Annotated in this window: 59 protein-coding genes and 3 tRNA genes; 27 read left to right on the forward strand and 35 right to left on the reverse strand. The window is 47.5% G+C overall.

Annotation, left to right across the window (positions count from 1 at the left end; translation table 11 throughout):
* Positions 1–154: 154 nt before the first annotated feature.
* Entirely contained in the window at positions 155–493 is a 339-nt protein-coding gene (locus tag CVT49_06205; protein PKK83840.1) for a hypothetical protein, read from the forward strand.
* A 279-nt stretch (positions 494–772) separates the two neighbouring features.
* Here the strand turns inward: CVT49_06205 and CVT49_06210 are convergent, their stop codons facing one another.
* The gene (locus CVT49_06210) at positions 773–1,900 is read right to left on the reverse strand and encodes an aminopeptidase (GenBank protein ID PKK83841.1); all 1,128 of its coding nucleotides are present in this window, start codon (positions 1,898–1,900) and stop codon (positions 773–775) included.
* A gap of 124 nt (positions 1,901–2,024) precedes the next feature.
* Here CVT49_06210 and CVT49_06215 point away from each other — a divergent pair, with 124 nt between their 5' ends.
* The 4 genes from CVT49_06215 to CVT49_06230 all read left to right on the forward strand — a co-directional run bounded on the left by CVT49_06215 (position 2,025) and on the right by CVT49_06230 (position 5,976).
* Positions 2,025–2,795 carry a hypothetical protein gene (locus CVT49_06215; GenBank protein PKK83842.1) on the forward strand — a complete coding sequence of 257 codons (771 nt, stop codon included), beginning with the start codon at positions 2,025–2,027 and terminating at the stop codon, positions 2,793–2,795.
* 180 nt (positions 2,796–2,975) lie between these two features.
* Positions 2,976–3,404, forward strand: a complete 429-nt coding sequence (locus CVT49_06220; protein ID PKK83843.1) for a hypothetical protein — start codon at positions 2,976–2,978, stop codon at positions 3,402–3,404.
* A gap of 146 nt (positions 3,405–3,550) precedes the next feature.
* On the forward strand, positions 3,551–4,744 hold the full coding sequence (locus CVT49_06225) for a hypothetical protein (GenBank protein ID PKK83844.1): 1,194 nt from the start codon (positions 3,551–3,553) through the stop codon (positions 4,742–4,744).
* A gap of 5 nt (positions 4,745–4,749) precedes the next feature.
* The gene (locus tag CVT49_06230; protein ID PKK83845.1) at positions 4,750–5,976 is read left to right on the forward strand and encodes a hypothetical protein; all 1,227 of its coding nucleotides are present in this window, start codon (positions 4,750–4,752) and stop codon (positions 5,974–5,976) included.
* On the opposite strand, the gene CVT49_06235 is transcribed toward CVT49_06230, so the two are convergent.
* From CVT49_06235 to CVT49_06260, 6 genes are all read right to left on the reverse strand, one after another.
* Positions 5,963–8,554, reverse strand: a complete 2,592-nt coding sequence (locus CVT49_06235) for a hypothetical protein (GenBank protein ID PKK83846.1) — start codon at positions 8,552–8,554, stop codon at positions 5,963–5,965. The genes CVT49_06230 and CVT49_06235 overlap by 14 nt on opposite strands.
* Positions 8,555–8,575: 21 nt before the next feature.
* Complete coding sequence (locus CVT49_06240; protein PKK83847.1) at positions 8,576–11,296, reverse strand: hypothetical protein; 2,721 nt, start codon at positions 11,294–11,296, stop codon at positions 8,576–8,578.
* Positions 11,297–11,546: 250 nt separating this feature from the next.
* Positions 11,547–14,228, reverse strand: coding sequence for a hypothetical protein (locus tag CVT49_06245; protein ID PKK83848.1), 2,682 nt, complete (start codon positions 14,226–14,228; stop codon positions 11,547–11,549).
* Positions 14,229–14,528: 300 nt separating this feature from the next.
* Positions 14,529–16,661, reverse strand: coding sequence for a hypothetical protein (locus CVT49_06250; GenBank protein ID PKK83849.1), 2,133 nt, complete (start codon positions 16,659–16,661; stop codon positions 14,529–14,531).
* A gap of 13 nt (positions 16,662–16,674) precedes the next feature.
* Complete coding sequence (locus CVT49_06255; protein PKK83850.1) at positions 16,675–18,192, reverse strand: peptidase M16; 1,518 nt, start codon at positions 18,190–18,192, stop codon at positions 16,675–16,677.
* A gap of 251 nt (positions 18,193–18,443) precedes the next feature.
* Positions 18,444–21,002, reverse strand: coding sequence for an alpha-glucan phosphorylase (locus CVT49_06260; GenBank protein PKK83851.1), 2,559 nt, complete (start codon positions 21,000–21,002; stop codon positions 18,444–18,446).
* 186 nt (positions 21,003–21,188) lie between these two features.
* Between CVT49_06260 and pckA the strand changes: the two genes are divergently transcribed.
* The 12 genes from pckA (at position 21,189) to CVT49_06320 (ending at position 34,315) form a co-directional block, all read left to right on the forward strand.
* Positions 21,189–22,766: a phosphoenolpyruvate carboxykinase (ATP) gene (pckA, locus tag CVT49_06265; GenBank protein PKK83852.1), complete on the forward strand. Its 1,578-nt coding sequence runs from the start codon at positions 21,189–21,191 to the stop codon at positions 22,764–22,766.
* Between the two features lie 13 nt (positions 22,767–22,779).
* Entirely contained in the window at positions 22,780–23,913 is a 1,134-nt protein-coding gene (locus CVT49_06270; protein ID PKK83853.1) for a 6-phosphofructokinase, read from the forward strand.
* Positions 23,914–24,041: 128 nt separating this feature from the next.
* A complete protein-coding gene (locus tag CVT49_06275; GenBank protein PKK83854.1) occupies positions 24,042–25,103 on the forward strand; it encodes an L-threonine 3-dehydrogenase in 1,062 nt (353 codons plus the stop codon).
* Between the two features lie 70 nt (positions 25,104–25,173).
* Positions 25,174–26,880, forward strand: coding sequence for an acetate--CoA ligase (locus tag CVT49_06280; protein ID PKK83855.1), 1,707 nt, complete (start codon positions 25,174–25,176; stop codon positions 26,878–26,880).
* Between the two features lie 31 nt (positions 26,881–26,911).
* Positions 26,912–27,163 carry a hypothetical protein gene (locus CVT49_06285; protein ID PKK83856.1) on the forward strand — a complete coding sequence of 84 codons (252 nt, stop codon included), beginning with the start codon at positions 26,912–26,914 and terminating at the stop codon, positions 27,161–27,163.
* A gap of 7 nt (positions 27,164–27,170) precedes the next feature.
* The gene (gene kbl, locus CVT49_06290) at positions 27,171–28,418 is read left to right on the forward strand and encodes a glycine C-acetyltransferase (GenBank protein PKK83857.1); all 1,248 of its coding nucleotides are present in this window, start codon (positions 27,171–27,173) and stop codon (positions 28,416–28,418) included.
* 131 nt (positions 28,419–28,549) lie between these two features.
* Positions 28,550–29,815, forward strand: a complete 1,266-nt coding sequence (gene kbl / locus CVT49_06295) for a glycine C-acetyltransferase (GenBank protein ID PKK83858.1) — start codon at positions 28,550–28,552, stop codon at positions 29,813–29,815.
* An 85-nt stretch (positions 29,816–29,900) separates the two neighbouring features.
* Positions 29,901–31,037, forward strand: coding sequence for a hypothetical protein (locus CVT49_06300; GenBank protein ID PKK83859.1), 1,137 nt, complete (start codon positions 29,901–29,903; stop codon positions 31,035–31,037).
* Positions 31,038–31,046: 9 nt separating this feature from the next.
* Positions 31,047–31,520, forward strand: a complete 474-nt coding sequence (locus CVT49_06305; protein ID PKK83860.1) for a DUF4411 domain-containing protein — start codon at positions 31,047–31,049, stop codon at positions 31,518–31,520.
* A 127-nt stretch (positions 31,521–31,647) separates the two neighbouring features.
* The gene (locus tag CVT49_06310; protein PKK83861.1) at positions 31,648–32,292 is read left to right on the forward strand and encodes a hypothetical protein; all 645 of its coding nucleotides are present in this window, start codon (positions 31,648–31,650) and stop codon (positions 32,290–32,292) included.
* A complete protein-coding gene (locus CVT49_06315; GenBank protein PKK83862.1) occupies positions 32,280–33,155 on the forward strand; it encodes a RimK family alpha-L-glutamate ligase in 876 nt (291 codons plus the stop codon). The genes CVT49_06310 and CVT49_06315 overlap by 13 nt, the downstream gene beginning before the upstream one ends.
* Before the next feature lie 8 nt (positions 33,156–33,163).
* Positions 33,164–34,315 (forward strand): ribosomal-protein-alanine acetyltransferase, encoded by a 1,152-nt coding sequence (locus tag CVT49_06320; protein PKK83863.1) that lies wholly within the window; start codon positions 33,164–33,166, stop codon positions 34,313–34,315.
* A 58-nt stretch (positions 34,316–34,373) separates the two neighbouring features.
* Here the strand turns inward: CVT49_06320 and CVT49_06325 are convergent, their stop codons facing one another.
* Entirely contained in the window at positions 34,374–34,880 is a 507-nt protein-coding gene (locus CVT49_06325; GenBank protein PKK83864.1) for a hypothetical protein, read from the reverse strand.
* A 27-nt stretch (positions 34,881–34,907) separates the two neighbouring features.
* Positions 34,908–35,708 (reverse strand): nitroreductase, encoded by an 801-nt coding sequence (locus tag CVT49_06330; GenBank protein ID PKK83865.1) that lies wholly within the window; start codon positions 35,706–35,708, stop codon positions 34,908–34,910.
* Between the two features lie 93 nt (positions 35,709–35,801).
* Here CVT49_06330 and CVT49_06335 point away from each other — a divergent pair, with 93 nt between their 5' ends.
* Positions 35,802–36,971 carry a hypothetical protein gene (locus tag CVT49_06335; GenBank protein PKK83866.1) on the forward strand — a complete coding sequence of 390 codons (1,170 nt, stop codon included), beginning with the start codon at positions 35,802–35,804 and terminating at the stop codon, positions 36,969–36,971.
* A 27-nt stretch (positions 36,972–36,998) separates the two neighbouring features.
* Positions 36,999–39,071, forward strand: a complete 2,073-nt coding sequence (locus CVT49_06340; protein PKK83867.1) for a hypothetical protein — start codon at positions 36,999–37,001, stop codon at positions 39,069–39,071.
* Between the two features lie 23 nt (positions 39,072–39,094).
* Here the strand turns inward: CVT49_06340 and CVT49_06345 are convergent, their stop codons facing one another.
* The 6 genes from CVT49_06345 to CVT49_06370 all read right to left on the reverse strand — a co-directional run bounded on the left by CVT49_06345 (position 39,095) and on the right by CVT49_06370 (position 45,301).
* Entirely contained in the window at positions 39,095–40,687 is a 1,593-nt protein-coding gene (locus CVT49_06345) for a transglutaminase (GenBank protein PKK83868.1), read from the reverse strand.
* 56 nt (positions 40,688–40,743) lie between these two features.
* A complete protein-coding gene (locus tag CVT49_06350) occupies positions 40,744–41,031 on the reverse strand; it encodes a hypothetical protein (protein ID PKK83869.1) in 288 nt (95 codons plus the stop codon).
* Positions 41,032–41,135: 104 nt separating this feature from the next.
* A complete protein-coding gene (locus tag CVT49_06355) occupies positions 41,136–42,059 on the reverse strand; it encodes a hypothetical protein (protein ID PKK83870.1) in 924 nt (307 codons plus the stop codon).
* Entirely contained in the window at positions 42,056–43,651 is a 1,596-nt protein-coding gene (locus CVT49_06360; protein PKK83871.1) for a hypothetical protein, read from the reverse strand. Before CVT49_06360 ends, CVT49_06355 begins: the two co-directional genes overlap by 4 nt.
* Positions 43,651–44,361, reverse strand: a complete 711-nt coding sequence (locus tag CVT49_06365; protein ID PKK83897.1) for an ABC transporter — start codon at positions 44,359–44,361, stop codon at positions 43,651–43,653. Before CVT49_06365 ends, CVT49_06360 begins: the two co-directional genes overlap by 1 nt.
* A gap of 1 nt (position 44,362) precedes the next feature.
* Positions 44,363–45,301, reverse strand: a complete 939-nt coding sequence (locus CVT49_06370; protein ID PKK83872.1) for an ABC transporter — start codon at positions 45,299–45,301, stop codon at positions 44,363–44,365.
* 604 nt (positions 45,302–45,905) lie between these two features.
* Here CVT49_06370 and CVT49_06375 point away from each other — a divergent pair.
* Complete coding sequence (locus CVT49_06375; GenBank protein ID PKK83873.1) at positions 45,906–48,488, forward strand: hypothetical protein; 2,583 nt, start codon at positions 45,906–45,908, stop codon at positions 48,486–48,488.
* A gap of 68 nt (positions 48,489–48,556) precedes the next feature.
* Here CVT49_06375 and CVT49_06380 read toward each other — a convergent pair whose 3' ends face one another.
* Together CVT49_06380 and CVT49_06385 are read right to left on the reverse strand one after the other, a co-directional pair.
* The gene (locus CVT49_06380; GenBank protein ID PKK83874.1) at positions 48,557–50,998 is read right to left on the reverse strand and encodes a hypothetical protein; all 2,442 of its coding nucleotides are present in this window, start codon (positions 50,996–50,998) and stop codon (positions 48,557–48,559) included.
* 23 nt (positions 50,999–51,021) lie between these two features.
* A complete protein-coding gene (locus CVT49_06385) occupies positions 51,022–51,939 on the reverse strand; it encodes a hypothetical protein (GenBank protein PKK83875.1) in 918 nt (305 codons plus the stop codon).
* Between the two features lie 210 nt (positions 51,940–52,149).
* Between CVT49_06385 and CVT49_06390 the strand changes: the two genes are divergently transcribed.
* Together CVT49_06390 and CVT49_06395 are read left to right on the forward strand one after the other, a co-directional pair.
* Complete coding sequence (locus CVT49_06390; protein ID PKK83876.1) at positions 52,150–53,928, forward strand: hypothetical protein; 1,779 nt, start codon at positions 52,150–52,152, stop codon at positions 53,926–53,928.
* Positions 53,919–54,809 carry a hypothetical protein gene (locus CVT49_06395; GenBank protein ID PKK83877.1) on the forward strand — a complete coding sequence of 297 codons (891 nt, stop codon included), beginning with the start codon at positions 53,919–53,921 and terminating at the stop codon, positions 54,807–54,809. Before CVT49_06390 ends, CVT49_06395 begins: the two co-directional genes overlap by 10 nt.
* Before the next feature lie 41 nt (positions 54,810–54,850).
* Here the strand turns inward: CVT49_06395 and CVT49_06400 are convergent.
* Positions 54,851–54,923 (reverse strand) — tRNA-Thr (locus CVT49_06400).
* A gap of 201 nt (positions 54,924–55,124) precedes the next feature.
* Between CVT49_06400 and CVT49_06405 the strand changes: the two genes are divergently transcribed.
* Positions 55,125–55,892 (forward strand): hypothetical protein, encoded by a 768-nt coding sequence (locus CVT49_06405; GenBank protein ID PKK83878.1) that lies wholly within the window; start codon positions 55,125–55,127, stop codon positions 55,890–55,892.
* A gap of 41 nt (positions 55,893–55,933) precedes the next feature.
* Here the strand turns inward: CVT49_06405 and CVT49_06410 are convergent.
* The 8 genes from CVT49_06410 to CVT49_06445 all read right to left on the reverse strand — a co-directional run bounded on the left by CVT49_06410 (position 55,934) and on the right by CVT49_06445 (position 64,463).
* A tRNA-Phe gene (locus CVT49_06410) sits at positions 55,934–56,006 on the reverse strand.
* A 60-nt stretch (positions 56,007–56,066) separates the two neighbouring features.
* Complete coding sequence (locus CVT49_06415; GenBank protein ID PKK83879.1) at positions 56,067–56,438, reverse strand: hypothetical protein; 372 nt, start codon at positions 56,436–56,438, stop codon at positions 56,067–56,069.
* Between the two features lie 4 nt (positions 56,439–56,442).
* Complete coding sequence (locus tag CVT49_06420; protein ID PKK83880.1) at positions 56,443–57,468, reverse strand: hypothetical protein; 1,026 nt, start codon at positions 57,466–57,468, stop codon at positions 56,443–56,445.
* A 23-nt stretch (positions 57,469–57,491) separates the two neighbouring features.
* Positions 57,492–58,682 carry an aspartate aminotransferase gene (locus CVT49_06425; GenBank protein ID PKK83898.1) on the reverse strand — a complete coding sequence of 397 codons (1,191 nt, stop codon included), beginning with the start codon at positions 58,680–58,682 and terminating at the stop codon, positions 57,492–57,494.
* Between the two features lie 161 nt (positions 58,683–58,843).
* Complete coding sequence (locus tag CVT49_06430) at positions 58,844–60,313, reverse strand: hypothetical protein (protein PKK83881.1); 1,470 nt, start codon at positions 60,311–60,313, stop codon at positions 58,844–58,846.
* 5 nt (positions 60,314–60,318) lie between these two features.
* Positions 60,319–61,758: a histidine--tRNA ligase gene (gene hisS / locus CVT49_06435; GenBank protein PKK83882.1), complete on the reverse strand. Its 1,440-nt coding sequence runs from the start codon at positions 61,756–61,758 to the stop codon at positions 60,319–60,321.
* A 207-nt stretch (positions 61,759–61,965) separates the two neighbouring features.
* Positions 61,966–63,327 (reverse strand): DNA-binding response regulator, encoded by a 1,362-nt coding sequence (locus CVT49_06440; GenBank protein PKK83883.1) that lies wholly within the window; start codon positions 63,325–63,327, stop codon positions 61,966–61,968.
* On the reverse strand, positions 63,324–64,463 hold the full coding sequence (locus CVT49_06445) for a hypothetical protein (protein PKK83884.1): 1,140 nt from the start codon (positions 64,461–64,463) through the stop codon (positions 63,324–63,326). The genes CVT49_06440 and CVT49_06445 overlap by 4 nt, the downstream gene beginning before the upstream one ends.
* Before the next feature lie 254 nt (positions 64,464–64,717).
* Here CVT49_06445 and CVT49_06450 point away from each other — a divergent pair, with 254 nt between their 5' ends.
* Genes CVT49_06450 through CVT49_06465 form a run of 4 tightly spaced genes read left to right on the forward strand, consistent with a single transcriptional unit; the run spans position 64,718 to position 72,281 of the window.
* Complete coding sequence (locus CVT49_06450) at positions 64,718–66,073, forward strand: hypothetical protein (GenBank protein ID PKK83885.1); 1,356 nt, start codon at positions 64,718–64,720, stop codon at positions 66,071–66,073.
* Between the two features lie 17 nt (positions 66,074–66,090).
* Complete coding sequence (locus tag CVT49_06455; GenBank protein ID PKK83886.1) at positions 66,091–66,594, forward strand: hypothetical protein; 504 nt, start codon at positions 66,091–66,093, stop codon at positions 66,592–66,594.
* Positions 66,595–68,508, forward strand: a complete 1,914-nt coding sequence (locus CVT49_06460; GenBank protein ID PKK83887.1) for a hypothetical protein — start codon at positions 66,595–66,597, stop codon at positions 68,506–68,508.
* On the forward strand, positions 68,508–72,281 hold the full coding sequence (locus CVT49_06465) for an acriflavine resistance protein B (GenBank protein PKK83888.1): 3,774 nt from the start codon (positions 68,508–68,510) through the stop codon (positions 72,279–72,281). The genes CVT49_06460 and CVT49_06465 overlap by 1 nt, the downstream gene beginning before the upstream one ends.
* Positions 72,282–72,311: 30 nt before the next feature.
* Here the strand turns inward: CVT49_06465 and CVT49_06470 are convergent, their stop codons facing one another.
* The 9 genes from CVT49_06470 to CVT49_06510 all read right to left on the reverse strand — a co-directional run bounded on the left by CVT49_06470 (position 72,312) and on the right by CVT49_06510 (position 85,825).
* Positions 72,312–75,011, reverse strand: a complete 2,700-nt coding sequence (locus CVT49_06470) for a GNAT family N-acetyltransferase (GenBank protein ID PKK83889.1) — start codon at positions 75,009–75,011, stop codon at positions 72,312–72,314.
* 231 nt (positions 75,012–75,242) lie between these two features.
* Positions 75,243–77,564, reverse strand: a complete 2,322-nt coding sequence (locus CVT49_06475) for a hypothetical protein (protein PKK83890.1) — start codon at positions 77,562–77,564, stop codon at positions 75,243–75,245.
* Positions 77,565–77,576: 12 nt separating this feature from the next.
* Positions 77,577–78,674, reverse strand: a complete 1,098-nt coding sequence (locus CVT49_06480; protein ID PKK83891.1) for a hypothetical protein — start codon at positions 78,672–78,674, stop codon at positions 77,577–77,579.
* Positions 78,675–78,688: 14 nt separating this feature from the next.
* The gene (locus tag CVT49_06485) at positions 78,689–80,332 is read right to left on the reverse strand and encodes a hypothetical protein (GenBank protein PKK83892.1); all 1,644 of its coding nucleotides are present in this window, start codon (positions 80,330–80,332) and stop codon (positions 78,689–78,691) included.
* Positions 80,326–80,931, reverse strand: a complete 606-nt coding sequence (locus CVT49_06490) for a hypothetical protein (GenBank protein ID PKK83893.1) — start codon at positions 80,929–80,931, stop codon at positions 80,326–80,328. The genes CVT49_06485 and CVT49_06490 overlap by 7 nt, the downstream gene beginning before the upstream one ends.
* Positions 80,932–80,961: 30 nt before the next feature.
* Positions 80,962–81,453 carry a hypothetical protein gene (locus CVT49_06495; GenBank protein ID PKK83894.1) on the reverse strand — a complete coding sequence of 164 codons (492 nt, stop codon included), beginning with the start codon at positions 81,451–81,453 and terminating at the stop codon, positions 80,962–80,964.
* Between the two features lie 377 nt (positions 81,454–81,830).
* The gene (locus CVT49_06500) at positions 81,831–84,836 is read right to left on the reverse strand and encodes a hypothetical protein (GenBank protein ID PKK83895.1); all 3,006 of its coding nucleotides are present in this window, start codon (positions 84,834–84,836) and stop codon (positions 81,831–81,833) included.
* A gap of 344 nt (positions 84,837–85,180) precedes the next feature.
* Positions 85,181–85,254 (reverse strand) — tRNA-His (locus CVT49_06505).
* Between the two features lie 79 nt (positions 85,255–85,333).
* Entirely contained in the window at positions 85,334–85,825 is a 492-nt protein-coding gene (locus tag CVT49_06510; GenBank protein ID PKK83896.1) for a hypothetical protein, read from the reverse strand.
* Between the last annotated feature and the right edge of the window lie 186 nt (positions 85,826–86,011).

Raw genomic sequence — 86,011 nt, forward strand, 5'->3', positions numbered from 1 at the left:
AACGCCGTCATTCGAGCCTGGGTTTTAAAAATCCAGTTGACTTCGAACGGGCAGCTACCCTATCTTAACTATGTGTCCATTTTTTTAGGGGAAGACCACAGACTGGTTTGGCAGTGGAATCAAGGAAGTCGACAATGGGTTTTGCCATCAATGGTTGGCCGGCTATGCCTGGAATGAATACAACATGATTGTTCTTGATTGGAATAGCGCAATTCCCGAAAGACATGTTTCCCAGCACTTTTACGGGATTGCCTGGTATCGATATTATGGCCCTGTGGGACATTCATTTTTTACATCATCAGCACTGGGCCTTTCTTCCATAAATGCCTATCATTACGATGGCTATGGGCCGGGGCTATTGGTCGGAGGTGGATATGAATTCGGACGCCATTTTCAGGTTGAGGGTTGTATAACCGGTGGCAGAATTTTAACGAGTAATTTTGATTCCAATGTTATACATTTAGGCGTTGTCCTCACTGCTATTTTATATTAAGCCTAATCGACCCATTAGACCCGACACCACATTAGGCACTCTTTCCTAAAATACCCAATGTGCTGTCAGATCTCTGTCGAAGATCCTGACGAAGGAAGGACACTTGACAGCACACATTCTTTAGTCCCCTCTCGAGAGGGGATTTAGGGGTGTGTAAATCAGGTCGCAAATACAAATAACACACCCCGCCCTCCGAAGACTCCGGGCACCCCTCTCAAGAGGGGATAAAGAACTAAAAAGGGCGGGTTGGAAACCCGCCCCCACAATGATTATTGGTATTTATGCCCGAAGGTTATCCTCGGAAAAAGCCTGTTCCAGTTTGGGATCGGTGAAAATACCGTCCTTCCGGATAAGCTTGTTGTCGAAATAAATTTCACCGCCGCCGTAATCCTTGCGCTGGATAAGCACCAGGTCCCAGTGAATGGCCGAGACATTGCCGTTGGGCGCTTCATCATAGCAGCAACCGGGGGTCAGATGAATCGAGCCGCGAATCTTTTCATCGAACAATGTATCCTTCATCGGGTGCATTACGAAAGGGTTGACGCCGATGGCGAACTCGCCGACATAGCGGGCGTTTTCATCGGTATCGAGAACCTTGTTCATTTTGTCCTGGAACGAAGATGAGGTGGCCTTGATGATCTTGCCGTCCTTGAAAGTGAAGCTGATATCGTTGAAAACGTAACCATCATGCAAAGAAGGCGTGTTGTAGGTAATCGTGCCGTTGATCGAATTCCTTACCGGCGCGGTGTAAACTTCGCCGTCGGGGATATTGCGCTGCCCATCGCACTTGACCACCGGAATACCCTTGATGGAAAAAGTCAGGTCGGTGCCGGGTCCGACAATATGCACCTTGTCGGTTTTATTGACCAGTTTGACCAGCGGGTCCATCGCTTTGGACATTTTGGCATAGTTGAGATTGCAGACATCATAGTAGAAATCTTCGAATTTCTCCTGAGATGTTTCGGCCAGCTGTGCCATGGCATTGTTGGGAAAACGCATCACACACCAGCGGGTCCGTTTGACGCGTTCCTCGAGATGCACCGGTTTATAGAATATTTTCTGGAATTTAGACATCTGTTTGGCCGGGATATCGGCCAGGTCGAACGGATTTTCCGATCCGCGGAGACCAAGATAGGCCGCCGATTTTTTCATCATATCAAGATGAAAGTTGGCCATCATCTGCATCTGCTCATCGGTGGCCGATTTGAGAAACTGACGGGAAATCGATTCATCATTGTAATACCAGAAGGTCATGGCGCCTTTTTGGGTGGCATATTTGACGATCTCTTTGCCCAGTTCAAGCGTCTGAAGACCCTTTATTTCGAGATATAGAATCTCGCCCTTCTTGAGTTTGACCGAATAATCAAGCAGGTTCTTGGCCAGTATTTCGTTTCGTTTGTCTTTCATAGCATAGTTCCTTTCAACATTTGCGTAAACATAATGCAAAACGGGGCTCTTGGCAAGAGAAGTAAAACCAATAAAATTTTGCGGAAAGTGAACTTCTGACTCGTAATGTTGTTTTTGTGAGTATATGACCACTATGCGCAAAAACGGAATATATATCGGGACTTCAGGTTACAGTTATAAGGACTGGCTGGGCAATTTCTATCCCCAATTCTGCCCGTCGGCTGACTTTTTGCGGTTTTATGCGACGGTCTTCAACACCGTGGAAATCGATTCGACCTATTATCGGATCCCCCGCAAGGACAGTGTTGCGAAGTGGTACAAGACGACCCCGGATAATTTTGTATTCTCGGCCAAGTTTCCGTCCAGTGTCACCCATGAAGGCGCCATTGAGAGCCGTGTCGAAAACGCCCAAATATTTATGGATGTTATGCGCCGTTTGGAGGACAAGCTTGGCCCGCTGCTGCTTCAATTTCCGTATGGCTTTAAACCGGATGAACATTTTGCCATCATGGAAAAATTGATTTCGATCATGCCGGATGATTTGAAAATTGCGGTCGAGGTGCGCAATAAAAAATGGCTCAAAAAAGATTTTTATGATTTATTGAGCAGCCGCAAAATCACGCTGGCTTTTGTTGATCATCCGTGGATGCCGCGCCTGACCGAGCATACCGGCCGGTTTGCATACATCAGACTGTTGGGCGACCGGGAAAAAATTGATTCCGATTTCAGTTATGTCAGGGTTGACAGGGAAGAGGACCTGAAATGGTGGTCGCATGTATCCGAGGAATACTCGCGGGAACAGGGAGAAGTGTACGCTTATCTCAACAATCATTACAGCGGTCATTCGCCGACCAACGCCCGCCGCTTGATGGAACTGGTCAGTCAGCCCGCCTGATAAAATAAAGCCCATCGTTGTTTCCAACTGTCACAACCGTCGTCTGACCTGCGTATAGTATATGAGGGGCAGGCAAAGCGGATGCTTACGGTTCCGTTGTTTTTAATTGGCATAACCTGAATCTATTTAATATATTAAGATGTATAACAAGAAATCTCAAAGTATGGAAAGCGGGCAAATATGAAACAGTTTTTATGTTTTAAAATACGCGGATACTGGCTCGGGATCAATGTCGAGAATGTTGTCGAGATTGTGAAGCCGACATCCCTTGACGGAACCGATTCGCCGGTGGTCGTCGGCGAAGACAATATCAACTATCACGGCGCTGTTTTGCCGACCGTTCATCTGGCTGATTTACTGCTCGGAGAACAGGTAAAATATGACACTTCCAAGCGCATCCTGGTGTCCCAGCTGAATGATCTCCGGGCGGGTATTATTGTCGATTCGGCAGAGGAAATATTAAATGTCGAAAATGAACAGATCGGGACACCGCCTCCCGGATCAGTACCATTCAACAGTGAATATCTCGACGGGTATATTGGCTTCGAGGATCGGAATATATATCTTATTTCGACTGAAAAATTAGGGGAATTGGTATCGATTTCCTGACCGGCCGGAACGTCTTCAATAGCCTTTTCGTTTCTCTGCCCGGCGCCATCGCCGGCGAACATAATATCTGACGTCATAAATTATTAGTTCCACTCCGGCAAATAAAATATATTATATAACGAGTCAATTATTCCGGGTTTTTGGATATGTCCGAAAAAGCGGTATTAAATATAATATATACGAATATCGGCCGGGGACATCCGTTCTATCTCGACGGCATAGTCCGCTGCCTGAAAAAATCATACAAAAATGAGATCAGCTTAAACATCAAGGATGTTTTTGAATTATCCTCGGGCGTATCATTGCAATTATGGAAAACTGTCCGGGCGCTTTATCATTGCGGCAGCCAGGGTGGGCCTGTCGGCCACATTTATAATATAGTGAGGAAAAGAAATTCTCCGCAGACTTCATCATCGGTTGTAAGACTCATGGCCGGAGATATCCGGAAGTACATAAAAAGCAACCGCCATCCGACCCTGGTGGCACACCCGATACTGGTGCCGATGATTGCCGATCTGGCGCCGGTCTATTATCAGCATGGTGAAAATGCGGTTCCGGCCGAGGCAATAATCAGGGGCGCCAAAAGAATATTTGTTCCGACATCTCAAGCCGCCGCCTTTTTTAGTGAAAGCGGTATCAACAAGGAATCCATTTACACCAGCGGGTTGTGTGTCGAAAACGAATTGACGGAAAAGGCGGAGCAAGATTTTAATGATCGCCTGCGGCGCCTGGAAAGAAAGGATGTTTTGACCGGCGCCTTTTTCTCATCAGGTGCTGAACCGCGGCAACATGTCAGGAAAATTGTTTTAATGATGGCGTCACTGGCAAAGAACGGCCAAAGGGCAATTGTCTTATGCCGCAAAGGCGGCCGGCTGGAAAAAGCGCTGGCCAAAGAAATCGGATTAAACAGCGCTGATTTAGACATAGCCGACGACAATATAAAACAAGTTTTGGAGCGCGAAAATGCTGCGGCCTTTTCTTATAGCAGTCGCTCCGAGGAAATTGAGCTGACCAACCGGCTGTTTTCGTATTTTGATTATTTTGTCGCGCCGTCGCACGAAAGAACCAACTGGGCCCTGGGGCTGGGTTTACCGATGTTTATAGTTCATCCAATTGTCGGAACATTTTCCCCCTTGAATCGTCAGATTTTGCTTGATAACAGGGTGGCGGCAGATATTGACAGCGATAAAAAAGGGGCGGATTTCAGTTCGGTATTGATGGACCTGAATAAAGAAGGTATATTGGCGGGCATGGCTCGAAACGGTTTTGGCAAGTATAATGTTGATGGCTTTCAAAAGATCGCTAAACATCTGGCCGGCGAACTGCTGACACACTGCTGACAAATATGCTGGCCTATTTTAAGAAATATGATCATCGTTTATGGATACTGTGCGGCGGCTGGGTAGCCTCGTCGGTCGGGTTCTCGCTTTCCATACCATTTGTATCGCTTTATTTTCACTCTGAACTGGGCATGTCGCTGACCAGTATTGGTCTGTTCCTGGGAGTCGCGGCTATCATTCGAGCCGCGGCGCAGGGATTGGGCGGAGAGCTATCGGACAGGTTCGGCCGTTATCCGCTGATGGTTCATTCACAAATCGTTCGTTCCATAATATTTTGGATGATGTCATATTCGATTTACGCCAGCTGGGGCTTCTGGGCCATCGGCGGGCTTTTAATTCTGAATTCTATTTTTGGGGCCCTGTTTCAGCCGGCAGCCAATGCCACAGTTGCGGATTTGGTGGATGTCGATGATCGGATCGAAGGATATTCAATAGTTCGGGTGGCGGGCAATTTCGGCTGGGCGGTGGGTCCGGCTATGGGCGGTTTTTTGGCGAGCCATTCATATTCGCTGCTTTTCGTTATTTCAGGTTTTATGACATTGATATCTACCATTATCATTGCGATGTTTCTGCGCGGTATCAAGATGGAGAAGCCCAGTGAGGAGAAGTCACGATTCAGAGATATTTTCAGACTGCGCGGCAACGAATTGATTATCAGGCATGCCCTTTTATTATTTGTGCTGTACCTTGTGGTGGCGCAGTTGATCACACGGTTCTCGCTTTATTCGGTCGATTTTATAGGCATCAGCAAGGTGCAGCTTGGCTATCTTTTCACCCTTAACGGCCTGATAGTAACAGTATTCCAGATACCCACGACACGTCTGCTCAAAGGGACACGACTGACGATTCAGCTTGCCATGGGGGCCATCATTTATGCGGTCGGATATACCATGGTAGGCGCCCTGGCGACATTTCTCGCCTTTGCGATAGCTCTGACCATTGTTACGATGGGCGAAATTTTTATCTCACCGCCGGCGTTGGCTATCGCGGCCAACCTGGCGCCGAAGGGCCGGACCGGACGCTATATGGGAATTTACGGCTTTGCCGTCACCGCGGGGTGGTCGATGGGGCCGCTGCTTGGCAGTGTCCTGCTGGATCTGTTCAAGCCGAATTTTATTTACTCATGGGGCATTATCGGCTGCCTGGCCCTGGCGACATCAATCGGCTTTTTCAGAATGACCCGGTTTATACCGGCCCACCTGAATCTGAAGAGTAACACTAATAAATTATGACAAATTTTCCGATCTGGCTGCCATACTCGGATTCGACCGAGAAGTAATATATCCCTGACGTAACCGCCATGGTATTGCGTGAAACCATATCCCAGGTTTCATGCATACTCCCCGGACTGTCTTCCGGAAAATCATGTTCGATGGTATCGATCAGGTCGCCGTCAATGCTGAAGATGCGGATAGTGCACTTCGCCGGCAGGTTGGTGAAATGGAGCGCCCGGGTTCTTTCGAGAGTTTCCTTCGGCTGCTCCCATCCCTCATAGTACTGGCGGTAATTGCCGTCGATTCGATACGGGTTCGGATAAACGATTACATCAAGTCCGTTTTCCCTCACCAGGCTGTTGTTGTTCTGGGCGAATTCGCGGACATAGACGGTGCTGTCACCGGGATTGGTTTCCAGGGGCGGGAGATTTTTTCCGGGCAAGCCATGATCGAAGGCCGTAATCGATATATAATATGGTACCGATGGAATCAGGTTCTTGAGAACATAGCGGTACTCGAAGTATTTAAGCCGGCCATTCTCGGTGACCTCGTTGGGATAAAACATCCTGGCGGTATCAAGATCAAGTGTCGAAGGGTACGGCTGATCGGGATAAATTTTATGAATTTGAAGAGTGTCGCGATAGTCCGACTGGTTCCAGTCATGGCGGGTGAAGAAATAGAATTCATAATTGCCGCTGCTCTGATTAAGAAAGGCGAATAAATGTTCCTTGTCGTAGTACATCAGCGGATCGAAGTTATCTCCATAATACCACCGCAGGCTTCGCATATCATAGGGTGGCTGCCTGACTATCCATCCCTTCAAAGTAGCGTCGTATTCAAAACGGTCATAATTATCGATATCATAAGAAGTAATCAGCGTAAAATCAGCTACCTGTCCGGAACGCGAGATATAGATGCGATAACCCTCGAAGTCAACTTTTTGAGTGAACTGATCGGGCGTCGTTTCCGACAGAAAACCGTTCCAGCGTATTTCAATTTCACCCTGATTGAACTTGTTGATGCTTGGGAAAGTCCTTACTTCGGGCCTTGTTGGCGGCGCGGCTCCATTCATATCGGGCACACCGTCGCCTTCATAGTACAGGGTATCGCTCCAGGTGCAATTCATGACGGTGTCGAAGATGGTATCGGTCGGAGTGGTCAGGATGGTATCGATCCTGGAAATTTTCGGGTTCATGCAGAAGACCGTATATTTTCCTTTATATCCATCGCCGTCGGTATCGACTCCCGGGTTGTCATAAACCCATGTCGCCCATAAGGTGTTGATTTGAAGGTCGGTGAAGTCGCGCCACTTGATCGGTCTGGTACCCAGTTTATCATCGGCATAAAAATCCTGTCCCCCGACAAAAGCTACGGTAAGGGGAAGGATATCGCCCGGACCAAGATCAAACGGACCGAAAGAAAGAAGATACTTGATTTCCCCGCCGTAGGAAATCTGGCCGGCGTTCTGCGGGGGCGGCAGCCATCCCTCGGTGGTACGATCGATATATGTCTCGGTCTGATTATAATCGAACTCATCAACGGCCATCATATAGTACTTTTCTTCATCGGTCATGGGTGTCCCCATACGCCCGGCAAAAAAACGCCGGACCTTGCCGTCATGCGCTTTTCGCGGTCCCCAATCCTGATCAGGATCCCAGCTTGCAATCCACCAGTTGAAATTGAACTTGATTTCATCGGTGGGCGCGCGAAGAACTTTGGTGGCGACGGCTGAAGTCGGGGAAAACAGACCGGCGTAGGCACCGGTATAAGGATCGGGATCGCCGTCATTATCGGCGGCCCAGACAATATTAAGGGTATCATTATGTCCGGCGATATAACGAGAACGCAGAATATCCTTATAGCCGCAAATGTCGTCATATGGATAATAGCCGTTGGACGACCTCCCAATGTCATTATCAACATACAATCCTATATAAACGTCATGCAAATCACGCAGGGCAATATTGCCTATTTTATAATCGACGATGATAAAGTCTTCGGCATAATCATATCCCCAGGCATAACTGCTCTGGGTGACCTCGAGTCGCAACGGGATATGAAGGCGGTCGGTATAGGCGTCATAACCGGTGAGATCGACATCATCGAGGGTGTCGGTATAAACCGCAATAAAGTCCTGTTGCGACACGGAACTGTCGTATTCGGGAGCGTTGCGGGTGATATTGGAACGATGCTTTATATCACCTTCAGGATACGGAAGGGGCCAGAATTCGTGAATTCCCCAGCCGCCCGCTCCACCGGCGCTTGAAACCAGGGTATCATTTCCGACGATGGCACCGACCCAGAGAGCGGTTTCATACAGATAAATCAACTCAAAGCCATTCGGGTAACTCAGGGAGGGAGCCGATAAGCCGGTCACAGGATCATTCAGGCCGATCCAGTCGGAGTTACCAAGCAGTCCGATGTTGGAAACGGTCATGGAAATTTTGCCGATATTATGAACGGCAATGGTCGCGTAAGGGGGATCATCAATATTGTAGAGGCGTTCCTGAATATCGGATTCATAAAGGCTCCGGCCGGCCGCAATCGCGGTAAGGAGGCAGACGGCGGCTATAATCAATGTCGATATCTTCTTCATTATTCTTCCCTGATTCCTAAGCTACATAATAATGACTATTTTTCCGATCTGGCTGCCCCATTCGGATTCGACCGAATAGTAATAAATGCCCGAGACAACCATCTGTGTATTGCGAGTAATGAGATCCCATCTTTCGTGGGAACTCTGGGGGTATTCGGCGGGGACATTATGATTTATTTCTCGAACCAGGTCACCGTCGATACTGAATATTCTTATTGTGCATACAGGCGGCAAATTGATAAAATGTATGGATCTGGTTCGGTCATCCGGTAAACCGTTCTGCACGACAAGGCGGCCCGTATTATCAATATAATCGCGGCCCTCAAAACCATTTTCTTTATAGTTGCCGTCAATCCTGTATGGATTGGGATAAACGATAACATCCAAACTCTTCGAAACAACTTCGCCGGCCGGATGCTGGGGATATTCGGCGACATAGTTGCGCTGCGGGGGAACCTCGAGTGATTTGAGTCCGCTGGAAGGGGAGCCGTAGTCAAAAGCCGTCACGGCCACATAATAAAGCTGCGAAGGGAGCAGATTTTTCAGGATGTACTCATATTCGTAATATTTAAAAAAGAATCCATCTTCAGTGAGGTCTTCAGGATGGTATATTCTGGCGGAATCAATATTTAGAGTCTGCGGGGGGGCGGCGTCGGGGTACATTTTATGAATCAGGTTCGAATCGGCCAGGTCGGACTGATTGTAGTCCTGAGTCCCGAAATAGTAGGCGGTATCATTGAAAATGAAGGGGTTATCGATGTTGTAGCGCCCCGGGTCGAAATTGTCTCCAAAAAGGTTTTTCAGCGAGTCCAGAGTAAAAGGTATATCCTTGAGTTCCCAAATGGACCGGTCGCGGTTCCACACGAAGCGATTGTAATCCTCAATATCGTATGAAGTCAGCAATGTGAATTCATCAGCGTGGGGGGAATAGGCCATATAGACCCGATAACCTTCAAAGTCGAGTTCATTGCTGAAAACATCCTTATCGGTTTCGGAATAGAAGCCGTTCCAGCGAATAGCCAGCTCTCCCTGATTAAATTCATTTACATAGGGGTATATTTTGCTTTTCACGGTGTCGCCATTGTCATCAAGAACCCACAGCATCGGGGGAGAAGGCGGCGAGGCGCCGCGGAAATCGGGAACGCCGTCACCTTCGTACCAAAGGGTATCGGCGACCGTGTATTCATAACCGCAGGCGGTGTCAATTATTAGCGGGTTCAGTTGCAGGGTATCATAACGGCAGATCAAAAGCGAATCATATCCACAGATGCGGTATTTCCCCTTATATCCGTCACCATCGCTATCGACTCCCGGATTATCATATAACCATGAAGCCCAGATCGAGTTAAGGGCAAGGTCCGAAAAATCCAGTTTCTCATAAAAGACATCGGGACTATAGGGGCTGAAATATTTTTCGAAATCATCCGGTTTGACATGGACATCATCACCCAGAACCCAGGCAAATGACACCGGCAAAACCTCGCCGGGTGAAATATCGAACGGCCCAAACGAAAGAAGGTACCTGGCATCATAACCATCGGCCATATCGGCGGCCCCGGCCGGGGGAGGCAGCCAGCCGTCGGCGGTGTTGTCCCTGGCCACAAACAATTGATCGTAGTCAAATTCTTCATGTCTCATGACATAATATTTGTTGGCATCTCCAAGCGGGGTTCCCATTCGGCCGTTCAGGTTGCGAAAGGGATCGTCCGTGGTTCCGTAGCGACGAGGGCCGAAATCGGTGCTGGCGTCATAATCACCCGCCCACCAGTTGAAGGAATATTTCAGGGAATCGGAGGGCGTTCTGACAACCCGGACGCCGGCGGCGCCGCGGGGGGAATTAACCGTAAAGGCGCCCTGGTCGCTCGGATCGCCGTTATTGTCCGTAATATAGGCGATATTAATGGTATCGATAAAGCCGCATCCGGCTGGGGAAGGAAAGGTGCGCTGGAAGCCGCAAAGATCCTCTCCGTAGCCTTCCGGACCAAAATTGGATTTGTGATGGACATCGCCGTCGACATAGATGGCCATATAGGCCTTATGCAGTTTATCGCGGCCGATATTTTTTATGGAATAGTCAAAAAGAATAAAATCTTCGGCATATTCATAACTCCAGGCATAACTGCGCTGCGTGATTTCAATATTAAGCGGCCGGTGCGGCCGGCCGTCAATGCCGTCAATTTCGACATAGGACGGATTGGTCACGGTGTCGGTATAAACCGCGATAATGTCCTGCTCCGATTTGGCCTCTTCATCGAAATAGGGGTTGGTTCGCTGAATCGAGCGGCGGGCAATTCCGCCGCCGTAAGGATAAGTATCTTCGCCCTGATCCGGCCATAATTCCATAACATAACTGCCGACCCAATCATTGACGCCGATCGATACCAGGGTATCACGGCCGACGATGGCCCCGATCCAGAACCCGGCTACATAAAGATAATTTAACTGCGAGTTTCCCGGGAAAATACATGAAGGAGTTTCCAGGCCCGTTATGGGATCGACCGATACGCCCAGATAACCGCCGGTACCGTACTGACCCATATTACTCACCGTCATCCATACCTGGCCGATTTCATGAATGGCGACCTGCACAAACGGGGCATCTGAAATAGATATCCTGGGGGTCATGGCAAATTTTTTTTCTCCGGGATTTACTTTTTTAAAAGCTGCAGAAGGAGCTTGTGAGGATAGGAATATAACTGCCGCAGCGACACAACAGGATTTTATGACAGCATTTCGAACCATTCTATATATCCGCCCGCAAAACCAAAAAACCTCGATTTAAGAGCACAATTCCCTTTTATTATAACATCAGCAACCTTAACCATGTTTTCATACATCGCATGTAAGATGCCATAAGCAACAAATTTAACCCATTTCCCGCCTGATTGCAAGGGGCAAAATCGCGGGAGCCGAATTAATAAGGCCCGGGATAATAATCACTCTTATCCCGGGCCGCAGTTTGATTTAGTATTCAGTCAAGGACGACTGTAATTTACATAATAATAACAATTTTCCCGATCTGATTTCCGGCCTCGGATTCGACGGAGTAATAATAAATCCCTGAAACTATGGCCTGAGTATTACGGGTAATCAGATCCCACCGTTCATGAGAGGCCTGTGGCGCTCCCAGCGGCACATCGTGATCAATCTGACGCACCATGTCACCATCAAGCGTGAAAATACGGATGGTGCATTTATTCGGCAGATTAATAAAATGTATCGATCGTGTCCGATCCTCGGGAAATCCCTGTTGCTGTGCCAGACTGTCGGTAAAGGAAGGATAGGTGACATAATCACGTCCCTCAAAGCCATAATCAAGGTACTTTCCGTCAACCCGGTAAGGATTGGGATAAACGATAACATTAAGGCCCTTTGCTTCAACATCCTTCGCCGAATTCAGCGGATATTCGGCGACAAAGTTCTTATTCTTGGGTGTTTCGAGCGAAAGCAGGCCGCTGCTCGGGGAACCATAGTCAAAGGCGGTCACGCTCACATAATGAAGTTGCGAAGGCAGAAGATTTTTCAGAGTAAATTCATATTCATAATATTTGAAATACAGGCCGTCATCGGTCAGTTCCTCGGGATTATGTATTCTGGCCGTATCAATGTTGAGATTAGTCGGGCGTGTCGTTACCTCGGGATAGACCTTATGAATGCCGTTAAGATCGGACAGATCGGACTGGTTCCAATCCTGGCTCGTGAAATAGTAAGCGGTGTCATTCCAGAGAAACGGATTGTCGACATCATATTGTAAAGGATCAAAACCCTGGCCGTAATATTGCTTCAGGGTGTCAACAAGGAACGGTGTATCCTTTAATTCCCAGATTCCGCGATTGCGATTCCAGGTATAACGATTGAAGTCTTCGATATCATAAGAGGCAATCAGCGAATATGATGCGGCCGCCGGAGCAAATGAAAGATAAACACGATAGCCTTCAAAGTCGACCTCGTTGCTGAAAACATCTCTTTCGGTTTCCGACCGCATGCCATTCCAGCGAACCCGGAGAAGACCCTGATTAAATTCGTTGACTGATGGAAGAACCCGGCTGCGCAGGGTGTCGCCGTCATCATTAATGACCCAAAGCTGCGGCGCCGGCGGCGGCGAGGCTCCGCGGAAATCGGGAACCCGATCGCCCTCATAATAAACGGTATCGGCCTGGGTCGCCATATAGCAGGAGGAAGTATCAATCTGCAGAGGGTCATAGGAAATGGTATCATAGCATGTAGTCAGCGTCGAATCATATATGCATATTCTGTATTTGCCGCGATAGCCGTCGCCATCGGAGTCGACACCGGGGTTGTCATAGATCCAGGCGGCCCACATGGCATTTTTGCCAAGGTCGTCAAAATTCAGATAGTCGTAATAGATTTGCGGCTCGTAGGCATTAAATATATTTTTGAAGGCATCACAATTGGTATGGAAATTATCTCCGGCCACATATGCAAAGCTGATGGGCAGGACCTCGCCCGGATCAATATCGAAAGGACCAAAAGAAAGAAGGTAACGAGTATCATAACCGTCCGCGAAGTTCACGGCATTACTTCCGGAAGGTCTCGGCAGCCATCCTTCGGCAGTATGATCCAGCGCTGTAAACAGCTGGTCATAGTCGAATTCCTCATGCCGCATAATATAATACTTGTTCCGGTCTCCTTCCGGGGTTCCCAGAAAGCCGCCAAAATCACGGAAAGGATCATCAAGTGTGCCGGCTTTGCGCGGCCCAAAGTCCTGAGAGGCATCGCCGTTGGAAATCCACCAGTTGAAAGAGTAATTCAACGAGTCGGAAGGTGTCCTGACGACTCTTGTGGCAGTAACCGCAATCAACGAATTTGTCGAGTAAGGACAGACATCGGCGGCCAATTGTTTGCCATCGTTATCGGCGATCCAGGCAATATTGATGGTATCGATAAAATCGCAGCCAAATTCGGACGGTATCGACCGTTTAAATCCGCAGATATCGTCGTCAAAGCCCTCCTGGCTACCCTTCGTCTTGACGTCGGCATCGACATAAATTCCCATGTAGGTTTTTTTTAGGGTTTTGCGACCAATATTCTTGATACCATAATCGAATAAAACGAAATCTTCGGCGTAAGAATAACTCCAGGCAAAGCTGCGCTGAGTAACCTCGATACTAAGAGGCATATGCGGCCGCCCGTCAAAATTATCGATAGCCACATAACCCGGATCAGTGACAGTATCGGTATATAAAGAGATATAATCCTGTTCCGAAATAGCATTGACATCACCGACATTTGTAATCGACCGGCTTATAATAGCCCCGCGCGGGTATGGATCCGGCCACATTTCCCGGGTAAACATCCAGCCATCGGCACCGACCGAAACCAGAGTATCGCGGCCGACGACAGCACCTATCCAGAAACTGCCGGCGAAAAGATACTCCGCCTGGCTGGGGTATGGATATTGACACGAAGGGAGACCTCCATCAGATGCCAGAAAGCCGGTTCCAAAATGACCCTGGTTATTGATGGCCAGGCCGATTCTGCCCACGGTATGAGCATATGCTTCAACATAGGGCGTTTCGGCTGTCACCTTGCCGACAAATTGATTCGCCTCACTCATATCAAACAATGCCCGCCCTGTTGATACATTGAAGCCAAGCAGCAGTGCGATAGTCATTATCGAGAAAATGGAAACGGCTAATCTCGAATATTTCATTTTTCCCTCACGTTTTGTTTATTGACGATTTTTTAACTCCCAAAGTTAGCATAATTGGCTTAAAATTGCAAGTGCCAAAATAGTAAATTTATCAAAAAAAACGTTATATTTCTTCCTCTTATAGCGGAGCTACCCCTTAAAAGAAGACGCATAAGATTTAATAATATTCAAAAGGAAATCATGCTAAATTGAAAAAAATGCGTGCCCTAAGCGGCAGTAAAAGTAATTTGCCAAACACTTTGATCAAAAAATAAAAAACCCCGCCTATAAACAGACGGGGTTAATACAAATGTCCATTTTTCAGGGCCGCTTGAAGGTATCTTCTGGAATCGCCGGGTTTATTTTCAATTCGCTCAGAGTAATTTCCGCGGTTGCTTTGCCGTCGGATTCAATTATGATCGAGAAGGGGATCTTTAGGCCAGAGATATCCCGATAATCGGATATAATATGAGTCAGATTACCCGGACCCATAATTGTGTTGCCAAAAAACATCTTACCGACCGGCAGGTGTGTCTCGGAATCGAGGATCAGTTTAAATGACATGGCGTCGTCCAAAGATGAAATTTTGACAATATCGGCCGGCCGGCCGTTGAAATCTTCAGATTTGACAAAGACAGCTTTGAATTGAGGATTTTCAAGGTCCTGAAATATGCGCATGGTGTTGCGAAATTCATCTTCCTTGGATTCGGCAACCTGCTCGGATGTCATGTCCATGGTATTGCCCGCCTGCTGCATCCAGCCTGTTTCACCATCAGTCACCGTAACAATTTCACCCATGGGCGTATTTACTATTTCCTTGCTTTTATCCGGGAAAACGTTGTATGAAGTGGCGGAAATTGATATTTTTCCCTGGGGCAGAACCAGAGCAATGTCGCTCTTCGAGGATATCGAAGTTACTTTTTTAAAGGACTCAATCCCGCCGCAGGCCCCGGCCGCGGCCTTAAGCAATTCCAGACCCCGGGCCAGCGATTCCTCGTTGACCACGACCTCTTCAGCGACCTCTCCGGAGGGAATGCTAATATCTATCTGATCCACCCGGCCAAAAGTGGACAGCGGTTGATCGAACTGGTCCTGTATGCCGACCACTACGATGTGCATTTCATCCGGATGAAACCGGCGTTTGGCAACATCGATAACATCGGCGGCCGTCACTTTTTCAATATTTTCTTTGACGGTATACAGAAAATCCTGCGGGAAATCATAGTAATCATAGGTCATCATACGGTTGATTATTTCGCCCTTGGAATCGAAATTGAAGACAAAAGAATTCAGGTAGCTGGATTTGGCACGCTGTAATTCTTCCTCGGTGGGCGGATCGGTTTGCATCCGGCGAATTTCAGTCATCACCGCCTTAATCGCTTCCGCGGTGGATTCCAGCTTGGTTATTACATAGTTATAATATATTCCGGGAAAGGCAATGTTGGTTGTAAACATACCGCCGGTGGAATAAGCCAGCCCCTTTTTACTGCGAACCTCATTGAACATACGACTGCCGAAGCTTCCACCCAAAACATTATTGGCAACGGTCAGAGCAAAGAAATCGGGATCGCCGGTCAGGCCGCCGATATGACCAATTAATATATTTGACTGGGTGATATTCTCTTTTTCGATATAATGCACACCCGGTTTGAATTCATAATTAACTTCAGGCAGTTTGGGGACTTTTCCGGCCCCCTTGGGCCAATCGCCGAAATATTTTTTGATTTTGGCGGTCATTTCGGCTTTATCAAAATCGCCCCAGACGGCAATCATAACATTCTCGGGAGAGATATATTTATTGTGGAAGTCGATCAGGTCTTCGCGGGTAATGCTGTTGACGGTAGCGTACTCGGTCTGCCGGGCATAAGGTGAATCCGCGCCATAAATGATCTTCTTGAATTCACGGATACACACACTAAAGGGTTCGTCGTTCCGGCTCGAGATCTCGGTTCTCTTCCGATTTTTGGCCAAATCGATCTTATCCTGATTGAACTGCGGATTTCGGAGGATGTCGGCCAGAATTTCCAATCCGGTATCGGAATATTCCGAGAGGATATTCATACCCGCGGTACCACTGGTGGTTCCGATATTAACTTCTATTGATGCGCCGATAGCTTCCAGCGCCTCATCAATTTCATCACCGCTCATGCGCGCCGTCCCGCCGGTTCGCATGACGTCACCGGTGATTTCCCCGAGGCCGATCTTGTCGGCCGGATCGAGAAAACTTCCGGCCGCCAGGAAAACATTGGCACGGACCACGGGTAATTCATGGTCCTCGAGTATATACAGCGTAATCCCATTGGCCAGCGGGATTTTCTCTATATCCGGAATCTCAATGGTGTGAAGAGGGGGGAATTTAATATTATCAATCGTTCTGGCCGCATCGACTGCTGGGCCAGTCAACAAGGCGAAAACGATTGAACATAATCCGATTATTTTTATAGCCTTATGCATATATCACTCCTAATTAATTGCTTTTATCTTCGACCGGTTTTTCAAGATAGGCGACGACTCGCTTGTCAGGATCAAGGTATTTTTCGGCCGCTTTTTTCAAATCATCGGCGGTCAGGGCATTGACTCGATCGATCTCTTTGAATAATTCCCGCCAGTCGCCCTTGGTGAAATAATAGTCGGCCAATTGGGCGGCCATCCCGGAATTGGAAGCAAGAGCATTAATCAGGCCGGATTTGGCCTTGGCCTTGATCTTTTCCAATTCGGAATCCGGTATCGGTTCCGTGCGCACTTTTTCGATTTCGGAGAGAATCATGCTTTCATTTTCGGCATTAGTAAAATCATTGGAAGGAATGCAAAAGACGCCAAACAAGGTTTCAAATTTTTCCCCGGGAAATCCGGTAAAAGCAGAGGCTTCAACGGCGCTTTTTTTATCTTTTACAAGATTCTTGTACAACGCGGATGTTCGTCCCGAACCGAGGTAACTTGCCAGGGCGCTGAGGGCGGTATAATCGGGATCAACGGCGGGAGGAATCCGGTAACCCATAATAAACATGGGCTGTGAATTTTCATAAATCGTCGACGTCCGAACACCAAACGGAGCCTCTTCTGTAATCATGACGGGCCGCGGCTTAGGGTGATCCTCGAGACGGCCGAAATATTTTTTGGCGAGCCGGATGACTTCATCGGGGTTGACGTCCCCGACGATGGCGATCGCCATGTTGCGCGGAACATAATGGCTGGAGAGCTGCCGGCGCATTACCGGACGATTATAATTCTGAATTTCTTCCATCTCACCAACCATACATTTGCCGTAGGGGTGAGAATTAAAGGCCAGGCCCAGAAATTCATTCAGGAAAAGTTTCCCGGTGGGGGAGGAAGTTACCCGGAAGCGACGTTCTTCGGCAATAACCTGCTTTTCCTTATAGAGTTGTCGGAGAACCGGGTTGGCAAAGCGGTCGGATTCCATGGCCATCCATAATTCCAGCCGATTGGAAGGATAATTTATATAATAGACGGTATTATCATAACTGGTTCCGGCGTTCATGCCGATGCCGCCTTCGCTTTCGACGATTTGACCGAATTCATTGGTAATGACATATTGATCCGAAGAATCGGCTGCGGCCGCAAGCTGTTTATCGAGGGAAGCCAGCAAAGCGGAATCGGCCAATTCGCCTTTGGCCCGTTCGGCAAGAATAAGTTCAAAAATACGGTCTTCCTCGTCAATCCATTTTAATTCTTTCTTAATATCGGTGGTCCCGATTTCGCGAGTACCTTTGAAGGCCATATGTTCGAACATATGGGCCATCCCCATGCTTCCCATCGGGTCATCGACACATCCGGCATCGACATGGGTGACACATGACACCACCGGGGCATCATGCCGGGGAAGGATAATGATGGTCAGGCCGTTGTCCAGTTTGTACTCAACAATCTGCTTTTCGATTTCCGAAAATTCAAAAGAAAGGACCGGCCCGGCAGCCATCAGAACCATAATAATCAGAGCATACGGTAATGATCTGAAAGGCTTCATATTAAAACTCCTCCTTAAGTGGTAATATATTTAAAATATCAACATTCAAACCTATTGCCTGCAATACAAGTTATTTATCAAATATATGATTATTCAATTTCATGTTTTATGGAATATTGAAAGAAATATTCAGAATGTCAAGTCCGGGAATTATTTAGTATTGCAGGGAGGACCTTTTACTGGATTTTAAAGTAGAAAAAAGAGTGAAGATTAACTTCACTCTTAAATGACAATTGCATATTCAATAATTTCTACCACCATTTAATCATTCGGGGCAAATAATTGTGAATCAGATTGACATTATGCGGCATGATCCGGGCGGCAATACCGAAACGGCCGGACTCTTTGCAGGTAACTTCGGCTTCATATTTATGCTGCCCGTTTTCAAGATTATCACCATTAACCCGAGTCGCCGGGACCGGCTCATAATTATCCATCTGTTCCAGTGAATTCAAATTACCCGCGATAACTTCAACGGTGACATCGTCGGGGGAGATGGCACCCAGGTTGACTTTAAGATGCACCGGTATTTTGTCGCCGACTTTGGGCGATTCTTCCATTGAGGGCGTTTCGATATCATCGAGTGTAATTTTATCCCATTGATAGTGTAGATTCGAGCGCCATTTAGCCATACCCCGTGCGATTTCATAATTATTGGCGGTGAAAGCCTCGTGGGCCTTGATAGCCGGGGCGTAAAACATGTTGGAGTAATCCTTAACCATCCGGTGAGAACTAAAACGGGTGCAGGCCATGATCATCGAATTCTTGACGATTTTTACCCAGTCGTTAGGAAAATTGGCGGCATCCCTCTTATAAAAGAGGGGGATGACATCTCTCTCGAGAACATCATAAAGGAACTGGCTCTCGAGATTGTCCTGATATTCGGCATTGGCATACTCCTCGCCGTTACCGATTTTAAAACCGGTTTCGGGGCTGTAACCCTCGCACCACCAGCCGTCGAGAACAGAAACATTGACGGCACCGTTGATGGCGGCCTTCATGCCGCTGGTTCCCGAGGCTTCCTGCGGGCGGCGGGGGTTGTTGAGCCAGACATCAACGCCCTGCACGAGATAGCGCGCGACATTGATATCGTAGTCTTCAAGGAAGACAATATGGCGACGGAATTCATCGCGAGCGGAGACCTGAAGGATATTCTTAATAATCTCTTTCCCGGGATTATCGAGCGGATGGGCCTTGCCGGCCAGCAGAATTTGCACCGGCATATCTTTATTCCCGATTATTTTCAGAATACGATCGACATCTTTGAATAACAGGAAAGCCCTCTTATAAGATGAAAAGCGGCGCGCAAAACCAATGGTCAAAATACGCGGGTCGAGGACTTCATCGGCTTTCCTGACTTCATGGACCGGGGCACCGCGGCGCTCAAGCTGCTTTTGAAGACGTTTGCGGGCGAAAAATACCAGGCGCTCGCGACGTCTTTGATGAACCCGCCACAATTCGGCATCGGGAATTTTATTAATACTTTTCCAGTCTTCGAACAGCAAAGACTGTTTGGTAAATTTGGGGCCGAAATAAGTATCGAATAAATCGACCATGTCATGGCTCAGCCATGAGCGCAAATGCGCCCCGTTGGTTATGGAGGTTATAGGGACCTCTTCGGCGGGGAGATTGGGCCATATATTGTGCCACATTTTGCGGGAGACTTTGCCATGAAGCTGCGAGACCCCGTTGCAGAAAGCGGCCGACTTCAAAGCGGCGGCGGTCATATTATATGGTTCGCTATCACTGTTGAAAACGCGGCCGACCGCCAGAAATTTCTGCCAGGTCATACCGATGCCTTCGACATAAGGTTTCAGGTAAGTTTCCATCAGCTTGGGATCAAACTGCTCGTTGCCGGCCGGCACCGGAGTATGCGTTGTAAAGACTGTGGTCGACCAGATCACCTGAGCGGCTTCGGAGATACTAAGCTTCTCCTTTTCCACCAGCGATTTCATTCTTTCCAGCAGCAGGAACATCGAATGACCCTCGTTCATATGGTACACCGCGGGTTTGATTCCAAGGGTTTCCAGCGCCCGGATACCACCGATACCAAGAAGGATTTCCTGTTTCAGGCGGGTGTCCTTGTCGCCGCTGTACAGCACGGAAGTGATTTCCCTGAACTTGGAGGGATTATCCGGAATATTGGTATCCATAAGATACAGGGGAGTAATACCAACCATAACGCGCCATATTTGAACCTTTACGGGAGTCCCGCCGAAATCGATATTGAATTTAATCGGATTGCCTTCGCTGTCTTTTTCCAAGACAACCGGCATATGGTACCAGTCGTTTTCTTCATACCTTTCCTGCTGCCATCCATCGGAGGAAAGAAACTGACGAAAGTAGCCGTAACGATATAATAATCCGACCGCGACAAGAGGAATGCCCAGATCACTGGAAGCTTTCAAATGGTCACCGGAGAGAATCCCGAGGCCGCCCGAATAGATGGGCAAACCGGTATCGATACCATATTCGCAGGAAAAGTAGGCAATTTTGGCATTAGTATGTTCGGGATATTGCTTTTGAAACCACCGGCCGGCCTTCAAATAATCCTGGTAATCGGCATAAACCCGATCCAGATTGGCCAGAAAGGCCTCATCCTGGGCGACTTCTTCCAGTTTTTGCTGCGGCAGATAGGCCAGCATTTCAATCGGATTCTGATATGATTTTTCCCAGAGATCGGAGTCAATTCTGATAAACAGCTTGACAATATCCCAATTCCAGGAAAACCATAAATTCATTGCCAGCTCTCTGAGCCGATGTATTTTTTCGGGAAGATTGGGCAGAACCAAAAATTGTCTAATTTTCATGGCGAAGGTCTTTCACTCAAATAATCCTTATTTATTTGCAAAAATCCTTTTTACAATGTAAGCTTCGACATAATACGTATTCAAATTTAGACAATACAGAATTAATATACAAGATAAAATACCGATATTTAGGCTCAAGGGAGGCAATTACCGGCAATATCGGCCCAATAGAAACAGGAGTATAAAATGGAAAGCAAAATTCTTGAAAGATACGGCATCCGGAATAGCGGCGTTGTCTATCGCAATCTTCCGACACCGGCCCTTTATGCCGAATCAGTCAGAAACAGAGAGGGCTTCATTGCCCATCTTGGCCCTTATGTTGTAAGAACCGGTCATCATACGGGGAGGTCTCCCAAAGACAGATTTATCGTCAGGGAATCGACATCGGAAGGAAAGGTTTGGTGGGGCAAGGAAAATCGGCCCTTTGACGGAAAAAAATTCGACATTCTATATTACCGAATACTGGCTTATCTCCAGGGCAAACAGCTCTATGTTCAGGATTGTTATTCGGGCGCCGATCCCGATTATCGTATGGCAGTTAGAGTAATAAATGAAACAGCGTGGCATAACCTCTTTGTCCGCAACATGTTTATAAGAATGGCAAGTCGCGATGAATTGGATGGTTTCGAACCGGAGTTTACCGTTATTCATATCCCGAATTTCCACGCTAATCCTGAATTGGACGGCACCAATTCCGAATCTTTCGTTATTCTCAATTTCGAAAAGAGACTTGTTATCATCGGCGGGACGGCCTACGCCGGAGAAATAAAAAAGGCCATTTTCACGGTGCAAAATTATTATCTGCCGCAAAAGAATGTGCTTTCGATGCATTGTTCGGCCAATATGGGGGAAAAAGGGGATACCGCGATATTTTTCGGACTTTCGGGAACAGGCAAGACAACCCTTTCCACCGACCCCGATCGAAAGTTAATCGGCGATGATGAGCATGGATGGAGCGAAAAAGGGATTTTCAATCTTGAGGGGGGCTGTTATGCCAAGGTTATTCGGCTCTCTCAGGAAGGAGAACCGGATATTTACGAGTGCACCCGTAAATTCGGGACCGTGCTGGAGAATGTGGCCATCGATATCGATACCAGGCGCATCGATTTGAATGATTCCAGTCTCGCCGAAAATACTCGCGCCGCCTATCCCATAACTCACATTAAAAACAGCGCTCCGGACGGTCTGGGGGGAAACCCGAGTCACATAATCCTCCTGACGGCGGATGCGTTTGGTGTCCTGCCGCCGGTGACCAGATTGACCCCGGAAGTGACACAAAAGTATTTTCTGATAGGTTATACCGCCAAAGTGGCCGGCACCGAAATAGGCATAACCGAGCCCAAAGCGACCTTCAGTTCCTGTTTCGGGTCCCCGTTTATGGCACTGGAACCGACCGTTTATGCTCATCTGTTGCGGGACAAGATTAAGAAACACAAGGTTTCCTGCTGGTTGGTGAATACCGGCTGGGTCAATGGACCCTATGGAATCGGAAAAAGAATCAGCATTGCCCATACGCGGGCAATTATTAAGGCTATTCTGGAGGGGACCTTGGAAAAATCCGAATATTGGAAAGACGACATATTCGGCTTGGAAATTCCCAAAACATGTCCCGGAGTGCCGGCCGAGTTGCTGAACCCGGCTCTGGGCTGGGCCGATAAAGATAAATACAAAACCGAGGCACGAAAGCTTGCCGAAATGTTTGAGAATGTTTATCTTGAGTTCAAAAAGGATGAGGCCACCGAAAAAATTACGGAGATGAATTAAACAGGGCAAAAGTATGGCAGAAAAAATGAAAATCGGCGTTTTGACCGGAGGCGGAGACTGCCCCGGTTTGAATGCCGTCATTCGGGCGGTCGTGAAGACCGCTATCAGCGATTATGACATGGAAGTGGTCGGCTTTCTGGACGGCTATGAGGGATTGATCGAGAATCGCTATAAGACACTGAAATCATCGGATGTTTCGGGCATTCTGGCTCTTGGCGGGACCATTCTCGGCACCTCAAATCGCGCCGACCCGTTTCACTATCCGGTGCTTCAGGGGGATGAATATATCTATCTCGACCGCTCCTCACAGGCGGTTCAGAATTTCGAAAGGCTCGGACTTGACGCCCTGATTGCGATCGGCGGAGACGGCACCATGGCGGCTTCCAACGGTATGGCCCAGAAGGGACTCAAGATAATCGGTGTTCCCAAAACGATCGACAATGATCTCTGGGGAACTGATCAGACTTTTGGTTTTGACTCGGCGCTGGCCTCGGCCACCGATGCCATCGATAAGATCCATACCACTGCCCAGGCCCATCACCGGGTGATGATAGTCGAAGTTATGGGCCGTTATGCGGGATGGCTGGCGCTGGCTTCAGGAGTCGCAGGCGGCGGCGATATTATTTTGATTCCCGAAATCCCATACCATATCGATGTGATAGTCGATAAAATCAGATCCAGAAACCGCCGGGGCCGCAATTTCAGCATTATTGTCATCGGTGAGGGCGCCAAATCGGAAGGCGGCGATATGGTGGTCAAAAAAGTGGTTAAAAACAGCCCGGACCAGTTACGCCTTGGCGGAATTTCCAATCAACTGGCGGCCCAGATCGAGGGAATTGCCAATATCGAAACCAGGGTGACGATTTTGGGGCATCTTCTCCGCGGCGGCACGCCGACCGCATTCGATCGGCTGCTGGCCAGCCAGTTTGGCTGTGAGTCGGTTCGCCTGGCCTATGCCGGGAAATTCGGTCAAATGGTGGCGTTGCGGGGCGGCGGAATCGATTCGGTTCCGATTATCGATGTTGCCGGCCGAATTCGTAAAGTCAGCTATGATACACCATTGCTGAAAGCGGCCCTGTCGCTGGATACGTCGCTTGGCGTTGAAAGCATCGATGTTCTTAAAACCGAACAGACCGTGGCAAAATAACTATTTCTGTAAATGACATTTAAGAGGCCCTTCGGGGCCTTTTCTTTATTCCTGTAAAGAATTTGACTTTTCGAGTGCAAAACCGTATTTTTTCCCGAGTTGAACATAAGCGTGTAAGAGGAAGTTAAATGACCGGTACAATGCTGGCGGCTATGAAAGTACGACCGGCTGCCGGGGCGGAATTGAATAAGGCCAAAATTCCGCGCCCCAAATCAAATGAAGCCCTCATAAAAATCAAAGCGGCATCCATTTGCGGTACCGATAAACATATTTATAACTGGGATAAATGGGCTGAAAGAAGAATTAAGCCGCCTATGATTTTTGGTCACGAATGTTGCGGTGAAGTGGTTGAAATCGGCTCGGCTGTCGAGGCCATCAGGATCGGAGATTTTATTTCAGCGGAAACGCATATTCCATGCGGCCACTGCTTCATGTGCAAGACAGGAAACATGCATCTCTGTCAGAATCTGTCCATACTTGGAGTGGATGTTAACGGTATTTTCGCCGAATATGCGGTCATCCCGGAAATTTGCTGCTGGAAAAACCATCCTGACATGTCACCCGCCTTCGCATCGGTTCAGGAGCCATTGGGAAATGCCGTTTATACCGTGATGGAAAGTAACGTGTCGGCAAAAAAGATTGCCATTATCGGTGACGGCCCAATCGCGGCATTTGCCTGCGGTGTTGCCAGGGCGGTCGGCGCCGCATTAATATATAATCTGGGGATGATCGATTTTAACCTTGATATTTGCCGTCGCATGGGGGCGGATGTATCGATTAATGTCACGACTGATAATGATTATCGGCGAAGGATTATAGAAGAAACCTCCGGTGGGGTCGATGTGGTTCTGGACATGGCCGGCAACAAGAATGCGGTCAACGACGGATTTGCGATTCTTCGCAGAACCGGAACCTTCACCGCCTTCGGAATTGCTTCGGCGCCATTTGAATTCGATATGGCCGAGAATGTGGTTTTTAAAGGTGCAAAAATTATAGGTATTAACGGCCGCAAGATGTTTGAGACATGGTATCAATTAAAGAATCTTCTTGATTTCGGCAGGATAGATATCAGTCCGGTGATCAGTCACCAATTCCCTTTTACCGATTTTATGGAAGCAATTGACATCGCCGCATCGGGAAAGGTACCATCGTCGAAGATTGTTCTTTTGATGGAACCGCCGGGAAGATGAGACATCTGAAAAAGGTAAACACATTCACATTTCAAATAGCACATGCTAATATAAAAGAGGAAGATTTGTAATGACGAATCTTGGAGTTTACGAAGAGAAGGTCAAAGATTTCAGCTGGGAAATCTCAGAACAGGAGCTGGGTTATAAAAAAGGGGATATAATCAATATCGGTGAATATTGCACCGACCGGATCTGCCGTATGGGAAAGAAAGACAAACTGGCCCTTATCTGGGAAGGTTACAGCGGCACTGTCAGGAAATACACTTTTGACGATATGAGGCTGCTGACTAATTCCATTGCGCATTTTCTCATGAATCTGGGGCTTCAAAACGGCGATCGTATTTGCATTTTTATGGACAGGGTCCCGGAATTGTATTTCGGGTTCCTGGGCATTCTCAAGATGGGCGGGATCGCACAGCCTTTGTTTTCGGCTTTTGGATCGGAATCGCTCCTGACACGCCTTGAAAATGCCAAGACCAGGGCGATCATGACGCAGAAGAAGCATTTGCCCAAGGTCCGCAATATTGTAAGTACTCTGCCCGATCTTGAATTCATTATCGTTATCGATGATGACGGCAGCAAGCCGCTTCGGGAAAGGGAAATCGCTTTCTCGATGGACAAAGCGGAGAGAATAGAGAGTATTGATATTTTTCCAACCAAAGCCGAGACACCTTCGGTCCTGCACTATACATCAGGTACAACCGGCCAACCGAAAGGTGCACAGCACGTCCACTATTCGCTTATTTCTCAGTACATAACGACAAAGTACGTTCTCGATCTTAAGGATGAAGATATATACTGGTGCACCGCGGATCCGGGCTGGGTGACCGGCACTTCTTACGGAATTATCGGGCCATGGGCCTGCGGCATCACCCAATGTGTCCTTGATTCAGGTTTTAAGGCCGAGACCTGGTACAAATTTATTGAAAAACATAAAATCACGGTGTGGTACTCCGCACCGACCGCGATTCGTTCATTGATGAAAGAGGGGACCGAAGCCGTCAGGAAATATGATTTATCATCGCTCAGACATCTTTGTTCGGTCGGCGAACCACTCAATGCCGAGGCGGTTATCTGGTCCGAGGAGGCCTTCGGCCTGCCGTTCCATGATACTTACTGGCAGACCGAAACAGGCAGTATGGTGATTTCCAACTATCCCAATATGAAGATAAAGCCCGGCTCGATGGGCAAGCCGTTTCCGGGAATTACGGCAACGGTAGTGGATCTGAATACGCATGAGCCGATTCCGCGCACCGGCATAGTCGGATTGATAGCTCTGAGGCCGGGTTGGCCCTCGATGTTCAGGACCTATTGGAACAATGAATCCACCTACAAATCGAAATTCAAAAACGGCTGGTATATATGCGGCGATCGGGCCAGTATCGATGACGACGGCTATTTCTGGTTCGTGGGACGCGATGATGATGTCATCAACACCGGCGGCCACCTGGTCGGCCCGTTCGAGATCGAATCGGCCCTTCTGGAACACGAGGCGGTGGCCGAGTCGGCGGTCGTGGGCAAGCCGGACCCGGTCAACATGGAAGTGGTCAAAGCATTTATCGCCCTCAAGCCCGGTTTTGAAGCATCGAAGGATCTGAACCTGGCCATCATGAATTTTGTCCGTAAGAAACTATCGCCGCTGGCCATGCCCCAGGAGATCGAATTTGTTGCGTCGCTTCCGAAAACACGCAGCGGCAAAATTATGCGGCGATTACTGAGAGCAAAGGAGTGGGGCGAAGAAATCGGCGACACTTCAACTCTTGAAAATGATGAATAACCATAAATTTAAATAAATTAAGGAGATTTTTATGTCGGATACAAAAGAAAGAATTTTGGAATATGTCAAGAATGAGTACCTCGAAGAGGACGACGATCGTGAGGTCACGTACGACACGCCGCTGATTTCGGGCGGCATCGTCGATTCATTTTCCATGGTATCATTAAAGTTGTTTCTCGAAAACAAGTACAATATCAAGATTCCGGATGATGTAGCCACCCCGGAGGCTTTCGACTCGGTCAACAACATCGTCGAAGTCCTGAAGAAATTCAACGTCCAGTAGGTGCAATATGTCATTTAGCGATACTGTCAGAGAAATGTTTATAAACGACCTTGAGGCGATTCGTCAGGGCGGTATATTCAAGGAAGAGCGGATTATCTGTTCGCCGCAAAGCTCTGATATCGAGGTTGTTTTTCCCGCCGGCACCAGCAAGAAAAAGGTGATTAATATGTGTGCCAATAACTATCTGGGGTTGTCGTCGCACCCGGAGGTTGTCGAGGCGGCACGAAAGGGGCTGGAGCATCGCGGTTATGGGATGTCATCGGTACGGTTCATTTGCGGAACGCAGGATATTCATAAGGAACTCGAAGAAAAACTGACCGCCTTTCTGGGTACCGAGGACACGATTCTTTTCCCATCCTGTATGGATGCCAACGCCGGTGTCTTCGAGGCGGTTTTAACCGATGCCGACGTCATGATTGCCGACCGGCTGGTGCATGCCTCGATCGTCGATGGTATGCGCCTGTGCAAGGCGCAAACCGATAATTTCAAGCATTCCGATATGGCGCATTTGGAGCAGAAACTCCAGTTCCACCAGAAGGCCCGGTTGAGACTGATTATTACCGACGGCTCGTTCTCGATGGACGGCGATCTGGCCAAGCTCGATAAGATCGTGGAACTGGCCGAGAAGTACAACGCAATGGTGTTTGTCGATGATTCGCACGCCAGCGGCTTTATCGGCAAAACGGGGCGGGGCACCCATGAGCATTGCGGCGTGATCGGGAAAATAGATATCATCACCACGACCCTGGGCAAGGCGCTCGGCGGCGCTTCGGGCGGCTGTGTTTCCGGAAGAAAAGAGATCGTCGAAATGTGCCGTCAGAAGGCGCGTCCGTACCTGTTTTCGAACACAATTCCGCCGGTGGTGGTCTCGGGCGCGTTGAAAGTGCTTGAGCTGATCAACAAGACGACCGAACGGCGCGACAAGCTTGAGAAAAATACCGAATTCTGGAGAAAAGGACTGACCGAAGCCGGGTTTATTATCAAGGAAGGCGAGACGCCGATTGTCCCGGTCATGCTTTTTAATGCCAAGCTTTCCCAGGACATCGCGAGAATGCTGTATGATGACGGTATTTACGCGGTCGGATTCTTTTTCCCGGTGGTTCCGAAAGGGCAGGCCCGAATCCGGACCCAGCTTTCGGCGGCGCATGAAATTCATCACCTCGAAAAGGCGCTTGCCGCTTTTATCAAAGCGGGCAAGAAATTCGAAATTCTTCACAAGACCAAACAGGAAATTATTGACCGCTACGGGATGTAATTCTGCGGCAGGGGCGATTAATATTCGCCCCTGCCATCCATATCAAAACAGCTCTTCATAATTGACCCCAGTATCCGTATATTCACTGATTATTATAAATAAGTAGGAATTGAAATAAGGGGGGAGACCCGATGTATCAGCGAGTAAAATATGATCTTAAGCAGGAATTGATAAAAATAAAAGATTCCGGACTGTATAAGGACGAACGGATAATTTTGTCCGATCAGAAAGCCAATATTGAAGTCAGCTACCCGTCCGGATCGCAATCGCGCGAAGTGTTGAATTTCTGCGCCAATAATTATCTCGGCCTGGCTAATCACCCCTGTCTGATCAAAGCATCGCATGAGGCGCTCGACAAATACGGATACGGGCTGGCTTCGGTTCGCTTTATATGCGGAACACAGGATTTGCACAAAGTTCTGGAACAGAAAATTTCGGCATTTTATCAGACGGAAGACACGATTCTTTATTCTTCATGTTTCGATGCCAACGGCGGGCTGTTCGAAAGTATTCTGGGGGCCGAGGATGCCATAATTACGGATGCCTTGAATCATGCCAGCATTATCGACGGCATCCGTTTATGCAAGGCAAAGAGATTTCTCTATGAACATTCCGATATGCGTTCCCTGGAAAGCGCCCTGAAGAAGGCCCGTGAGGGAATGGATATCTGGGACGGGCCCGGTTTGGCCAAAGAGCCGGTACCGGCCAGAAATATTATTATTGTGACTGATGGCGTTTTCTCGATGGACGGCGACATTGCCAACCTGCCGAAGATAATCGAACTGGCCGGTATATATGACGCGATGGTTATGGTTGATGATTCCCACGCTACCGGGGTTCTGGGCAAAAGGGGGCGGGGCGCAATCGAGTATTGCGATGTTTTCGGCAAGGTCGATATAATCACCTCGACTCTCGGCAAAGCGATGGGGGGCGCCTCGGGCGGTTTCACAACCGGCCGGAAAGAGATTATCGAAATATTAAGGCAAAAATCGCGGCCATACCTGTTTTCGAACACTATTCCCCCGGTGATTGCCGCGGCCGGTATTGCCGCATTTGATTTACTGGACCAGAGTGATGATTTAAGACAGAAACTCATGGACAACACCAAATATTTCCGGGCCGAGATGAGCCGCTTGGGGTTTGACATAATCGAAGGGGTTCACCCGATTGTCCCGATTCTGTTCCGGAAATTCGAAAATGACGCGCAGCTTTCCCAGATAATGGCCAGGGACCTGTATGAAGAGGGGATTTACGTGGTGGGGTTCTTCTTCCCGGTGGTGCCGAAGGGGAAATCGCGCATCAGGGTTCAGATTTCGGCGGCTCATTCGAAGGAGCATATCGACAAAGCGATTGAGGCCTTTACCAGGGTGGGCCGGAAACATAAAGTGATTGGGTAAAAAAATAATTGCATCAACATTTAATTATTAGTTATAATGATATGTGTCTTGGCTTAAATATTAGAATATATAATGAGAACCAAAAATGAGTGAATCGATTCCAATAAATGCTGATATCCTGAAATGGGCAAGAACTTCAATTGGACTTTCAATAGAAGAAGTCGCACAAAAAATGCGCAGAAAAAAGGAAGAAATTAAAGATTGGGAATTGGGTCAGTCTGCACCAACTTATGCCCAACTTGAAAAACTGGCATATCACATCTACAAAAGACCACTGGCAGTTTTTTTCTTTCCCGATGTGCCAATAGAAGAAACGCCGAAAACTGAGTTTAGGACTTTGCCGAATACTTTGATAGAGCAATTGCCTGTTGAGATGATAAAGTTATATCGCAAAGCAAAAATATTTCAATTTAACCTGGAAGAGCTTTTTGAAAATGCCAAGCCGGCAGAGGTTATTTTGGTTGATAAATATAGACTAGATGAACATACTAATATCCCTCTACTTGCGGAAAAAGTACGTAAAGATCTTGGTTATTCAATTAACGACCAGTTTACATGGCAATCGTTGGACGAAGCCTTCAAGAAGTGGCGAAAGGCATTTGAAAGTCTGGGTGTTTTCGTTTTTAAGGATGCTTTTCACAATGATGACTTTTCTGGATTTTGTATTTATGATAATAAATACCCAATAATATTTATAAACAATAGTATGCCTGATTCGAGGCAAATATTTACTCTATTTCATGAGCTAGGGCATCTCTTTTATCATCTTGGCGGTATTGATTTTAGAGATAATAGAGTTTTGGAGGCAATCGAAAGAAAATATTTCAAATTTGAAATGGGATGCAATAAATTTGCCAGTGAAATCATTGTCCCACAAAAAGTATTTGATGTGCAAAATCTACAAGTCTCTGAACGGCAATTCCAGTTACTGGCAAATAAATTTTCAGTTAGCCGCGAAGTCATTTTGCGGAAATATTTAGATAATGGTCTAATTGATAATGAATATTACAGAAAAATGACTGAGAAGTGGGCAAATCAATATAAGAATCGAAAGAAGGGCGGACATTATTATTATACACAAATCGCATATTTAGGCAACACATATATTAATCTCGTATTTGGCAAATATTATCAGAATAAAATTTCTGCTGAAAACTTATCTAGTTATCTAAATATAAAAGAAACAAATATATCTACTTTTGAACATTATGCATTTGGATGATAACGATTAATGAAATACGTCTTTGATAATAATACACTGGCTTCGATTTTTAGACATTATTATTTTCAGAATTTTCCCTCCTTTTGGGAAAAATTTAATCCACTTGTAATTTCCAAAGAAGCAGTATCGGTCAAAGAGGTTCGGCGTGAGCTGGAGGAGATGAATCGATGGCAATATATAAAGGACTGGGCAAATAAACACCCATACTTCTTCTCAAATCCGACCAATGAAGAATTTTCATTTATCACCACAATTTACACTGTAAAACATTTCCAGCAAAATATAGAAAACAAGAAATTATTGGGTGGTTTACCAGTGGCTGATCCATTTATTGTCGCAAGAGCCAAGGTGAATAATGCGATAGTTGTTACGGAAGAAAAGTTAAAGAAAAACGCCTCCAAAATCCCAAATATTTGCATTCATTTTGGTATCAAATGCATTGATCTTCAAGGATTTTTAACCGAGGAAGATTGGAAATTTTAGATTAATCACAATTTAACAAAAAATCCTTGTAACTTAATCTTAATAACATCTATTTTGGGGTTTAGCGGGACAGCTTTATTTATATTTTTTTGAGTAAATATATTTTAATAAATGGTGAGAAGTTTTTATGAGTGCGATGAAACGATCTCTGTTGCGCCTGGCGGAGGAAAAAAACTACCTGGCTTATTACAAGCCGGATGATTGCATTGTCAATCTGGCCGGCAATTATGATTATCTGGAATTGCCGTACTATATTTCGCAGGACCTGGAAAATGAAGGCAAGAATATATATCCGACCAACAAGGAAATGCTGGATGCTTATGTTACGCCGCTTTTTCTGGAAAAGGCAAAACTGGCCAGTTTGCCGGTTCCGGAATATTACATCTCCAACGGTTATTTCGAGCCGCCGGTGATTCTTGATCCGATCAACCCGTTTATGGTTCGCAGTCGGACGGTTCTCAAACAGGGGCGCCATCCGACCATTGCGCGCTCAATAACCCGCAACTTCACTTATGCCATCTGCTGCCAGGAACTACCGCCCGACAGCCAGGTGAAATATTTCCGGGCGGTGCTGGGATGGTCGGTGTCGGCCATGTTTCGACCGGCGGCGGAAATGATATGGAAAATATTTCATATGCCCCTGGCCAAGGTCAGGGTAATTGTTCAGGCAAACGGCAATATTCTGTTAAGCGATATTTCGCAGCTGCCTTTCGATAAATTGAGCGCCCGCGAATATGAATATCTTCTGGAGAGGGTGACATGGCTAGAATAGGCGTTTATGTCGAGCGATATACTATCTCCAGTTCGGGGGAAATGGAAGCATTGATGCGCCTGAGCCAGGTGGCGCGAAAGATGGGGCATCGCACCGATTTTATTTTCCGTCCCGATATGTACAAGATTCCGCAATATGATGCCATTTTTATCAGGGCCCTGACCGACCCGTTGAATTCATCTTATGTGGCGGCCAGAACGGCCGAGCTTTATGATATCCGTGTTATTGACGATCCCGCTTCGATATATATCTGCTGCGATAAAGTCAATATGTACCGGCATCTGATTAAGGCCGGAGTGCCCATTCCCGATACGGTTTTTCTCACCGAAAAAGAACTTACTCGCGAAAAGGGGATTGAGCTTCTGGACAGACTCGGCAGCCCGATAGTTCTTAAGGCACCCAACAGCAGTTTTTCCATGTATGTCGAGAAGGTGGAAAAGCCATCGGAATACCTGAAGGTTGGGCATCGTTTTTTCCGCCGGTCGGACAGGATAGTCGCCCAGCGGTTTACCCGCTCCGAGTTCGACTGGCGGGTCGGGGTTCTGGGAGGCAAACCGCTCTATGTTTGTCAATACGGTATTCCCAAGAGGCGCTGGAAAATATTGACCTATACCACTGACGGCCGGCGAATTGAAGGCACGGTACGAGCGTTCGATCTGGATAAGATCGATCCGAAACTCCTGGAGACGGCGCTTAAAGCCGCCAATGCGATCGGAAACGGGATTTACGGAATCGATTTGAAGAAGGTCGGCGATGATTATGTGGTTATCGAGGTTAATGATAACCCGACGATTTTCGGCGGGGACGAAGACTCCAAAGCTCCCGATATCTATGAAAGTATAATCCGATACCTGGTCGGTTAAGGAAACATATGCCGGCAGAACCAAAAATCAGAAATGCAACAGCCAGGGACCTTGACAGACTGGTTGAACTCGAAGAAAAAACCTTCCAGAGCGACCGTTTTACGAGGCGGCAGTTCAGATATTTACTGACCAGGGCCAAAGCAAGAATACTTGTACTTGAGCTGGATGAGAAACTGGTCGGAGCGGCGATCATGCTCTGGCGCAAACGTATCGGTCTGGGAAGGTTGTATGATATCTTTATCGATCCGGCGATGCACGGCCGGGGACTGGGTAAAATTCTGCTGAAGGTTTGCGAGGATGAATCCGTCAAGAATCGGTGCCGGACGATTCATCTGGAGGTCCGACTCGATAACACCAATGCCATAGCCTTCTATAAGAAAATGGGGTATCATGAGATCGGGACCGAGGATGATTACTATACCGATGGCTCGCCGGCCCTGAAAATGGAAATAATCGTGAACCGGTTTAATCCCGAAAAAATGCATTTGAAGATTCCTTATTATGCCCAGACCGAAGAGTTTTCATGCGGGCCGGCCAGCCTGATGATGATCTTCAAGCATTTCAAACCGGATCTCAGTCTGACGCGGACACTCGAGATGGTTCTATGGAAAGAGGCCACTTTGATTTATATGACATCGGGCTTTGGCGGGACGGGACCGTTTGGACTGGCTTTGGCGGCCCAGCGCCGGGGATTCCCGACCAAGGTTATTCTGTCAAAGGATCAGCCGCCGTTCTTTTCCTCGGTCCGGGATGAAGATAAGCGTAAGGTCATTCGACTGGTTCATAAGGACATGAAGAGAAAGGCCCTTGATCGGGGTGTAGTGGCTGAGTATAAGAATTTCTCCTTTGAAGATATCGCCGGAGAGATGAAAGCGGGCAAAATTGCGATTGTCCTGATAAGTACATATCATCTGCACGGCGACCGGGCCCCGCATTGGGTGGTCGTGACCGGCTATGATAATGACAATGTATATTTTCATGATTCCTATGAAAAGTTTTACGAGGATGAAACGGACCTCGCCCGCGATGTCAAAATTCCCCTTGAGGAATTCCGGCAGATGCGGCGTTATGGGAAAGATTTGTACAAGAGCGTAATATTTATCGGGCCGCCGGATAAGAGTACCAAGCCGAAACTCGATATGGACGGAACAATACTATAATTACTGTAAATTTGAAGAAAAAGGTGTCCGGGCGCAATTGCCGGACACCTTTTTTTATCTAACCCAAGGGTTCCGGGCCCTCATGTAAATAATAATCGAGGTAATTGCGGCCCCTGTCGGTAAGTTCATAATAGGTGTGATTGCGGTGCTTGATCCATTTGTTTTTGACGATGCCCTTGCGGTACTGCATGATGAGCGGTTTGACGCGCTCCAGAAGTTTCATCTCGCGCAATTTGGCGTGGCTGTCAAAGACTTTCTGTTTGTCGATATGCAGCATCGCCGCGACTTTCAGCGAATAATCAACGCCAAAAGTCCGATGATGTTGCATGATCAGCCAATCGGTTTCATCGAGGTTATGATAATCATCATCGGGCCGAGACATTTCAGGCGCCAAAATGTCTTTCCATTCCAGCATGACCAGCCGTGCGGAATCGGTTTTATCGAGATTACTACAGTCGTCTTTATGCACTTTAATAATATTATTATGACTGTAGTATCCGACAATATTATCATTTTCCTGCGGCGCACAGCAATTGGCCAGAATATAATCTACTTTGAGTTTCATAGGACTATTTTAATATTGCTCTTCATATCATTTCTTCGGATGTCCGATTGGCATGATTAACAGGGCCGCTTCATCTTTTCCGTCGATTCCGAGCATTTGATTCAAGGCATCATCATTAAAGGCCCCGACCGCTGTCGTGCCGAGGCCAAGCGAAGTCACCTGCAGATAGACATTTTGACAGACGGCGCCAGCTTCGATGTAAGTATAGCGATAGCCGCGATCGGAGTATTTTTTGGTGGAGCGATCAAATCGGGCCGTCATTATGATACTGGCCCGTCCCTGATATACAACACCCTGCTCGAAGGCGGCTTTGTTTAACAGCTCCCTGAAGTTGCCTTCTTTGATAAGCTCCAGGCTGCTGTCGGAAACCTGGAAATGGTAAAGACCAGGTTTGAGGTTTTCCACTTCAAAGGCGGCGAGATAAATATCGACGGGGTAGAGAGCGCCGCCGGAGGGGGCCGAACGCATTTCGAAGCCGCCCTGGGAATGAGTAAGACCGTCGGCTGACAGCAGGATGCGGGCGATTTGTTCGAGGGTCAGCGGTCTGTCGGAGAAAGAGCGCACCGATTGCCGCTCGGAAATTGCTTTCTCGACCGACATATTGTTTTCCTCAGATACCGGCAACATAATTTGCGGCGCGTTTTCATATTTTTTGTAAAGCGGTATTTCGCGCCCAAAACCGACCTCTTTTCCTTTGAATCCGTTGTCACCGAAACTTGTTTGATAATGAAACTGTTCGCCGGTCGACATTTTTTCATCCTCCCCCGCCAGAATCATCAACGGCATAATCAGGATTAATGTAACGAATAATTTTTCGTATAAACGCATGTTATTATCCTCCCATCGTCTAATTCATATATATCGGCCTTGATTTTATGCCGGAAATATTCTAAATTCATCAAAACCCAGGAGGAAATATAAATGAATGACGCTTTGATAACAAGTCCTCTCGGAATTTTAATGGTTCTGGCAGGGGTAACTTCGTTTTTTTTCTTTCTGGAAAAGAAAACCGGCTGGAAACTGTTTAACTATTTTCCGCCGCTTATATTCATATATATGATCCCGCTGGTAATGTCAAACACCGGATTGATAACCAATCAATCTCCGGTTTACTCGTGGATGAGCGGGACAATTCTGCCGATGTTTCTGATAATTATGCTTCTTGATGTCGATGTTGTCCCGGCGATTCGAATTATGGGCCGCGGGATTTTTGTCATGTTCCTCGGTACGGCCGGGGTGATAATCGGCGCACCGATTGCCTATTTCATCGTCAAGGGCGGATTGGGGCCGGATGCATGGAAAGGATTCGGGGCGCTGGCCGGAAGCTGGATCGGGGGGACCGGCAACATGGCGGCGGTAAGTGAGGCCATCGGGACATCACCGACAGATTTTGGGCTGGCGGCCATTTCCGATAATCTGGTTTATATCATCTGGCTGCCAATCATGCTCGGTTCTAAAAATATTGCGGGCTGGTTTCATCGGTTCACAAAAGTCGATCAGATACGCATTGATATCCTCAAGAAAGCCTCCGGTGAGCTGATAAGTGACAAGGGCAGACTGGAGATGAGGCATATTTTGTATTTGCTCTTTCTCGGCCTCGTCTGTGCCTGGGCAGCCGGGCAGCTTTCGGTTCGATTGCCCGAATACCCGCCGGTACTTGCTGCCAGTGCCTGGAAAATATTGATTATTACAACGCTGGGGATAGCTCTGTCATTCACGCCGGCCAGGAAAATTCCGGGGTCGCATGCGCTGGCCATGGCGCTGGTATATCTTTTTGTGGCCAATATGGGCGCAAGGGCCAATGTCGGTGATTTGGCGGGACAGGCCCCTTGGTTTTTGCTGGGAGCTTACATCTGGATATTTATCCACGGCGCTTTCTGTGTTCTCGGCGCAAAAATATTCAAGGTTGATATTCATTCAACGGCAATAGCATCGGCGGCAAATATCGGAGGCGCGGCCAGCGCCCCTATCGTGGCGGCATATCACAGCGAAAGCCTGGTTCCGATAAGTATTCTGATGGCCCTCATTGGTTATGCCATCGGCAACTATGGCGCCCTGTTGACCGCCTGGCTCTGCTCGCTTGTGGCCTGAAATAATTCACTTGCGGTTTGAGGCAAGATGTCATCATCCGAATCAAAAGATAGCGGCCATTTCTCCAAAATCCTTGCGGCATTGGTGATTTTCGCGGCGATTGTGGTTCGCTTCTTATGGCTTGGGTCCGATCCGCCGTTGTTTTTCGCAAATACCGGGCAGGCCCTCCTGACCGACTCTTATAATGTCATATACCACGCCCGGAATAAAATCATTTTTGGAGAATGGGATATATTTGATTTCGGGCGGTGGAGTGTTTTCAAGTATTCGCTGTCGTCTTTTTTCTGCTACCTGGTTTTTTTGCTGGGCGGGGTGTCGCGAATAACGACCAATATATCCGCGGTACTTTTAAATCTGGGCGGCTTATTGTTTTATCTTGCCGCCTTCCGCAGTAAATCACGAGCGGCCTTAACGGTCGTTTCGCTTCTGCTGCTCACTAATATGACTCTGATAGTGTACGGGCGATATCCCTTTCTGGAAAACGGCCTGATATTCTTAAGCGGTTTGCTTTATTTCCTATTTCTCAGGTACTACAAACATGATTGGATGCTGGTGCCGGCCGGGCTTCTGACCGCTTTTTGCGTTCTTTCGGGAAAATTATTCGGTATTGTGCTCCTTATCCCACTGGCACTGGTGATTATCGCGGGGACACCGAGTTTCAAATGGAGAAGATTATCAATTCTATCAGGCAGTTTTATCATCTCGGCAGCGGGAATCCTTATCGCATTTTACGGAAGCGATGTCGGTTCAGCTTATAATTATGTTGTCGAGCAGACGGTCGGCATGTACGGAGTTCCCGATGCCGTTTTTTCGCCTCTTAAATTATTGCGGAAAATCGTATCTTTCGGCGGCGATTCGCGGCTTTTTTATTTTGCACCTTTCTTTATGATTCTTATGGTATTGGGCTTTATCAATCTAATTTTACGGAAGGATATAGTCGAGGTTCTAAAGAATAATAGGGCGCTTTTATTCAATCTCGGCTGGTTTCTGGCCGGCTATTTACTGCTCATGGTCGTCAATTACAGGCCGCTCAGGTATCAATTGTTTCTTTTACTGCCTGCAGCCGGGATAATATCACACCTGACATCAGAAACAATGTCAAATTTAATAACGGACAGGCTGAGGCCTGTCAGAAGTATATTATTGTTTTTCATTCTTTGGTATTTCGCCACGCAAGTCGGGTATATAGTTTCTTACCTGTACGATTATGGTTCGGCTTCGACAAAGATCGCCTGGTATACCGCCGCTCCGGCGGCTGTATTATGGCTATTGATTGTCAGGTTTCGTGTCTTTGTTTTTGGATTAATTAATAATAGAAAATATTTGCTGACTGTTCTGATCGCCGCTTCGATTGTGTTTCAGGCGGGCTGGATTATAAAATGGTCCGGCACCCGGACATATCTTCTTAGAGAAGCCGGTGAGGATCTGAATCAGATAGCCGCCCCAAATGCCGTTATCTGCGGGCCGTTCGCACAGGCCCTGACAATTGATAATAAGTTAAGGTCGTTCATATATATGTTCGGGCTCAGCCGAAAAGAACCGGACCTTTTCAACAGGTTTCCGATTACTCACCTTGCATCCGATATCAGCAATATCAAACTGGCGTCAAGGGATTATCCTGGGGCTATGGCCGGATCATATAAGCTGGCCGATTACTGGCTCAGAGATATAAAAATTGATGTCATCCAATTGCCCGAGAAATTGATCAAGGGTGATTACCGGCCGACCGATTTCGAAAAGGCCGCCCGTTTTCACAGCGCCGCAAAATATCCCGACAGTGTCTTCTATTATTTACGGGAATTCCTGACAGAACATCCCAGAAACAAGGCCGGTTTAAGATTGCTCTCCAATTATTATCAATCGGCAGGCGCTGTAGAGCAGGGATTCAGAGTGTTCGAGCAATTGATTTCATATTACCCGGATGATTTCTCGCTTTATTTCGAAAATGCCCGGGCCTATTATTTGTTCTATCTCAATTCGCGCAATCAGGAATATTTGAAGCAGTCCGAGAAATATTTCAGACTCGCGCGCGAGAAAAACAAGTATATTGAGGCCGACATCGAGGCGGCCAGGGAAAGTCTTCGATCAATGGTCAAGTAACTCCGTTGATTGTCATCAATCGACTATTCCGATTCGACAATCGGCGACCACTCGCCGATATGCTCTCCATATATTTTGCATGGTCCCAGAGACTGCCATTTTTCATTCGAGTTGTAGCTCCAATCAAGGTACTCCGAGCCGCCCCCGCCGATAGTCGTGATCAGGAAGCGGTTGGACAGATACCCTATGGCCGAAGCCTGCGATGCCGGGCGATCGTTATCGCCGCCGGACGGATCAATCGGAATCCAGCCATAATTGGGCAGGTAAACCTCGACCCAGCGGTGGAAAACATCATCGGTCGAGGCATCATCACCGCGAATAACCACCGACCCGGCATATCGGGCGGGAAGACCGACCGCACGACAGAGAGCGATATAAACGAAACTGTATTCGGAACAGGAACCGGTGCCGCGTTTGAGAACGGTCGGAGCCACATTCCAGCCACCGACCCGTTCATACTCCAATTTATCGATTATAAAATTAAACAGCTTCCGGGCAATCCAGTAGCAATTGGTCTCATCACCGACTACCTTTTTTGCCGTCTCACTTATATAAGAATCCTTAACCCAGTACTTGGTATCATCGGCGAGGTATTTATCTTTAATACTCTTCGGGATTTCAGACAGCAACCCGGTTTTTTCGGGAAAAATCATAAATCGGGTTTTGAACAATTCGGCTTTGGCAGTCATCGCGACTGTGACAAATTCTCCGGCCGGGATATTATCGAAATGATAGTGCGCCACCTTCTGATCCCATTTATCCGAGAGAATGTCCATCGGCGGAGGATTGAAAACCAGAGTGTCGAGCATTTTCTGGAAGGGAAGATCATGGGGGAGAGCCAGATAAATGTCAAGTGAAGTGATTTCACCTGGGCCGTAGTTGCGAATCTGATGGGTGTAATCCAGTTGCTGTTTTTTGCCGTCGGTACGAACATAGGTGACGGTATCATCCAGCTTGATTTTGTACAGGCTGTCTGTCTGATAATCGATATTCCAGAGAAAATCGCCGTCAAAGGCCAGTCCTCTGGGGTATTTCGAAGGTGAATCAAACGCCACGATGACATTGCCGTTTTCCGGATAAACCATATAAATCATATCATCAAACCGGTCTGAGACCCACAGATATTTTCCGTCAAATGTCAGGCCCTGGGGATTGCCGGATGGGGATGGAATATCGGTAATTGTCGTGCCATCCTCGGTCGAAATCTGAAAGATTCTGTCCAGACTGAAATCTGCCACCCAAAGATATTTTCCGTCCCAGGCCAGTCCCTGGGGGCTTTCGCAGGGAATGTCTATCGTCTTTTCACAAATACCGGTTTCGGGGTTCCAGCAGTATGCCACGTTGTCTTCGGCATCAAGAACCCAGAGACATTCCGCGGCAACGGTCAGCCCGGCCACATAATAGCAGGGCGCCTGATATTCTTCAATGACACGACCGTCGGCCGGATCGATTTTATACATCAAGTCACTTTTGCGGTCAGCCAGCCAAAGGTATTTGCCGTCATAGGTCAGGCCGGTCGGGCATGTCCCGGGTGTTGCAAATTGGGCAACAATATCACCGGCGGCGGCCATAAGGACAACCGGCGCAAGCAGGCATAGAAATAAAAATAGAAACATGACGTGGTAAAAGCGCCTCACACTTACCTCCTGTGAAAAAATAATTTGAGTCAAACCTACCTGGAAAAAAGCTGCGTAAATTCATCATAAGGGATAACCGGCCAGGTTTCGGTTTCAAGAATGCCCTTATTGTTAATTTCCGATGCCACCCTGAACGCGAGGGTTTGATCGACGGCATCAAAGATGGCAAGGTAATCGTACCGGCCGAGGGTCGCAAAGAGGCTGGTGACTTTGACATTATTACGACTGAAGACCTCAAGCGACTCATTAACTTGTGCCGAAAGATCATCATACATTTTCTTGGCGCTGGGGTTGATTTGAAGCGCCATGATAAAGGTAGCCATAATGCCTCCTCCCTGATAATTGAATAGTATAAAAGATAGTTAATATCTTCCAGATTGCCAAGATAAAATGTTCTATTAGATATACGCCGCCGGAAGCCCGCGTCTTAGAACCCGGTCAGGTCTTTTTTGAGATTATCGAACTTGCTTCTGTAAAGAACGAAGGTATCGCTGTATTCGGGAGTTCGGCAGAAAACCCGATTTGTCTCATCGTTAACGGCGGCGAAGGTCAATGACCTGGTGGTGCCGTCAACGAGCGAAACCTTGAGATTCAAGGAAGGACTGTCAAAATTAATCAAACCGCTGTCAGCGGCGTTGACAAAATCATTGGCGACCAAATTTACTATCGTCCCTATAAAAAGACTGGTTTTCACCGAATCGGCCAGCGCGCTGTCGAGGTAGGGCCGTTCCCCGATAAACCAGGCGGAATCACCGCGCCAGAGTCTATAGGTCTTTCTATCTAAATCGAATTCCACTGAATTGATACTACCGGGGGCGAAAGAAAATATGGTCTTGTCCAGCCACTGGGTTTTCTGGCGCCGGTATACGAAGGTAATCAGGCCGTCAGCCAGATAGACTTCGTCATCGCCCGGTTTTCGAATATAGGTGTGAGAGTAATCATTCGCCGGCTTGCCGATAATGATTTCACTCAGGAGCCGGTCATCCCGGTAGAATTGAACCAGATTGCCGCCGGTATCGTCAACCATAAAGTCTTTACGGCGTTCGGCATTCTGTGAAATGACATTACCCACTTTTAAATCGACGGCTGTCCTGATCATGTTTCTGACCGCCATCGTGTCGGCACGGCGATAAAGCGAATAGATCGTCACGAACCAATGACCGCCGTCCAGACGAAAGACAAGAGTATCGTCGGGCGCCGAAACATCTATTCTGCTGATATCTTCGCTGTTTATTTCCAGGAAATTATCAATTGTTTTCCCCCGAATTCGCTTATTTTCCAGCCGGCTTTGAATAAGCCAGGCCAGACCGATCGCGATGAGAACGATGGCAGGAATAATCAGCCGTTTCATGCGATCTCCTTTTTCCGAAGCGATTTTCTGAATTGCCACCGGGTGACGCCAAACAGGACAACGATCAAAGGCATGGCAAAGATATTGAGGTACTTAACGATTTTCTTGGTGCCGTCGGAAGTTACTTTCAGCATTCTTCCGGTGACCTGCTTGGAACGAATCGAAATCAAACCCTTATCCTGCGTCATCCAGTCAACCATATTCATAAGGATAACAAAACTGGTATTATTGCGGCGGTTATCATCAGATATAAAGGAACCGTTTCCGACCACAATGACTCTTCCGTCCTCCGCTCTGTCGATTTTCTCCGGAATCGGAGCGGTGTTCAGCGAATCATTTCCGGTATATTGAGGAATATTTTTATCGTTGAAATAGCTGTTAAATTGCCCGGACATAGCGGCCGCCAGGGGAAGACTCTTGGCCGAAAAATCCTCATTGAAATATTTCTTTTCAGGTGAAACATCAATCGGCACGGCCCTGGAACCGGACTGTTCGGAGGTGGAAAATAATATCTGACGTTCGGTGGCGGCGGGCAGGTTCGGATTGAGATCGAGGGAGCCGGCAAAAAGCATGTCAAATGATTTTAAGGTCTTGACAATGGGATTTTCCTCGTTGAAACTCTGAATGTTTATATAGAAGGGGTAGCGGATCAGGCTTTGCATTTGGTACGTTCCCATATTTCTCGTAACGGGAACCATATTGCACTGGGCATCGATGACCAGGTTTTTCTTGACGCTTGCACCATAGAAATACATGAGGCTGTCGAGGCCATTGTCGATCGGCGTCACCATCGACTGGGCGACATCAATATTGAAGCCGTCGATTAAAAACACCAGCCGCCCGCCACGCATAAAAAACTGATCGAGGAGATACACTTCCCAGTCGGACAATTTTCCCTTTGGTGAATCGACAATAATGACCTGCACTTCCGGCGGAACAGTCTTCATATCCTGCAGGTTCAGAAACTGGACCCGATATTCTTTCTGAAGCATTTGATTGGCCCAGTTCAGGCCGCTCGACATATCCGGCTCGCCGTTGCCGGTCGTAAAGGCGATGGTTGGAACACCTGACTGAATCAACTTGTTAATGGCGCGGGAGAGGTCATACTCGAGATTGGTGGTTTTTTCAACAAATGGAATAACTTCGCTCTTATCGCCATAGAGAACCGCCAACCCCTTGTAACCCTTGATAAACTCGGTTTTATCATTTTTGAAAACATTGAACTGAAGCGGCGGGATACGATAGCCCGTGGCCTCTTCTTCTTTATTATCCTTGACCGGATCGATAAACTCATAATGCAAATAACCATGGGAATAGGCCTTGTAATCATCAAGCAGGTCCTTGATATAGCGGGCGTCATTATTATGCGGCGCGGGGAGGTCATTGGAGACATAAGCCTTGATTGTCAAGCGGTCGTTCAGGCGCTCGACCAGGTCCCGCGAGGAATCAGTCAGGGAGTAGATATTGTTGTCGGTCAGGTCAACCCGGGAGAAGAGATTCAGCGAGATCAGGTTGACAATGACCAGTATGGCGACTAACATTATTATCAGCAGACTTGCCGTCGATTTTGTTTTGACATCCTTCTTGGTCATTATTTCCACTTCCTGCTTTCAAGTGATTGAACGGTCAAAAACAAAAATACGAATATCATCGAAGCATAATAAATCAGATTGCGGCTGTCGATGACGCCCCGCGATACATTATTAAAATGATAATCAATCGACAGATATTCAATGATATTGCCAATGAAACCGGGGAAGAAGATGACGACTTTATCGAAAATAAACAGGACAAAGATGATGGCGAATGAAGCGATAAAGGCCACAATTTGGTTCTGGGTCAGGCTGGAGGTAAATATTCCAATGGCCAGATAGACGCCGACGACCAGAATCAGGCCGAGATAACCGCCGACAGTGGCGCCAAAGTCCGGCTCGCCCATCATGGCGATGGTTACATAATGTATCAATGTCAACAGAATGGTAATTATAACAAGCAGATAGGCCGCAAGAAATTTGCCCAGGACCAACTGCCAGTCTTTGATGGGAAGGGTCATCAGCAGTTCGATTGTTCCCAGCCTTTTTTCTTCGGATATCAGCCGCATCGATAGGGCCGGAATGAAGAACAAAAGGATAAACCTTATAATTCCAAAAAGGGTTCGCAAATCGGCGGAATTTGAAAGAAACAGGGTGGTTGAAAACTGCCATCCGGAGATCAACAGAAAAAGGGTGATGACCACATAGGCGACCGGGGAATCGAAATATGACCGGAATTCTTTTTTAGCCAGTGTCAGTATCTGATGCATTTCATACATCCTTCCTGGTCAGTTTTCTGAAGATATCTTCGAGAGAAGTCTCCTCGCGTTTTATTTCCATCAGCACGGAATGATTCTCGACGCAAAGATTGAATATTTTCTCGCGGGGATCGAGACTCTTGTCAGTTTCCAGATCCAGCTCAACAAAATCGGTGCCCAGAGGCTTGCTGTTGACAATGCGCTCCACCCCTTCAAGCTGAAGAATCTTTTCATTAAAAGAAGCGATATTCCCCTTAACCTGCAGGGATATCTTCGTCTTACCTTCAAACGATGCCTGCAATTCCCCTGGGGTCCCATCCGCCACAATACTGCCCTCGTTAATAATCAAAACCCGGTTACAGGTGGCTTCCACTTCCGGAAGAATATGCGAGCAAAGAATAATTGTCTTTTCCCGGCCGAGTTCCCTTATTAGATTTCGAATTTCGATAATCTGGTTGGGATCCAAACCGACCGTAGGTTCGTCAAGAATCAGGATCTCCGGATCGTGAATAAGCGCCTGGGCCAGGCCCACCCGCTGGCGAAAACCTTTTGACAGCTCACCGATTTGTTTGCCGGTCACACTGCTGAGGCCGCAGATCCCGACCACTTCTTTGATCCGTTTTCCATTGGCCGAGGCGGTTTCGCGACGCATCTCGCGGACGAAACTGATATAATCGACCACATTCATTTCCGGGTAAAGAGGAGCGTTTTCCGGCAGATAGCCGATTCTCTTGCGCACCTCCAATGATTCGGTCATAATATCGTAATTATCAACGGTAACCGAACCGGTTGAAGGCGACAAATAACAGGTGATTATTCTGACAGTGGTACTTTTGCCGGCGCCATTGGGGCCAAGAAATCCAACGACAGTTCCTTTTTCAATATCGAATGAAACATTATTAACGGCCAGGGTAGGACCGTAGTATTTGGTCAAATTTTTTACCGATATCATATTTCACTCAAATGTTTAACAAGTATCATTTAGCTGTTCAAAATACAAAATTATTCCGGTTTGTCAAGCTCCGGCAATTTTTCTTATACTCGATTGGAACAAGCCGGTTCCCAAATATTTTATTTATATAATCCATTTACCGGCAACATATTATCTGGGATTTGCTTTTTATTGTGGGATTGCGTCAATCAAGCTTAAACTGGCGGCCGCGCATTTTCTTTCCGTCAGTCAGGGTTTGCTCCTGATAATAATCAATAGTATTAAATTGTCCGCTCCGGGTCAATTTTTGACCAAAATTATCATGATTAAATCTACTATACGCAGAAAATATCAATTAAAAAATATTAATCTAATTTTACCAATTTATATAACGTATGCTATTGTGAAAACCGGTAAAAGGCTTGACAGAAGCGGCTTTTGGTGATATATTAAAGTGCTTGAAGTAGATATTTTGATTTACCCATCTTTGTATTTACTTGTTGCTTGGTCTAATTAAGGTCTGACTGACGGACAAATAAAAAATTGACCTAAGTAACAAAGTCGAGGCAAGATTTCTTAATATTTTTCCCCTTTTTATAAAAGCGACAAAATACTGGAGAATAAAATGAGGCATACAGGATTTTTATCCCTGACATTTTTAATCTGGCTCATGTTTGGGACAGCGGGGGCTATGACTGTTGAACCATACATTAATCCCGCCTATTTGTGGGATGATGGTGGAACAATGGCTATTCGGGCCGGCCAGAATTTCGAAATTGAGATCCAAATGGACAATCCTGATGGTTTCAGCAGGTCCGGAATGAGTATTCCGTTAAGATTTTATATGACCGGTGATGTTACCAGTTGGACAAACTTGGGATATGAAGGCGTCAACGGCTTTGAACAGGGAAGCTCATGGTGGGCACTGATTAACTTGTTCACCCCATTTAGCTGGGATGGCAATATTGCCGACACCATTAACTGGACAGGAAGCGGCATCTCGGGCATGCCGGATGGAGCGCCTATACTGACTCGGCTCAAATACAAGTTCAATATTTCCGTCGAATTGTCGCAGGACGCCACCTTTTGTGTCGATTCCTGTTCCATACCAAATATGGTACCTCCCGGAAAGTTTGACTGGCTATTTGAGGATCCGTCACCCGGTTTTGGGGGTCCTTATTGCTGGCCGGTAAAGAGCAGCTGCCATGTACCGCAGTTTTCCAACTGCCCTACGAGCGACATCAGTCAAGATTTTGACACTCAATTCACTTATGATTTTAATACCCCATTAGCCTTCGAGCCTGTCTTCAGTCTGATATCGGGCCCGGGGAGTATTAATCCTGCGACAGGCGTCTGGACATTCAATCCGACCTGTGATGATGTAGGTTCGCATGATGTGGTTGTGGGTCTGGTTGACAATTCATGTCCCATTCCGCCAACGACCTGTGAGTTCACTATCACGGTAACCGACACTCCGCCGGTGATAAGCGGACCGTGCGGCGAAACCGCCCTGATTTACTCCGAAATGACAAATACCATAATTTTCGACGCCACTGATGCCGATATCGGGGACGTCATTACCTGGAATGTCACTGCTTATCCTCCACTTACCGGCGCTGTTTCAATAACTCAGGATGGGGTCTTATCCATTACGCCTGATATCACAGACGAGGGCACGGTAGCATTTGAAGTCTATGCGACCGATTGCTCCGGTCAAAGTACTATTTGTGAATTTACTGCAGAAATTATCGGTATGAGTTTCTTTGCGATAAAAATCGAGAAGGTTCATGGCCAGCTTCAAGGGCACCATGCTTATGTGGATGTCATCAATTCGGGAGGGGCGGAAATTCTCCATGGATTTGATTTTCTTATCGGTTACGATCCGTCGGCTCTGAATTTTGTGGCTGGAATGCCCGGTCCGTTATTTTCCAGACCGGGAACCTTTGAGTGGGAATATTTCACATACCGATATAATTATTTGGGTAATTGCGGCGCCGGCTGTCCCAGCGGAGTTCTCCGGGTCGTTGGTATGGCAGAATATAATGACGGTGCGCATCACCCCAATTTGATGGTGCTGCCGTCTGATATGGTTCTGTTTACCCTGGATTTTCTTGTTTCCAGCGACTACAATTTGGGCGGTATGTTCGTACCCATAAATTTCTTCTGGATGGACTGCGGCGATAATGCCATTGCGTTCCATTATAGAGGCGGCAATCCTCTGGATATTCAAACGGGGTTTTCCAATATGGTTTTTCAGTATGGCGGGGGTACGATTTATGATCCATACCATGAAATAACCAATACCAATACCGGTTTTCCTACTTTTACCGGCGCCCAGGCAGACTGTTTCACCAATAATGATCCGACCAAGCCGGCACCGGTTCCATTCGTTAACTTATATGGCGGGGGAATTGATATTATTTCCCCGAATGAGATCGATTTGCGGGCCGATGTCAACCTGAACGGTGTGGCTTATGAAATCGCCGATGCGGTCGTGTTTACCAATTATTTTATATATGGCCCGGCCGCTTTCACGGTCAACTTTGAAGGCCAAAAGGCGGCGACGGAAGTGAACGGTGATGGCATAGCGCTGACGGTTGCCGATCTGGTTTACCTGATTCGTGTCATTGTCGGGGATGCTCTTCCGCTTCCCAAAGTGGCGCCGGACATATTATTGAATGCCGTTGCGGACGGGCAGACGGTCACGCTTGATGCCGAAATAGGCGCCGCCTATTTTATCTTTGACGGCGTGGTCCCGGTGTCGCTGGGTGCAGATGCATCAGGGATGCAGTTGGCCGTCAACAGTGCCGACGGAAGAACGGTGGCGCTGCTGTACAGTTTTGAAAAGGATTTTACCGCTTCCGGTCAGGTCCTTAATACACCCGGAAATCTGGTCAGTGTGGAAGCGGCCGACTACAACGGCAATACCTTTAAAACGGCGATAGTTCCCGGCGGATTCAGCATCCGTAATTATCCTAATCCCTTCAATCCGGTCACAACTCTGGAAATGAGTCTGCCGGCTGCGAGCGACTGGAATATCAGTTTATTCAATATTAACGGGCAAAGGGTCGCGTCATTCGACGGCCGCAGCGAGGCCGGTGTCGTCAGTGTCGTTTGGGATGCTTCAAAATTTGCCTCGGGTATATATTTCTATCAGGCCCGGGCCGGAAATTTCTCGGCTACCGAGAAACTTATGTTAGTGAAATGAAGCGAATATAATCAGCTAACATGCTAAAGGACAGCCACTTCGGCTGTCCTTTTTTATATTTTTGGATTTTAATATTCGACCAGTTCGGTTGCGGCCCGGACGACATGTTTCGTCATAGGCAAACAGATTTCATCGCCGTCAAGGCCGTAGGCCACGCGGCAGTCCTGGGCATGGAGAACCCTGATGGGCGCGTCAAGATAATCGAACCAATGTTCCGAAATATAGGCTGAGATGGTTGGTCCGACACCGCCATAAAATCGGTCCTCGGAGACAATTAACACCCGGGAACAGTCTTTCACATTTTGACCAATCGTCTCCCAATCAACCGGCTTGACCGTGCGAAGATCAATAACCCGTGCCTTGATGCCGTTCTTGGCAAGCAATTCAGCGGCTTTGAGGGACATGGGAGCCTGAATACCGTAACTGATTATCAGCACATCTTCGTTTTCGCTATTATATACTTTGGCGCTGCCAAATGGGATCAACTCATCGATTGGAGGGAATTTGGCCAGAATATTGTAGCCTTCCCAGTCGCGGCGGTTATACAGCGCCACCGCTTCGCAATGCAACACCGGATCACCGGAGACAAAGGCGGTTCTCAGGAGGCCGACCGAATCGGCAGAATTAGAGGGGATCAGGACATGAAGCCCCGGAATATTTATGAATGCCCCAAGGTTGGCTTCGGAGTGCCACATGGCCCCGGCGCCCTGTTTGTAGCCGCCATAGGAGGTCCTGATAATCATCGGCATCCTGACTTTGGCATTGGATCTCTGGTAGGCGGTGGCGATACGATCCTTCAATTGCTGATAGCCTGGTGACATATAGTCAATGAACTGTATTTCCGGAAAAGGAAGGCGCCCCTGGTAGGCATGACCGATGGCGCGTCCAAGGATACCGGCCTCGTCGAGCGGGGTATTAAAGACACGCTTGGGGCCAAAGGCTCTTTGAAGACTCTGTGTGGTCAGGAAAACGCCGCCTTTACCTCTGAGATTGTCGAGAACTTTCGAACCTTTGGCAAAGGATTCGACCGGGAAATCGGCAACATCTTCGCCGAACAGGATCGTGTCATCAGACATTATAAACAGATCGAACAGGGTATAATTTATCGCTTTACGGAGCGTCATCGGAGGCTGATCTTCCGGCAAGGTCATAGTGTCAAAAATGCCGCGTTCATAAAACTCAAGATATTTGTCAATTCTATGCCGACGCTTATTTTCGACCAGTTTTTTCCATCGATCTTCGGCCTTATTCCGATCGTAGCTGTAAACTTTGCCGAGAACATCACGGGGCGTTTTATATTTTATATCGGCGGTTACCTCATTGGAGACGCGTCGTACCTCTTCATCAACTTCATCGAAGATGCCGACCAGTTCCTCGGGGGTAAAGAGACCATCTTCCACGAAAGTTTCCGCCGTTTTGCGTAATGGATCATTGGTAATATGATAGTCCTGCTGCTGCAATTCCATGTAATGTGACTGATCGTCGGAAGCGGAATGAGATTCCAGCCTGACAACGGTTATATTAAGCAACGCGGGTCCCTTACCGGAACGGACATATTCAGCCGCGGCTTTAACTTCTTTGATTGACTCTTTGATATCGGTCCCGTTAAAGCTCTTAATTAACAGCCCGAAGCGCTTGAATCCTTCGAAACAAGTGGTCGGATTGCCCTCCGGAAACTGCTCGTTGACACTGGTGGCAATGGCCCAGCCACAGTTATAAATGGCAAAAATGTTGGGTGTTGACCCGAAGGCGGAATAAAAAACGGCTCGTCCGAATTCGGGGGAAGAGGTCGAACCTTCACCGATGGCGCAATAGACGACCGAGTCGGACTTAAATCGACCGCCGGGGAATTCCGAATCGTCGCTGATCGGCAACTTATTTTTGATGGCGTCTCCGAGGCCGGCGGCCTCGAGAGCATGGGAACCGGTGGGTGAAGCCTGCGGGAGGATTGACAATTCGGGGTAATTGGAATGCGACGGCTGCAACATGCCGCCGGTGACCTGGTTGCGGACATCACCGACCGCTTCCATTATTTTTTCACTTATAGCAACGCCCCGATGCATATCAAAGGCCTTGTTCCGGTAATAGCCGACATGCGGATCTGTCGGTCGGAGAATTTCGGCTGCCACTACATCTATAAGCTCTTTACCGCCGCATCCGATGACAAATTTGCAGACGCCTTTCCTCAGAAGCAGCTTTTCCTCAAGCTCTATTCGTCTCGCCAGAACCATCGAGCGATACATCTTCTGCAGAATATTCCGGGTTAACCCGCCATACTCCTCGAAATCAATATTTTTTTTGCTTTTGGGCGGAGGCAATTGTCCGACCCAATCCCTGACCTCATAATATGCCAACTTTATCCTCCATAGCGACTTTCCGAACTTAAGAAAATTATACGGCAATGGGTAAATGTATATTGGCCGCAAAAGGTTGTAAAGGGGAAAAGTGATCTTGAGAAACAGCCCGGTTTTTTGATTTAAAGAGAAAAACGCCCTCATCGGCAGAAACAATCGACAATGAGGGCGTAAATATTCTAAAAATTATAGACAAAATCAATAATAGGAAAACCGATTGCAGGCATATCTTCGCCGAAAGTATTGAAGAATCCAAGATCGATGGACATTTGTTCGCCAAACAATCTGACGCCATATGAAATTAACGGATTATCGGTGCCAGGGAAGACCCAGTTCTCGCTGACAAAAGCGGCCCTTCGAGCGAAACGATATTCGCCGCCGACCATTACCGCCGGTTTGTCAGCCAACTCGTCATCGACAAAACCATAACCGAGACCAAAAGAAATGCTCTTATCGGGCGTGCCATATGTCCCCGTACCGAATATAATGCCGACGGCCATGGCATCATCATTATCCCAATCATATGCTTTGGGAATTCTGAAAATTAATCCGCTCACGGCCAGGCTGAAGTTCTCAACGGCAGCGACTCCTATTTTCGGTGTAAAATACATTATTTGCTTGTCAATATCGATTCCGGGGATAATTGTTATTCCTGCACCCATAGTAATATTATCAGTTATTCCATAAGCAACACTGGGAAAGAATATATAGATGTCATTAAAATATCCTTCGCCTTTTCTCAACATGCGTCCGGTGGGTGATAGAAACATCCTAGTCTGATTGGGGTTGGGAAACCAATAGGTGCCTTCCTTCAGGGAACTTGAGGCAATTTCACGGATTTCTTTGATATCGCTGATTTTGATATCCGTGGTTCCAAGTTCCGATTGGAATACAACCTCATCATCTTTTATTTCCAAAATGCGGCCCATCATCTGCGAACCGCCCCTGGAAATAATAATCTGAGTGACTCCTTCTTCGGGTAATCTCAATTCTCCCTTGTAATTGCCCTTTTCTCCGGCCGATATGATGGAACAAGCCAAAATTAGCAGCAAAAAGGCCAGCAAAGTTGTCTTTCTGACGAAGACGGATTTTTTCATGGCGGTATCTCCCAGAAATTAAATTTGTGTATTAAGAACTTAGCCGTTGATAATTATGAAATTACTATTGATCCTCCATCCTGTAATTCTTGACAAATCGTTGATTTTTATTAATTTGTACTAATAATATGCATTCGGGAGACTTCTGCCGCAAGCAAAAAAACCGGCTTATTTGAAAATATTTCGACTGCTAAAGAGAGGCTTTGGATAATGTTGACAAATAAAAAAATAACAACTGCGGCTGTTTTTTCAGCGATCGTATTCTTTTCATTTCTTATTGGCATTCCTGCTTATTCATCGGACAGTTTTGATATTAATGATTCTCAAGCACGGCTTGAGTACCAACGCTCGATTCCGATTACAAGCTGGCCGGCGCATATCGGCGGCCATCCAACCGGTTTTGCCGAATGGCGGGCCATAACAGGTGATCCCGGCCCATTCCTGGTCGATTTAGTCAAGAGAAGTTCATCGGCAGTTAAAGGTGATGCCGGAACCTTTTGCATTTTCGTCAATAATAGTCTCTATCCTTTAATCCAGGGTTCACTTGATACATATATTAGTGATCTCAATATTGACGGCTATGAAGTTAAGCTCTATCAGACATCAGGCGGCACAGTTCAAAATTTCAGACAATTTCTCATTGATGAGTACAACGACGGCATGGTCGGTTATAATTTAATAGGAGATTTTCCGGTGCCATGGTACGAAACAAATTGCTGGGAAAGCTATGATTCATTTCCGATTGATTTATATTATATGGATCTGGACGGTATCTGGCAGGACACCGATGCAAACGGGCTTTTCGATTCGCATACCGGCGACCTGGGGCCGGAGGTCTGGATGGGACGATTGACCGCGTCACCGATGACTCTCTATGGCGCCACTGAGGCAGGCCTCATTAACAATTATTTTGCCAAAAATCACAGCTATCGCACAGGGCAGCACTTTCTGAGTAATCGAGGGCTGGCTTACATAGATGACGACTGGGCCTATTGGGACCTGGAATGGGGCGGTGCCGTCGGTATGGTTTATGACAGCATGGTGATTATTTCCGACGGGGCGGCAACGATTGCGACCGATTATGAGCACCGCCTGACCGAAAATTATGAATCCATTTTGCTCTGTGCTCACTCCTGGCCGAACGGCCACTCCTTCAAAATAGGCGATCAGTGGACCGGCGGCGACACTTATGTCCATGAGGTAATTACAATCGATCCGGTCGCGCATTTTTATAATATGTTCGCCTGTTCCAACGGCCGTTATGTCGAATACGATTATATGACAGGGTGGTATATATTCTGCAACAGCCACGGGCTGGCCTCGATTGGCAGTTCCAAGACCGGTTCGATGCTTTATTTCGAATATTTTTACGGGCCCTTCAGTCAGGGGCGGACTGTCGGGGAGGCCTTTTATGACTGGTTCGGAACAATCGCCGGCTGGGGATTTCCGCAGGATGATATCTGCTGGTTTTACGGCATGACACTCTGCGGCGACCCGACCTTGAAACACCTCGAGCCCGCTGCGGTTGCCATTATTACCGAGTCGCTCGGCGAAGGTGAGTTGAATATGGCCTACTGCGACACGGTTGAAGCCAACGGCGGAACCCCGCCATATGTTTTTACGATGGCAAGCGGCGCTCTGCCGGGGGGCGTTTCTCTTGACAGCCTGACTGGAATCATTGAGGGCTCCTGCGATCAAGCGGGGACATTTGCGTGCGATATTCAGGTGCATGATTCCGGTATCCCGATTCAGACTGACTTGAAGCATTACAGCATCAAGATTGGTTATATCTGCGGCGACGTCAACGGCGATCATCTGGTTAATATTCTCGATGTGACTTATCTCGTCAGTTTCCTGTACAAGGGCGGATCGGAGCCGCAGAATACGATGGCGGCCGACGTCGATGGATCAGGGGCGGTTAATCTGCTCGATGTTACGCGGATGATTGCATATTTATATAAAAGCGGCTCACCTCTGGAGTGTTTATAGATTATTTTCCGCACGGCGCGGGATTGTTTTTCTTTTTGAGCGATACATCCATGCTTAAAATTGCGGAAATGACCGAGGCTGATATCCGGTTCGCCGTCAATATGACGGATATCGAGCAGTGGGGTTATCTGCCGGAAGACTTCCATAAGCTGATTCTCTTTGAACCGGGCGGATGCTTTGTGGCGTGGCTGGACAACCAGCCGGTCGGGATGATTACCTCGACATCTTATGATAAATATGCCTTTATAGGATCTTTGATTGTCAGGAATGAAAACCGGGGAGAGGGCATCGGTGAAGCTCTGATAAATCAGGCGATTGCCCATTTGACGGCAAAAGGAATCGAGACAATCGAACTTGACGGCGTCTTTGCGGCGGTTGCGCTCTACCGAAGACTCGGCTTCAGGGACAAATATTTATCGCTGCGCTTTGCGAGAAATGCCTCGGATGAATACGGCGAGTTGTTTCCCTGCCCTCTCGACAAAGCCGATGAGGTAATCGCTTTCGATAAGAAAATTACCGGTCTTGACCGATCACGAATGCTGGAACTTTATTTTACTGAGACGCACAATTCGATTTATGCCATAATCGAAGATAGTGTTGAAGCTTATGCACTGGTTCGCAAACGGGCGGGCGGCGTCTTTGCTGTCGGTCCGCTGGTGGCGGAAAATCAAATGTATGCCGAGTCGCTTCTTCAGGCCATTCTCAAAAAATACGGTACCAGGAATCTTGTCATAGGTGTCCCGGCGTTGAATTCAGGATTTGTCGATATTCTTCACGAAAACGGTTTCTATTATAAGCTTCCATCGCTCAGAATGTATCGCGGCAAAAAGATCGACTATGAGCGAAATATCTACGGCATCTTATCTGCTGAAAAGGGCTAGCCCTGCTTATAAATCAATATTTACTCGATCAAAATAAAAAGAGCCACCGAGCGGGATCGAACCGCTGACCTGCTGATTACGAATCAGCTGCTCTACCAGCTGAGCTACGGTGGCTTTAATAGCTTGGCGGACGGAAATATATACGAAATTTTGAATTTGTAAATATAAATTTTCGGCTAATAAATGGTTATTATTATCATGTGAAGGAAATATTATGCTCTTAAGTATGGCTGAATTGGGGAAAAATCCTTGACAAAAATGGGAATTTCGGGGATATTATAAGTGAGTCTAATGGTCTATTTTTGGAGGGAAAACATGAAAGCAAGAGCCAGAATAATCAGTATAATTTTGATCTTATCGCTGGGAGGAGTGTCTGTTCTTAACTCCTCCGAATGCGGTAATATTAATAGCGATGCCAGTATTAATATACTTGATGTCGTCTTCCTGATAAATTACCTTTATAAGGGGGGCGAGGCCCCGCAGGATATTTCGACCTGTGATGTCGATTTGAGCGGGTCCCTTAATCTGCTGGATGTGTCCTATTTGATAAAGTATCTTTATCAGGGGGGGCCGGTTTTATGTCCGGGAACTGCCGTTCCTGCTTATCAAAAATATATTTTTGAAACTGAATATCTGAACTGGGCGTGGGGTTATCGGCTTGAGGGTATGGTGATAGATAATCAAGGGCATATCTATAAGTACAGCTATAATCATCTTGACATCCCCTGGGATACGGCGAGTCCCGGAATCCTGACCGTAGCTGATCTGGACGCAAAGTTCGGCCATAATCAGGTTCTTACCGGTTTTGTCCCGATGGATACGCTTCTGAAATATTACAATATGATCGAGGTTGCGGCCACCGGTCCGGTCTCGCCGCCGGTAACGCGTTGTTTTGATTTTGGTTTAATGACAACATTAGCGTATCAACTGGATACAAATTCCGGCAATTATAATTCGGTCATACTGCATCGGTCGGGGGATGTGGCGCAGATGAATTTCTCTCCACAGGCCAACGCTTTGTATAGATGGCTCTGGGAAGATATTCTTGGCGAATCGATCGACAGCGTTATTTGCGATTATTAATAATCAGGTATCGCCACGCGTCATTTTCGGGCATAAAAAAATGGCGCCCCCCAGAATTGAACTGGGGACACACGGATTTTCAGTCCGTTGCTCTACCAACTGAGCTAGGGCGCCAAATTCTGTATTTCAAGCTTTTGCTAATTAATCTATTTTTCGACTGATGTCAACTTATTTTTAGGATTTAAAATAATGTTTCCTTACCGGCGGCAATGACATCCAAGTTAATATAATGACAAAAAGAATACCCAGAATAATTCCGAACAAATCTGTGTGCTTAAAAATAGCAAAAGCAATGAAAATTATCAAAACGGTCCAAAGGGCATAATAGCCCCACTTCTGCAAATTCCTGAATCCAACACTTGCCACAATGATCATTGTTCCATATAGAACAAAGATAATATTCTGATTCATTTCCATAAATGTCCGATCTAATATTGATAGGACGCCACTAACGACACCAGTAATCAGAAAGGTGCAGGCCAGGGCAATCCCAAACCAGCCGATAATCTTAATCGGCGTGGATATTATTTCTTTTTTTGCGGCCATTTTTTTATCCTCTCTTGGATCTATATTCTCCCAAAAGTCCGGCGCCGATAAAACCGGCATCATTGCCCAGCTCAGCCTTAAGAATACGCAGATTTTCGGTGGCAGTTATATAGGACCGGCGACGTATTTCAGCACCGACACTCTCAATAAATCCGGCCCCGCCTTCGACAATGCCTCCGCCCAGAATTAATGCCTCCGGATTAAGCAGGTTAATCACGCCCGACAATCCGGCTCCGAGAATGGTGGCGGTTTCTTCTATGACTTTCCGCGCGCTTTCATCGCCTTTCTTTGCGGCTACGAAAATCTTCTTTATGGTCAGGTTGTCCTCACTTCCGTTGAGAACGTCGCTGAAGATTTCCGACATCCCGCCTTTGAATATTTTTCTGGTCCGATCAATCATTGCCGCCGAAGAGCAGTAGATTTCCAGACATCCCCAATTTCCGCAAAGACACTGCGGGCCGTTATAATCAATGACAATATGTCCGATTTCGCCTCCGGAGAAAGTGCTGCCGCGCCATAATTGTCTATCTATTATAATCCCGCCGCCGATCCCGGTTCCAACGGTGACGCAAATGGCGGAATTAAATCGCCGTCCGGCCCCGAAACGGAGTTCTCCGAGAGCCATGGCATTGGCATCATTATCAACATAGACATCGAGATTGAGGTGCTCTTTGAGATAAGCGCCCAACTCCATTCCTTCCCAGTCAGGAATATTGGGGCAGCGGTCTTTTATGACACCGGTCAGATTATCGACCACTCCGGGCGAACCGACACCCAGCCAGCCGATCTGCATATCTTCTTCAGCCGCCCGCAACAGGAGATTTTCGGCAATATTAGTGATTAGATGAAGCAATGGCTTGGAGCCTTTTTCAACCTGGGCGGGTTTCTGTTCGCGGAAAACAACCGTGCCGCTGCCATCGACCAGCCCATATTTTATGTTGGTCGCCCCGATATCAATTCCGGCGTAACTTTGATGATCGCTCATATTTTTCGTATCATTGGTTGTTGTCGGGACCGGGTCCCGATTCATTAAGTGGTTAGTGCGGTTTACAATTATCTGCTGATGTTGAAAGCCTCCACGCCCCGTTTAAGGATATCCATAGCGTCCTCCAAATCGGAGGTTTTCAAAACATAGGCAATACGGCATTCGCTTTGACCCATGCCGGGCGTTGCATAAAAGCCCGGACCGGGGGCCACCATGACCGTCTTGCCGTTATACTCAAAATCGTTTAAAAGAAAGGCGGCAAATTTTTCGGCGTCATTGACCGGTAATTTTGCCATTACATAAAAGGCTCCTCCGGGATTGATACAGACAGTGCCTTCAATTTTCATCAAGCCTTCATAAACGACATCACGGCGCCGGCGGTATTCACCGATCATTTTGCCGAAGTATTCATCTCCGAGATCATATGCGGCCGCGGCCCCGACCTGTTCCAGCGTCGGCGAGCATAGCCTCGCCTGTCCCATATGCAGGGCGGCCCGGTAAATATCGCGATTTTTCGTTACCAGATTCCCGACCCTGGCGCCGCACGCCGAAAACCGCTTACTGATGGAATCGAGCATGATGGCGCGGTCATTGAGGCCGTCAAGAGACATGACACTGATGTACTTACCTTCATATATAAATTCGCGGTACACTTCGTCGGCCAGAAGAAACAGGTTATGCTTGAGAACCAGGTTCTTCAACCGGTGTATCTCGTCGGAAGTATAGATGGTTCCGGTCGGATTATTCGGATTGCAGTACATGATGCCTTTTGTCCTGGGCGATATGGCTTTCTCGATGACATCCTCAGGGGGGAGATGGAAACCATTTTCGGCATAGGTTGTGATCGGGACCACTTTAATGCCGGCCTGGATGGCAAACCCGCTGTAATTGGTATAAAAAGGTTCGAAAACAATAATCTCTTCACCGGGATCGCAGATGGCCGTCATGGCGAAGATTATAGCTTCCGATCCGCCTGTCGTGACAATAATCTCGTCTTCCTTTATATCCAGGCCGCATCTCTTGTAATAGGCGGCCAGTTTTGCGAGGTATCCGGCCATTCCCTGAGAGTTTCCGTAGGCCAAAACTTTATTGGAATAATTTTTTACGGCTTCCCAGAACAGGGGTGGAGTTTCGATATCAGGCTGCCCTATATTCAAATGATAGACATGCGTGCCCCGCTTTTTGGCCTGCTCGGCAAAGGGAATCAGTTTTCTTATAGGCGATGCCGGAAGGGCCAAACCGCGCTGTGATAACTTTATATCAGCCACTTTTACCTCATCATATCCCGTTTTATAATGACTCAAATTTATGTTCCAAGCCGGATCAATGTTTTATTGCTTTGCGGTTTACACCGGCCATTATAGCTTGTGAAGAAAATAACATAAGGGTCGTGGGTTGTCAAACCGAAATTATACATTGTCTATCGCCTTGCCCATTTGATCATCACAAATACCGCCAGAAGCAACAGCAAGTCGATAAATGCTACCAGCAACTCAAAAACGCCGACATCGAATATCCCTTTTTGCAAAAAAACAAACATATAGTTGGTGATAGTATGAATGAGAACCAGAACTCCCCAAATCCCGAGTAGATGACCGATGCCACGATTTATCCCGTAACCCAAGGCGGCCCCGGAAGTCATGTGAAAGATAAGGGCGAAGAGTTGATGAAAAACCGGCCAGGACAGCACGGCCAGTCTACCGGTTTGATATGAAGCTCCGGTCATGGCGCACGCCTCATATAATCCAAAACCAAGACCGCAAAAGACACCCAAAGCGACCGAAAAAGATTGCGCCGGTTTTCGCAGGATATAGAGAATGACAATAGGAATCAGTTTCAGAGTCGTTTGAATCAAAGCCGGGATGAGTGCGATGACGGCGGCGTATAAAAACAGGGAACGGCCCGCCTGCATGCCGGGAAGCATATATTGCATGCCATACCATTTTTGAAGAGGAAACTGCGTCAGATGCAGAAGAAGATATATGATTCCGCCCAAAACAAAGATAACATAAATTTCATATTTCTTATGGTATTTCCAGATAAACGATGAAGCGAAGATTATACCAAAGATAATGAAGACCAGATAAATCGGCAGCCGTTTTATGAAATCGATAAAGGCGAAGGGCTTCGCCGGCGTGGTCCCTCTATCAAGAGGATTTTCCAGCAATATTATGCTCAGATTCTGAGACGGCTGCTCAATTCTAATAAGGCGCTTATCTTTCGTGAAATAGGCGGTCTGTTCGGATGGCTGAAAGAAATGACAGACATAGGCCGAATCAAAAAGATTGCCATACCTGACCATTTGATAGTCCTCGACCACAAGCTCGATCGCCGAGGTCGCCAGCACCTGGGGAACAAAGATGGTTCCGCCGATGGTATCGCCGACTGCAATATCCTGAAAGGCAAGAAAACACTCCAGCTGGTCAATCATATAGTTATCGCCGGAGAAAAGCGGCTCCGGCATCGGGCGGGAGACATCCTGTCTTCGATCGTTGGCGATAAAGTATCCCGACAGGCTGTCGTCGGTTCTTTTCAGATACAGCGTCTGAATTTGATCGCCGAAAACAAGCTTCATATCATCGCCGATATAGTATCCACCCTTATCGACGAAATGCATGTTTTCGACATGAAGGCGATAATCCTGCCCCATGGGAGTAAAGTCGATATCCAGTTTTTCGGAAAATCCGAAGGCCCCGATATCATCAAAGGTTGTCTTGCCGTTGAACCGCGATTCCAGCGTACCGATTTTCTGGTCCTTGATAAAAAACTGGTAGGTCCGCTTCGAGCCTTTGGATCGATATTGTTCCAAAGAAGCGCTTTTCTCGACTGCCATTGCGGAAAGAGTGATTGTCGAGATTATTAGTGCAAAACACAGATATTTAATTCGCATATTAATTATTCTCCGGCAAGAAGCTTTTTCAAGTATGGCAGGAGTTCACTTCTTTTGATAGTAGCCTGAATTTGGTCGGCCTTGAGCCATTCTTCACGATCGGATACCTGATTGGAGACCTCCCGGCCGGCCCGCAAATCTTTCACCGTGATCGTTCCGGAATTGAATTCATCGGAACCGCCGATTACAGCGATTGGTATTTCGATCTTATCCGCATATTTCAATTGCTTGTTTATATTCCGGGTTTCTCCACTGTATAATTCAGCCTTAATGCCGGCTTCGCGGATTTCTCTGACAATGGCCAGGTAATCCTTGATACGGGTCTTATCCATGGTGGTGACGATGACATCGGAGGTCGATTTGCGGGTCTTAATCGCATTCAGCGCGGTCAGGGCCGCCAGCATGCGATCAACACCGAAGGAAGAGCCGGTGGCAGGGACCTTCTGGCCCGAGAATCGATTTACCAGATTGTCATAACGTCCACCCGAAAAGACGGAACCATAATCAGGCAGATCAATCAAAGTAGTTTCATAAACCGGTCCGGTATAATAACCAAGCCCGCGGACGATGGTTATATCGACTTTGGCTTTATCGGAAGGAACATTCATATCTGACAAGTAGGTCTTAATCTCCCGAAGTTCGTCGATGCCTTCGCGCGATATTTCGATATCGCCGAGAAGGTTTTCGACCTCGGCCAGAATATCATTCGTGTTGCCGAGGGCCAGATCAAGAAAATCGGAAATCTGACTGATTTGTTTATCAGTCAGGTTAAGTCCGGGGATTTTATCACCCGATTTGTCGGTTCGCCCGGGGCCAAGCTCAAGAATAACCGCATCCTTGCCCTGCTTTTCCAGCTTATCGACCACACGGAACACGTCGGTCGCTTTGGCTTCGGGAATTCCGGCAAAGTGGGTCAGCCCGTTAATCAGTTTTCGGTTTGAAAACCTGACCATAAAATTCTTGATACCAAGGTGGTCGAGCACCTCGACCATGACGGCAATGATTTCGGCATCGGCCAGCATTGAGGCCGTCCCGACGATATCAAAGTCACACTGCATAAATTCCCGAAAACGCCCGGGGCCCGGTTTATCGACACGCCAGACATTGCCGAATTGATAGCGCCGGAAGGGGAGGGGCAGTTGCGGATTACCGGCGACATATCGCGCCAGCGATACGGTGAATTCGTAGCGAAGCGCCATATTGACTTCTTCCGGGCCGGTAAACCCGAACAATTCTTTTAAATTGTCATCCGTATAATGAGGCCCCAGCAAGGTTTCGGCAAATTCCAGCGAGGCGGTCTGTAATGGCAGGAACCCGTGAAGCTCGTAGATTTCTCTGGTTTTTTCAAGCAGGATCTGGCGGGCGATTTCTTCCTCGGGAGGATAATCTCGAAATCCCTTAAGGACTCTGGGAGTCACTTTATTTACTTTCTCTTTATTAGCCATAATCTTTCCAATTTATGATTTTTTGGCATTAATGAAAGATATTTTTTTCAATTACTTGGTTGACCTCGTTTTAATCCGGCGTACCGCACACCTTATGAAAATCTATACCACAAGCGGATTGAAATGGATTAACAGAAATGAACTAAATAAGAATTATACGAATGAGCTATAATGTAATAATACGCTAATATGAAGTAATACTTCATGTCAATCTTGCGGCTGCTGATGAAACAAGGCGTACTTCTTCATGCGATAGATCAGGACATGACGGGGAATCTCGAGATGCTTGGCGGCCCGGGATTTGTTCCAGGCATATTTCTCAAGAGCATCCAGAATCAATTTCTTTTCAGCCTCACGGTAGGTCAAATCCGAGTTTGAGACATTTGCGCCAATGGGCAGTTTTCCGGAGAATCCGAAGTCTTGAGGCAAATCAGCAGCAGTCAGTCTGTCGGATTTCCGCAAAATGGCCATTCGCTCCATCAGGTTTTCCAATTCACGGATATTACCCGGCCAATTATATGAGAATAATGCCTTCATCAAATCATCGGATAAATCGATTTCGGCTCCGGGGGCAAAGCGTTTCAGAAACTCAGTGGTAAGGATGGGGATATCCTCGGGTCGTTCGCGAAGAGCCGGGACATGAACCGGAATGACATTAAGACGGTAAAATAAATCTTCCCGGAACCGCCCCTTTCCGACAGCGTCCCGCAGGTCGGTGTTGCTGGCGGCAATAATGCGGACATCAATTTCAAGTTTTTTTTCGGAGCCGACCGGCTCCAGGGTACGCTCCTGAATGACCCGAAGCAATTTGGCCTGCAGCTCGATATTCAGTTCACTGATCTCGTCAAGAAGAATGGTTCCACTGTCAGCCAGCTCGAATTTGCCTTTTTTATCTTTGACAGCGCCGGTAAAGGCGCCTTTGGTGTGCCCGAACAGTTCCGACTCGATCAGGTCACGAGGGATGGCGGCGCAATTGACTGCAATAAACTCCTTGTCATGCCGATGGCTCTTATAATGAATTGCCCTGGCAATGATCTCTTTACCGGTCCCGGACTCACCGGAAATAAGAACGGTGGCATCGGTCGGAGCGATTTTATCCACAAGGCCCAGGAGCTCCTTGAAGGGCTTTGAAACGCCGACAATATTTTTAATAAAATCATGGCCTTTAAGCTGCTCCCGCAGAAGCTTGTTTTCATTTTCAAGGTTTTTGAATTTTAATGCCTTCTCGACGGCAACAAGAAGCTGGTCATCATCAAATGGTTTGGTTATATAATCAAAAGCACCAAGTTTGACAGCTTCAACCGCCTGAGAAATTTCGGCAAAAGCGGTGATCAGTATGACCTGCAGTTCCGGCGAGACAATTTTGGCGGCCGCAAGCAAGTCAATACCGCTCATGCCGGGCATTTTCATATCGGTCAGGAGCAGATCAAAATGCCCGCCTGGAATTCTATTCAGGGCCTGCTCTCCGTTTTCAACCGCCGTGACATCATAGCCCTTTTGCTTTAGCTTAAATTGAATCACACGCCGTAGAGCAGCATCATCATCGGCCAATAAGATTTTCGCGCTCATTGTTGTCTCTTATATTTCGGTAATATTATGGATATTGTGGTGCCTTCGCCGGGTCGGCTGGCAACTTTAATATTGCCACCATGTTTTTCGATTATAGACTTAACGACTGCCAGGCCAAGGCCGGTACCGGTGGCTTTGGTGGTGTAGAACGGCTCGAATATTTTTTCGAGCTGCGCCGGCTCGATACCGCGGCCGAAATCGCGAACGCTAAGCACCACTTTTTCATCGCTGCCTTGAGATACTGAAGCCTCAATAATTGACCCGCTTTCGGAAGCTTCAGCGGCATTTAAAAACAAATTCAACAAAAGTTGATGCATCTTCTCATAATCACCGCTGATAAAGACGGCCCCGCCGGGACTTACTTTAATGCTAACACCCTTGTCCCCGAATTGCGCTTCCAGTTGTCTGGCGGCGGTATTGACCAGCGCCGACATGTCCACCTTGTCGAAACGGATTTCTTTGGGGCGCGCAAAATCGAGAAATTCGCCGATGGTCCTGTCCATCCGCTTTATTTCCTTGACGGCGATATCCTTGAATTCGGCCCGGTCCTGAGGAGGCGTGGATTCATCGACCAGAATTTCAACCGCCCCTTTGATCGAAGCCAGCGGATTTTTTATTTCATGGGCGACACCGGCGGCCAGTTGGCCGACCATAGAAAGCTTGTGTGTCCTCTCTAACTGGAGTTGGGCCTGATCATGCTTGCGGCGAATTCGTATTTCGCGGTCGATCAAGGCACCGGCCAGAATCGCTATGGCAAAATAGAAAAATAACTCGACAAATTCGCCGGAAAGATTTCCGGAATGCGCACTGCCGGATAAAATATAGGGAAGAACCAGAATTGATATCGAGGCGGCCGCAATCAGTCCACCTCTGAGCCCAAACCAGGCGGCCGCGACCGCGATCGGTATATAGCAAAACCGGCCATGGATGGCATGAACCCAACTGGAATGACCGAAGATATGTTCCAGAACAAGGCCATAGTGAATGGCCACGGTCAGTCCAATCAGGCCCGACAAGAAAATTATTTTATGTTTTTTTTCAAAGGTCATATTCATTCCGGTTTTCATAAAAGATACAATAAAATATCGTGCCAACTTATTGCTTCGGATCGCCTCGGCATCTTTTATCCTGACCAAGTCTCATCGCCACATTGAATTGGATCGGCCTAAAAGATTAAATCGCTCTTTTTGACTGCTTTACTTAACAATACAGTCGTCAAAAAGTTCTTCAAAATTGAATAATATTCTTCATTACTCAATAATATTCTCGTACGATTATCTTCAATCAAATCTTCGACTATGGTTATATTGTTGTTTTTCATCACGTTACGCCATCGGTACGATTTCGGCACGGTAATTGAAATATATATGACAGGAGAAAATAAAAGAAGATGATAAAGACATTTAAAAATATATCCATCATTTGCGGCCTGATGCTCTCAATCTTCAGTGGATTAGTCCCCGAAGCATTCGCTTCGGAGATTGATAAGGCCCTGGCCGAAGCGGGGCAAATTGAGCAAAGTTTTGATTCGGGAAAATCGGCATCTGATCTTTCAACGCTGGCCGATTACCTTGCCTTCGCCGACGCCAACAGCCCCGCCATCAGGGCGGCCTTTTATAAATGGAAGGGAAATATCGAACAGATCGCGCAAATATCGCTGCCCGATCCCATGCTGATGCACAGCTTCAATCCCAAAAATTTCAATTCAGACGGCCGCATGCCGGAATATATGATTGGGGTCAGTCAGGGTTTCCCCTGGCCGGGGACGATCGGCAGCGGGAAGGATGCGGCTTTTGAACGAGCGCGCGCGGAATTTCAGAAATTCCAGTCGGAAAGATATGCGCTCCATTATATGGTAAAAAAGGGTTTCTACGAATATTACCTGCTGAACCGCGAGATATCAATCGTCCGCGATAACATTTATTTAATTGAGAGCTGGGAAGCGGTTGCCCGCGCCGGGTATACATCGGCCGATAAACCACAATCGGATCTTTTGATGGCCCAGGTCGAATTGGGCAAAATGAAAACCCGCCTGTCGTCTCTTGAAGATAAGATCAATCCTTACAAAGAATATCTGCGGTCATTGGTCTATTTGCCGGATTCGATCAATATTGCAGCCCCGGATACAATCTCGGATGAGATTCTTGATATCGATGAAGGCCGCGTGAAGACTGTGATTCTGCAGGTTAATCCTGACTTGCAGTCAATGTCCTATATGACGGCCATGGAGAGAAACATGGTAAGGCAGGCGGCGAAAATGAACCTGCCCATGTTTAATGTCGGTCTGGATTATAAAAGTGCCGGGGCATCGATGAATCAGGATATGACGCAGGAGCCGCAGCATTCATGGATGGTTAATATCGGTATAAGCATTCCCATCTGGCTGGGTCGAAATAAGGCCCGGAACAATGAGGCCAAAGCTCGATTGATGGAGGCTGAGTACGGCCAACTCGATTTCAAGAGTAAACTCGGGGCGACAATCGATCAAAAGCTTTTTGATCTGAGAGATGCGCGCCGTCAAATAGAGCTTTATCAAAGCGGCCTGATTGCGCTGGCGGAACAATCATTGAACACGGCCTATAAATCATACCAGGCCGGGAGCCTCGAATTTATCAGCGTGATCGATGCCCAGCGGCAGCTTCTGGATTTCATCCTGGACCTGGAACAGGCCCGGGTCGATTATTCCACGACCAGAGCGGAATTAGAGATGCTGATGGGACAGGACATAGACAATTTTAGACTTTAACTATAAGGGGTAAAGACATGAGTAAAATCAAATCATTATTGACAATTCTGGTTGTAATGCTGTTTGCAGTCTCGGCCTATGCGGCCGACGTGACCAAAAAGGCGGAACCCGAAAAGAAAGCGGAACTCCACAACCAAACAAACTGCCCGGTTATGGGTGGGCCGATCGATTCCTCCGCATATACCGACATCCAGGGTCAGCGGGTTTACCATTGCTGCCCGATGTGTTCGGCAAAATTGAAAGCCGATCCCGATAAATATTTCAAGGAAGCGGCTGAGAAGGGGATACTCTTCGAAAATATCCAGACCACCTGTCCTGTCACGGGAGAACCGATCGACAAAGCAGTCTTCACCGACTATGAGGGACGAAGAGTTTATTTTTGCTGCGAGAAGTGTATAGCCGAGTTTGCCAAAAAGCCGGGCGAATATCTGGATAAACTCACTTTATCTGCCAAAACAGACAAAGTTGAAAAGGGACAGCAGGGAGAAGAACAGACCAAAGAAGGGCATATGAATCACTAATTGATTCATGATAATAAAAAGGAAGAGAGAATAGCCATGAATGAAAGCAAGATGACAAATAAAAAATGGTTTTCGTTTATCCCAATCAATGGGCCGGGAATCGTTACACTCATTGTCCTGCTTATCCTGGCATTCTCTCTTGGGGTTTTGATAACAGGCAATGGAAAAGATTCGGCCGACGATAAGGCCGCGGTTCATGAAGATGCAAACCAAACAGACACGTCGGCAACATTATGGACATGCTCGATGCATCCGCAAATCAGGCTGCCGGGTCAGGGTAAATGCCCGATCTGTTTCATGGATTTGATACCGTTAAGAAAAGACCGCGGTGAAGAACTTGGCCCGAGGCAGTTAAAAATGTCGGCCGAATCAATTAAACTGGCGGGAATACAGACGGCACCGGTGATTAAAGGAAGCGCTACGGCGGAAATCAGGCTGGTCGGAAAAATCACGTATGATGAAACAAGGCTGGCCCGGATCACTTCATGGGTGCCGGGACGGCTGGAGCGATTATTTGTCGATTACACCGGACAAAAAGTTAAGAAGGGCGATCCGCTGGTCGAAATATATTCACCGCAACTCATCAGCGCCCAGGAAGAATTTATCCAGTCGGTAAAGACGCTCAAGAAGATAAACGACAGCCGTTCGGTGCTCCACTCGACAGTGCAGGCAACGATTGATGCGGCTCGGGATAAATTAAGACTATTTGGTCTCAATGACGAGCAAATCGGCCATCTTGAAAATAGCGGGGAGACGTCCGATACCATGATGATTTATTCACCTTCGACCGGTATCGTGGTCGGCCTTGAGGCCCGCCAGGGCAACTATGTGGAAACCGGAACGGTGCTTTATCAGATCGCCGACCTGTCGACCGTCTGGGCCATTTTCGACGCCTATGAAAGCGATCTTCCCTGGTTGCAAACCGGACAGTCGGTCGGATTTATATCGACGGCGTTTCCCGGAGAAAAATTTATGGGCAAAATCGACTTCATCGATCCTGTCCTTGACAATATGTCACGCACAGTCAGAGTGCGTGCTTCGGTCGATAACCGCAAAGGATTATTGAAACCCGATATCTTCGTCAGCGGAACGGTGAAATCGTCATCAGTAATGACCAATAAAGAGGCCCTTCTCATTCCGGAGACGGCGCCGCTTATCACCGGCACACGGGCAATCGTTTATGTTCGACTGACCGAAAATGAGGAGCCGATTTATGAAGGCCGGGAAGTGGAATTGGGGGCAAGGGCCGGGAATTATTATGTGGTTAAGTCGGGCCTGGCCGAAGGTGAAATGGTCGTCACCAACGGGGCTTTCAAAATTGACAGTGAATTGCAGCTTCAGGCCAAACCGAGTATGATGAGCCCGGAAGGCGGCGTCGCAATGTCGGGACATGATCATGGGCAGACCGGTAAAGCGATGCCCGGCGGTCAAATGGAAAGAAGTAAAGAAGCCCTGGACAGTCTGACACCATTGTACAACGCTTATTTCGAAATTCAGATGGGCCTGGCCGCTGATGATCTGCCGAAAACAACGGCCGCTTATAAAAAGCTTATCGATATTACAAACGGCGTCGACATGTCGCTCTTCAAAGGAGAGGACCATAAGCGCTGGATGGAATACTCGAAGGACATTATTGATTATGGTAATAAGGGAGTTAAGGCCGGTGATTTGAATGTCTCCAGAGATGCTTTCTATTACTTATCGAAAGTCATGGTCAAGATGCAACAAACCATGGGACATGGCGACAACCGGAATTACTACCTGACTTATTGCCCGATGGCGCGAAATAACGAAGGCGCCTTCTGGCTTCAGACGGTGGATACTGTTTACAATTCATTTTATGGAGCGTCAATGCTTCGCTGCGGCGAGATTCGCGATCATTATCCTGCGATAAAAGAAGACGGCAATAAATAATGAGTACAGACAGAGATTACAATGAGTATCATAAGATGTCGATGCTCGACAGGTATATAAAGTATTGTCTCGACAACAAGCTGGTTGTTTTCCTGCTCGTTCTATCATTCATAACCTGGGGAATTATCGTCGCACCGTTCGACTGGCAGGTCAATATTCTTCCGAGAAGCCCGGTGCCGGTTGATGCCATCCCTGATATCGGTGAAAATCAGCAGATAGTTTTTACCGAATGGCCGGGGCGTTCGCCGCAGGATATCGAGGACCAGATCACCTACCCGCTGACATCATCATTGCTGGGTATTACCGGTGTGAAGACAATTCGCAGTTTTTCCTATTTCGGCTTTTCGACGATCTATTTGATATTCGACGAGAATGTTGAATTCTACTGGTCACGGTCGAGACTGCTGGAGAAACTTAATTCGCTTCCGCCGGGGCTTCTTCCGGGCGACGTTAGCCCTGTTCTTGGCCCTGACGCCACGGCACTCGGCCAGATATTCTGGTATACTCTCGAAGGCCGTGATGAAAAGGGAAGGCCGACCGGCGGCTGGGACCTGCATGAACTCCGGTCGATTCAGGATTGGACCGTCAAATACGCCCTCCAGGCGGCCTCGGGTGTGGCCGAAGTGGCCTCGGTCGGTGGTTATGAAAAAGAATATCAGGTCGATGTCAATCCGGATGCAATGCGTTCATTCGGAATCGGCTTGATGGATATTCAGGAAGCGATAAAGAAATCCAATGTCGATGTCGGCGCCGGCACTTTCGAAATTAATAAAGTCGAGTATGTTATTCGCGGAATCGGAACCATTGAAAAGATATCCGACATCGAGAATATTGCGGTCGGTCAGCGAAACCATGTTCCGATTTTAATCAAGGATATTGCAAACGTCAGTTTCGGCCCGGCCATGCGGCGCGGCGTTTTGGATAAGGGCGGCGCCGAAGTGGTTGGCGGCGTGGTCGTAGTGCGTCATGGCGGAAACCCACTCACTACGATTAAAAATGTTAAGGCAAAAATCGAGGAAATTGCGCCGGGCCTGCCCCGTAAGACCCTGCCCGATGGGACCGTTTCGCAGGTTGCCATCGTTCCCTTTTATGACCGGACGGGTTTGATATATGAGACCCTGGGGACGTTGAATACCGCCCTGGTGGATGAAATTCTGGTGACTATAATTATCGTTATAATGATGGTTATGCATCTGAGAAGCTCCCTGCTGATTTCCGCAATGCTTCCCCTGACCGTACTTCTGGTATTTATTGCCATGAAGTTGTTCAAGGTGGATGCCAATGTCGTGGCGCTCTCCGGAATTGCCATAGCCATCGGGACAATTGTCGATATGGGTGTGGTGGTCATGGAAAATATATTGCGGAATCTGGATGAGGCCCCGCCCGGAGCAGATCGCAAAAAAGTCATTTTCAAGGCTGTCTCCGAGGTGGGCAGTGCCGTCATTACATCCATTTCCACGACGATAGTCTCGTTTCTTCCCGTTTTCACAATGTTCGGGCCCGAGGGTAAACTATTCAAGCCGCTCGCCTTTACCAAGACTTTCGCCCTGCTGGCTTCAGTGATAATCGCGTTGACGATTCTGCCGCCTTTGGCGCATATCGTCCTGACCAAGGGAAAGAAACTCAAAGGATCGAATATTCTGTGGATCGCGGGTCTGATATTTCTTGGAATTGCGGTAATATTATGGTCATTTGTCTGGACGGGAATCATAATAATAGCCGCGGGCTTCTTTTTGATTTTCCGCCGACATTTCCCGGAAAAATATCGTTTAAAATCGCCTGTGATAATAAACTATATTGCGGTAGCCATCGCCGGCGGACTTCTGGCATATCATTGGCTGCCACTCGGTATCCAAAAAGGATTCATTTTAAGTTTTGTTTTTATAGTTTTGCTTCTTGGTGTGATTCTATTCGGATTCTATCTGCTCTACAAAAATTATGAAAGAATTCTTCGCTGGGCATTGGCAAATAAGATTAAATTTCTGGTAATGCCGCTGGTCTTGGTTTTATTTGGTTTATCAGTATGGCTTGGTTTTGATCACATTTTCGGCTTTATGCCCGACTGGGTCCGTTCCAACCGAATCTACACCACCGTCAACCACGTCGTCCCAGGCTTGGGCAAGGAATTTATGCCTGATCTCGATGAAGGTTCATACCTTTATATGCCGACAACGATGCCGCATGCTTCACTGGGTGAAGTCCTTGATGTTTTACAGTTTCAGGACAAAGCCTTCAGTAATATTCCGGAAATTGAATCTGTGGTCGGCAAGCTGGGCAGGGCGGACAGTCCGCTTGATCCGGCGCCGATGTCGATGATAGAAACGATCATCAACTATAAGTCCGAGTACAGGACCGATCGCGACGGGCATATCCTGCAATTCAAGTATGACAGTAAATCCGGGCAATTCGCCCGCGATGAAAACGGGGAACTGGTCCCGGATGAAAACGGACGGCCCTTCCGCCAATGGCGCGATCATATCAAATCACCCGATGATATTTGGGAAGAAATCCTCAAAGCGGGGCAAGTGCCCGGAGCCACCTCGGCGCCGAAGCTGCAGCCGATTGCCGCTCGTATTGTGATGCTGCAATCCGGCATGAGGGCGCCGATGGGCATCAAAGTGAAAGGACCCGATCTTGAGACAATCGAGAAGGTCGGCATTGAAATCGAAAGCTACCTGAAAGAGCTTCCCATGATCGAACCGGCTACGGTTATCGCCGATCGTATTATAGGTAAACCGTACTTCGAAATTGAGATTGACCGTCGGGCAATTGCCCGCTACGGAATCTCCATCCAAGCTGTTCAGGATGTTATAGAGACCGCCATTGGCGGCATGCCCATAACCATGACAATCGAGGGACGTGAGAGATATGCCGTCCGGGTGCGTTATCCCAGAGAACTACGGAACAGTCTCGAATCTCTTGCAAAGGTTCTTGTTACATCACCGGATGGCATGTCTATCCCGCTGACTGAGCTGGCCGAAATTAACTATGTTCGCGGACCGATGGTTATCAAATCGGAAGATACTTTTCCGGTCGGCTATGTCGTATTCGACAAAAAGTCCGACTATGCCGAGGTGGATGTGGTCGAGCAGGCCGGCAAATATTTAAAGGATAAAATATCATCGGGCGAATTTCAAATTCCGGCCGGCGTCAGTTATTCCTTTGCCGGCAGTTATGAGAATCAGGTTCGTTCGGAGAGAACGCTTCGCCTGATTCTTCCGTTGGCATTATTTATAATATTCATGATTCTTTATTTTCAGTTCAAATCGGTTCCGGTTTCGCTTGTGATCTTTTCGGGAATATTTGTGGCCTGGGCGGGGGGATTTATCATGATCTGGCTTTACGGGCAGAGTTGGTTTATGAATTTCAGCCTGTTTGGTGTTGATATGCGAAATCTCTTCCAGATGCATCAGTACAATCTGTCAGTGGCGGTGTGGGTGGGCTTTCTGGCTCTGTTTGGGGTGGCCAGCGATGATGGCGTAATTATATCGACATACATTCAGCAGGTTTTCAAAAAAGAGAAGCCGAAAACTGTTGCAGAAATTCGAGAAGCAGTCGTCATAGCCGGGAAGAGGCGTGTCCGTCCGGCCCTGATGACAGCATCGACAACCATTCTCGCTTTGATTCCGGTGCTGACCTCGACCGGCAAGGGTTCCGATATCATGGTACCAATGGCAATACCTTCGTTTGGCGGGATGACCCTGGTTCTTATCACCATATTTGTGGTCCCGGTTCTTCAAAGCTGGCTGGCCGAGAGAAAAGCCGAGATTTAGGTTGAAACGGAGGCATCGGATTTCCCGCGGTTATTTCAGATTCCCGGTCAATCCCTTCTCGACATCGACCGTTGCATCCTGTTCATTATAGGTCACGTCGAATCCCAATTTTTGAAAGACGGCTATCATGGGGCGGTTATCGGTCGTGGTCTGGGCCACGATTTTTTTCAATTTCCATTTACGGGCGACTTCCATACAGTACTCGGTCAGTTTTTTGCCAAGTTCTTTTTTCTGCCAGGCATCGGTAATCAGGATGGCATATTCAACCGTCTCATGCTCAGGATCGGCGATTAATCTGCCGACGCCGATCAATTTTCGAACACCTTCTTCCAGAATTTCCGCCACGATGGCGATTTCGCGGTCATAATCAATGTAACAGTACCTTATGGCCACATCATGCGAAGCCCACTGGAAAAAATACCTGAATCGGGAATAAATTGTTTCCTTCGAACAGCTCGCCAGCATATCCATCCACTGCGGTTCATCTTCAGGCTTAATGGGCCGCAGGGTAACTTTGGTGCCATCCGGCAATTCAATCACTTTGGTATATTTCTCCGGATACGGTCTCAGGACAAGATGCGCATATTGCTCGGTTTTCTTTCCGACAAGATCCCGGTCGATTATGACGCGAGCATCGAGAGCGATGACATCATCCGGCGTGACCAATAAGGGATTGATGTCGAGCTCTTTGATTTCCGGATAATCGGCGGCGAGATACGATAAACGCACAAGAACCTCAATCAACTTATCAATATTTATCGGGGGACGCCCACGGTATCCCTGCAGCAAAGGCCAAATCTTTAGCGACTTCAGCATGCGTCTGGCAAGCCGCTCATTGAGTGGAGGAAACCCCAAAGTTCTCTCGCCCAATAATTCGGCGCTGATTCCACCCATCCCGACCAGCATGATGGTTCCGAAAACCGGATCGGCCTTGATGCCGGCGATCAACTCGATGCCGTTTTTTGAATCGATCATCGGTTGCACGGTTACGCCGCTTATTATGGCATCGGGCTGTTTTTCTTTTGCCGAGGCATTGATTCTTCGATAGGCCGAGCGCACCATGTCCTCGTTTTCAAGATTGACAGCGACACCGCCGACATCGCTCTTGTGCGTAATATCAGGCGAATTTATTTTAAGCACGACCGGAAATCCCAGACTCCCGGCAATTGCAGCCGCTTCATCTTCCGATCCGGCCGGATGCGGTTTGGCGGTTTTGATGCCATAGGTCTCCACCAGGGCCTTTGAGGATTCCTCGGAAAGAATTTCTCCCTTTGAGAATTCCCGGGCAATAAACTCCTCGCGATTTTTCTCACGATCCAGTCCAAACCGCAGCGGGATCTCTTTGGGCGTTTCATACAGAGCCTCAAGGTTTCGGGCATAGGCAACCAGGGTCATAAAGGCTCGGACCGCCTGCTCGGGTGTCCGGTAAGCAGGCACGCCGCTATCTATAAGTATTTTAATTCCTTCGTTCATGCTCTGGCCGCCCAGCCAGGCCGCCAGAATAGGTTTTGAAGTTGTCTCGGCCAGACTTCCAATCACTTTCGCAGCGGCGGTCGGGTTGGTCATCGCCTGAGGCGTCAGTATAACCAGCATGGCATTAACATCGGGGTCATCGATGACAATCCGGGCCGCCTTCTCGAGTCGCCTGGAATTGGCGTCACCGAGCACATCGACCGGATTGCCGTACGACCACGACGGGGGGAGGCAGGCATCCAGTTTGGCCAGTGTTTCGTCCGATAGCTTCGCCAGCGTTCCATTGGAGGCAATCAGGGCATCGGTGGCCATGACCCCCGGCCCGCCGGCGTTGGTAATGATGCCCAAATGGGCGCCGCGCGGCATCTTTTTGCGGCCGATCAATCCGGCACAATCGAAAATTTCTCCGATATCATAAACCCGGGCGATACCAACCCGCTGGAAGGCGGCATCATAGACATTGTCCTCGGAGGCCATCGCGCCGGTATGTGAAGCGGCCACTTTGGCCGATTCCGGGAATCGACCCGCTTTATAAGCAAGAATCGGCTTCGACCTAGCAAAAGCACGGGCAGCCGTCATAAATCTCCGGGCGCGTGATATCGATTCGATGTACAGCAGGATTGATTCAGTATTTTCATCCTCGCCGAAATAATCGATCAAGTCGCCGAAATTTACATCAATGCTGTTGCCAATTGAAACGAAATTGGAAAAACCGATTTTTTCCTCGATGGCCCAGTCGAGGACCGATGTGCACAGGGCGCCTGATTGAGATATAAAGGCAATATGACCGGCTTTGGGCATACCGGCCGCAAAACTGACATTCAAATTCAGCCGCGGCACGATGATGCCGAGGCAATTGGGTCCGACAATCCTCATACCGTCGAATCGTGCCGCTTCTAATTTAATCTGATCTTCAAGGGCCCGCCCGGCATCGCCGGTTTCTTTAAAACCGGCCGACATAATAATCAAACCCAGAATCCCGGCTTCGCCGCATTGTCTGACAAGCTCGGGGACTCCGGCCGCCGGGGAACATACGACGGCCAGATCGGGTGTTCTCGGAAGACTCTTGACATCCGGGTAACATTGAATTCCCAGGACAGCTTCGCTGTCGGGATTGACGGGATAGACCACACCACGGAAGCCGCCGCCGACCAGATTGCCCAGCACCTTGCCGCCGACACTATTGGGATTAATGGTGACGCCGATCAGGGCGATTCTTTTAGGATTAAAAATCCGGTCCAATGTATGTACAGCCATTTTCGCTCACCTGTAACTAAATAATAAGGTCCATATATTTCATGGAACAAATTATAACCAAAATCCACAAACAAACAAGAGGGAAAATGGGGAAGATAGTAATTAGATGAAAGCAGGGCAAAGTCGCCTGCTAATGGCATCGATAAATGCAATTGAGATCGCCGGGATAATTTCATAAATGAACAATAAACCATCCCGGCTTTTCCGGCAATTTAATCTCGCAGTTAGATTTTAATATGCCAGACAGGACGGCTCGGGCCCTCCGCGATAGAGATAATTAATCAACAAGGTCACGTCCATAAGGTTGATGTCACCCGAACAATCGACATCACCGACGTCTTCGATCGGTTCCGGGGGCGGGCCGCTCTTGTAGAGCATATCGATAAGATATAAAATATCCAGCAAATTCATGTTATCGGATCCATTGACATCACCAAGATTAAGATCAAGAATGGGTCGAAGGGCATCGACGCGGCCGGCGCCATATTCGATATTGGGAAGTGTTAACATTCCCCAGTAAAGATGGCGCTCGGCGCTTTGACGTATCATTTGCTCCATTGCAAGCGCGCCGATATTTTCATTTTGCGCCTTAATCAGAGCACATACGCCCGCCACCATGGGCGCGGCAAAAGAGGTCCCGCTCCATTCTCCCCATTCGAATTCTCCGGCCAGCGAGCTGTATATATTCACTCCCGGGGCGCAGACATCGATATAGTCACCGTAGTTTGAGAAATCGGCCCGGTACTCAAGCGAGTCAATCGCATTCACGGCAATAACTGCGGGATAAGTAGCCGGATAGGTCGGCAATATGGTGCTGTTATTGCCTGCGGCCGCGACCAGCGAAATTCCTGCGGCAACTGCATCACTGACCGCTTCCTGGACAACCGGATTCGAAGAATAGTTGCCGAAACTCATATTGATTACATCAACCGCTTCATCAATGGCGTAATGAATGGCATCCGCCACTACAAAGCTGTTGCTGTATCCATTTTCGTCGAAAGCTCTTATAGGTAGTAACAGGCAGTCGGGAGCGATGCGTTTTATGACACCGCATATAAATGTACCGTGACCATATAAAGAACCTTCAACTTCAGAAGGATCAAAATCGCCATTGATATAATCAATTCCGGTCCCCGCAAATGATGCCTCGAACAATGGGTGAGTAAATACCACACCATTATCTATAACTGCAATGATGACGCCTTCACCATCTTCCAATAAATTAGCCGTGTCGCTGTTAATCGTGTATGGACTGCTTGAAGTGAAGTAGTTCGGGGGACTGTAGCCGAATTCCAAAGGCGGACGTGAATCATCCGGAAAAGACTGGCTGACATGAAAGACTTCCGGAAAACCCATCATAAAATTCGGCTGGACAAAAATTACGCCCGGTCTGGCAACGATGGAATCAATCAGCTGTTCGATCAAATAACCGCTCGGAAATGATACCAGATAGATATTCTGGGATACCAGAGTATCATTGGTGATACCCTGAAAATCGGCCAGAATCGGTTCGATGGGAAAACCTTCCTCAAGCTTGACGATAACCTCATACTGATGATAAAATTCCGCACGCAGTGAAATATAATTACTGTAAATACAGCCGTCGACCCCGGTACAGCCTAAATCACAATCCCCATCAATTGTCCCGGAAATGCAGACGGTGTCATAAAAAGTAAAGATACCCGGATTATCAAGGGCCAGGACAACAGAATCACCAAGCGGGACAAAAACCACGCAGTCGGGGCCAGCCATAATTATACCGCACTGGTTATAGGGCACCCCCCCATCGCTCCACAAATATATGGAGTTCCCCGCAATACATCCACTTGCCGCTATACAGCCGGAATCGCAAGTGCTTATTAATATTCCCGCAACACAGACGGTATCGCCGATACCGAAACCGCCATAATTAGCAAGATAATAGTAGGCATTGGGGGACATAAGAGGTTCAAAAAGCAGACAGCCGGAAACCTCGGTCAGGATTCCACAGTCATTGAAGGGTGAATTCGGCGGTGACCATAAATTTATTGTATTACCGGCCAGCCAGCCGGTAGCCTCGGGGCATTCGGGAGGCGGTTCAGTAAACAGATTTCCTGAAACACAGACGGTATCATAGGGGGCAAACGGCCCGTAATTTTCCAGGGCCAGAAAAAAAGTGTCACTGACGATCGGCCCGGACATGGGTGCGAACAGAACACAATTTGCCGAAGGAATCAGCACACCGCAACTACCGTAAAGGGTGTCGGGTGGGGACTGCGGGATAATGGAGTCAACACTGATGCAGGCAGAAGCGCCCATGCATGAAGTATCGCAGGGGATTTCAAAGACGCCATAAATGCAGGCCCAATCTCCGGTGCCCATTCCGGCCGTCGAGTCGATAATATAGAAATCGCCGTTCCCGTTTAGCACAAGGACCGCACAACCGCTGTCGGCAATTATCAGGCCACATCCATAGAAGGAATCGCCTTGAGCGTCTGCTGCGGCCACCGACAACAAAATCAAGATAATGGCCAAAGTGGCGATTTTTCCAAATAATCTAATGTGCATATTCATAATTTGCTCCCTTTATAATCCCAGCAGGATAAACGATCCCCAGTGGGCCGGATTATCGACCAGTTTAATTGTGGCGTCGACCGCATCACGATATGCCCGGGAAATTTCTTTATTTTCCCGGAGCGATTTATAAAAACTAATCATAAATAGCATGCTCACTCTGTCCGATACCGGCCAGATTGAGGCCAGAACATACCGCGTCCCGGCCTGATAAAACACTTTGGCAAGACTATAGGAATCTCCATAGTATAATCCCGGAGCGGCGGTATGACAGCCGGAGAGAGTCACCAGAAAGGGTTTCAGGCCCATTCCGTACAGATCAAACGGAAAAAACGGCCCATCATCTAAAAGAATTTTCGAGAAAAGGGGATTTTCGGAGGACCTTGAGGCATGCGCCGCTATATGCAAAAATCCGGAGGTTTTTTCAACCTCGGCGAGAAGATTTTTTCTGCTTGCCGCGGAACCCATATATACCTTTGACTTATCGAATATCGCGCCAATTTCGCGGGCCTCGATATCTATCGAGGACAGCCTGGCACCCCCGGCGGCAAAAACTGAATTACTTCCGGCCCTGAAGCCCGAAATGTGTCGGTTTCTTCTTAAAAGATCAGAGGGATCGGAAATCAGATGTATATTGCGACTGTCCCTCAGATAACAGCCGGCTTTATTTTTCAGAGCCGGGAAGGGGACCTGAAAATATTCGCCTTCCAATAATATGATTAGATCCCGGCCTTCAATCAGACCCTCTGTCGGCGCTATGATAAAGTTATATATTTTTTCCAGTAGATGATTTATATCATGAGTCGCCCTTTCGCCGTCACTCGTTCCAAATATCGATCGCTCGCAGATAAATGAAAGCTTATTAATATTCATTCGCAATTCATCCGGGTTGACCAAAAACTCGACATATTTTTGATCCTGATTGGTCATGCAAAAGACGCCGGCTTTATTGCCGAGAATAAGAAAATCCAGAAAGGCCTCATTATTTTTAATCTGCATAACCGAGGCGGATGACGCCCATGCTGTGGTGATCAAGGCCTCGGTATTAATTCCGGAAATATTTCTGATTTTACGCTCAATCGACCAAAGCTTTTGTTCAATGGCGAACACCTTATCACCGGATGTTATATCGCGATGTCCGGCGCCCGGTGTATTTTTTTCAGGGCCACTCTGAGTGAATCCCGCTCCTTGATCAGACCTGCCGGTATTTTCTGCTGCCACCCGGTTATATGAGCCGACCGGGAGTTGGCTATTCGAAGCGCCCGTAGATTATTCAAGAAGGATGCATTAATACGACCCAGGTTCAGATAACATTGAACGATCATTTTATAGATATGATATTTATCGGCGATGTAGAAGAATCTCAGTTCATCGAGATGCATGCTCAAAAGATTTTTCTCGATAAGAGTTACTGACTTTTTTAGCCAGCGCAGTGCGGCCGAATATTCTTTCCTTTGAAAATAACAATGGCCCGCCAGAAAGTACAGATTTTGTCTTTGCGTACCTGGCAGCTTCGATTTCAATAAATTGAGAGCAGCCCTCAGCGCGTAACCGGGTTTACCTGATTGTAAAGCAATCTCAGCACGAAAGATGGCGGCCTCATTGGCACGATATTTATCTCCACTGCTTTGAAATTGCTTTTTTGATAATGAGGATAATTTGACGGCTTGTTTAAAGTCGCCGGCGGCGGCATATAATCGGCTTTTTTCATGGTTCACCATGGCCAGCCAGAGGCGATTTTTTTCCTGCCTGAAATATTGTTCCGCGCGGGCAAGTTCCAGTTCCGCCTTTTTGTAATCGCGGTGATGAAGAGCCGCTCCGGCAATAAAATAGTGGGCCTTGGCCTGCTCGTATTTCATTCCCATGCCGCCGGCCTTGTCGATAATACTCTCGGCCGCGTAGACCGCATTTGAAAAGAGATTCAATTCGATATTAAGTTCCACCAGGTCAAGCTGGGCGATTACGGCGGTGCGATGATCGCCCAGACCGGCGAGGCGATCGATGGTTTTTTCAAGAACATTAAAGGCCTCGGTGTAATGGCCCTCCCAATAATCCATAATGGCCCGAGAATAGTCGATCTGACACAGAGCAATATGGTTACCTGCCAGGGAATAAATTTTTTCGGCCTTTCGGTACAATTTCCGGGCGGCGTCCAGCTCGTTAAGAACCGAATAAATGTTGGCCCGGTTGAACTCGATAATCGCCAGGGGGATTCCGCCTGACTTACGAAAGATCACTTCGGCGCGGTTATAATACTGAAGAGCCAATCTTATTTTGTCCATTCGATGATAAATATTGCCGATATTATTCAATATCTGGCCCGCATCAGTTTTCATGGCCGAATGCTGAAAGTATTTCAACGCCGACCGACCGGCCGCAAGCGCCTCATCGTAACGTCCCAGGTACATGTACACATTCATCAGCCCTTTTCTTAGCCGGGCATTGGCCGCAAAATCACGAAACTTTTTATTTATGGCCAGAGCCTGTTCATATTTCAGGGCCGCTTCCTGATTATTGCCGGTAAATTGAAAATAACGAGCCTGGAGAGCCAGCATTCGCCCTTCATAATGGGGGGGAAGATGCTTAAGGATTGCTTTTGTCCTGGCCAGATATTTGCCCGCGTTGACCAGATCGGTTCTTATCAGATTATTAAAAGACGAATTAAGAGCCTCGAAGAAAGCTTCGGTGCTGCCGTTGAATCGCCTCTCGATAAAATTACTTATCGCTCTTTGGCCGCGAAGTCCGATTATGTCGTCATATTTCAGCATAGATCGATATCTACTATTCCCGTCAGTTTTCCTTCCAACAGAATATTCAGCCGGTATTTCATCGCAGGAATTTTAGTGAAGGCGAACATCTGGAGTTCATCAGTTTCGGCTGTAAATCTCTGATCTTTCCCGATTAGTTCAATCATATAGTTCTTCTTTTCCGACCCATTATCAATCTGCCCAATTATTTCAAAAGAGTAGAGTGTCATAGGATTCAAGGACAACTCGACTTCCATATCATTAAATTTATAGCGCAGGCGTCGGGCGCTGGTCAATGAAGGCCGGACACCTTCAGGTAATGGAAATGTTTTAGAATCATATATTGGCAGACCCAATAGCTCCCGGTTATTTTTTGAAGCGCCATGATATTGACGAAACATATTAAGCGACATCTGTTTGAGCGCAGGCGCCAGATCACCCAGGTGGCCCGGAACGCCCTGATCGTGCAATGCTTTGATCGTTTCAAACATTTCCCTGAACTCCCTGCTGGAATTCAACAGACTTTCGACCTTCCTGTGGTCTTCTTTTTTCAACTGCGATTTCAGATATGCTGAAATCAAATCTATGTGCTTTTCTGATTCATCCATGCTTTTATCCATCTGTAATCTTTTGTTATCATTACTCCGCTTTTATTGAAAATCATCTATCTCTTTAAGCATTTTATGCAATTTAGTAAGTCCTCTGGCTCTGGTCGGCCCTATTGACGAAACCGGCATCTCAAGCCTGTCGGCAATTTCTTTGTAGGAAGAATCGCTTTCATCCAGGTACAACGCTTTAAGCAGCTGATATTCGCGGTCGGGAAGCCGCATCATTGCGCGGGTTAAGACTTCGAGCCGCCTGGAATAGGCATAAACCTCATCGGGGGTGGGTGGCTTGAAATCATATAATGTCTTGCACACCTGCTCGACCGCCTTTTCGTCAAGTTTCGTCCGGCGATAAATATTGATCGATTCTCTGGCGGCAATGGTGCCGACATAATTTAGCAATTTGCCGGCGGACTTAATATTCTTCAGGTTCTTCAGTAAATTATATGACACCTGTCCGAAAACATCGCAGCTTTCTTCGCGAGAGAGACGATGTTTTTGGCATACCGATAGAATTATTGGACTAATACAGTCCATTAGTTCACACCAGGAGCTTTCGTCTCCTTCGACACACTTCTTAAGTAATTCTGTTAGTGACAACCCTGTCAAATACCCGGCAAATAGTTAATAGCTTTATAGAAATTTACGCCCGACATTCAGCCCAAGTTGCACAGCATTTGCTTTAATCCCGTATGGCGGTGAGGCATGAAGGGTTAGCGCCTCCTTTGCTAAGAGTAATTTAATCCAATTTCTGCCTTCAGCAAAGTAAATTTGCCCAAGGCTGTGTCTCCTTATAATATTGAACTCTCATCTCGTTTTCTACATTATGCATTGAAGATGAGCCCGGTCGGACTCATCTTCAATGGTTTTGAGACCGCGGCTTCCGTTTTGCCCGGAAAGCAGCGGTGCTCGTTTTATTTGGTCAAGGTCATTTTGCGGGTGACCGCCCCCCGGTCTGTCGCAAGCCGGTAGAAGTATATGCCCGACGCCCGGCTGGAGCCGTTCCAGATGATCTCGTGTTCCCCCTGCATCACTTCACCCTTTATCAGCGTTTCCACCTCCTGGCCCAAAATATTATAAACCTTCAGCGTGACCGGTGTCGCCACCGGTAAAGAGATTGAAATAGTGGTGGCAGGATTGAAAGGATTGGGGTAATTGGTCACCTTGACATCGCCCATAATCATAACGGAATCGGCCGGTCCGCCGCCGCAGTAGTTAATAGTATTGTTGATGATCTGCATATAGACTTCAGGACACTCCGGATACAGATCCAGCGGAACAACTTCGCCGCTGACATGGACAGTATCGCCAATGGCAAAACTCCCGTAATTCTCAAGAAGGAATCCAAATACATATATAAAGCTGTCGTAAACCATCGGCGCCAGATAGACGCAATTTGAATCGCCCATAAGTATTCCGCATAGGGACAGCGTGTCGCCACCCGGATCAGTATTGCAGGCCGTAATGAAATTACTATATAGACAAGGATAGGGGATATTGTAACAATCACAGCCATTCATCGGGTCCAGCATCACCAGCCCTTCAACAAAAACCGAATCGCCTATCGTGAATCCGCCGTAGTCAGTCAGCAGGGCTTTAGTGAACATATTATCATCGGGATAGAAGAAGACGCATCCGGTGTCATCGACCAGAATCCCGCATCCGGTATAGTTGAATGAATCGGGCGGCTGACTGCCGCAGGGGCCGATCGTGAAATTATTCAAACATGGATGCATCGTGCCCAAACATTCGCAGCCGTTGAGCAGATCAAGAATTCCTTCGACCATAACCGTATCGCCGACAATATAACCGCCGTAGTTTGTCAGAAGAAGGGGTGGCAACAGGCCGCCAATCGGCATATACTTGACACATCCCGAATCTTCGAAGAGGAATCCACAGCCGCCATAGAAAACGGTATCCGGCGGAATAGAACATGATTCAATCGTATTATTGAAAACGCAGCCCAAAGCCCCGGGACAGGCCGTTGAACAGCCGATTTGCAGGCTACCATTGACCAGAACGGTGTCGCCGGCCGAAAACCCGCCGTAATTATCAAGCGTAAACAGCCAGGCTGCAAAAGGATCAAAATAATAAATGCTGTCGGCGGTCCATGGCTGGAACAAAAGGCAGTTGTTAGTCTGAATCAAAACTCCGCAGGCTTCATATGGATCCGGCGGGATATCGAAACATCCGCGAATACTGTCATTATGCAGGCAGATATCATAACCGTAAATACAGTTGCTGAAGCAGTTAAATTCGACCATGCCTACGACAAAAACAGAATCGTAGATGCCATATCCGCCATAATTATCAAGAATGGCCGGCGGGAAAGAGTAATCAAACGGGTGGAATCTTACACAGCCCGAATCATCGAGCAGCATGCCGCATCCTACATAAAACAGCGTATCGGACGGGGTATTGCCGCAATACTCGATTGTATGATTTACAATAAAAGGCATGGTCTGAAGCGAACAGGCATCCGTGAACCCGTCGATAAACCCGGCCACGAAGACAGTATCACCCACACCAAAAGCGCCGTAGTTCTGCAAAATATAAGGATGGTATATATCATTCAGGGGCGCAAAGGCAAGACAGTTGTCAAACGGCATCAGGAAACCGCAGCCTTCGAATGGTATTGGAGGCGGCGAACCGCCGCAGGTGTCGATAATATTATCAACGATACATCCGGCAATCGGAACGCCGCAATATATTTCGCAGCCAAGCATCAGCAGACCCTCAACATAGACCGTGTCGCCATCGCCGAAGCCATCGTAATTTTGAATATGAAACAGGCCGGAATCAGTTGCAGGGAAGCCCATCGGCCCAAACAGCATGCAGTTGGAATTCTGATAAAGGATGCCGCATGTGGCAATATAGTCGGGCGGAGTCCCGCAGAAATCAATCAGGTTGTCGAAAAGACATCCATCCTCCTGCATACAAAAACTCACGCAGTTCATATCAAGAAGCCCGCTTACGTGAACCGTATCCCAGACTCCAAATGAGCCAATATTTCCAAGTAAAAGTAAAAGACTGTCGCCTTCTATTGAAGCAAAAAGAACACATTCAACTCCCTGAAAAAGGACGCCGCAGGCTTCAAACGGACGCGGTGGAAGACTGTCGCAATAATCGATGCTATTTGTCGCCAGTCGGCCGGTCGCTTCAGGGCAGATGTTTTCAACGTCAGTAAACAGAGTGCCGCTCACAAAAACCGAATCGCCCGCCTGAAATGAGCCATAATTATCCAGAACCAAAAGCATCGACCAGGAAGTATCCGGGGGATAAAACGGACCATCATTCCCGTAATACATGGCGAATAAGAGGCAGTTTTGTGTCGGAACCAGAACGCCACAACCTGAAAAAGGCATTCCCGGCGATCCTGATCCGGTGACCACAATTGTGTCGCAGTCGAAATCTTCGGCATCGCCGCTTCGGGCGGTGACACAAACCGCCAGCGAGCCTTCAAAAGGCGGCACCGGAAACTGGCAGTCACTGATAAACGAATCCCCCGGGCCGAGCCAGATCGGAACCGGCGGGATAACATAAGAGGTATCGATTGTATTTGAAAAATTCATGGTGACGGTAAAATCGAGATAGACCATTACAGCTATTTCGCCGCAGTTGGTCAATTCAAAATGGCTGCCGGCCATGCTTGAACTTCCCGGATTCTCAAAAAAGACCGTATCGGTGAGTTCTATATCGACATCAACACAACCCGCGGCGCTTGTGCTGAGATAATTGACGCCTTCGGACTGCCCATTATATGGAGTCGAAAGGGCCTCAAACATGCCGCCAAGAGCCTGTTGAATCTCATTGCCGATTTTCATAGCATCTCCATTTTGGGAGATATCAGCGGCCGGAGAATTCTGTACCAGACAGATCAGGAACAGAAAAACACCAGCGAATAATCCTGCCTTTTTCATATAAGACCTCCGTTTCCTTAGTTTCGCTCTAATGGGGAATGCGGTTATCCTGGGATAACCGCGCCCCGGGCCGTAAAGCTATTAACCATCTATTATTATGACGATTAAGGGGTCACTAAAAATACCGCCACAAAGGTGATTTAATAATATTACGACTGGCAGGACCAATCTCAATATGTGCCATATTAACCTGACACATGAATTGATACAGCGTAACTTATTGTATATATAGCAGTAAGAAACAATTAGACGGTTAATGCCAGGGGATATCATTCAGATATATATATGCTTTTGATAAGTATAAAAAAGACCCGCCGAAATTTCCGGCAGGTCTTCATATTTAATACTGGGGGAGAGACTTGAACTCTCGACCCTCAGATCCACAATCTGATGCTCTAACCAACTGAGCTACCCCAGCATACTTTTAAGCAAACAATCTTATTCAAAAATCGGTCGATTGTCAAGAAATTTAACAAGTTCGGCGGCGCGAAGTTCCTTTATGGGGAAATCTCCTGTTTGATCATGTTGAGAAGCTGATAACCCTCGGCCAGTTTGGGATTTATTCGGACACCTTCACGGACATAGTAATAAGCCGAATCATACTGTTTCATAAGCCGGAACATATTGCCGGCCTCAATATAGGCCAGACCGTCATCGGGAAATAAACGAATGGCATCTTCATAAACACGCAGTGCCATGGATAATGAGTCCAGTTTGAAATATGCCGTCCCGATATTATGATAGGTTTCCTTGCGCGACGGATCCAGCTTGAGCGCCTTCAGAAAGTGGGGCAGACCATAATCGGGGCGACCTCGATTGGTCCAGATGGTACCGGCCATCAAATGCAGTTCGGCGAAGTTGCTATCCAGCTCGAGCCCTTTGTAAATCGACCGCAGAGCGTCATCCTCCCGCCCCAGATCCAGTTCGGCTTTGGCAATCTTATTATAAACCCGGGCATTTCGGCCCTGATCATTGATCTTATTAAGCAACTCAAGGACCTTTTCATTATCCTTGGCTTCAAAACGATAATAATAAACCAGCAGCTCATAGCCGTATCCGCGCCCTTTTTCACTGAGAGTGGTCTTCCCCTAAAAAAATGGACACATAGTTAAGATAGGGTAGCCGCCCGTTCGAAGTCAACTGGATTTTTAAAACCCAGGCTCGAATGACGGCGT

The organism is candidate division Zixibacteria bacterium HGW-Zixibacteria-1, from assembly GCA_002838945.1.
GTDB lineage: Bacteria > Zixibacteria > MSB-5A5 > GN15 > PGXB01 > PGXB01.

Coding starts and splice junctions, on each gene's coding strand:
- CVT49_06230 (PKK83845.1), top strand. CDS start 4,750: ATGCTGGCCTATTTTAAGAAATATGATCATCGTTTATGGATACTGTGC.
- CVT49_06370 (PKK83872.1), bottom strand. CDS start 45,301: ATGATATCGGTAAAAAATTTGACCAAATACTACGGTCCTACCCTGGCC.
- CVT49_06490 (PKK83893.1), bottom strand. CDS start 80,931: ATGGATAAAAGCATGGATGAATCAGAAAAGCACATAGATTTGATTTCA.
- CVT49_06350 (PKK83869.1), bottom strand. CDS start 41,031: ATGGCTACCTTTATCATGGCGCTTCAAATCAACCCCAGCGCCAAGAAA.
- CVT49_06260 (PKK83851.1), bottom strand. CDS start 21,002: ATGAAAATTAGACAATTTTTGGTTCTGCCCAATCTTCCCGAAAAAATA.
- CVT49_06210 (PKK83841.1), bottom strand. CDS start 1,900: ATGAAAGACAAACGAAACGAAATACTGGCCAAGAACCTGCTTGATTAT.
- kbl (PKK83857.1), top strand. CDS start 27,171: ATGTCATTTAGCGATACTGTCAGAGAAATGTTTATAAACGACCTTGAG.
- kbl (PKK83858.1), top strand. CDS start 28,550: ATGTATCAGCGAGTAAAATATGATCTTAAGCAGGAATTGATAAAAATA.
- CVT49_06245 (PKK83848.1), bottom strand. CDS start 14,228: ATGAAATATTCGAGATTAGCCGTTTCCATTTTCTCGATAATGACTATC.
- CVT49_06280 (PKK83855.1), top strand. CDS start 25,174: ATGACGAATCTTGGAGTTTACGAAGAGAAGGTCAAAGATTTCAGCTGG.
- CVT49_06360 (PKK83871.1), bottom strand. CDS start 43,651: ATGACCAAGAAGGATGTCAAAACAAAATCGACGGCAAGTCTGCTGATA.
- CVT49_06305 (PKK83860.1), top strand. CDS start 31,047: ATGAAATACGTCTTTGATAATAATACACTGGCTTCGATTTTTAGACAT.
- CVT49_06345 (PKK83868.1), bottom strand. CDS start 40,687: ATGTTTCTATTTTTATTTCTATGCCTGCTTGCGCCGGTTGTCCTTATG.
- CVT49_06465 (PKK83888.1), top strand. CDS start 68,508: ATGAGTACAGACAGAGATTACAATGAGTATCATAAGATGTCGATGCTC.
- CVT49_06500 (PKK83895.1), bottom strand. CDS start 84,836: ATGAAAAAGGCAGGATTATTCGCTGGTGTTTTTCTGTTCCTGATCTGT.
- CVT49_06310 (PKK83861.1), top strand. CDS start 31,648: ATGAGTGCGATGAAACGATCTCTGTTGCGCCTGGCGGAGGAAAAAAAC.
- hisS (PKK83882.1), bottom strand. CDS start 61,758: ATGGCTAATAAAGAGAAAGTAAATAAAGTGACTCCCAGAGTCCTTAAG.
- CVT49_06270 (PKK83853.1), top strand. CDS start 22,780: ATGGCAGAAAAAATGAAAATCGGCGTTTTGACCGGAGGCGGAGACTGC.
- CVT49_06240 (PKK83847.1), bottom strand. CDS start 11,296: ATGGTTCGAAATGCTGTCATAAAATCCTGTTGTGTCGCTGCGGCAGTT.
- CVT49_06220 (PKK83843.1), top strand. CDS start 2,976: ATGAAACAGTTTTTATGTTTTAAAATACGCGGATACTGGCTCGGGATC.
- CVT49_06470 (PKK83889.1), bottom strand. CDS start 75,011: ATGGCTGTACATACATTGGACCGGATTTTTAATCCTAAAAGAATCGCC.
- CVT49_06215 (PKK83842.1), top strand. CDS start 2,025: ATGACCACTATGCGCAAAAACGGAATATATATCGGGACTTCAGGTTAC.
- CVT49_06430 (PKK83881.1), bottom strand. CDS start 60,313: ATGCGAATTAAATATCTGTGTTTTGCACTAATAATCTCGACAATCACT.
- CVT49_06420 (PKK83880.1), bottom strand. CDS start 57,468: ATGAATCGGGACCCGGTCCCGACAACAACCAATGATACGAAAAATATG.
- CVT49_06390 (PKK83876.1), top strand. CDS start 52,150: ATGTTGACAAATAAAAAAATAACAACTGCGGCTGTTTTTTCAGCGATC.
- CVT49_06250 (PKK83849.1), bottom strand. CDS start 16,661: ATGCATAAGGCTATAAAAATAATCGGATTATGTTCAATCGTTTTCGCC.
- CVT49_06275 (PKK83854.1), top strand. CDS start 24,042: ATGACCGGTACAATGCTGGCGGCTATGAAAGTACGACCGGCTGCCGGG.
- CVT49_06325 (PKK83864.1), bottom strand. CDS start 34,880: ATGAAACTCAAAGTAGATTATATTCTGGCCAATTGCTGTGCGCCGCAG.
- CVT49_06415 (PKK83879.1), bottom strand. CDS start 56,438: ATGGCCGCAAAAAAAGAAATAATATCCACGCCGATTAAGATTATCGGC.
- CVT49_06315 (PKK83862.1), top strand. CDS start 32,280: ATGGCTAGAATAGGCGTTTATGTCGAGCGATATACTATCTCCAGTTCG.
- CVT49_06340 (PKK83867.1), top strand. CDS start 36,999: ATGTCATCATCCGAATCAAAAGATAGCGGCCATTTCTCCAAAATCCTT.
- CVT49_06365 (PKK83897.1), bottom strand. CDS start 44,361: ATGCATCAGATACTGACACTGGCTAAAAAAGAATTCCGGTCATATTTC.
- CVT49_06300 (PKK83859.1), top strand. CDS start 29,901: ATGAGTGAATCGATTCCAATAAATGCTGATATCCTGAAATGGGCAAGA.
- CVT49_06385 (PKK83875.1), bottom strand. CDS start 51,939: ATGAAAAAATCCGTCTTCGTCAGAAAGACAACTTTGCTGGCCTTTTTG.
- CVT49_06455 (PKK83886.1), top strand. CDS start 66,091: ATGAGTAAAATCAAATCATTATTGACAATTCTGGTTGTAATGCTGTTT.
- CVT49_06285 (PKK83856.1), top strand. CDS start 26,912: ATGTCGGATACAAAAGAAAGAATTTTGGAATATGTCAAGAATGAGTAC.
- CVT49_06320 (PKK83863.1), top strand. CDS start 33,164: ATGCCGGCAGAACCAAAAATCAGAAATGCAACAGCCAGGGACCTTGAC.
- CVT49_06355 (PKK83870.1), bottom strand. CDS start 42,059: ATGAAACGGCTGATTATTCCTGCCATCGTTCTCATCGCGATCGGTCTG.
- CVT49_06440 (PKK83883.1), bottom strand. CDS start 63,327: ATGAGCGCGAAAATCTTATTGGCCGATGATGATGCTGCTCTACGGCGT.
- CVT49_06405 (PKK83878.1), top strand. CDS start 55,125: ATGAAAGCAAGAGCCAGAATAATCAGTATAATTTTGATCTTATCGCTG.
- CVT49_06375 (PKK83873.1), top strand. CDS start 45,906: ATGAGGCATACAGGATTTTTATCCCTGACATTTTTAATCTGGCTCATG.
- CVT49_06450 (PKK83885.1), top strand. CDS start 64,718: ATGATAAAGACATTTAAAAATATATCCATCATTTGCGGCCTGATGCTC.
- pckA (PKK83852.1), top strand. CDS start 21,189: ATGGAAAGCAAAATTCTTGAAAGATACGGCATCCGGAATAGCGGCGTT.
- CVT49_06255 (PKK83850.1), bottom strand. CDS start 18,192: ATGAAGCCTTTCAGATCATTACCGTATGCTCTGATTATTATGGTTCTG.
- CVT49_06475 (PKK83890.1), bottom strand. CDS start 77,564: ATGAATATGCACATTAGATTATTTGGAAAAATCGCCACTTTGGCCATT.
- CVT49_06235 (PKK83846.1), bottom strand. CDS start 8,554: ATGAAGAAGATATCGACATTGATTATAGCCGCCGTCTGCCTCCTTACC.
- CVT49_06335 (PKK83866.1), top strand. CDS start 35,802: ATGAATGACGCTTTGATAACAAGTCCTCTCGGAATTTTAATGGTTCTG.
- CVT49_06485 (PKK83892.1), bottom strand. CDS start 80,332: ATGCTGAAATATGACGACATAATCGGACTTCGCGGCCAAAGAGCGATA.
- CVT49_06330 (PKK83865.1), bottom strand. CDS start 35,708: ATGCGTTTATACGAAAAATTATTCGTTACATTAATCCTGATTATGCCG.
- CVT49_06225 (PKK83844.1), top strand. CDS start 3,551: ATGTCCGAAAAAGCGGTATTAAATATAATATATACGAATATCGGCCGG.
- CVT49_06495 (PKK83894.1), bottom strand. CDS start 81,453: ATGGACTGTATTAGTCCAATAATTCTATCGGTATGCCAAAAACATCGT.